The sequence below is a fragment of the Ruegeria sp. TASC047 genome (assembly GCF_059612445.1).
The window spans coordinates 1-115343 of sequence record NZ_JBXWQP010000034.1 but is presented as its reverse complement, the minus strand read 5'-3'; the positions used below and the strand labels follow the sequence as shown (position 1 = coordinate 115343).

Here is a 115343-nt window from a genome sequence, read left to right as displayed (position 1 = left end):
GGGTGATGATCTCGGCAAGTCGCCGGTCGATGGCAGCTTTGGCTATCAGGTCGTTTGTCATCAGGTTCTCTACCCTGTCAGTCGGGCACAAAAAAACGGGCGCGCGGCCCGTCGAATTTTTCGGTGGAGCCTTGGACCGGAAGTCCAACGCGCCGCTGTTGAAACTGCATATACGCAGGATGATCCGAGTCTGCAACCCCCGACTGAAGTGTCACCCGGAATTACACGATCCACCACCGTTCAGCGATACGCCCGTCGTCCAGAACCGTGCGTCCGGCAATCTGCCGCGGCAATCCCACCGCCCCAGAGACGGCCAGTGCCATATCGGTCTCGGAAGGATAGTAGCGAAGACCGCGCGTACCGCGGATCTCTGACGAATCGGGGAAGGCAGCGACATCGACATAGCCATCACGCAATGCCTCGGCGCGAACACGGGCATCGGGAATAACGATCACTTCGAATGCATCGACCCAACCGGCCTGACCGTCCTTGTAATGTTCCAAAACACGGCGACCCAGGAAATGCCGCCCGTCTTCGGCGCGTTCGACACGGTAACAACCTGTGCCATTGGCGTTGTGTAGCGGCGTGACGCCTTGGCCATTGCAGGCAATGATAAAACGACTGTCCGCCAAAAGGAATGGAAGGCCCGGATTTGCCTCGGCCAGTTCCAGCCGTAAACGGTTGGCGGTCAATGCCTCGGTATGCCCGACCTCGGCCAATACGGCCGCAACATCTGCGATGTCCAAAGACGCGCCGTCGTGGAACACCGCATCGTTGCGCAGATCAAAGCTCCAGACCCTCGCATCAGCGTCGGTTTGCCAGCCCGTCGCAAGCTCGCCCCGCAAAGTGCCATCCGGGGCGATCTCGGTCAGCGTGTCGAAAACCGCACCGCGCGCCACCTGCTCAAGACTGTCGTCGCGCGGTACGGCCAATCGCAGCGTGCCGCCTTTCTCAGGTCTGTCCGCCAGGGACGCGCCTGTCGCGGCAAGCAGCGCGGCGGCGGCACCCGAAGCAAACAAGGCACGGCGGTCGATGCGTGTCATGCCAAACCCTCCGCCACGCGATCCATGATCCGGATCAGTTCTGCGCTGATCCCGGGTTCAGAAAGCGCATGACCGGCCTGACGTACCATCTTGATCTCGGCATTCGGCCAGCGTTCGCTCAGCGACCAGGCGGCCTGTGGCGGGCAAATCATGTCGTATCGCCCCTGCACGATGTGACCCGGGATATGAGCAATCCGGTCCATTTGATCTAGGATCTGCCCATCCGTTTCCAGGAACGCCTTATTGTAGAAATAGTGATTCTCGAGCCGGGCAAATGTACGGGCGTATTCGCCGGGGCTTTCGCCCACTGATCCGTTCGTATGGATCGACGCCAGCGCATTTTCCCAGTGCGACCATGCCCGCGCATACAGGGTCTCGGTCGCGCGGTCCCCCGAGAACAGGCGTTTATTGTAGGCGGTGATGGTGTCCTTCAGCTCCACCTCGGGCAACAGTGAGGTAAATTTCTGCCACTGTTCCGGCCAGAAACGTCCCGCTCCGCCGCCATAAAACCAGTCAAGTTCAGCGTCAGTTGCCAGGAACACACCGCGCAGCACCAATCGGCTGACCCGGTCTGGATGCGACTGCGCGTAGATCAACGCAAGGGTCGCGCCCCAGCTGCCGCCAAAAGCAATCCATTCATCAATCTCGAACAGGTCGCGCAACCGTTCAATATCGGCCACCAAATGCCATGTAGTGTTGTTTTCAACCGAAGCCGTGGGGCGAGACCGGCCACACCCACGCTGATCAAATAGAATCACCCTGTAGGCCTGTGGATTAAAATAACGCCGCATTGCAGGGCTGCAGCCACCGCCTGGGCCGCCATGCAGGATCACCACCGGTTTGCCTTCGGGGTTGCCGCATTGTTCCACATAGATACGGTGCCCGTCGCCCATATCGACCATACGCTGGTCGAACGGATCGATCGGCGGGTACAGATATTGAACTGCGCGCTTTTGGTCCGGGTACTTGTCCATTATGGCCCTATATAGTCCTTAAGCGTAAAAGAGCATACGGAGACAGGAATGCAAGCGCATCCGAACACGGTGGATCCATCCGAGATCGCAAAATTCGAAGCGATGGCGGCGGAATGGTGGGATCCTCATGGGAAATTCAAACCCTTGCACATGCTGAATCCTTGCCGTTTGGATTATATCACACAGCAGATCGCCGGTGAATTCGACCGCGATCTGAAAGCGCGAAATCCGTTCGAAGGGCTGCGCCTGCTGGATATCGGTTGTGGCGGTGGTCTGCTGAGCGAACCCATGGCACGTCTGGGGGCCGAGGTCGTTGGGGCCGATGCCGCCGGAGGCAACCTGCCTGTTGCGCGTATCCATGCCGAGCAATCCGGTTTGAAGATCGACTATCGCCACACCACAGCCGAAGACATGGCCGCCGCAGGTGAGCAGTTCGACGTGGTCCTGAACATGGAAGTGGTCGAGCATGTGGCCGACCCGGAGGGCTTCCTGACCGCCTCGCAAAAATTGCTCAAGCCGGGCGGGCTGCTGATCTGCTCAACCATAAACCGCAACCCGAAATCCTATGCGATGGCGATTTTCGGGGCCGAGGTCGTCATGCGCTGGCTGCCGCGCGGCACGCATGAGTGGAACAAGTTCATCACCCCTGATGAGTTGTTCGACCTGCTGCGTCAGGCTGGGATGGACCCGGTGGACCGCAAGGGGTTCGTCTTCAACCCGATCCTCTGGAGCTGGTCGATCTCGGACCGGGATTTAAGCGTGAACTATGTGACGGCGAGTGTGAAACCGGGCTGAGGGTTATTCCCCTTCCAGCTGTTTTCTCAGATCGCGCAGCACTGGCAGTGTCGACCGAACACGGTCGTCCCCCAACTCTCCGACCACGCGGTTGATCAACGGAGCAATCGAGGAAATCGCCTGATCCCGCGCGCGTTTACCGGCGGGGCTGATCGCGACCATCTTGCGGCGGGCATCGTCCCAGTCGGGGCGGATGTGGATGTATCCGGCCCATTCCAGCTTGGCCAAGGTGTTGGTCATCGCCCCTCGGGTCACGTGGAACGTGTTGGCCAGCTGCGCCGGGCTGCGCTCATCCGCGACAAAAGCCAGGTGGTTCAGAACCGAGAAATGCGAGATTTCCATGCCCTTGGGCAGCACCCGGCTAAGCCGGTTCCGCAATAGCTGGTCGGCAGTCAGGATCTCGCTGAACAGCGTGACCGCAAGGGCATTGGTGTCGTCTGTCATTGTTCCGTTCTGTCAGGGTCCGTCGAAGGAACGGCGGTGGTGCAGTGAAGGGACACGTCGCCGTGCCTCAGTCACAGAACTATCATCCAAATCGAAAATGTGAATGCCTGGATCGGTCCCTGCGTCGATCAGCACCTTTCCCCACGGGTCGACGACCATGCTGTGACCGTGAGTATAGCGTGTTTTACCGCCGGTTTTTGGATGTTCGCCTGTTTGGGCCGGGGCCAGCACCCAGCACCCGGTTTCGATTGCACGTGCGCGTAGCAAGGCTTCCCAATGCGCGGCACCTGTGACCGGCGAGAACGCGGCCGGGACGGTCAGAATGCGCGCGCCCGCCTGCGCCAGTGCCGCGTGCAAATACGGAAAGCGGATATCGTAACAGATGGTCAGACCAACCTTGCCGAAATCCGTTTCGGCGATGACCGCTTTTTCACCTGGACGGTAGTTTTTCGATTCGCGGAACGTCTCAGTCTCGGTAACCTGCACATCGAACATGTGGATTTTGTCATACTGCGCCGTGATCTGACCTTGCGGTCCGATCATAAAGCAACGATTGGCAAAGCGACCGTCACTATCATGGGTCTTGAGCCCCAACGAGCCGATCAGAAGCCATACACCCAGATCAGCAGCCTGTTCACGCAGGCCCGCCAAGGTGATGTCATCTTCTTCATGTTGTAAAACCGCGCGCTGCCGTGTGGTGCTGGTCGAAACGCAATTCGTAACCTCTGGTGTCAGAACAAAGCGGGCGCCCTGTTCTGCAGCTTCGGCCATCATACCTCGGACCATCCCGAGGTTTTCAGCCGGATCGTCCGACGAGGTGATTTGCAGCAGCGCGGTTTTCATCAGGCCGCAAGCAGAGGGTCAAGCTTGCCCTGACGCTCCAACTCGTACAAATCATCGCAACCGCCGACATGCGTAGCGCCGATGAAAATCTGCGGGACCGTGCGTTTACCCCCGGCACGTTGAATCATTTCAGGTTTGCGTTTGGGGTGCATCAGCACGTCGATTTCCTTGAACTCGACACCTTTCTGCTTCAGCAGGCGTTTGGCCGCATGACAAAAGCCGCACAGTGGCGATGTATAGATCTCTACCGACTTCATTTTCCGTTCCCTTTGGATTTCGCGCAATCTTGGGCGAATTAGGCATCCTTGGCAACGCGCGCCAGAGCCAACACGAAAATATGATTTGCCCCCGCCGCCTGACAGGCACGAGTGCATGCGGCCAGTGTTGCCCCGGACGTCATCACATCGTCCACCAGCAAAATGTCCCGGCCAGTTAGATGGCGGGCTTTTCGGGGGTGAAGGCATATCGCGTCGCCCAAAATCTGTGCCCGCTCGGCAGCTGTTTTGCCGTCCAGCACCGGCGTCTTTTTTTTGCGAATCAACAGATCGGGTACACATTCCAATCCTGTCTCGCGCGCCAGGTTCTGCGCCAACAGAGCTGACTGGTTGTATCGCCTTTTGACCAATCGTGACCAATGCAGAGGAACCGGAGCAATCACCATATCCGGTCGCAGCAGTGGGTGCCCTGCCTGCGCCATCCACTGCGCGGCAGGGCGGGCCAGTTCAGGCCGATCTCCGTGTTTCAGCGCCAGGATCAGTGACCGCGCCTTGCCGTCATACAAAAGCGCGGCGCGGCCTGCCCTCCAAGGGCGCGCGGTCTTCAGGCAATCATCGCACTCGGTCCGAAACTCGTCCTGCCCCCCGATCAGGGGCAGACCGCAACTTTCACAGACCGTGCCGCCAATGAATGGCGTTTCCCGCCAGCATGGGCCACACAGGCCAAAATCGGACTCGGTCAGGTCGCCGCACCCCATGCAACGTGGTGGATAAATCAGCGCAAGTGCGGTTTGAATCCGTTGCGCGATGCGATACTTGCCAGCTATGAAACTGCCCGAACCCACTGCACCCTCACTTTTTGACCGTGCCGCCATTCTGCGTCATCGCAGCCGCGTGCAGGATAACGCCCTTTTTCTGCACCGCGCCGCGATGGACGAGGTTCAGGATCGGCTCTCCATGGTTAACAAAACCTTTACGGCGGCAGCGATCGTGACCGCATTCCCGCAGCTTTGGACGGACGCGTTTCCCGAAGCCTCGATCATAGCGGACAACGATGTGCTGGCACTGCAACCCGGCGCCCATGACCTTGTTATCCACGCCATGACACTGCACTGCGCAAACGATCCGGTGGGTCAGTTGATCCAATGCCACCGCGCGCTGAAACCCGACGGGTTGTTGCTGGTTGTTTGTCTGGGCGGCGAAACGTTGCACGAATTGCGCTCGGCGTTGGGTCAGGCAGAGATTGACGTTACCGGTGGCCTCAGCCCCCGCATCGCCCCGATGGCCGGGTTGAGAGACTTCGGCGGTTTGTTGCAGCGGGCCGGTCTGGCCTTGCCCGTCGCAGACTCGATGCCACTCACGGCTGAGTACCGTGACATCTGGCACCTGATGCACGATCTGCGGCATATGGGTGAGGCCAATGCGTTATCCGGGCGACTGAAACACCCGACCAAACGCGCAGTATTTGAGGCCGCGCAAAACATTTACGCGTCTCATTTCACCACAGGATCGGGACGTCTGGCAGCCACGTTCGAACTGATCTGCCTGACCGGATGGTCCCCCCACGACAGTCAACCCAAACCACTGCGTCCTGGGTCAGCGCAAGCACGTTTGGCTGACGCCTTGCGCGCGGACGAGGGCAAACTGCCCGATTGACGCGCGACCAAATCCCCTTATTTCAGGCCCTAACGCAAGAAATTCAGGAAGCCTCATATGTTTGATGCCACGCGACCCGCTCACGCTCCTACGGATCACCCCAAGATCAGGATGGGGCGCGTCGGTATATTGCTGGCCAATCTGGGCACGCCAGACGACTACACATATTGGCCGATGCGCCGATATCTGAATGAGTTTTTGTCGGACCAGCGTGTCATCGATTATCCAAAGTGGAAATGGCAACCGATTCTACAGGCGATCATCCTGACCAAGCGACCTTTCAGTTCCGGCGAGGCATACAAATCGATCTGGAACCAGGAAAAGGGCGAAAGTCCGCTGATGACCATCACCAAGGACCAGACCGCCAAGTTGAGCCAGACGATGCAGGCACGATACGGTGATCAAGTCATGGTCGATTTCTGTATGCGTTACGGCAACCCATCGACCAAATCCAAAGTGCGCGCGATGGTAGCGGCAGGGTGCGATCGCATCTTGTTTTTTCCGCTTTACCCTCAATACGCTGGCGCAACGACGGCCACCGCCAACGACCAGTTCTTTCGCGCACTGATGGACGAAGCCTGGCAGCCCGCGACGCGAACCGTTCCGGCCTATTTCGATGAACCCATCTATATCGATGCGCTGGCACAGTCTGTTGAACGCGCATACGAGGCTATGGAGACAAAGCCCGACATTCTTGTCTGCTCATATCACGGGATGCCCGAGCGGTATCTTCAGCAGGGCGATCCCTATCACTGCCAATGCGCTAAAACGACGAGGCTGTTAAAGGAGCGGCTGGGCTGGACAGATGATCAATTGGTATCGACCTTCCAGTCGCGCTTCGGCCCCGAAGAATGGTTGAAACCTTACACGGTGGATCACGTGGCTGACCTGGCGAAGCAAGGCAAAAAGAACATTGCAGTTATTGCTCCGGCGTTTTCTGCAGACTGCATCGAAACGCTTGAAGAGATTAACGAAGAAATCAAAGAGAGCTTCGAAGAAGCAGGCGGGGAGACGTTTACCTATATTCCATGCCTTAACGATGACGACGCCCATATCGCGGCACTTGGAAAGGTGATCGAAGACAATCTGTGCGGGTGGCTGGCGTAAAGCGTTTCCAGAACGCAACCCGCATTTTCTATGAGAACGCCAAGCTCGGCTTGATACTGGCCTGTCAATATCCCCCCGGCGCGCAACAGGCTTGAAGACCTGTTGGAACTAAAAAAGGCGGTGGATTGCTCCACCGCCTTTTTCATGAATTCCGTGTCGGATTAGCTTGCAGCAACAGCAGCAGCAACAACGACCAGCAGGATCAGCGGCAGCAGAATGCCCTGCGACGAACCCTGAGTTTCTTCAACAACAACTGGTGCTTCAACAACCGGCTCTTCCAGGTTGCCAGCATATGCAGTCGAAGCTGCTGCAGTCAGAGCTGCGGCGAGAACGAGTTTCTTCATATTAACCTCCAGAATTTGCACGGTTCCAATACCCGGAGCCGCACATCTAAGACTTACCTCGTAGTTTTTTCTAACCAGCATTAGAGCGGGAATGCAATTGCAACTTGACCGGTGAGCGGGTTCGTACACGAAAATGTCGTCAAATTAGCAACACTTGCGTGCCAACCTTCGCCATCGAAAACAGCTCGGCGATGTCTTCGTTGAAAAGGCCGATGCAGCCGTTCGAAGATCTGCGGCCTATTTTGCGTGTATCGTGCGTCCCGTGAATGCGATAATACTTCCAGCTAAGGTATAAAGCGTGTGTTCCCAATGGGTTATCAGGACCCGGAGGAATGTAGTCCGGCCATTCCGGATTTCGCTTCTTCATCGACGGCGTCGGAGACCAGCTTGGGCCTTCGACCTTGCGGATTACGCTGGTACGCCCGCGCCGGGTGAGTTCTTCGGTCAGTGGAACCGACGATGGGTACAATTTATAGACTGTTTGGTCATCCGACCAGTAATGCAACGCCCTTGAGACGGTGTCGACCAAAATAGCGCCATTTCTGGTGTTCGAGAAATACGGTTGCCAATCCAGTGCCCGGAACCCGGATACGTTGCGGCGAACCGCCGGTTCGGTCTCGGGTGCGGGGCGCAGCGGGTCGCCCGGGATATATTGTGCCAGTGCCGGTGTAGCCAGAGTGGCGGTAGCCCCTGCCAGAAACCCTCTGCGGGTGGGCGAATGAATGCGCTTTTTGACCATGACATCGGGTCCTGTGTTTAGGTTAGGTCTGAAATCAGAGGTATTCTATTGCCAGAATGCTTCAGTCGCAAACCAAACCGGCAGAATCACGCAAGTTATGACCATTGCGCGTTTGCTCAGAACAAGCAGGCGCGCTATGCCGTATTGTGATACAATAATCAGGTCGAACATGACGCGCATCGTTTCTTTACTGTTGATTTGCTTTGTCGCGCTTGCGGCATGTACCAACACTGGCTCAACCACTCTGGGATCTGATGGTCGCCCATTGCCGACCGTATACAAGATCCGCGGCAATCCGGAAAAGCTGCAGTTCCGCATGCTTGATTCGGTCAATGCTTTGCGTCAGTCTCAGGGACTGCAGCCCGTACAGCTGAACGCACAGCTGAACGCAGCGGCAGCGACTCATTCGAAGGATATGTCGCGGCAGAACCGGCCCTGGCACTTTGGGTCAGACGGTTCATCACCGATCGACCGGGCAGCGCGTGTCGGCTATTTCGGAACGTTCCTGGGGGAAGCCATTTCCGAAACCTACGAGACCGAGACGGAAACACTTGCCGCATGGATGCAGGAACCTGGACCAAGGGCTGTCATCATGGACGCCAAAGCCACCCAAATGGGATTCGCCTGGCATCAGGAAGGCGGTGGTAAAATCTGGTGGACGCTGGAAATGGGAACCGGTGGTTGATCCGGTCAAATGAAAAGAAAGAAGCCCCCGGTTTTCGGGGGCTTTTTTAGTTAATCAGGCGGCTTGCATAGACTGCGCCTCAGTCAAGATCGCATAGAGCTTTACCGGATCAGGGTTGGCCCGGAGCTTGGTGCAAACCGAAGTATCCCGCAATGTGCGAGACACCAGCGCCAGAGCTTTGAGGTGATCAACACCCGCCTCTTCCGGTGCAAACAGCGCGAAGGCAATGTCCACAGGCTGGCGATCAACCGAACCGAAATCGATGGGCTTCTCAAGCATGACAAAAACACCTGAAACCGAATCAAGATCGGGCAGGCGCGCATGCGGCAGCGCCACACCATGGCCGACACCGGTCGGTCCAAGGCTTTCCCGCTCCAGCAGCAAATCAACTGCTTCCTGAGGATCGATACCTAGCGTCGCCGCGGCGACGTCACCGATTTCCTGAAACAGCCGCTTCTTGCTGGAAGCCGCGGACAATACACGCACCGCTTCGGGCTTCAGTATGCTCGAAAGCTCCATAATCACGCTCCATGGCACGCACCCGCATCAGCGGGTGCAGCCCCGTATCCTTGCCTGTTACGGATCAATCCAGCCGATATTACCGTCTTCGCGACGATAAACGACATTCAATCCGTCCTTGTTTTCATTTCTGAACACCAGTACTGGCGCACCGGCAAGTTCCATTTGCATAACGGCCTCTCCAACGCTCAAAGATGGGATTTTTGTTTCCATCTCAGCCACAATCATTGGCTGAAGCGATTCGGGTTCATCGACCGACTCCGATTCGTTAGAAGCGAGGATATAAGAGGACGCCCCAAAGAGTTCAACCGGTTCGGCCCGATCCTTGTGGTGGTCCTTCAGGCGGCGCTTGTAACGACGCAACTGTTTTTCCATTTTATCACAGCATGCCTCAAATGCCGCGTAGATCTCGGTTGCATGGGCCTTGGCCTGCGCCGTCAGGCCAGTGGACAGGTGCACCGTTGTTTCGCATACATATTCATGCGCCGAACGGGAAAAGACGACGTTGGCATCCGTAGGCCGCTGCGCATACTTGCCCACGACCTCATTCAGTTCGGTCTGCACGTGTGTCTGCAATGCTGAACCGATGTCGATCTGTTTTCCGCTGATTTGGTAACGCATGTGATCTCCTTCACAATTCACACCCATTCTGACGCCGCGAAACGCGGCGAGCTTGTTTTTATCGGGTGGGGGGTAGAGACATTTTCCGCGGTTGCCTTGTTTCCAGCCCTTCGAAGAAGGGACATCGATATCCAGACTGGAACCGGGTAAATGCCATAAGCCAATTGAGGCAAGAGACGAGGGAAGAGTCAATCAAAACAGATGTGTATATACGCGATTTCCGCCATGCAATTGGCACAACTCCGCGCAAGGTTATGAAATGCGGAAATTCTCGCCCAGATAGACGCGGCGCACATTCTCGTTTTCGACAACCTCATCAGGTGTGCCGGACATCAAAACCTGACCGTCATGCAGGATATAGGCCCGGTCGACAATTTCCAGCGTTTCCCGGACGTTGTGATCGGTGATCAGCACACCAATACCGCGTTTCTTCAGATCCGCGACCAGATGGCGAATATCCCCGACACTAATTGGGTCAACGCCTGCAAACGGTTCATCCAGCAGCAGGTATTTGGGGTCTGCGGCCAAACAGCGCGCGATCTCGACCCGGCGGCGCTCGCCGCCTGACAGCGCCAATGCCGGGGCCCGGCGCAAGTGTTCGATCGAAAAGTCAGACAACAGCTCTTCCAAACGCTCTTTGCGCTTATGCGCATGAGAGACCGTGATATCCAGAACGGCAGCAATGTTGTCCTCGACGCTCATGCCGCGAAAGATCGACATCTCCTGCGGCAAATAGCCGATCCCCATCCTTGCCCGCCGGTACATCGGCAAAGTAGTCACATTCTGGCCGTCGATCGTGACTTTTCCCGCCTCGGGGAACACAAGGCCCGCAACTGAATAGAACGTTGTGGTTTTACCAGACCCGTTCGGCCCCAGCAGCGCCACCACTTCGGACCGACCCAACGTCATCGAAACATCGCGGATCACCGTCTTTTTTTTGTAGGACTTCCGCAGCTTCTCGATGCGCAGCCCGGAACTGCCCTCGGTCAGTTTCAGGTCGGGACGCGCCATCAGTTGTTTCCCTGCTGCAAGATCGTTTTGACCCGCCCGGTCATTGTCGCAGTGCCCGATGTCAGGTTGGCGTTCATCTGATCGCCACTGATGATGCTGGGGCCCTGTGTCAGAAGGACATTGCCCTTCATGACAATCTCACCCGAGCCGATCTTGTATTCAGCCCAGTCGCCTTCCGCTGCATCCGGCGGGCTGACCAGAACCACATTCTCGGTCGCCTCCATTCGCTCGATCGCCGAGCGTTCCTGATTGTAGATAACCAGCACGCGTTCGGCTGTCAGGCGCATTTCACCCTGTACGACGATGACATTCCCGATGAACTCGGCCGATCCGTCCTCTTGATTGACGTTCAGGGTTTCCGATGTCACCTCGACCGGCAGGCTCGGATCGGCATTCGCGGACCCAAAAGCCACCTGCGCCTCTTGCGCAGTCACGGGCGCGGCGCCCGCGATCAAGGCGAGGCACAAAGGAACAAATCGAAAATCGAACACAAGTTATCTTTCTGCTTTTTCAGGCTCGTATACCAGCTTCACACCGTCTGTAAAAACAATATGGACCGGCCCGTCCGTTTTTTCAGTGCCAAAGGTCATACGCCCCGCGGAAAAGTTACCGATCGGACCGGTTCCGTTCACCTGCCCCGGCGTATCGCCCCGGACTTCGTCCAACGAGGTATTGAGCAGATCCGTCGTAACCTTGAGCCCATCCGCCGTGGTGATGACCACGTCACCAACAAAGGTTGCTGTTCCACTATCCGGACGGATCAGGCCGGAATTCGAATCCAGCGTAATTGTGCCGCCATTGAGCAGCCCAAAGCGGCCGCGAAACTCGGACGCGGTCGGAACCGACGCCTCGGTGCCCTGCGTGGCTTGCACCGCCTCGATATGCACGGTCTCTCCCTTGCGGGTCGTTCCGCGGTAATCCGGCCGCGTTACCACCTGTTGTGCCAGTCTCTCATCAATGTCTTTCTGCGCGAAAGGCACGGAAACGTTTGTTTCAATGCTGCGGGACAGCAGGAATACCGTGGATAACATCACAATAGCCGCAAGCGGCAACAGCACCTTCAGGAACTGCACCATGCGGGAATATCTGTCCACCTCAGCCTCCCTCAGCCCAGACCGACACGCAGGCAATCGTGGATGTGAAGCAGCCCCAAAGCCTGACCTGATGTCGCCTCGTCAACCACGAAGAGCGAGGTGATCTTACGGTCATTCATGATTGCAACCGCTTCTTCTGCCAACGCATCCGGGGATATGGTTGTGGGGTTGGGGGTCATGACCTGCTCGGTCGTTTTGTTCAGCAGCCCATCCATGTGGCGCCGCAAGTCACCGTCTGTAATGATCCCTGCCAATTGACCCTGCGGGTCCGTTACGCCAGCAACACCAAACCCCTTCTGGCTGATTTCGATCAGCGCATCGCTCATCGGAGTATTTGCCGCAATCAGAGGCAGGGCCTCTCCGACATGCATCAGATCCTGTACTGTGCTCAGCCGAGCACCCAGTTTGCCGCCGGGATGGAAGGCACGGAAATCCTCGGGCCGGAAATCGCGGTATTTCATGAGGGCAATCGCCAGTGCATCCCCCATGGCAAGGGTCAGCGTTGTGGAGATCGACGGCACCATACCAAAACCGCAGGCCTCGCCCATCGACGGGATCAGAAGATGTACGTCGGCCTGTTTCATCAATGTGCTGTCAGGTTTGCTGGACAATCCAATCAGCGGAATGCCAAAGCGGCGCGTAAAGGCCAGCAGATTGGCAAGTTCCGGTGCCTCGCCCGAATTCGAAATCGCCAAAACCACATCACCCTTGGAGACCATGCCAAGATCACCATGGCTGGCCTCGGCCGGATGCACGAAATAGGCAGGCGTTCCGGTGCTGGCCAGCGTGGCCGCAATCTTGTGACCTATGTGGCCTGACTTGCCGATGCCGCTGATGATGATGCGCCCGGTGGCCTGAAGGATCAGCTGCACGGCTTTAGCAAAATGCGCGTCCAGACTGTCGGCAAGTACGTCCAGCGCGCGGGCTTCGTCAGTCACCACCTGACGGGCGGTTTTCAAGAATGCTTCGGTATCGGTCATGAGTGCGCAAAGATATCCGTTTCGGGCCAACCGGCGAGGTCCAGTTTCGCACGCATCGGCAGGAAGTCAAAACAGGCCTGCGCCATTTCAGTCCGGTCCTCGCGAGCCAGCCGAATGTTTAGCGCATCGCGCAGCTGATGCAGATAAAGAACGTCAGACGCAGCATAATCCAATTGAGCGTCCGTTAATGAGGCTGCGCCCCAATCGCTCATCTGTTGCTGTTTGGAAATATCGACACCGATGAGTTCCTGACACAGGTTCTTGAGCCCATGCCGGTCGGTATAGGTCCGCACCAGGCGGCTGGCGATCTTGGTGCAATAGACCGGCGCGGCCAGAGCACCAAATGTATGGTACATAGCGGCGATGTCGAAGCGCCCGAAATGGAACAGCTTCAGAATGTCAGGGTTTTCCAGCATGGCACATAGGTTCGGCGCCTCAGTCTGGCCTTTTTCCACCTGCACGATATGGCTGTTGCCGTCACCACCCGACATCTGAATCACGCACAAGCGGTCCCGATGTGGGTTCAGACCCATGGTTTCACAGTCAATGGCCACAACAGGGCCCAGATCCAGCCCGTCCGGCAGGTCGTTTTTGTACAAATGGTTCGCCACCCGACTATTCCTTTGTGCGGTATCGCCTCCGAGATAGGCGGTTTGGTCCATAAACTCAACGCCGTCCAAAAGTCACGGGCAAATCCCCGCAACAAGATTGACAATATCCTCATGGGGGGGATAGGGATACATCATGACAAATTTACCCCGCGAGTCGCATCCGCATATCACGGCAAGGCTGAAACGGGCCCACGGGCATCTGGCAAAGGTCATTGCCATGCTTGAAGGTCAGGCGCCCTGTTCTGACATCGCCCAACAGCTGTTTGCCGTTGAAAAAGCGGTCACCAACGCCAAGCGTGCCTTGATCCATGATCACATCGACCATTGCCTGTCTTCCGATGGCGATAGCGGCGGGATCGAGGATTTCAAAGCCATCACGAAATACCTCTGAACCATGCTGAGCATTCTAAAAAACCGGACCTACCGCCACCTGTTTGCTGCCCAGATCGTCGCCCTGACCGGAACCGGGCTGGCCACAGTCGCGCTTGGGCTGCTGGCCTTTGATCTGGCCGGAGACGCTGCTGGCCTTGTGCTGGGCACCGCGCTAACGATCAAGATGGTGGCCTATGTCACCGTGGCCCCCCTGGCCGCTGCATTTGCCGAGCGGCTGGACCGTCGGAAAATGCTGGTTCTTCTGGACCTGATCCGCGCCGCAGTCGCTGTATGCCTGCCTTTCGTGACCGAGGTCTGGCAAATCTATGTGCTGATCTTCGTGCTACAATCCGCCTCGGCGGGCTTTACGCCCGCCTTTCAGGCAACGATCCCGGACGTCTTGCCGGACGAAAACGAATATACCCGCGCTTTGTCACTGTCACGTCTTGCCTACGACATGGAAAGCCTGCTGAGCCCGATGTTTGCCGCGGCTCTTCTGTTGCTGGTCAGCTTCAACAGCCTGTTCTGGGGCACAGCGCTGGGGTTTGTTGCTTCGGCATTGCTGGTGGTCTCGGTCGTCCTGCCCTCGCCCAAGCCCAGCAAACCACGCGGAATCTATGACCGCACGACACGCGGAATTCGCATCTACCTGAAAACGCCCCGGCTGAGGGGGCTGCTTGCGCTTAACTGGAGCGCCGCAGCGCTGAGTTCGATGGTAATCGTCAACACAGTGGTCATCGTGCGGGCCACCCTTGGCCTGTCAGAAAGCGCCGTGGCCATTGCACTGGCCGGATTTGGCGGCGGGTCGATGCTGGCGGCGTTTGCTCTGCCCCGACTGCTGGATCGGATTGAGGATCGCAAGGTTATGCTGTCCGGAGCCATTCTTGCGTCGGGCGCTATGGCCGTCGCCTCGGTTCTGACCGCGACGACCCCGCTTACGCTGGGTGTCCTTGCCGTTTTTTGGGCCTTTATCGGCTTTGGGTATTCTACAACCCTTACGCCTTCGGGTCGTTTGTTGACCCGTTCGGCCCATCCCGAAGACCGCCCCGCCGTCTTTGCCGCACAGTTTACTCTGTCACACGGCTGCTGGTTGGTGCTGTATCCGCTGGCTGGGTGGATAATGACTGCCTATGGGCCGACTGTTGCGCTCGGCAGTATGTCCATTCTGTCCGTGGCAGGCGTGATTGTGGCAGCCAGTCTTTGGCCGCGTGACGATCAGGAACCGGTTGTTCACACTCACCCCGATCTGCCAGCCGATCATCCGCATCTGGCCGGGGCGGACCCGCACGCGCACCCGATTATAATCGACGACCTGCACCCACGCATGCCGCGTGAGCCTTGAGAAAAGATGTCAATCTGATCTAAACCCGGACTTGCCGCAAACCGGAGCCCCAATGGACCAGCTTGACCGCCGTATCATCGCCGCCCTGCAAGCCAATGCACGTGCCTCGACCACGCAGATCGCGGCCTCGCTGGGTGTGGCCCGCACGACTGTGCATGAACGGATCAATCGTCTGGAACATCGCGGCGTAATCACCGGATACACCGTGCGCCTTGGGTCCACGGAAGACACACCCAAAGTGCAGGTCATCGTCATGCTGGAAGTGCAGCAGAAGGAAACCAACCGGATCCTTAAACGGCTCGAGGCTTATCCCGAGGTCAAACTATGCCTATCGATCAATGGCGAATTCGATCTGATGCTGACCGCTGATGCCCCGAGGCTGGAGGATCTGGACATTCTGGTGGACGATCTGGCGAAGATCCCTGGCGTCCTGCGCACCAATACAAGCGTTGTTTTTGGGCGCAGGATTGACCGAAACTGAGGCTGCGATAACCCTCTGTAAACCGATCGGCGGCTAGCTTGGCCGAAAACGCCAGAATCCCGGACCGGCAGAATGCCAATTCGCAGAATACCGATTGCTTTCATGATACTGCATGTGCTGTTGGCGCAGGTGGGTTCTGCCATGCACGCAGCACCGACAGGCGGGCTTTGTGATCAGGCCGCGCAACATGCGGCACTGTCCGAAGATGTTCCGCTGGACGTGCTGCGCGCCATAACTCGCGTTGAAACCGGGCGAACAGTCGACGGAATGTTGCAGCCCTGGCCGTGGACCATAAATGTCGAAGGTCAGGGGTATTGGTTCAAGTCCGAGGCCGAGGCCAAGGCCTATGTTTTCAAAATTTTCAAAGCGGGCTCTCGCAGCTTTGACGTCGGGTGTTTCCAGGTCAATTATCGCTGGCATGGCAAGGCCTTCCGCTCGATCGATGCGATGTTCGATCCGGATGCGAACGCAACCTACGCCGCCCGCTTCCTGAAAGACCTTTATTTCGAGCTTGGTTCGTGGCCTGCTGCGGCCGGGGCGTATCATTCCCGCACGAATGCTCTGGCCGAGGCTTATCGCGGTCGGTTCCAGACGGTGATGGCTCAATTGGACAACCCGCCCTCGCACGAGTTTTCTGGCAAGTCACCCGATCCGTTCACAAGGGCCGGAGCGCCCTTGATTCCGATGCTAGTGGCCTCACCCGCCACCGCTGCTCTGGGCTCTCTGGTCCCGACCAATAGCACAGCAAATGCTTTCATCCCTTTCAATTAGGAAACCTGCGTGCCCAAGATTGACATCCGGTCCCTGTTTTCACCAACCGTTCTGTTGGCACTGGCGCTGGTGACCGTCATCGTCATGATGATCCTGCCCATGCCCGCCTGGGTGCTGGACGTCGGGCTAGCCGCCTCTTTCGCGCTGGCCATCCTGATTTTCACTCTGACGCTGTTCATCGAACGTCCGCTGGATTTCTCGTCCTTCCCAACGATTCTTCTGGCATCGTTGATGTTGCGCCTGTCGCTGAACGTCTCGTCGACCAAACTGATCATCGGTCAGGGACATACCGGGCCGAACGCCGCGGGTGACGTGATCGAAGGGTTCGCCAATTTCGTCATGGGCGGCAGCATCTTTCTTGGCCTTGTGGTATTCGGCGTGCTTCTGATCGTGAACTTCATGGTCATCACCAAAGGGGCCGCCCGTATGGCCGAGGTCGGCGCGCGCTTTGCCTTAGACGGGATGCCGGGCAAGCAGCTTGCCATCGACAGCGACATGTCAGCCGGTGCCATCGACCATCAGCAAGCCAAGGAACGGCGGGAACGCGAACAGCAGGAAACGACGTTCTTTGGCTCGCTCGACGGTGCGTCGAAATTTGTCAAAGGTGATGCCGTTGCCGGCCTTCTGATCACTCTTTTGAACCTTGTTATGGGTTTGGTCATGGGCGTGATCGTGCACGGAATGCCGGTGTCTTCGGCGTTCGAGACTTATGCAATCCTGACCGTCGGTGATGGTCTGGTCTCGCAAATCCCTGCGGTTATCATCTCGATTGCCTCTGCATTGCTGCTGGCGCGCGGCGGAACACAGGGTGCCACCGACAATGCCATTTTCTCCCAACTCGGGCGGCATCCGGCTGCGCTGTCTACTGTGGCGGTTCTTATGGTTCTGTTTGCGCTGGTGCCCGGCCTGCCTTTCCTGCCGTTCATCCTTGGTGCAGCTGTGCTTGGTTATGCGGCCTACAGAATTCGGAAAAAGCAGAAAGAAACGGACCCGTCATTGCATTCGCAGGCGACCGAAACCGAGGTGTCGGTCTCGCAGGCTATTGGTGATATTCTGGATCTGGATGACGTGCACCTTGAATTCGCACCCGATCTGGTAAGCTTGGTTTTGAATCCCGCAACCGGGTTGGATGCCCGCATCGCCAATATGCGCAACTACGTGGCGTCTACCTTCGGATTGATCCTGCCCGAAATTCGCCTGACTGATCGAGCCGACCTGCCAACCGGAACCTATGTGATCAAGGTTCAGGGGGTCGAACAGGCGCGCGGCGTTCTGAACCCCGATCTGGTTCTGGCTCTGGTTCAGGACGGGTTCGATCTGTTGCCCGAAGGCAATGACGTGACCGAGCCGGTTTACGGCGCGCCTGCCCGCTGGATCCTGCCCAAACATCAGGAGGACGCAGCGCTGAACGGGGCCACTATCGTCTCACCGCCCGAGATCCTGGCCACGCATCTGCTAGAGATTATCAAGCAGAACTTCTCGCGCTTGCTGACGTTGAAATCCCTGCGCCGCCTGCTGACCGAAATGACCCGCCTGAGCGACCCAGTTCGGGCTGAGGCAAACCGCAAGTTGCTGGATGAATTGATCCCCGACAAAGTGCCAATGGACACATTGCACGCCGTTCTGCGACTGCTTCTGGAGGAACGGGTTTCGATCCGGAACATGGCCCTGATCCTTGAAAGCGTTGCCGAAGCACGGCTGACAACCACCCAGCCTGAAGGCATCTGCGAATTGGTGCGCCAGCGTCTCGGATTTCAACTGATCGCCGATATGAAGCGTGAGGATGGCTCAATCCCGCTGATCCAACTGGCCCCCGAGTGGGAGGAAACGTTCACCACCTATCAGGTCGACGCGCCCAGCGCCGGACTGGATGTCGCGCTACCGCCGAACCTGTTTAACAAGCTGGCCGACGGCATGGTCAGCAGTATCGCCAGATCTGCTGATAACGGTCTGTTTCCTGCTGTCGTGACCTCGTCCCGGCGACGCCGGTTGTTGCGTACGATCATGCATGCGCGCGGCGTTTCAAACCCGGTCCTTTCTTTTGAGGAAATCGGGTTGGAAGCCAAACCCGCGCTGGTAGGAACTGTTCCCGCGTGATCGCTCTGCCACCAGAATTGTTGACGCAGCTGGCCGAACCGCTCTGGCAGGCCTTTGCGGTTTTTCTGCGCGTCTCTGCTTTGGTTTCGCTGTTGCCTGCTTTCGGCGAACGCAGCATTCCAACACGGATGAAACTGGGGATATCCGTCGCCTTTACCCTGATCATTTTTCCGGCAACCCAACCTCTGGACCTGTCTCCCAGCCTGTGGACGCTGGGGTGGTTGGTTGGGACAGAAATCCCGATTGGGCTGGCGCTTGGAACCGGGCTGCGGCTGTTTGTTTTGGCGCTGCAAACCGCGGGATCCATTGCCGCGCAATCCACGTCATTGTCGCAATTGCTGGGTGCGGCGGCCACTGATCCTGTTCCGGCAATGGGATACCTGCTAACGATCGCGGGGCTAACGCTTGCCGTCATCATGGGCTTGCACGTACGGGCCGCGCAATTCCTGATCCAGAGTTATGCCCTATTCCCCATGGGGTTGGTGCCAAGCTCGGCAGATTTGTCCCATTGGGGTGTGCGACAAATCTCACGCAGCTTTGGGTTGGCCTTCTCGCTGGCAACGCCATTCGTCATCGCCTCGTTGATCTACAATCTTGCACTTGGGGTTATCAACCGGGCCATGCCGCAATTGATGGTCGCCTTGGTGGGCGCGCCAGCAATAACGTTTGCTGGGCTGTTTTTGCTGTTTGCGGGCGCACCATTGATCCTCTCTGTTTGGTCTGACGCGCTGATTGCCTTCTTCATGAACCCGATCGGAGGCCAGCGATGAGCGGTGCCGATGACGACAGCGACAAGTCATACGAGCCGACGCCGCAAAAGCTCCAGAAAGCCCGTGAAAAGGGCGAGGTTCCCAAGTCCAACGACTTGTCGGTTGTTGCGGCATATACTGGGCTGCTGATCGCATTGTTGGCGGCAGGGCAGTACGCGGTCGCGCAATTGGGAACTCTGTTCATGGTCCTGATCGACCAATCCAACCAGATCGCGAACCTTCTGAAAACCGGACCTGCGGCAGCAACGGTTGCCGAAATTCTGAGTGGCGCGTTGCCACCCATTGCCGTGCTTTTCTGCCTGCCCGCGGTGGCCGTTTTGTTAAACCTGATTGCTCAGCGCACGCTGGTGTTCGCCCCCAGCAAACTGAAACCAAAGCTTTCGCGGATTTCCCTTGTTTCGAATGCCAAAAACAAGTTCGGGCGCGGTGGCTTGTTCGAGTTCGCCAAGAGTGCAACCAAACTGGCGATTTACAGCCTGTGCCTCGCACTTTTCATCAAGTCGAATCTGGCCGAAATTCTGTCTGCCAGCGCGGCCCCGGCAAAGTCATCCATACTGCTGATGATGAACCTGTTGTTTCGCTTCCTGTTCATTGTGGTTGCCATCGCACTCGGCATCGGCGTTATCGACTTTCTGTGGCAATACGCCGAGCACATGCGCAAGAACCGCATGTCGCGCAAAGAGATCCAGGATGAAACTAAGAACGCCGAAGGCGACCCGTATGTAAAGCAATACCGCCGTCAACGTGCGCAGGAGATCGCCTCCAGCCAGATGATGGTAGATGTTCCGGGCGCGGATGTTGTTATCGTAAACCCCACCCATTTTGCCGTTGCACTGAAGTGGTCTAGGGCTACTGGCAGCGCACCTGTTTGTGTCGCCAAAGGTGTGGATGCAGTAGCCGTTTCCATCCGTTCTGCTGCGGCTCAGGCCGGCGTTCCGATCCGCTCGGATCCTCCGACGGCGCGTGCGCTTCACGCAACTGTCGACATCGGGCAGGAGATCTCCGAAGAACAATTTCGCCCCGTTGCCGCTGCAATCAGGTTCGCCGAAGCGATGCGGAAACGTGCAAAGGAGCAGATCCGATGAAGGACACTCAGTTAAGCGGGCTGGACAAAATAGCCGACGTCGCTTTCCAGAAGCAATTTCAGACACTCCGCCCAATCCTCGAGGCCGAGGCCAGAATTCAGAACCAATTGGCGAAACTGGATCATCAGCTTGACCAGGTGCGCAAAGCCAGCGGTTGGACAGAAGGATATCAGATATCCGGGGCCGACATTCTTTGGAATGGCTGGGAATCTGCCACGCGACGCGCGTTGAACATGCGACTTGCCCAAACGCGCGCTCAGAAACTGGCCGGTCTGGAGGCGCTCAGAATTGCATTTGGCCGCAAACAAGCCGTCGCAACCCTGCGGGATCAGCAGCTGAAAAGCCATCGGCAGGCCGTTGCTCGAAAGCAAACCCGTTAATGCTGACCGGAGCCGCGCCGTGAAGCGACCTTCGTCAGGTATCTTGACGGTTCACGCTCATGATCAGCACTTTTGAAACATCTTCACCCAGCTCTTTTTTCGCCACTACCAACAAGGACTTACGCAAGACATCCAGATTCCGGGATTCTGTGAAAGTCCCATCAAATCCCCCGGTATTTGCGTGATCAAACAGAACCTGAAGAAAGCCATCCCGCAACTTGGGCTCAATGGAATAAAAAGTTTCTTCAATTGCTGTGTTCGCCTCAAGACTGAGAGACAAAGTGACCATCGCTTCGATTTCGTCATCCCCAACCACCGGAACGACAAAATGTTTGGTCAACTTTAGATACCCATAGGCTGGCTTTTTTTCCTTGGACTTTTCAGACTTCTCGTGACCGGCCTTCTCTTCTTTTGCCACTTCTTTTTCGGCGGCTGTTTTGTCGGGCTTGCCCGAAGGTGACAGAAACAGCCCGGCACCGACACCCGCACCCAGGCCGACAATCAGGAAAACGACTGGAACCAGTTTTGCAATCACGGTCGCACCTCAGAACGGCAAGAGTGAATCAAGAACTTGCTGGCCGTATCGGGGTTGCTGGACATCCGTAATCTGACCTCTTCCACCATAAGACACCCGCGCCGAGGCGATCTTGTCGTAGGTGACTTCGTTTTGTCGCGAGATATCCTGAGGGCGGACATACCCGGCCACCAAAAGCTCGCGCAGCTCAAAATTGACCCGCAACTCCTGCGAGCCGGAAATCGAAAGAACCCCGTTCGGCAGAACATCCAGAACCGTCGCGGCGACACGCAGGGTTAGTTTCTCGTTTCGCCTCACAGATCCCCGCCCGGAACTTGTGGAATCCGCTTCGATGGACACGGCTTCATCCAGCGATGCCCCGTCAGGTAAGTGTTTTTGCACGCGCTGGGGCAAACCAAAGAGGCCAGGAACCTCAAGGTTTTCCGAGCCTGATCTGGACCGTCTGGTGTTGTTTGATATCTCAGCTTTTTCATCCAACTCGATGACTACAGTCAGGATGTCACCTTTCTTGATCGCTCGCTGATCGCCCAGCAAGGATTGCTGCCCTCCGCTCCAAAGAGATGAGCGGTCAACGGTTCGTTGTGGTTGCGTGTGCAAGGGCAGACCCGGCCACAGCATGGCAACCTGCTCGGGAGATTCTTCGTTTGGTGTAAAACTCGGGGGCTTGCCAAGATGATCCAGACGACCACACGCGGCCAAAGACAAAGCTATGAGAAGGAGAGTTTTCGACAGTCCGGTCATTACTTAACCTCGACTTGGCCATCCGCGCGGATTTGGCCGGTTACAGTTGTTCTGGACGACAGGTTCATGACCCGGATGCGATCCCCAGCAGCGCCACGCCCCAAGGCGCGGCCTTCTGCGGTTATCGACAAGGCTTGGCGGTCGAATATCAGGACGACCAGATCGTTGCGGTCAACGATGGCGGGGGGGCCCACATCAACTTCTCGGACCGGCCTGCCGGGATACAGTGCCACCCGCGCCTCTTGCCCGATCAGAAAATCAGGGTCAGTCACCGCACCTAGGACATCCGTCGGGCTTGTTTTCAAGTCAGTTGCAGAAATGATTTCCTTGGCCCGGATCGTGCGGGTTGGAACCACAATGTCAGCCTGTGCTGTGATTGGAGCCAGTAGTGTCAAACATATGCCGATCCCTCGCATCATCGCACCTGCGTTGTCGCGCTCATCATTTGATCCACAGCCGAGATGACTTTGGCATTCATCTCATAGCCGCGCTGCGCCTCGATAAGTTCGGTTACCTCGCGCACTGCATCGACCGAGCTGTCTTCCAGATAACCCTGCCGCAATGTGCCCAGCCCATCACTTCCCGGAGTTCCCAGCACCGGGGCACCCGACGCCTCGGTCTCCTTGAACAGATTGCTGCCAATGGCTTCCAGCCCCTTGGCGTTCGAAAAGCTGGCAAGGACAAACTCACCCAGCAACTGCCCCTCGGGAGAGTCGTCGAAATAAGCATAGACTTCACCCGCGGCATTGATCGAAATTGACCGTGCGTCGTCGGGAACGGTGAGTTCCGGTGAAACCGCATAACCATCGGAGGTTACAATCAGACCCTCTGCCGACCGCTTGAGGCTGCCGTCACGCGTATACGCGGACTGACCGCTGGGCAGCGTGACTTCCAGATATCCGCGCCCCTCAATCGCCACGTCCAGATCACTGCCGGTGGCTGACAAAGCACCTTGTTCCAGTTGCACGGTAACAGCTGCGGGCCGCACACCCAGACCAAGTTGAATACCCGTCGGCAATATTGTTCCGTCCGAGGCGTTTACAGTTCCGGCGCGCGCCATCTGTTGATAATGCAAATCGGCAAATTCGGCCCGGCGGGCGTTGTAGCCGGTGGTGTTCATGTTTGCTAGGTTGTTCGAAATCGTTTCGACCCGCATCTGTTGCGCGGTCATTCCGGTGGCGGCAATTTTCAGGGCTCTCATGTCAAACTCTCCTCATAACGTTCAGCGCATCAGCGCCTTGAGCGCCCCGCGCACGCGTTCGTCTTCGCTGTCAAGAAAGCTTTGTCCCAGCTCATAGGCGCGCTGGATTTCCACCAAGCGGGTCACCTGCTGCATGGCGCTGACGTTTGAACCTTCGAGAAAGCGATGCAAAACAACGGGTTCATCAACCGGGTCTATCGCACCATTGGCACGAAACCGCGTATTTCCTTCGCGGACCAGCTCCTGCGGATCAGCGACATTGAAAACGCCCAACTGGCCCAGAAACTGGCCGTTGACACTCAACGTTCCATCACTGCCGACATCAATCGAAGCTGCATCGGGCGGGATAAAGACCGGGGCACCGTTGGCATCCAGAACACGCGCACCATCCATCGCAACCAGATCGCCTTCGGCATTTGGCGAGAAACTGCCCGCACGCGTCAGCCGGTTGCCATCCGGGGTTTCAACCATGAAAAACCCGTCCCCTTCGATGGCGAAATCAAACTGCCCTCCGGTTTTCGTAAGCACACCTTGTTGCAACGATGTGTTGCGCGCCTCGGCCCGGCTCATGGAGAGGGACGGATTGTTCGGAATGTCCCGCACGTATTCCGAAAACACCAGCCCCTGCTGGCGATATCCGGTCGTGTTGGCATTTGCGATGTTATTCGCCACCAGTCGCATTTCATTCATTAGCCCGGACTGGCGGGACAGGGTGACGTAAGCCGTGTCCATCAGCGGCCTCCTGCAATCAAGGGAACAAGCGTTCCGGTAAAAAACGTAACAAGGGTCTGTGTCATGAACCCCATCGAAATCCAGAAAACGATGACAATGGCGATCAATTTGGGAACGAAGGTCAGGGTCATCTCTTGTATCGAGGTCAGCGCCTGAAACAGACCGACAATCAGGCCAGAAACCAGAGCCACGGCAAGGATCGGGACGGATGTGATGACCGCAACCCACAACGCCTGACGAACGATGTCATAAAAAAGCCCTTCGCTGAGCATCGGGTCAGACCGGCATTCTTAGGATTTCCTGATAGGCTTCGACCACTTTGTTGCGGACGATCACTGCGGTTTCTACCGCCAGTTCGGTCTGGGCCAGCGCTTGAACAAGTGCATGGGGATCAGCCTGACCGACCATCGCAGACTGAGATATCTGTTCGCTGTGTCTGAGCGTGGCTGCAAAGTCCTGAAAGGTCGCCCTCAATCCTTGTGCCGCCCCGCTATGATCGGGATCGGCCTGTGTGGCAGAGCGTGCGCCGGCATAATTCTGCGCGGCGTTCAGTGATCGGATATCCATTCTGGCTGTCCTTATTTTCTGAGCAATTCCATCAGCGACGACGACATCTGCCGCGTCTGATCAAACATCTTTAGGTTGGCCTCATAACTGCGCTGGGCTTCTCGCGCGTCCGCGATTTCAATCATCAAATCGACGTTTGAGCCTTGGAAGTGACCACTTTCATCTGCCAACGGATGACCCGGGTCGTAGATGCGGCTCAGCGAACGCTGATCAAGCGTCACTCGGCCGGCCTGCACCATGTCCCCACCGTTTTTCTGCACGGTTTCAAACGGTACGGTTTTGCGTCGATAGCCGGGCGTGTCCGCGTTCGAGATGTTTTCGGACACATGCCGCAAACGCGCGGATTGCGCGCGCAAAGCACTGGCTGACGCAGCAAGGGAATGGGAAAAATCGCTCATACCTGCCGCCCCTTATCCGCGACCCAAACTGGTGCGCAGAATGTCCATTGAGGATTTGTAGATCGCCAGCGCTCGGTCGTGCTGTCGTTTAACCTCGACCGATTTAAGCATCTCTTCCTCAAGCGACACACCATTGCCATTGGGATCACCTGATGGGACAGCTTCAACCTCAGCCCAGTTTTGCGCACCTATACTGCCGTGCAGATGGCCCGGCCGCGTGGCGTCCATGGTCACGTCATGCCCGGTGGTTTCGAAAGCTTTCTGAAAGGCCTCGATATCGCGCGGCTGATAGCCCGGCGTATCGGCATTCGCCATGTTGCGTGCAATGACCGCCTGCCGTTGCCCGGCATGGGTTGCCATTGCGTACGCTGTCTTAAAGACGTTCAGGTCATAGAACATCGGGGCTTCTCCCTCGATCAATTTCAATCAAGGCTTAACCCTGATTCCTTTAGAAACCGTTTTCAGAACTCAGTTGGAGACTCCACGATGTCTGATTTCGACCCGGTACTTCTGAAACACGAATTCGACAGGATGACCGCAGTTCGTCATGTGGGACTGGTTACCGGCGTCGCACAGGGTCTGATCGAAATCGGTGGTTTGAACACGCATGCCCGAGTCGGGGATTTGCTGACATTGCGGCGGCGCGTCGGGTCCGATCTTGCGGGCGAGGTGCTTCATGTCGGTTCTGGCCATATCAAAATGCTCCCCAATGCGGCCCCCGATGGGGTCAGCCTGGGGGATCGCGTCTACCTTGACCCATCACCGGATTTTGCACCGGGATTGCACTGGCTTGGACGGGTAATCGACCCCTTTGGCAGGCCCTTGGATGGAAAACCGTTGCTGAGCGGATCGCAGACGCGCGATATCATGCAGGCCCCTCCACCAGCCGTGGCACGCAAACCATTGGGGCAGAGGATGGCCACCGGCTTGTCGGTTCTCAACACTGTGTTGCCCGTCGTACGCGGGCAGCGGGTGGGGTTGTTTGCCGGTTCGGGTGTTGGAAAATCGACCCTGCTTTCCACACTGGCCCGGTCCATGCAGTCCGATGTCGTCGTAGTCGCTCTGATTGGCGAGCGCGGACGCGAGGTGAATGAATTTGTCGCGCAGGCCATTGGCCCCGAAGCCATGAAACGCACAATCGTGGTGGCCGCCACCTGTGACCAGTCGGCATTGGCGCGCAGGCGGTGTGCCTGGTCGGCCATGTCGACGGCCGAGTATCTGCGGGATCTGGGTCTAAACGTTCTTTTTCTGGCTGATTCCGTGACCCGCTTCGCCGAGGCGCATCGTGAAATCGCTGTTTCTATGGGGGAATCCCCGTCTTTGCGGGGATATCCACCCTCTGTCACCCCCCTGATCGCCAGTCTTTGCGAACGCGCAGGTCCCGGAACGCAGGAACAGGGGGATATTACCGCGGTATTCAGCGTTTTGGTGGCCGGCTCGGACATGGATGAACCCATCGCTGACATTCTGCGCGGCGTTTTGGACGGGCACATTGTACTCAGCCGCGCCATCGCCGAACGGGGGCGTTTCCCGGCCATTGACGTCAGCAGATCTGTGTCGCGGAGCCTGCCGGGAGCCGCATCCGAGGCCGAGAACCAGATGATCACAGAAACCCGAAAACTCGTGGGCAGTTACGAGCAGTACGAAGTGATGATCAAGGCCGGGCTATACGCCGAAGGGTCTGATCCGCTGCTGGATCAGGCCGTTCGCATTCACGAGGAATTGGACGCCTTTTTTGCCAAACCGGAAGCTGAGGGAATCGAAAACAGCTTTAACCGCTTGTCATTGATACTGCGCCGTGCATCGATCAGCTTGCCACGCTAAGCAGAACTCTGAACAGTTTTAAGTATTAAGGCCACCTTAAGACCTGCGCTGCTAGGCAGATAGTCGGGTGATAACATAGGTGGTGGAGATGGGTGCGCAGACCAATGCGGCGCCAATCATCATCAAGAAGAAGCGTGTATCGGGTGGTGATGGTCACCACGGCGGGGCGTGGAAAGTTGCATATGCCGACTTTGTCACGGCCATGATGGCCTTCTTCATGTTGATGTGGCTGCTGAACGCGACAACTGAACAGCAACGCAAAGGGTTGGCGGATTACTTCGCCCCGACAATCCCCCTTAGCCCCGAATCCGGCGGCGGAGACGGTGCTTTTGGCGGCGACAGCATGTTGTCGGAAAAGACATTGCTGCGAGATGGTGCCGGGGCCAGCACCAAACACGCAACTGAATCCCGTCAGGCACGCGGGTCAACCGGTTTGGATGCCATCGGTGGTGGCAAAGGTGACGCCGAAGACTTCTCGACGCTTGAAGCTCAGCTTCTGGGGCGAACCGGTGAAAGCGAGGTATCGGATAAGCTTCTCAGGCATATCGTGACACGCGTCACCGACGAAGGATTCGTTGTTGAGCTATTCGATACGGATACCCAGCCACTGTTCGAAGCCGGTTCCGGGAAACCAACCGGGATCATGCGGGCGCTTGCTTTGATCATAGCGCGTTCTTCGGATCTGGTGACCAACCCGATTGCTGTCACAGGCCATGTCAGCGCATCTCCTGTTGTGCAGGTTCGCAATACCGCCTGGGAACTGTCCACTGCCCGGGCGCAATCAGCCCGCCAGCTGTTACAGGACAAAGGCGTAGCGGCAAGCCGGATGGATCGCATCACAGGTCATGCTGACCGAAAACTCTTCACCGACAATCCGATGGCGGTTCGGAACAACAGAATCGAAGTGAAATTTCTGCGTCGACCCTAAAGGATAGAACGCATTTTACCTGTTAGCGCGCTGTTAAGGGGCACCGCGTTACCTGTTGCATCGAAGCTTGACGCAACAGAAGGGCGCGCCAATGACAATTTCCTCTTCGCTGAATGCCGGTGTGGCGGCGTTGAAGGCCAACGCCAACAGGCTGGCAACGATTTCCGACAACATCGCAAACTCTTCGACCTACGGATACAAACGAGTGGAAACTGACTTTCATTCGATGGTCACGTCTGGCCAGGGTGGCAGTTACTCGGCAGGGGGCGTGCGCACGACCAGCCAGCGCATGATTGATCAGCGCGGATCACTGGTGACCACCAGCAACTCTACCGATCTTGCAGTGCGCGGACGCGGCATGTTGCCGGTGCGATCCAGCTCGCAGGTCGGCGCGAATTCGAACGAGATGTTGCTGACGACCACGGGTTCCTTCCGGACCAACGACGAAGGATACCTGGTGACCGAATCCGGCCTTGTTCTTTTGGGATGGCGTGCTGCGGCAGACGGGTCCATCCCGCCCGTTCCACGCGACACGCCCGCCTCGCTTGAACCAATTCAGTTGAGCGTCAATCAGTTGTCCGGTGCACCGACGACAAAGATGAACCTGCGTATGAACCTTCCCGCAACGGCAACAGATGCGGGTGCGCCGGGCGACACACAGCCATTATCGGTCGAGTATTTCGACAATCTCGGGAAATCCGAAAGTATTGATATTCAGCTGATCCCGACCGTTCCCGCAACTGGCAGCAGCAATGAATGGACCATGGTTCTGCGCGATTCAGCATCCGGTGGTGCGATTATCGGGGAATACACTTTGACCTTTACCGACAATCGAACGGCTGGTGGCACGCTGGCCAGCGTCATTCCTGTATCCGGTGGCGCTTACGATCCGGTAACCGGCAGTGTCATGGTCAATGTCGCTGGCGGCCCGATGGAGGTCAGTATCGGACTGATCGGCGATTCCGATGGCATTACTCAGCTGTCCGATACCTTCGCGCCAGTTTCGATCACGCGGGACGGCTCTGCCGTTGGTACGATGACCAGCGTTCAGGTCGATGAAAGTGGCTATGTCTATGCATTCTACGATACCGGCGTCAGCCGCCGAATGTTCCAGATCCCGCTGGCCGATGTTCCTAACCCCAATGGCCTGACGGCACTGGACAGTCAAACCTACGCGCCATCCCGCGAAAGCGGCACGTTTTTTCTGTGGAACGCGGGCGAAGGCCCAACCGGTGATATCGTTTCCTTCGCACGCGAAGAATCCACCACGGATGTGGCAACCGAGCTGACATCCCTGATCCAGACACAACGCGCCTATTCATCCAGCGCCACGGTGATCCAGACGGTGGACGAGATGCTTCAGGAAACGACCAACTTGAAGCGCTGATCCAGGCACTGATCAAAGGAAAGGAGCGGCCTCATGAATATGTCGACGGCACTCAATAACGCATTGGGCGGGCTGACAGCGGCCAGTCGCGGGGCCGCTGTGGTGTCGGGGAATATCGCGAATGCCCTGACACCGGGCTATGCGCGCAGGTCCCTTGAACTGGCGACAAGCCCCATATCTGGCAATGGCGTGCGTACGGTTGGGGTGATCCGGCATCAGGACCCGGTTCTGACGGCCAACAGACGGTCGTCAGACGCCGAGCTTGCCTTTCAATCCGCCATTTCGGATTTCCGTTCACGGTTCGAAAACCTTCTAGGAACAGCAGACGGCACGCCATCCCTTGCCAGCCGCATGTCTGCCTTGGATAACAGCTTCATCACCGCAGCCAGTCTCCCCGACTCGATCGAAAGGCTTGATCAAGTGGCGCGCGCGGCGCGCGATCTTACGGCAGAGCTTAACGCGGCTTCTGAGGGTGTGCGACAGGCACGCTCGGACGCGGACCGCAAGATAGGCGCTCAGATCGAAAGCCTGAACCTGGTTCTGAAAGACATCGAAGTTCTGAACGCAAAGACTCCGGCCATTCAAAATTCCGGCGGCGATATCGGGGCCTTGCTGGATCAACGGCAAGTCCTGATCGATCAGGTCAATACTTTGATCCCGGTCAACGTTGTGCCACGTGCCAACGATCAGGTATCGCTCTATTCAGACGGCGGGTTGATACTTCTTGAAGGTAAGGCGTCCGAGTTCACCTTTTCCACGACCGGTGAGACGAAACCCCACATGACGGTTGCAAATGGTCTCCTGTCCGGATTGGCTATGAACGGCAACCCGGTACGCACCAGCGGGGACACTGCGCAAATCCGCGGCGGCGCGTTGATGGCCCAGTTTTCAATTCGCGATGAATTGGCGGTTGAGGCGCAGCTGCAGCTTGATACCGTTGCCCGCGATCTTATCGAACGATTTGAAACGCCGGGCTTGGATCCCACGGCACTTGCGACAGATCCCGGTCTGTTCACAGACAACGGAAATCGGTTCGACCCGACAACCTTTGTCGGGCTGTCATCGCGCATTTTGGTGAATTCGGTTGCGGACCCCGACAACGGCGGGAACAGCTGGAAGCTCCGCGCCGGGCTGGGTGCCGCAACGCCGGGCGATCCCGGACAAGCGTCGCAACTGCGTGCTTTCGGTGCCATTCTGAATGATGCGCGCACTGTACTTGGCGGGCTGTTTGGCACTGGAAACATGCGCGCCGCCGAGTTGACCGAGGCGCTTATGTCGAAAGCCGGGGCGCAATCTCACGCTGCGGAGCAGCGGAAGGCATTTGCCAGCAACAGCCAACAACAAATGTCGCAGATTGAGGCCGAACAAGGCGTGGATACGGATCAGGAATTACAGCGCCTCATGCAGATCGAACAGACATACGCAGCAAACGCGCGTGTCATCTCGGTCGTCGATGAGCTTATGGAAACGCTTTTGAGGTTATGAGCATGAATTTGACTGCCATCGGCGATCTGGCGCGCGGTATGACCCTTCGCACCCGCGCCACTGAAATCAAAACACAGATTGAAACCCTCTCTTACGAGATGTCCACCGGCAAAGTGCAGGATATATCTGGTCGGCTTGGCGGAGATTACTCTCAAATCCTGGATCTGGACCGTTCGCTTGCCAGGCTCGACGCCTTTGGCATTGCCACTGCCGAAGCGGCCCTGTTCACGGATGCCATGCAGTTGAGCCTGAAGACATTTGGCGATTCGGTTGGCGAAATGACCGCGTCTCTGTTGGCCTACGGAACAGCCAATCAGCCTGTAAATCATGAACAGGCGTCAGATCATGCCAGGAATGAGCTCGACACGATGGTATCGGCTCTGAACACGCGAGTTGGTGGACGCAGTCTGTTTTCGGGTACAGCCACGGATGTCTCGCCACTGCCCTCGACCGACACGCTGTTGGCTGCGTTGAAGACACAACTGACGGGGGCCGTGACCGTCGCCGACATACGCCTGGCTGCCGACACATGGTTCATTAGCCCTGCTGGGTTTGACGCCATGATTTATCAGGGTGCGAGTACTACGCTCTCTCCTATGCAGATCTCGGAAAATGAAAGCGTCGCGCTGCCACTCACGGCAACCGACCCGGCATTCAAGGCAGCCCTGAGGGATGTTGCAATAGCGGCATTAGCCACCGACAATACGTTGGCTCTTTCTGCCGACCAGCGCACCGCCTTGTTCACGCAGCTGGGCGTCGATCTGGCGAACGCACAGGATGCCACGGTAAACCTGCAGGCTCAGGTCGGTAGCGCCGAGGCCCGCATCGAACAGGCCGCTACGCGAAATTCGATGGCCCGAACCAGTCTGGAATTCAGCCGGAACGAACTGATCGCAGCAGATCCTTATGAAACAGCGGCGAAATTGCAAACGGTGCAGTTTCAGTTGGAAAGCCTCTATTCGGTAACCGTTCGCAATGCGAACCTTTCGCTGGTAAATTTCCTGAGATGAGGGCGCTGATACTTCTCCTGATCTTTCTTCCCGGTACGGCCTGGGCGGGGGCAATCCGCCTCAAGGACCTCGTCGATTTCGACGGTGTCCGAGGTAATGATCTTGTGGGATATGGCCTGGTCGTTGGTTTGAACGGAACCGGTGACGGATTGCGCAACTCCCCTTTCACCGAAGAGATCATGTCCAACATCCTGGAGCGTTTGGGTGTCAACGTAACGGGCGAGGATTTCCGGCCTAAGAATGTGGCAGCCGTTTTGGTGACAGCCAGTCTGCCGCCTTTTGCCAGAGTCGGCGGCCAAATTGATGTAACGGTTTCGGCGATAGGCGATTCAAACAGCTTGTTGGGTGGGACACTGGTTATGACCCCGCTGAACGCAGCAGACGGGCAAATCTATGCGGTTGCACAGGGCACAATCCTTGCAGGTGGCGTTTCCGCTGAGGGAGAGGCCGCGTCGGTCGTGCGCGGGGTGCCAACCTCGGGTGTAATCCCGTCCGGCGCGCGTGTTGAGCGTGAAATTGAGTTCGACTTGTCAACTTTGACCCAAATGCGCCTTGCATTGAGAGAACCCGATTTCACCACGGCCGCGCGTATCGAATTTGCCATAAACACCGAGTTCAACAGAGCTGTGGCAATTATGCGCGACTCAGGCACGGTTGAACTCAACATTGCTGCAACTCAGGCGGTGTCGACGGCCCATGCCATTGGGCGTATCGAGAATATTCTGGTCGAGCCGGAAGCAAAGGCGCGTGTGGTGGTCGATCAGCGGTCTGGCACCATCGTAATGGGGCAGGAAGTCCGGATATCGCGTGTGGCTGTCTCTCAGGGTAATCTGACCCTGACGGTTCAGGAAGCACCGATTGCCGTGCAACCCAATCCGTTTGCCAGGGGCGAAACAGTGGTCGTTCCGCGCACTATTGCAGGGGTCGAAGAGGAAGAAGGAACTGGCCTTGCCGAAATCCCCGAGGCTACGACCTTGTCCGAGGTTGTCGCAGGTCTGAACGCGCTGGGGGTATCACCCCAGGATATGATCGATATCTTGAAAACCATCAAAGCGGCGGGCGCTTTGCACGCAGAATTTGTTGTCAGGTAGCCGATATCTTTGGTCCAACGGGTGTGCCACAAACACGCCCGTGACGTTAAGGCCTATTTCGATTTCCAGCTGTCCAGCCAGCGCTGAAATCTGTTTCGGCGTTCTTCAATCGCGTCTCCGGCCGCATAAAAGCCGTCTTCCACATTCTTGATCATCGGATCAATTCGGGCCTTTCGGAACCTGCGCCAGCGCACCCAAACCGCCCAGACCAGCGCGGCGAAAATTGTCAGGAAAATGATGTTGAACCAGGGAATGACCTGCACATCCGGCCCGTCCACATGTTTGATGAAAATGGCGTTTGGAAAGATCGACATGAACTCGTTTCGCCATCCGTAATGGGTTACGACCACCCATTTCGGGTTTTCTTTGGTCGATTTCGCATCATTGGCTTCGGTGTAAAGGTTCGCTGTGTCGAACTTGAAGTAGGGTGGCCACCCCCACCCGGTGTCTTCGTTTCGGTACACGATCGGCTTGCCATTTTCGCGCACAGCCTGAATGAATTGCACATCCCGGTTGGACAGGCTGGTGGATTGGTCTTCGGGTTCGGACCAGAAAATCCGTGTCCAGTCGTTCAGATCCTGCCGCTCTTCGTAGGTGTTTACGATACGCACAACATCATGTTGCGGCAGCGAGTATTGCAGGACCGCCGCGATCGTTCCCCAGAAGATGATGATGAACGCCCATTTCACGTAGGCCATGCCTAAACCCTCACATGTAATTCACGATGTAGATCAGCGCGCCAATCGCCACCCATGGCACAATATAGACACCCAGGATCAGTTTGCGCCGGAACGAATTGTCATACAGGTGCAATCCGCGTTCGACAAAAGCGTCCTTGTTGCCCGTCTTGCCCTTCTCATCCCACCAGCTTTCCAGTTTGCGACGGCGTATCCCGCGCGAGTAGAAAGACAGCGCGACATAGGCGATCGACTGGATCACCAACAAGATCAGCAAAAGGCGCAATAACCCGAACATTTCAGCCTTTCCTTACCGAACCCCACGGACCAACACGCGCGATTATGTCATCGCTGACCCGGTCTTCTCCGCTCATATCCGGCTCATGGCCGAACAGCGCGGCACGGGCCCCTTGCTTGTCCACCTGATACTCGCGCGCGAGGAAGTCGGCAACATAGGCTTTCTTGCTCTCGGGCCATCTGGAATAGGTGCTATAGAACAGCTCTTTGTGGCAAATGAACATCTGGCGCGGGTCCAGCGGGGCCAGTTCGGCCAGCAGCATGTTCACCAGATCACGGTTCGGCGTGTCAGCGGCGCGCAAAGTGTAGAAATAAGCCGGATGATCGGACGTGATACGCGGCCACGGCCCCCCGTCGCTTGCCCAACGCAAAAGTTGCGCAAGGCCGTGATAAGCTTCGGGCAAGCGATCCGAGTGATTACGCGCCAACCGCCGCATGTCGCTTCGGTCCAGTCCGGTAAGGTCGACATCTGCATCCGCCGCCGCGTCGACAGTCAGGAAATCCATCTTCTGCTGCAGGATTGCGGCGGCATCCACGCCGCGCGCCTTGACGATGGGTTCGACCAGATCATTGTAATCCAGAAACTTTGCAACCTTGTTCCGCTGCGACGGGTCAAAAACGTATTTGATCGGCAAATCGTCAGGCCTGTCACCCATACAGATCGCCGCCGGGTGATCCAGGTCCGGGAACAGGTACAGCCCGCCGAAATGCGCCGTCCAGAAGTTGCGTTGCTCAAAATCCGTGTGGCGCAGATGGACGGGGTTGCGCGTAACGTCGCCGGTTTCTTTCGCGGTCTCGATCATCCTGGCGATCAGCACATCGTCGAACCAGGCGTCCTCGGCAGTTTTGAACTGTTCGACCATGCCCGCCAGCTGCTGCGCCTTGCGCAAGGTGCCGCCTGCGGTGTCGGCCTCAATCTCGATTTTGCGCAGATTAAACAAATCACGGGGACTGCTGAGCTTGAAGACCGAGTTCACCAACTCTCCGGCCACGGCATCGGTGGCGGTCAAGGCGAACAACTGCGCCTCGTTCATCTCGATGAACTCGCGCAGGATATCGCGCGAGGTCGAGAATTTGACGTTCAGCAACGGTGCGCGTTTCTGCTCGGTCGTCAGCAGGATGAACTGCCGGTTGACCCCGTTGGGGTTGAGGTAAAGCTCGTCCTCCAACTCAATCCCCACCTCGGGCGAATAGCCCGAGATATCGACATGGAAATCCGACAACGCCGTAGTCTTGCCCGCCAGATGCTGCAACGCACGGTTATACCGCTCGACCAGAGCCGGGCTGGAGATGTGGACGAGATTGCCGAACATCAGGCCTTTTTCGATGAGGCGGATCATGAGACTTGCCTTCCCGCACAACGATAGCGATGCGCCCGGCCCGAGGGTGGGTGCGGAACGCGCCCGCCCTGGGGGGCGGGTCGGGCGCGTCGCGGCTGCGCCGCGATACAACTCTTCAAATATAATCCATGCTTACTCATTAACGTAATGAGCACGAAGCTTTTTCACGCTCTCCTCCAACCGTTTGAAACCTCGGCGCTCAAATTCCGCTTTAATCTCGGGTTGCCAACGCTCGGACCTCTTAGCTATTTCATCAAGATAATCCGAGAATTCTTGCAAATGCTGAAGGGATCCATCTTGGGCTATGCTATGGCCCTTTTGAATTATTTCTTCGACTGACTGGCTGATTTGGTCAGCCACCGTGTTTGCTATCGCAGACGAGGAGGCAGTCTTTCTGAAATTAGCTCCTAGAGAGTTCACTAATGATATTGTGGGAGGGTATATGTTTTGTGCTCTATCAAAATTGATCCGAAATGTTTGATATCTGGCTTTTTCTGCAAAGTTCTCAACAAAAGCATCAAATGCATCTCTGTCGGACTGTTCCCTAAGATTTGCTCCCTGCTCGACGAACGCGTTGACAGTCCTGTCCAATTCAAGTCGCTGTATGACAACCGATGCAGCGACCCAAACAAATGCCAATGCACCTGCGACACCAGCCAAAGTATCGCCAATTTCATTAGGAGACGCGCTTATTAGATAAGACCATTTTGAGACGCATTCTTCGACAAAGAAGTACTTTGTCGTACAAACTTCAAAGCACATAAAGACGATGAAAACGCCTAGTATTAATGCTGTAGCGGCTGTCGCAGCTCTAAATACGATAGAGCTTATATTTGATTTGCCAGCAGTAAGGTCGCTCACCGCTTCCCCTCCAAATACCGCCGCTTGGCCTCTCCCATCCGGCCCATCTCGCGCACGGCGTTTTCGATGGCGACCTCGTCGCTCTTGTCGGCATAGCGGAATTCGCTGTCGGCGTAGCGGTTGATTTCCTGTATCACCATCTCGACCGTGATCGGCTGGCGCAGGTCCTCGATCATCGCTTTCTTGGTGTCGTAGTCGCGGAACAGGAACAGGTCGGGGTTTTCCATCCATTCGTCAGGCAGTTCGAAATCCATCGCGCGGACCTTGACCGCGTCGGTGATGTTCTTGATCGCGCGGCCCGTAAAGCGCTCATCCGCCTGCTGGATCGCCTTGAGGTAAGTGCCCAGCTTGGCGATCGTATCCATCTGGCCGATCTCACCCGAGACCCGGTCATAGACCTGCAACAGAGCGTCCTCATGCGGGCGGGAATGGCTTTCGAAACTGGCGGCGACGGCCTTCTTGATTTCCTGCGCGGCGTAAGCTTCGTGTTCGCCCAGCGGGATGTCGTGGTTGCGGCCCATCAACAGGTGCAGGATGTCGATGTAATCCTCGCGCGTTTGCGGCCCGTCCACCAGAAACCGCGCGCCCGCCCGCTGGCGCAGGGCGTCGTCCACATTCTCAGGGTAGTTCGAGAACATACCAAAGGTGCAGTTGCCGCGCACGACGGTGTTGGCACCGGCAAAGCTCTCCATCAGAACGGCGGTGATTTCCAACTGCCCGGCTGACGACTGCCGGTCACCGCGCTTACCCGCCAGCTGGTCGATATCGTCGATGGTGCCAAAGCCGATGACCGAGGGGTCGATGATCGTGTTGATAAACGCCTTGGCGTTCTGGCCGGATTTGCCCTGATAGCTGTCGATATTGTCGGTGCTCAGGTTCTGATAGCGGAACGGATAGCCCGCGTTCTGGCAATACTCGTTGATCAGCCCGGCCATCATCTGGATCAGCGTGGTCTTACCGGTGCCCGGCTTTCCGTCACCCATGAAGGTAAAGATGAACCCGCCAAGTTCCGCAAACGGGTTCAGGCGGCGGTCGAAATCATAGGCCATCACCATCTTGGCCAGCTTCATCGCCTGATATTTGGCGATATGGTTGCCGACCACTTCGTTCGGCTTCTTGAACGTCATGGTCAAGGTGGTGGATTTGGCCTTTGAAGCGGGCTCGAACCCCCGGATCGTCAGATCGTCGGCTTCTATATGCCAGGCTGCGTTCTGGAACGGGGCCAGATAACCTGCGGACCCTGCGCGCAGGGCTGACTTCTCCATCAGTTGCTCGGCATAGGCACTGGTGGCGGCGATCAGATGGGCATCGTCCGAGGCGTATTTGGCCAGCGTCTGGTCCAGTTCCCACAACGCGCCGTGCAGGGCAAGTTGGCCGTTGTCGGTCAGGACCTCTTCGATCTCACCAATATCAACGGTGGTCTCACCCAGATGCGAGGATAACAGATAAGCCAGCGCATTGCCGAACGTGTGCAACGTGATCAGCGCTTCGGCTGTCAGAACCTCTGAAAACTCGGTCTTCCGCGCGGCGGGCAGATCCCCGGCAAGGTTCGCGCGTTTCAGATCGGCAAGCGGGGTCTGTTCCGCATAAGTATCGGCCACGGCCAAAGCGATTGCGATGGCGCGGCGGATCGCCTGTTGTGCAGTTGCCTGCGGCGGCGAAACCAAGGCGTCACCATCGTCCGAGGCTTCGATCCGTTCAACCAGATGCACCCCGTCTGCGCGCACGGTCCGGCGTGTCACCAACCCCGGTGTCGTCGAGCGAAACCGCCGACCAGTCGAAACAACTGGTGAGCGTTCAACGGTAGATTCCACGGCTTTGGCGATCCGCGGCGCATGTTCGAACCCGTTCAGCAAAGCGGTCGCTGCCGGATAATGCTTGCGAATGTCGTCTTCGCGCAATTCCATCTGATCTGACGTCAAACTCATCTCAAAAACCGCCCTTGCTTCATCTTTTCAAAAATACTCTCGCCGAAGGCGAAAATTAGTACCTCAAAACCTGCCCCGCATTGCTGACGACGAACTTGCGCACATCGGCAAAGCCCGGCGGGTTGCGTTCGGCCAGCACCTGAAACGGGCGCTGTGGCAGGATGATCGACCGTTGGGTGCGGGTGGCGCCGGTTTCGGCCCCCTGCCCACCGAAAGGATCCAGCGCAAAGACCTCGCGCTCGACAGTTGAAAACCAGCCCGCGCGCTCCTCGATGACCTCTTCGCTGTGCAGCTCTTCGGTGGTCCAGGCCAACGCCCAATCCTGCCCTTGCGGAGATTGCGCATCCTCCAACACCTGCCGCAAAGGGCCGGATTGTTCGGTATAGGCCGAGGAATACATCGGCCCCACATGGATTCGACGAAGGTGTTTGGGATGCAGGTCATCGAAATCCTGATCAAAGCCCTTGGCGATGGTTACCAGTTTCAGCCCGCCCAAGGATTGCGCCATCAGATGGGCCTGCACTTCAGGCCAGCGGCGTTGGTCCTTGGGCAGGGCGGTTTTGCCTGTGTCCTCCAGCTGCATCAGATATATGACGGGCAGGTTGACCTGACTGTCATAGACCGCCCAGTGGATCATGAACTTGCGCCGCTCGCCCTCGTTCCCTATCCAGTGACACTCGGGATCGTTGCGGGCCCAGAACAGCTGACCCTTAAGCAACTCTTCGTAATAGAGCCTTTGCGACAGCGCAAATTGCAGCTTGGTTGGAATTTCCCGGTCGCCAATGATCGTGCGGACCATGTCGGTTTTCAGGTCATCTTCCGAGGGCATATTCGCCAGATGCACCTGCGCCTGCTGCGCGTCATTGGCCATGGTCAACAGCTCAGCCGCCACCGGAAACCCGCTGTCGCGCTTGTCCATGGCGAGACTGCCAAAGAACCGCCCCGTATCGCGCCCGACCAGCAGGTATTTCATGGAAAGCGCGCGGAAGGTGTAGAGCAGCCCCGAAAGGTAGCGTGACACGATCCGTACCTCTTGTTTGCTGATCGCGCCCTCGGCCTCCATCGTCGCGGCCACGCGCAGGAGGTGGACGGTGATGACCTCGAATTTGCGGAAATAGCGGCGCGAGGCAAAGGTGTCGGTCAGGCCGACATGGTCTTGGGTGGGGTCAGTCATTTTTCAACCCAACAACCAACAAGTCCGTTCCGTCTTGGTTCAGCCGGTAAACTGGTCGATCCAGTAAACCGATTTTGCTTTTTTTCTTCACGTAACCTAGTGCTATCGGATTGGAAGCAGCGAGAAGAGCTATCTGACGCTGCTTCCGCATTTGCCAGCCAAAGAACGCGCCAAAGAGACCAAAAAAAAACGGGAAAAGTGACAAGAAACGCAACAAGTTGCGAACCCGGTGTTGTGTATTCTCCAGACTCCCCGGTGATGCTGTTACTGTATTCTACTTTCACCGACTCCGAAAAATAGGCCGGCAGCGAGAAAGTCAGCAAGGTCAACGCAAAGAAAAACAATCCGAACGCCAAACAAGCTCTAATTCTAGGGCTGTTCATCACCCACCATACAAATTCTTATCATGCTTCTCGACAATCGAGGCAAACCGGCGGGCAAAGCGTTCGTCCGCCTTGGCCTTTTTCTCCAACACGTCGCGGGCAAAGACCATGTGGTCCTCATGCGCCTCTAGCATGTCGGCCATTTTCTGGTTGGTCGCGGTGCCGATGGCGGCCATAGCCGTCTGCGCCTCCTGGTCGGTCTGCACGCCGATCTCGTTAATGCGGTGGGCCACGTCTTGCTGCTGTGCGGTTTTCAGCGATTTGGTCAGGGCGTCATACAGAACCACGCGCTGTTGCGTGTCTGTTTGCAGCTTGTTGATCAACACCATCTGCGTCGCCGCCTGATTTTGCAGGGAATCGACCCAGGTCTTGCCCTTTTCGATATAACGTTCCAGCGTTTGGGATTTGGCCAGCTTGACCTGCTCGTCCTGAACCTTGGCGTTGTATTGCTTGTTCAGCTCGGCCAGCTGAGTTTCCAGCTGGGTGCGCGCGGCGGCGTCCTGTTCGACACTGATCTTGTTCTCCAGCGTGATAATCGCCGGGTCCATGTCTTGAATTTCAGCCCGCAGTGCTTCTAGTTCGGCCACGGTTGCCTCGCGATCGTCCAGCGTGCCTGTCAGGTTGTCCTCGACCTTCACACGTTGCTCTTCCAGCACGGTCAGCTGCCCCTGCAGCAGCTTGACGATCACATCGGATTTGGCGATCAGATCTTGCAACTTGTCGTCGATATTGGCCGTGCGCATCCGCTCTTGCCGGAGCGACTCGGATTTTCCCTTGGAAAAGATGCCAACAAACGACTCCCACCCGGTTTTCGAGCGCATCTCGTCGAAATCCTTGGAAAACGCGTTGGTAACATCGTCCAGACCCATGATCAGCTCGGCGATGTTGGCGTTCATCACCTCGGTGTGGGCGTGAACATCCTCAAGCGTGGCATTTTCGATGTCGATATCGGCCTCGGTCGTTCCAATCTTGGCCCGCGCCGCTTCGATCCGCGAGGTCAGCCCCTCAATCTGCGACTGGCTTTCGCGCACTTTCGTTTGCGTTTCTTTGATAAGCGCTTCGAATTGCTGGCTAGACATCTCTGCTGTCCTTTTTTTCTTTAATTACCCAATAAGATAGGGAATGTTACGGTCATTTACATCCCCTTGAGTCCAAAAATCACGCAAACTCTGGCAAACTTGGGGTGGAAAGGAAAGCCACGTGATCGCAGCCTGACGTAGAACTCAACGCTGCGACTATGCTGCAACGATTGGGTCTGAAAATAATTTGATCAAATCTGGGCTGATCGACCCGCATCGGTGGACATAGACAAAGCCCTCAACACCTGATTGGGTGCGGCAACTCAACTTCTGCGCGGAGAATGACATGCTGGACGCAACGACCGATCTGAAATCAATTCTGAAGAATCCTGACTTGCTTGTAACCAAAGCCTATATCGGTGGTCAGTGGGTGGATGGTGACAACGGAACTTTCGACGTGACTAACCCGGCCCGGGGCGATGTGGTGGCCAAAGTGGCCGATGTCAGCCGGGCGCAAGTCGCCGGAGCAATTGCACAGGCCGAAGCCGCGCAAAAGGAATGGGCCAAGTTGACCGGCAAGGAACGAGCGGTGATCCTGCGGCGCTGGTTCGACCTGATGATGGAGAACGCCGAAGATCTGGGCAAGATCCTGACCGCGGAGCAGGGCAAACCACTGGCTGAGGCCATCGGAGAAATCGGCTATGGTGCCTCCTTCATCGAATTTTTCGGGGAAGAAGCCAAGCGGGTGTATGGCGAGACCATCCCCGGGCATCAGCGCGACAAACGGATCATGGTGCTGAAACAGCCCATTGGTGTGGCGGCTTCGATCACACCCTGGAACTTTCCCAACGCCATGATCACTCGCAAGGCAGGACCTGCGCTGGCGGCGGGGTGTGCTTTTGTTGCCCGCCCGGCGGCAGAAACGCCACTGTCCGCGCTGGTTCTGGCGCTTCTGGCGGAACAAGCCGGCGTGCCAGCTGGTGTGTTCAACGTGGTGCCTTCTTCCCAGGCCAGCGAGATCGGCAAGGAGTTCTGCGAAAACCCCGGTGTACGCAAGCTGACCTTTACCGGCTCGACCGAGGTGGGGCGCATCCTGCTGCGGCAAGCTGCTGATCAGGTCATGAAATGTTCGATGGAACTAGGCGGCAATGCACCCTTTATCGTGTTTGATGACGCGGATCTGGATGCTGCGGTCGAAGGCGCGATGCTGTGCAAGTTCCGCAATAACGGCCAGACCTGTGTCTGTGCCAACCGCATCTATGTACAGGCCGGTGTTTACGACGCGTTCGCTGCCAAACTGAAAGCGGCGGTCGAAGCCTTGAAAATCGGCGACGGTCTGGCCGAGGGCACCACAACCGGCCCGCTGATCAATGCCGATGCGGTCGCCAAGGTGGAAGAGCATATCAAGGATGTCACGGACAAGGGCGGCGCCGTTCTGACCGGCGGCTTGCCTCACGATCTGGGCGGTACGTTCTTTCAGCCGACCATCGTGACCGGAGTGACTCAGGACATGATGGTGGCGCAGGACGAAACCTTTGGCCCGCTGGCCCCGCTGTTCAAGTTCGAGGATGAAGATGACGTGATCGCAATGGCGAATGACACAATCTTTGGCCTGGCCTCGTATTTCTATGCAAAAGATCTGAGCCGCGTCTACAAAGTGGCCGAAGCGCTGGAATATGGCATTGTCGGCGTGAACACCGGCATCATCTCGACCGAGTTGGGCCCGTTCGGCGGCGTCAAGCAATCCGGTCTGGGTCGCGAAGGCAGCCACCACGGCATGGAAGACTATCTTGAGATGAAATACGTCTGCATGTCGGTCTGATCTGGCGGCCATCGCCTTGGGGCGGTGGCCATTCTGCCCACAGGCGAGGCGTTGTTCCGGTCAAACGGGCCGGTGACGGCTGGGCAATGACCTTATTTCACCAAGCATGAATTCCCTGCGGGCAAGCTTCGCGGGGAGTTTTCGTATAGGGCCCGATCCGATCCCAAACTTAGGTCTTTTCGTCTTTCGCTATCACGGTCGTTACGGTGCGCGTCACCCGACTTCTGGTGATTGCAATCGCCCCTATGACCAAGGCACAGGCTATGGCTTGCGCAGTTGTGATCGCTTCTCCAAACGCGAAGAACCCGACTGCAAACATCGTGGGCAATTCAATGCTTCCGACAACCGCAGTTTGAGAAGCTCCGATCAGCGGCGAACAGATCGTGTAAACAAGCTGCGGCACAAGCGCCGTGACCAACCCAATTCCAATGATCAGAACCCATTCGGACTGACCTTCAGGAAACAGCGTGGAAACGTCTGCATTCAGCATCAAAGGCAAAAGCCCAAGAACCGATCCCAGAGACACCGAGGCGATACGTGCAAGTGGCGCAATTCGTGACAACCTGTGGACCAGAACAGAAATCCCGAAGCCAAAACCAAATGGCGCCGCCAGAGAGATTAGAAGCGTAGGAATGTGCTCGACCGGAACGGATGCTGGCGAGCCTGCTATGATGGCAGCCAGAATGATGAGACCAGACGCAAGAAACGCGCGCCTTGTGGGTGTATCGGCGAACAAGACCCACGCAATGATCAACGTGAAAACCGGATATGTCATATAGAGCACGCCCACCGTCGATGCGGGCAGTGTCTTTAGGGCTGTGACATATCCGATCCAGCCAAGCCCCATCACCACTCCGACCGCAAGACCCCAACAAATCTCGCGCCAGGCTGTTCGATGTACGACGAGAACTGGCAGTAACAAAACCGCCGGAACGATGTAGCGGTAGAATGCGACGGCGAAAGGTGCGACGCCCTGCTCGGTCAATCCCCTGCTGAAATAGGGAACAAGCCCGAAACAGACTGATGCGAAAAGTACGCCAACAACCGCAAGCGATTGGGGAATAGCTGGTCTGGTCTGCGTGTATGCCGTCGACATCTGCAAGTTCTAGCACAGGTTCACGACGAGTGTAGCCGAGTTTACCGGGCCCACGCTTTGATGTGCAAAGGCGCTTTCATCAAAGAACAACGCCCCGCGTCTGGAGGAACGCGGGGCGCGGGTGTTGCGGCAGTCCGGGAGGAGGAGACTGCCGCTAGGCTTTCAAAGCCTCAGTTCACGGCCTTGGCGTCAACCACATCTTTTTCGATGGCTTTGGCCGAGGTAATTTCGACCCGGCGCGGTTTCAGGGCCTCGGGCACTTCGCGCTTCAGGTCGATGTTCAGCATTCCGTTTTCATGGCTTGCGCCGGTGACACGGACGTGATCGGCCAGCGCAAAACGACGCTCGAACGCGCGGGTTGCGATGCCGCGATGCAGATAGCTGCGGCTCTTGTCCTCGGATGCCTTCTTACCGGCAACAACCAGCGAGTTTTCTTTCACTTCAACGGACAGGTCGCTTTCCGAAAAACCGGCGACGGCCACCGAGATACGGTACGTGTCGACATCGGTTTTTTCGATGTTGTAGGGCGGATAGCTTGGCTGTGCCACATCATTGGTCAGAACGCGATCCATCATGTCGGCGATCTGGTCAAAGCCAATCGTGGCGCGGTGCAGCGGTGCAAAATCAAACGTACGCATGTGTCATATCCTCAGTCTTGAGCGATTCACGATCTGGCCCTCCGGCTGGACGGACCAATGTTGATGACGGACCCCGTTGTGGCGATCCGATATCAGTGACATGGGAAGCGATTTGACCGAGTTCAACCCCCGCCGGAGCTGATGAATTTCGCACCAGACCCGGACGTGCCGGACCCAGCCTGTAACCGGCGGATCGTAGCCGTTGGTTTTGGCGCATCGCGCCGCATGATAGACTTGAGTTCGGCCACTATCTCGTCAAGCTCCATGCCGAACCCCACCTTTCTGCGACCGTTCGTGCCTACCGCTGAAACCACGGACAAAACCTGCCAACGCGAATCGTTTTTTGCCAGAATGGCGGATCCGGAAGACCCGAAGGTGACGTCGCAATCAAAAGTGATCAGGCCCTGCCTGCGATCCAATACGCGGCATGACCTTTCCCGCGTGATCGCCTCGGATCGTCCGCGCCCATACGAGGCTACGCTGATCTCGTTTCCCGAAACTCGCCCGCTGTGCAACACGAAAGGATCGGCAATCGAATACGGGATGGGCTCATTCAGCCGCATCAGGGCGACATCCATCCGAACGCCTTCGTGCGAAAGCGGGTTATTTGAAGCGTAGCCGGGCAGAACGGCAATTTGCGTAATCTGACGCTCGGCCAACGCGCTGCCGTTGCTCAGACCCGCACGAAACGTGATGTCTTCGGGCGCGTATGTTTCCCCGGTACGGCGGTCCACAGCACAATGGGCAGCGGTCAGCACCATGTCCTGCGCGATCAGCGTACCTGTGCAATAGGACTCTTCGCGCACATCCAGCCGCCCGATTGCTTCCCAACCATAAAGGTCGTCCCGGTCTGTCAGCTTGCGTTTGTTGGCTTGCGCATGGGATGCGGTCGCCAGAACACTCAGGCCCAAAAGCAGACTTAGAAAGACCTTGGTCATGGCCGGATAAACCTTGCACCGACGTTCTTGCCCGTCCCTGAACCGGAGGTCGACAATCCAAATCCGTGCCCGGCAGACAGCTCGTCGCGCAGCAATTGCAGCGTATGTTCAACCGCAGTCCCGATCGCAACGCTCTGGCCATCCATGCTGGCCTTTGCCGCCACAACCGACACGATCTGAGGGCGTGCGCCTGTAAAGGAAAAAACCGGTGCTCCTGAAGATCCGAAGTCGACGTCGCAGGACATGATCATAACGCCTGCCTGCCGGTTCATGACCGAACAAACCTGTTGCAACGATGGCGCTTCTGACCGGTCATGTGCATAAGACACCACGCCTACTTCCGCACCCCGGCGCGGCTGATCTCCTGATTCAAACGGAATGACCGATGTGTTGCGGATCGGCTGCCAAAGCTCGATCAGGGCGACATCCGCGCCGACACGGTCCGTCGACGACTCGGCACTGAATTGATAATCCGGGTGAATTACAGCTTGTCTTGCCGTTCGATAAGCCAAAGCGCGGCCCAGCCGCCACCCGGCCAGAAATTCGATATCGGACGGGTTCACCCGCTGCCCGGACACCTTGTCGAACAGGCAGTGCGCCGCTGTCAGCACAAGGGTCGGCGACACAAGCGTTCCGGTGCAAAACCCTTTTCCGGCAATATCCAGACGCCCGACAGCCATCCATTCGCGCCCGGAATCCGAGGTCTCCAGGCTTTCCAGCCTGGTGTCCTGTGCTGTAGCCGCCATCGGCAAAGCACAAAGAACAATCGCCTTAATCCATTTGCGCACTCGGGTCTCCGGGGACTCACTCTGAAGCTTTTGTCCTACGTGTCACGTTGGGCAAAAATAGGGCGATCGGTGTTCAGGTGAATTTCCTGAGGAAATGATGCGGGGCGGCATCAGAGTGGCTTATCGCAAAATTGGAACAGAACCTCCTGCCCCCTGCAACGCGGGTGGTTTCGGCCCCCCTGTTGCCCAATCCAGCAACTCGACCGTATGAACGACTGGCACTTGGGTGCCGGACCCGATTTGCATCATGCAACCGATATTGCCTGCTGCGATGATATCAGGTTTCTTGACTTCAAGTGTCCTGATTTTACGCTGCTTCAACTGACCCGAGATTTCCGGCTGCATCAGGTTGTAAGTCCCTGCGCTACCGCAGCACAAATGGCTGTCGGCGGGCTCGACCACTTTGAACCCGGCACGTTTCAGCAGGTCTTTGGGATAGGTCTTGATCTTCTGCCCATGCTGCAGCGAACAGGCTGCGTGATACGCAACTGTAAGGTCCTGATCACGCCCTTCGGGTAGACTCAGCTTCATAACCAGCTCACTGATATCCATCGCGATACCCGAGACCCGCGCAGCATCGACCGAGAGCGCGTCGTTCCGGAATATATGCCCGTAATCCTTGACCGTCGTCCCACAGCCCGAGGTGTTGATCACGATGGCGTCCAATCCGTCGCCGTCCATCTCGCGAATCCAGGCCCTGATATTGGCGATTGCGGCTGCGTGGCTGTCTTTCACCTTGCCCATGTGATGGGTCAGCGCTCCACAACATCCAGCACCCTCAGCCACCACAACCTCACATCCCAGCCGGGTCAGCAGACGGATCGTGGCGTCATTAATGTCAGTATTCAGCGCTTTCTGAGCGCAGCCCGTCATCAGGGCCACCCGCATTTTCCGCTCGCCTTCGGGCGCAAAGCTTTGAGGGTCATCGTTACGGCTGACCGGCGGAATGTTCTTGGGCGCCATGTCCAGCATGGCACGCAAACGGGCATCTGGCATCAAAAACCGGAACGGGCGACCCAGTTTCGCCCCGATCAACGCCCAGCGAAAGCGCATCGGATAGGGCAGGATCTGTGCCAGAACCCAACGCAAAATACGATCCGCCAAGGGGCGTTTGCAATTCGCCTCTATATATTCACGCGCGTGATCGACCAGATGCATATAGTGCACACCTGATGGGCAAGTGGTCATGCAAGCCAGGCAGGACAGGCACCGGTCGATATGCTTGACCGTCTTTTCGTCGGGCTGCCGCTCGTTTTCGAGCATATCCTTGATCAGATAGATGCGCCCGCGCGGACTGTCCAACTCGTCGCCAAGAACCTGATAGGTCGGACAAGTCGCCGTGCAGAATCCGCAATGGACGCAATTTCGCAGAATTTCGTTCGCGCGCTTGGTTGCCGGGTCTTGCAGCTGCCGTTCTGAGAATGATGTCTGCATAAACCTATCCCATCAGCCCCGGATTAAACAATCCACGTGGGTCAAACTTAGCGCGCAACCCCTTTGTCAGGCTCGAGACGGCCGCGTTCTCCGGTTGAAAACGCCCCAGTCGCGCGACTGTTTCTGCATCCGCTCGTACAAGTGTCGCGTGGCCGGAAAACACACCTAGACGCGCGCGCAGATCCGTACCTTTCGGGACGCGCAGCCAGACAAGCCCGCCGCCCCAGTCAAAAAGCAACTGATCCGCTTCGGCACGCGCTGAAACTTCGGCCGCATCTCCGGGTTTTACTGAAAGCCGCCAGACATCCCCGTCCTGCCCCTGAAACGGATGAGCATCGCGGATACCAGCCCAAAGCGTGTCTGCATCCGCTTCCTCTGAAATCTCTCCAAACCGGGACAGTTCAGCCGCCAACCTGCCTGTGCGATATTCGACCGCGTCCGTGAAGCCTTCGACCCTAAGCAGGGCTTTCCCGGCGTCGGGATCATACGCGGCCCCCGTTACCTCGAACGGCGATCTCAGCGCAGCGGACAGAACCCGAACCGCAGTTCCAGCATCCCGAACTCCAACAGATAGTGTTGCGGCGCGTTCCGGTTTGGGCAGCACCTTCAGCGAGACCTCGGTCAAAACCCCTAAAGTACCCCAGGACCCGCCCATCAATTTGACCAGATCGTACCCGGTGACGTTCTTCATGACGCGGCCACCGTTCTTGATCACCTGCCCTCGCCCATTGACATAGCGTACCCCCAGCAGAAAATCCCGGCAGGCTCCGGCCTGAATCCGTCGCGGGCCCGAAATATTGGCGGCGACAACGCCGCCAATGGTCGGTTCACCCTGTGTTCCCAGCAAACCGCGATGATCCATCGGCTCAAACGCGAGGTGCTGACCCTCTGCTTCCAGCGTCGCCGTGATCTCGGCCAAGGGCGTCCCTGCCCGTGCAACAAGGGTCAGCGCCCCGGGTTCATAAAGCGTGACACCGCGTAAAGCTCCGGTTTCGATTTCCGCAAGCGGGCCGGCAATTCCACGCGTCCCGCCACCGACAATGCGTACGCGGTTTTCTAACCCGGCCACCAGCTTTGCCAGATCGGCCTCAGTCTCAGGTCTCATTGGCTTCATCTTTTCCAAAATACTCCGGGGGCAAGGGGGCAGCGCCCCCTTATTCTGCAGCCATACGCCGCGGCTCCGACACGTCGAGCGGAAACACTTTGGCCGCGTTCAGCAGCCATTTGGGATCGAAAACGTCCTTAACCGCCATCTGCGCCTCAAGGTCGGCAGGTGAATATTGATGAGACATCAGATCCCGCTTTTCGATCCCCACACCATGTTCCCCAGTCAGACAGCCGCCCTCGTCAACACACAGCTTCAGAATCTCTGCCCCAAAAGCTTCGCATTTTTCCAGATCGCCGGGTTTGTTGGCATCGAACAAGATCAGCGGATGCATATTTCCGTCGCCCGCGTGGAACACATTTCCGACCGGCAACCCAAACTCCTCACTCAATTCTCCGATACGACGCAGAACGGTTGGTAGGGCTGACACCGGGATCGTGCCATCCAGACACATGTAATCGTTCAATTGTCCCATGGCACCGAATGCAGATTTCCGACCCAACCAGATCTTGGCGCTTTCCTCGGCCGACTGGCTTTCGCGCAATTCAACCGGGTCATGGCGTTTTGCTATCTCGATGATTTTCGAAAGCTGAAAATCTATTTCAGCGTCAGACCCCTCCACTTCGACGATCAGCAGCGCGTTGCAATCGGGATACCCGGCATGGGCGAAATTTTCGCAGGCCCTGATGCACAATGTATCCATGAACTCGATCGCGACCGGCAATATGCCCGATTGGATGATGTCCGAGACACACTGCCCCGCAACCTCATTGTCATTAAAACCCATCAGGACCGGTCGTGCGCCCTCGGGCTTGCGAAGAATACGCAGCGTGGCCTCGGTCACCACACCCAGTTGACCTTCGGACCCACAGATGACGCCCAACAGGTCCAGACCTGGTGCATCCAGATGCGCACCACCGATTTCGACAACGCTGCCGTCCATCATGACCATGGTCACGCCCAACAGGTTGTTTGTTGTTACCCCATATTTGAGGCAATGCGCTCCGCCCGAGTTCATCGCGATATTGCCAGCAATGGCACAGGCCAGCTGTGAAGACGGATCGGGGGCGTAGAAGAAATCCTTTTCCTCGACCGCACCGGTAACGCTTAGATTGGTGCGACCCGTCTGTACTTTGATGAAGCGGTTGTCATAGTCGATTTCCAACACCTCATTCATCCGTGCGACGCCCAGAATGACGCAATCCGCCGTCGGCAAGGCTCCACCGGCCAGTGAAGTTCCCGCCCCGCGCGGCACCACAGGCACGTTTTCGTCATGACAAATGCGCAGAACATCCGAAACCTGCTGTGTGCTTGACGGCAGCACGGCCAGCATTGGCGGGCATTTATAGGCCGTCAAAGCGTCACACTCGTAAGCGCGGGTTTCGGAGGGGTCATGGATGATCGCATCTTCGGGCAGAACCCGCGACAGCCGCGCAACAAGCGCAGATTTCCGGCTCAGAACATCCGGGCTTGGCTTTGGCATCTCCATGGCATTCCTCCTTTTGGTAAAATTATATTACCAATTTATCGCACTGGCAAGTTCCCATGCCCGGCCTTACTGTCGCGGCCATGACCTGGATCGAACGTGCCGCTCTTTTTGCCCCTCTAGACTACGCATCATTGCTTTTGCTGCTGGTTGCGTGGCTGTGGATCGGGTGGAAAATCGAACATCCATCACCGCAGAGGCAATCCGTAGCCCTTATGATGGACGATTACCGGCGCGACTGGATGCGCGAGATGGTGACCCGCCAACCGCGCATGTTCGACGCGCAAGTCGTGGCGGCCATGCGGCAGGGCAGTACATTCTTCGCGTCGACCACGATGATTGCCATCGGGGGCGGGCTGGCCTTGCTGGGCAACACCGAAAGGCTGGCAGGCGTCGCAATCGACCTCGCCATCGGCAGTGTCCCGGCAATGGTCTGGGAGATCAAAATCCTTTTCGTCGTATTGCTGCTGGCCAACGCATTTCTGAAATATGTCTGGGCGCACCGCCTTTTCGGATACTGCGCCGTGTTGATGGCTGCAGTTCCCAATGACCCCGAAGACCCGCAAACCTATCCCCGCGCCGGTCAGGCGGCTGAGATCTGTGTCACCGCCGCGCGCAGCTTCAACCGCGGTCTGCGCGCAACCTATTTTGCACTGGCGTCGTTGGCATGGTTTCTTGGACCTGTCGCGCTCATTTTGGGTACAGCGGTCACGTTTGGCGTCTTGTATCGGCGCGAGTTCGCCTCACACTCCCGGGAAATACTGATGGCCCGAGCCGCCAGCACGGATACGTGATACCGATGCGCTATCCTACTGGTTACACTGGTGCGATGCGATACTTGATTCTCTTCGCCTTACTGGCCAGCCCTGCCCTTGCCGACCCGCCAACAATCGAACAGGTCCTCACCAGTGCAAACGGTGATACATGGCGGTTCGATGTGACGATCCGGCATCCCGATACGGGTTGGGATCATTACGCCGACGGCTGGCGTGTTCTGGATATGGATGGAAACGAGTTGGGAATGCGCGTCCTGCTCCATCCTCACGAAACCGAACAACCCTTTACCCGTTCTCTGGGCGGGGTGGTCATTCCCGATGGCATGACGCAGGTGCAAATTCGGGCACGGTGCATCGTCGATGGATGGAATAAAGGCACCACAGTGGTCAACCTGGATTGACCCTCAGAAAATTCCCATGGCCAGACCCGCACCCAAAGCGGCTCCTGTCTCGCGGCATTGATCCAGTTGGTCTTGCGGGATTGTCTTTTCGGCCAAAATGGCCTCGGGTGTTTGCGCATGAGTACAGATGATCAGCGGAGGCTGAACAGCTTTTAATCGCCAACCGGTGGCTATCCGTGCGATCTGACGGGCGGCGTTTTCACCATCCGATCCTGCGCAAATCATCTGCGCATAGGGTCGGCCTTCCAGTTTTCCCAGCACCGGGTAGTAGCAGCGGTCAAAGAATTCCTTCATCAGACCCGAGATTGCAGCCAGATTTTCTGGCGCGCAAAAGATGTAGCCATCGGAGGCCAACAGATCTTCCGGCCCGGCTTGATCGGCTGGCATAAGCTTTGTGTCAGCCTCACCTCGCGCCGCTTCGGCCGCCGCTTCGGCCATCTGCCGGGCACCGCCTGTGCGGGAGTGATAAACGATCAGAAGCTGCGCCATGTCAGACCCGGTGATAGGGGCCACCTGACAGAATGGTCGCGGCCCGGTAAAGTTGCTCGGCCAGCATCACACGGGCCAGCATATGGGGCCAGACCATCGACCCGAATGAAATGGAAAAATCCGCCTCGGCCCGCAGAACTGGGTCAATTCCATCCGCACCACCGATCACAAATGCCAGATCCTGCCGACCGGCATCGCGCCAATCACCCAGCTTCTTCGCGAAATCGGGCGAGGACATGACACGCCCCCGTTCATCAAGCGTGCACAACACCGCCCCTTTGGGCAGGGCCTTACGCAGCAGCGCGGCCTCGGCCGCCATGCCTGCGTTTTTCTTGTCTTCAACCTCGATCACCTGCGCAGGCCCAAGGCCCAGCGCACGGCCGGTCCGGTCAAATCGGGTCAGGTAATCGTCAAGCAGTGTCTTCTCGGGTCCGGCGCGCAATCGCCCGACCGCAACTATGCTGATACGCATATCTCTCTCGCCTCCGGCCTGTTAATGCAGGCCGGGATAGCGCCTCAGTTCGCCGAGGCGCTGCCGCCCTGAGGCAGCCACATCTTTTCCAGCTGATAGAATTCACGCACTTCGGGGCGGAAGATATGGACGATGACGTCGCCCGTATCGATCAGCACCCAGTCGCCGGTATCCTTGCCTTCGACCTTCGAGGTGAAACCGAATTCCTGCTTGATGCGATCCGTCAGCTTTTCCGCCATGGCCGACACCTGACGGGTCGACCGACCCGAGGCAATCACCATGTGATCCGCAACCGATGACTTGCCCTGCAGGTTGATCTGCACGACGTCTTCGGCCTTGTCATCGGAAAGTGAGGAAAGGATTCGTTCAAGCAGCTTGTCGCTGATTGACTGAGAGTGGGCCATTATGTTGACCCCATCATCGGCGGGCAAACCCGCCTGTGTATGTAGAGACAGGACATAGTCCTCCTTTGTTGCGCGCCGCGAAACCCCGGCGCCGGGGTACTAATAAGGTAGCAAGGGGAATGCAACATTTCAATGAATGCACGCTGCAGGGCGTACACAGACGCTTACTCTGTGATGATCTGTTGCGCAGTTGCGCCGTCCGGCAGCAACCGGATCTCGCGCTGTGGGAAGGGGATCGAGATACCTTCTTCCTTGAATGCGTCCCAAAGAGCCAGATAGACATTGCCCCTAATATTGGTCAGCCCCTTTGTCGGGTCGCTGATCCAGAACCTCAGCACATAATCCACGCTGCTGTCACCAAATCCGGTGATGTGGCAAACCGGTTCATGTTTGCCGCCGCTCAGGACCCGGGCAACCGCCTTTACCGCCCTGATTGCGGTTGCGCGCACTTTATGCGGATCGTCGTCATAGCTGGTACCAAAATCCAGATCCAATCTCACGAACCGGTCAGAATGCGACCAGTTCACCACCTGGTTGGTAATCAGATCTTCGTTTGGTATCAGGTACTCGCGCCCGTCCCGCGTTACGACAGACACGTATCGCGCGCCAAGCGCATTGATCCAACCGAACGTATCCCCCAACGAGATCACATCGCCCGGCTTGATCGAGCGGTCCATGAGGATGATGATCCCCGATATCAGGTTCGACACCACTTTTTGCAGACCGAACCCGATACCCACGCCGATAGCGCCGGACAAAAGCGCGATACCGGTCAGATCGAACCCCAACGTTCGGATCGAAGCCATAAAGACTGCTCCGTAAAGCAGAACCTGTATGCCTTTTGACAGCAGCACCTGCATGGACGGAGTTATGTCGTCATTGCTTTGCAATGCGCGTTCGGCTGCGCGCGTGCCGATACGGGCCAGTGTCAGCAGGATGCCAATCAGCAATGTGGCCTTGAGAATCCCAAGAGCCGAAATATGCAGGTCCCCGATGGAAATCGCGACACCGTCAAGAAAACCCGCGACATCATCCGTCAGATTCAGCGCGACAAGCGTTGCGTAGATCCACATTGCCCATTTGAATATCCTGCGAAGCGTGCGGTTTTGGACCAGTCTGGCGACCAGTGCTATCGCCAGCCATGCCGCCGCCAATGTAGCTATCACCCCGATGATATAGCTGCGCGACGGCCAGGTGAGTTGCTGCATGGTCAGATACAATGCCCACGAAAGCAGGATGAAGTAGACCAGCGCCAACCGCCGCATCAGCTGTACCAGAACCCGCAGCCGCCATTTCGGCCATCCCGTGCGTGAACGAGCCCAGGCATCCCATCTAGACTGGGTCAGGAATTTCAGCAGCAAAGCCAGCGCCCACAGCAACAGGATGATGAGCAGTTGATATTGTCGCCAGCCCGGCGTGACGATCAGATCAAGCAGCCTCTCGAATTGCGCGGAAAAAGCCGCAACCATGTTGTTATAGAGGTCGGTCAGCGTACTTGGGATCAGGTCTTGGTTCATGCACGTCTCCTGCGGGGCCAGCTTGGACAGCAATGCAGGGCGATGCAAGCCTGACACTGGTTTTGAACCTTGATTGCCGGAAGGGCGCGGTATATCTGAACCGCATGAGACTCAATGTGGCCCAACTTCAGAATCTGGAAGATCGCGCGCGCTTGCGTGAACGGTTCTTTGGCGCTGCCCGCACGGTTCTGGCGCGTCTATCCGTCGCCTGAGCAAACTCGCCAGCTATTTCTCATTACATACGGGAGAGGACCGATGTCCCCCAAGACACTCTATGACAAGATCTGGGATGCCCATGTCGCGCACGAAGCCGATGATGGAACCTGCCTGCTTTATATCGACCGCCATTTGGTGCACGAAGTCACCAGCCCGCAGGCATTTGAAGGGCTGCGCATGGCAGGCCGTAAAGTGCGCGCGCCGGAAAAAACCATCGCTGTACCGGACCACAACGTGCCGACCACACCGGACCGCGTGAATGGGATCGAAAACCCGGAATCACGCATTCAGGTCGAGGCGCTGGACAAGAACGCCAAGGATTTCGGCATTCACTACTACCCGGTGAATGACGTGCGCCAGGGCATTGTCCACATCGTTGGCCCGGAACAGGGTTGGACCCTGCCGGGTATGACCGTTGTCTGCGGCGACAGCCACACAGCGACCCACGGTGCATTCGGCGCGCTGGCCCACGGCATCGGTACGTCCGAGGTTGAGCATGTTCTGGCAACGCAAACGCTGATCCAGAAGAAGTCCAAGAACATGAAGGTGGAAATCACCGGCAAGTTGCAACCGGGCGTGACCGCCAAGGACATCACTCTGGCTGTGATCGGTGAGACCGGCACCGCTGGCGGTACCGGCTATGTCATCGAGTATTGCGGCGAAGCAATCCGTGATCTGTCGATGGAAGGACGCATGACCGTCTGCAACATGGCGATTGAAGGCGGGGCTCGTGCCGGTCTGATCGCGCCGGATGAAACAACGTTCGAATATGTCAAAGGCCGCCCGCACGCGCCGAAAGGGGCGCAGTGGGAAGCGGCTCTGACATGGTGGAAAACGCTTTACACCGACGAAGACGCGCATTTCGACAAGGTCATCACTCTGCGCGGCGAAGACATCGCGCCGGTCGTGACCTGGGGCACTAGCCCCGAGGACGTTCTGCCGATCACCTCAACCGTACCGAACCCAGAGGATTTCGAAGGCGGCAAAGTCGATGCAGCCCGCCGCTCCATCGAATACATGGGGCTTAAAGCCGGCCAGAAGCTGAGCGAAGTTGAGATCGACACCGTCTTTATCGGCTCGTGCACCAACGGCCGGATCGAGGACCTGCGAGCCGCCGCCGAGATTCTGAAAGGCAAAAAGATCAAGGACGGCATGCGCGCCATGGTCGTTCCGGGCTCGGGCCTCGTCCGCGCGCAGGCCGAAGAAGAAGGTCTGGCGGATATCTTCAAAGAAGCCGGTTTCGAATGGCGTCTGGCAGGATGTTCGATGTGCCTGGCGATGAATCCCGACCAGTTGAAACCGGGTGAACGCTGCGCCGCGACTTCGAACCGCAACTTCGAAGGCCGTCAGGGCCGGGGCGGGCGTACCCACCTGCTGAGCCCGGCAATGGCCGCCGCAGCGGCAATCACAGGACGGCTGACAGACGTTCGTGAAATGATGTAAGATACCCTCATAACTGGATATTTGAGGGATTGAAGACATGAGTGACTGGACAAAATGGCTATTGCTTGGACTTCTGTCCATCGTGTTCGGCATCTTTGTGCTGGGCGCACCGGTCGTGGCATCAATTACCGTGACGGTGGTCACAGGTGTATTGCTGCTGATTTCGGGCGCGTTGCAGGTTGTTGGCGGCTTCACTGTAGAAGGGACCGGCAACAAGATACTGTCACTTATCATGGGTGCCGTGATGCTGTTTCTGGGCTGGTCCTTTCTGGATCACCCACTGCAAGGAACGCTGACACTGGCAACCGTCTGCCTGATCCTGTTCATGGCTGGCGGCATTGCCCGCGTGATCCTGTCGTTCCAGATGCGCGGAACACAGTATTTCTGGGCGACGCTGGTCTCGGGCATCATGTCGATTGTTCTTGCAATCCTGATCTGGCGCTTTGCTGCAATGGACCCTTCGGTGCTGCTGCAATTGCTGGGCATCCTGCTGGGGATCGAGATGATCTTTAACGGGCTCGGCCTTGTCTTCATGGCGTTCTTCGTCAAGGACGCACCAAAAGAAACGAAACAAGCTTAACGCGGGGTCTGGGCGCGGCCCTCTCCCGCAGGAGTGTGAACATGGATAAGTTTGAAAAAGTCCACGGGGTGGCCGCCCCAATGCCGCTGATCAATATCGACACCGATATGATCATCCCGAAAGTACACCTGAAAACCATCAAACGGTCGGGCCTGGGTGTCGTTCTGTTCGACGAGATGCGTTATCACGATGACGGTCAGGAGAATGAAGAATTCGTCCTGAACAAGCCCGCCTATCGCGAGGCCGAGATTCTGGTTGCTGGCGACAATTTCGGCTGTGGGTCCTCACGCGAACACGCGCCCTGGGCGATCAAGGATTTCGGCATCAAGGTCGTGATCTCGACCAGTTTTGCCGACATCTTCTTCAACAACTGCTTCAAGAACGGCATTCTGCCGATTGTTGTCGGGGCAGAACACCACGCGATCCTGATGGATGATGCGCATAAAGGCGAAAACGCCCGCATGACCGTACATCTGGAAGACCAGCAGATCACCACATCGGACGGCGTCGTGATCGATTTCGAAATCGATCCTCACCGCAAGCACTGCCTGCTTAATGGTCTGGATGATATCGGGCTGACGATGGAAAAAGATCATCACATCGACAAGTTCGAGGATCACGCCAGTCAGGCCCGCCCCTGGGTGTGATCCTGGGGACGAATCTGTGGATACTCAACCTGACGGGGTCGCCAAGGCGGCCCCGCTCGCATTCTTGGGGTTGATTTTTCGAAAACCACAACATGTGGGTATCAATTTGAGATACACGTCGGATTTGCGTCGAAAATGATGCAATACCGCACCAGTTGCGCCATCTTTTTGCCCGAAATCCCGTGTTTTCTGCACCTCGGCTTGAGCAAAATGCCGCTTATCGTTCATGTTGACGCTGAAGAGGCATCCGTCAACGTCAGACGAAGCGACGGGCACAAGTTGGAAACAAGTCGACAAAGATCGGCTGATCCGGTTTGAAAAAGGGTTCGGATAGTGATTGCGCGCACAACAGGGGCGGCGATACGCGGTATACTTGTTGCACTTATGGTGCTGACACCTGCGTTGTACCTGCCTGTCTCATCTACGAACGGGACCGAGATACTGGTCTTTCTCGCGATCCTCGCGTTTATCCTGACCTTTGCCGAATACAATTCCGCCTTTCCCAGCTTCATCGAATTCCGCGACGCGCCCCCGGTCAATCGCCTTCGGTTTGTCGGCCTGATGTCGATGGTCACCTTTCTGACGCTGATCTGCAAAAACGCCTTTGAACCAACGCAGTTGACCACATTCTCTTATTCGGTTGGTTTGGCTGTCGCAAATGTGGTGGACTTCCCCTATTCTCCGGTGCGCCTCATCGTGTTGTTGTTGCCCCCGGATGCCAGCCACGCCTTGATTGAACTGGTCCGCATCACGGCCAGCGTAGCTTATGTCGCGGCATTGGTCACGATTGTCAGCTTTGCCTATGCGGTCAGGGTTCGGGGTTGGCCAACCGGGAATGGCGCCTTCAATGTTTGGACAAACCTGCCGCTGTTTGACCCTACCAAAGGGGGCGATGTCGTTACGCGCCTTCAACGGGATGGCCGCCTGAACATCTGTATCGGCATTCTGCTGCCATTCCTCATTCCGGCGATAATCAAGTTGATGAGCAGTGTGATCGCCCCGATCTCTCTCGGGAACCCACAGACCTTGATCTGGACCATGAGCGCATGGGCCTTCCTGCCCGCCAGCATGATCATGCGCGGCATGGCGACCCTTAGGATCGCGGGCTTGATCATGGAAAAACGCCGCGCTTATTCGACCAGCGAGTCAACACAGGCCGCATGATCCGCACCCTATGTTTGCTATTGCTGCCCTTTGCGGCACAGGCAGAGGTCGTGCGTATCGCCACCTATAATACCGGGCTCAGCGAAAAAGGTCCTGGCCTACTGCTTCGCGACATTCAACGCGATGACGCGCAGGTTCTGGCCGTTGTTGACGTTATTGCATCGGCACGCCCTGACATAATCGCCCTTCAGGGTATCGACTGGGACCTAAACAATACTGCTGTAATCGCCCTGACCAGGAAACTGCGCAACGCGGGGCTTGATTACGGATATTACCTTGCCGCACAACCCAATGCCGGGCTGGAAACCTCGCTTGATCTGGACGGTGATGGTAAGACCCAAGGCCCCGGCGACGCCCAAGGCTGGGGGCAGTTCACAGGTCAAGGTGGGCTGGCGGTGTTGTCGCGATACGAAATCATCACCGCTGAGGTTCAGGATTATTCCGAGCTGTTGTGGCGGAGTTTACCGGGCGCCACCCTGCCCGGCGTAAACGGGCACCCCTTCCCGTCTGACGCGGCACATCAGATACAACGCCTGTCTTCGACCGCACATTGGGTTGTACCGATCGAAACCCCTTATGGGCGGCTCAATCTCATGACCTTTCATGCGGCGCCACCCGTTTTCGATGGGCCCGAGGATCGAAACGGATTGCGCAACCAGGATGAGATCCGGCTCTGGTCCGTTTTACTGAACGGTGAACTGGGGCCAGTTCCCGAAGGTCCCTTCGTAATCGCCGGCGATGCCAACCTTGACCCAACGCGTGGAGAGGGCCGTAAACAGGCCATTCAGTCCCTTCTGGCCCATCCGCGTTTGCAAGACCCGCTGCCGAAAGACCCGTCAGGTTCGACCTCAACGGTCGCGTGGAAGGCCACGGGTGAAATGCGCGTGGATTATGTGTTGCCGTCGGCCGACCTGCGCATTTCGGATGCCGGTGTAACGTGGCCGGAAGAAGGCACCAAGCTATACGAATCCGCCCTGCGCGCCAGCAGGCACCGATTGGTCTGGATTGACGTCACCCTGCCCTAAGGCGTGACCGACTCTCCGTTCGCATAGGGCAAAGCCACAAGGGTGGGTGAGATCGCAGAACGCAATGCATCATCCAGATCTGTCTGATGCACAGAACCCAGCAACTCGGTCAGGTACGATCCGTCCAACTGATGTGGCACCTGCCACAGGTACCGCATTTCAATCAGGTGTGAGGACATGCGCCAGAATGGTCGCGCCAGCTGCAATGGCCACCATTGCATCGGCTTCACGGATATGTCCCGTCCGGTCACTCTCGTCAGAGACTGCGCGATCTCAGCTCCGGTCAGGGTGTAGCCAGCAAAAGGAACATCGCAGAACCGCGGCAGATCCTTTCGGATTTCACATAGCGCTACGGCAGCTTGGGCCAGATCAGGCAGATAGGCCCAGGCGTGCAGAGCTTCTGGATTTCCGGGATACACGAATTGATTGCGCGACAGATGCTTGATCATGACCTGATCGAACCAGTTTCCAGATGCCTCAGTGTCAATGAAATCGCCTGCTCGCAGAAGGATCGTTCTGACGGTTGAAGCGCGATACGCCTCCTCCATCTCGATCCGGAAACGGCCAAGCGGATTGGTGGCCAAGTGCGGTGTAATCCCGGACCATGGGCCTTGCGTGCCCGCTCCAAAAACATAGACGTTTCCGGGAACCAGTACGGTGGCTCCGGTCTCGGACGCGGCGTCTATCACACGTCTGGTCAGGTCGGGCATTTCACGCAACCAATCAGGATAGAGCGGGTTCCACCCGTTTACGATTACATCCGCCCCTTTTGCCGCCAGGGAAAGAGAACCGGACCCGCGACGGAATGTCTGCACGTTCCAACCCGCATTCCGAAACGCCTTTGCAGCATTGCGCCCAAACCGGCCCGACGCGCCGAGTATCAGAGCAGTTTGTGTCATTGATGCCTCCTGTTTCAGACCAATCTATCCATTCAATGCACGTATGGAATTGCCCGGAAATGTAGAATGTGTATTCAATTATGAATGGATAAAGCACTGACACATGCGGATTGGTCTCTGATCCAAAGCTTTCTGGCCGTGGCCGAAACAGGATCCCTGTCGGCCGCTGCACGGCACCTTGATCGCAGCCAACCCACATTGGGGCGGCAAGTACAAAGCCTTGAGACCGAACTGGGTGTATCCTTGTTCGACCGCCACGCGCGCGGCCTGAAACTAAGCGTGGCAGGTTCCCAGCTCTTGCCGATGGCGCAGCAAATGCACAGCGCCATGACTGCCTTCAGCCTTGCCGCCGCAGGGCAGTCGCAGCAGCTTGAAGGCTCGGTCCGCATCACCGCTTCGGTCTTCGCGTCGCATCATCTGCTGCCTCCGATTCTGGCGAATATCCGAAGGCAGGAACCCGCCATTCAACTTGAGCTGGTCGCCACCGATACCACGGAAAACCTGTTATACCGCGAGGCAGATATTGCCGTTCGCATGTATCGCCCCGCGCAAATGGATATCATTTCGCGTTATCTGGGTGAGGTGCCGTTATGCTTCTGCGCGGCCAGGTCCTATCTCGACCGTAAGGGACGCCCCAAGACACCCGAGGAACTTTTTTCCCACGACCTTGTGGGGTTTGACGTCAATCAGGAAATCATCAAGGCCATGCGCGAAAAAGGATGGCCCGCAAGCCGCAACAGTTTTGCGACCCGCTGCGATCTGCAAAGCGCCTATTGGGAACTGATCCGCGCGGGATGCGGCATTGGCTTCAGTCAGGTCCAGATGGCAGAAGCCGACCCGGATGTCGAAATCTTGCCGCTGGATGTTGAAATCCCGGTTCTGCCCGTGTGGTTGGCTGCGCCGCAGGCCATGCGCCAGACCCCACGTATCCGCAGGGTCTGGGATTTGCTGGCAGAAGGGCTCAAAGCCAGCCTCTGAGGATCAAAGTGGGCCCGTATACGTTCCGCGCGCCGGGTAGTTGTTGCCCAAAGTGAACTTCAGACCACCCGCGATATCCGACATCGACGGACGTCCAAAAGGCGTGGTCTGCTGCCACCCAAAATAAAGCGTCCGGTCAGGTGCGATGTAAAAATGTCCGGGCTCTGCGAACAGGTCTGGTTCGGCACTGCCTTCGCGCCTGGTCGAGATGTTCAGCCCCCAACCCTCCCGTGCCTCAGACAGGGGCAGGCTGTGGCCTACACGCAGGCGGGAAACATTGGCTTTTCTGCGGTTTCAGCGGCACGTTCGGCAGTATCGGTGGTGATCATGATAACCTCGACACCCAGCGCCGCGAAATCGTCCAGCGCCGCCTCGGCCTCGGTCATCTGCCTGATGCAGATCGGGCAATGCGATCCGCGATATTGAATCACCAGCGTTCCGTTTTCGCCCTTGTTGGTCTCGAGGTCGAAACTGCCATGGGCGACAGTTTCAATTTTCAGCGCAGGAACCAGATTTCCGGGTGTCAGCATGTGTTTTCCTTGTGTTTTGACAGGTCTGTCTCATTGACCCGATGCTGCGCAGACGCTAGGGCCTGTGCAACAAAACGCAAGGAGACCCTTCATGCCCAACCCCTCGCTCCTCATCCTGCCCGGAGACGGAATTGGCCCAGAAGTTATGGCCGAAGTGCGCAGAATCATCGATTGGTTCGGTGCCAATCGTGGTCTTCAATTTGACGTGAGCGAGGACCTGGTGGGCGGTGCCGCTTATGACGCCCACGGCAAGCCTCTGTCCGATGAGACCATGGCAAAGGCGCAAGAGGTTGACGCGGTTCTGCTGGGCGCCGTCGGCGGTCCGAAATACGACGATCTGGATTTCAGCCTGAAACCCGAGCGTGGCCTGCTGCGCCTGCGTAAGGAAATGGACCTGTATTCGAACCTGCGCCCCGCGCAGTGTTTTGACGCGCTTGCCGATTTCTCTTCGCTGAAGAAAGACATCGTTGCCGGTCTCGACATCATGATCGTGCGCGAACTGACGTCGGGCGTCTATTTCGGTGAGCCGCGCGGTATCTTCGAGGAAGGCAACGAACGCGTCGGCATCAACACCCAGCGTTACACCGAATCCGAGATTGAACGCGCCGCGCGCTCGGCTTTTGAACTGGCAATGCGCCGCAACAAAAAGCTGTGCTCGATGGAAAAAGCCAACGTGATGGAATCGGGCATCCTGTGGCGCGAAGTCGTCACCCGCGTCGCAGCGGACTACCCTGAAGTTGAGCTGAGCCATATGTATGCCGACAACGGCGCAATGCAGCTTGTACGCGCACCGAAACAGTTTGATGTGATCCTGACCGACAACCTGTTCGGTGACATCCTGTCCGACTGCGCCGCGATGCTGACCGGGTCGCTGGGCATGTTGCCTTCGGCCTCTCTGGGCGCGCCGATGGCTAATGGTCGGCCCAAGGCAATGTATGAACCCGTCCATGGCTCGGCACCGGATATCGCGGGTCAGGGCAAAGCCAACCCGATCGCCTGTATCCTCAGCTTTGCCATGGCCCTGCGCTACAGCTTTGATCAGGGCGAAGAAGCGGATCGTCTGGAGGCCGCGATCGAGAAAGTACTGGCCGATGGTGTACGCACCGGCGACCTGCTTGCAGATGAGGGCGTTCAGCCCGTATCAACCACTGAAATGGGCGACGCGATCCTTGCGGCCTTGGATGCCAGCGTCTGAAACACGAAACAGCGAAATGACAAAAGGCGGTGCCCGATGCACCGCCTTTTTTCGTTTTTTCCCTCAGAGAAGGCTCTAGTTTCCACCGAAGATATTCTTCAGCAGATTGTTGATATCATCGGCAAAGCCTCCGCGCTTTCGACGCGGTTGTGGCTGTGCGACCTGAACCGGCGGCGCTGGTGCCATCATCGGCAAGGGTGTCGGTGTCATCCCTTCGGTGACACGCAGCATGGTTTCTCTCCAGATTTCCGCAGGCAAACCTCCGCCGGTCACACCAGATAGGGGCGTGTTGTCGTCATAGCCCATCCAAACACCGGTTACATAATCCGCAGTAAACCCGATGAACCACGCATCCCGCGCCGCCTGGGTCGTGCCTGTTTTGCCTGCCACCTGCCAGCCGGGCAACTTGGCCCGTCCACCTGTGCCCTCGGACACCACACGTTCCATCATCCATGTCAGCTGTTTGGCAGCCGCGTCGTTGATCACCCGTTCACCGATACCGGTTGTCGTAACCATGACAGGTGCTTCATCACCCAGCAGCTTCAACTCGGTCAGGCCATAAGGTTCAACGGCAGAGCCGCCGTTCAGAATACCTGCATAAGCCCCCGTCATCTCAATCAGCGTGCTTTCCGACGCGCCCAGTGCCAAGGCCGGACCTTGCGCCAGATCGCTGGCAATGCCAAAACCACTGGCCACGGTGCGGACGTTATCCAAGCCTGAAATCTCGGCAACTTTCACCGCCGGAATATTCAGCGAGTTCTTCAGCGCATCCGCCAGTGACACGCGCCCGTAGTACTTGTTGGTATAGTTCTTGGGGCACCATTGACCGGACCCGGGAATGTCCACGCAGTAAGGTTCATCCATCACCGTATCCAGCGGCGAATAGCCGAGTTCCAGCGCGGTGGCGTAGACAAAGGGTTTGAAGGACGAACCGGTTTGGCGCTTGGCGATGGTGGCCCGGTTAAACACCCCGGCAACCCGTGTTTCTCGGCCGCCGACCATGGCTCTTACCGCTCCGTCCGCGGACATGACCACGATGGCCGCCTGCGCCTTGGAGCCTTCGCGCACCTTTTCCTGAAAGATGAATTGCAAAGCCTCTTCCGCAGATCGCTGAATCCGCTGATCCAAAGTCGTCTGAATCACAACATCTTCGGTTGTGTTGTCGCCAAAATAACTGGGAAGTTCCGAAACAACCCAATCTGCGAAATAGCCGCCCGCTCGGGCAGCTGCAGCTTCAGACAGTTGCGCCGGGCGCGTACGCGCTTCGCTGGCTTGTGCGGCGGTCAGATATCCCTGATCCTCCATCAGACCGATAACCAGCCGCGCCCGATCCTGAGACCGTTGCAGGTTGTTGGTCGGTGCATAGCGTGTAGGCGCAACCAGCAGACCAGCCAGCATCGCGGCCTCTGCGGGCGAAACCTCGGCGGCCGATTTTCCAAAGTAGCGCTGGCTTGCGGCTTCGAACCCACGCGCGCCTGCGCCAAGAAAGGCGCGGTTCAGGTAGATCGTCAGGACCTCGTCCTTAGAGTATTTCACCTCCATTGCCAGCGCATAGACTGCCTCCTTGGCCTTGCGCCACAAGGAACCCTGACGGCAGTCGGCCTCATACGCGGCCTCGGAATCCCAATCGCTGGGATCATAGGGAACACCCAGACACAGCAGTTTCGCGGTCTGTTGCGTGATTGTCGATCCGCCATGCCCGGACAAAGGCCCGCGGCCTTCTTTCAGGTTGATGCTGACCGCGCTGGCGACACCACGCGGGCTGACCCCGAAATGCCGGTAAAATCGTTTGTCTTCGGTTGCGACAACCGCGTTTTTCAGATGTGGAGACACGGTATCGGCCGTGATCACGCCACCAAACTGATCGCCACGCCAGGCAAAGACCTTGCCGTCACGATCCAGCAAGGTCACAGAACCCCGCGCGCGCCCATCCAGCAAGGCATCCACATCCGGCAACGTGGCGTAGACGATACCCACCGCCAGCGCGAGCAGCATGGCCGAAATCGCACCGACACGCCAGGTCAGGCCCCAGATCAGCCGCCAGATCCACCGGAACAAACGGCGAAAGATACCACCGCCTTTGCCCCCTGATGACTTGCGGGTTTTCCTGCGTGTGGTTTTGCGCGTGGCCGTTTTGCGCGTGGCCGTTTTGCGCGCCGTCGATTTCTTGCCCGCCGCGCTTTTGGTCGCCGCCGGTTTTCGGCCCTTTGAAGGGTACCGTCTATCCGCGACCAATGTCGGCTTGCGGCGCTTGGACTCAGTCATGCTCAAACTCTGCCCGGTTATACTTTTTGGTCACCATACCTCGACAACCGCAGTATGTAGAGGTCCGAATTTCCGGAATTTCCCCTCCCTATAGTGCTCAATTATTAGTCATAATGCCAAAGTTGTGCAAAAATTGTGCAACTTCGCATTATTTTCCGACAGGTTTTGGTCCCGAAAGCGTTTCTTACTGCGCCGCGGCGCGCTTTTTTTCTGCAGGTGCAAACAAGCCGGTCCCACCGGACAATCAGAGGGGAAAGACGTGAAACTGATCATTGCGACAATCAAGCCGTTCAAGCTGGAGGAGGTGCGCGAAGCACTGACCGAGGCTGGCGTGCGCGGCATGATGGTAACCGAGATCAAGGGCTTCGGCTCGCAGTCCGGTCACACCGAAATCTATCGTGGTGCCGAATATGCGGTGAACTTCGTGCCCAAGATCAAGCTTGAGATCGTGGTGCCTGCGACAATGGCCGACCAGATCGTCGAGACCATCACCAAAACCGCCAAAACCGGCAAGATCGGTGACGGCAAGATTTTTGTCCTCGATGTCGAACAGGCAATGCGTGTGCGTACCGGGGAAACCAACGAGGACGCGCTGTAAGTGCGCCCACTCACAATCATTCGAGGACTCACAATGAACCTGATGAAATCTCTCATCCCTGCCGCCGCCATTGTTGCGCTGCCGCAGATGGGTCTTACGCAAGAGGCCGCCGCAACCGGCGAAGCGGCACTGCACACCCAGTATATCTTTACCACGCTGCTGTTTCTGATGGCGGGCTTTCTTGTTTTCTTCATGGCCGCAGGTTTCGCCATGCTGGAAGGCGGTCTGGTACGATCCAAAAACGTTGCCATGCAGATGATCAAGAACGTGGCATTGTTTTCATTTGCCGCAATCATGTACTGGCTGATCGGGTTCAACCTGATGTATCCCGGCGACGGTTGGTCCATCACGGGCTGGCTTGGCCCGTTCTTCTCGACCACAACGCTTGATGCGGTTGGTGTTGCACCAGAGGATGCGGCACTGGACTATGCTTCGGTCGGTTCAGACTTCTTCTTCCAGCTTGTGTTCGTGGCCGCGACCGCATCCATCGTTTCCGGCGCCGTGGCGGAACGGATCAAGCTTTGGCCCTTTCTGATCTTCGTCATCGTGCTGACAGGCATCATGTACCCGATTTCCGGTTCGTGGAAATGGGGTGGCGGCTGGCTGGATGCCAAGGGCTTCTCGGACTTTGCCGGTTCGACCATTGTACACTCGGTCGGTGGCTGGGCTGCGCTGGCAGGGGCCCTTATCCTGGGTCCGCGGATCGGCAAGTACAAAGATGGCAAAGTTCACCCGATGCCCGGCTCTAACCTGGCGCTGGCGACCCTGGGAACGTTCATCCTGTGGCTGGGTTGGTTCGGATTCAACGGCGGCTCGCAACTGGCGATGGGAACGGTGGGTGATGTATCGGACGTGTCACGCATCTTTGCCAACACCAACATGGCGGCTGCTTCGGGCTCGGTTGCAGCGCTGATCCTGACTCAGGTTCTGTACAGGAAGCCCGACCTGACGATGGTGCTGAACGGCGCGCTGGCGGGTCTGGTCTCGATCACGGCCGAACCGCTGGCCCCAACCCTGTTCGGTGCCCTGTGGATCGGTGCCGTGGGTGGTATTATCGTGGTCTTCGCGGTCCCGATGCTGGACAAGTTCAAGATCGATGATGTTGTCGGTGCCATCCCAGTCCACCTGTTCTGTGGCATCTGGGGCACCATCGCAGTCATTTTCTACGGTGACGCAAGCCTGGGCGCGCAGCTTCTGGGCATCGTCGCATACGGCGTTTTCACCTTTGTCGGCGCACTGATCCTGTGGACGATCCTGAAATCCACCGTCGGCATCCGTGTCAGCGAAGAGGATGAGATCAACGGCCTCGACATGGCGGAACTGGGAATGGAAGCATACCCCGAATTCTCGAAAGGCTAAGCCTTGCCGCCACCTGACAAAAAAACCCGGGCGTTCGCGCCCGGGTTTCCGTTTCGAATGTCGCGTCGGCGTCTAAACCCCGACATCCACAATTGCTTTGGCCAAAATCGGCACAGTCGCTGCGTTCAGCCCGGCAATGTTCAGGCGACTGTCGCCGACCATGTAGATACCGTGTTCAACGCGCAGTTTCTCGACCAGTTCCGGTGCCGCCCCAAGGCGTGAGAACATGCCCCGGTGCTGAGCGATGAACCCAAACCGGTCGGATCCGGCCAGACGCTGCAACTCGTCAGCCAATTGCTGGCGCAGGCCCAGCATGGACAGCCGAACCTCTTCCAGTTCAGTTGCCCAGTCTGCCCGCAATGCTTCATCCATAAGAATGGTCGTCACTACGCGCGCGCCGTGGTCCGGCGGGAAGGAATAGTTCTGGCGATTCAAAAACGCCAGCGTGGCCTGATTCAACGCCGTTTCAGCCGCGTTGTCACTGACGGCCATCAGCAACCCGGTGCGCTCGCGATAGACGCCGAAGTTTTTGGAACATGACGCCGCAATCAGACATTCCTTTACCGATGAGGCCACCAGCCGCACGCCTTGCGCATCCTCTTCCAGACCGTCACCAAAACCCTGATAGGCAATGTCGATCATCGCAACGAGGCCCAGCGCATTGATCAGGTTCACAACCTCCTGCCATTGCACCATGTTCAGATTGGCACCGGTCGGATTGTGGCAGCAGCCATGCAGCAAAACCACGTCACCCGCTTTGGCGGTTTTCAGGTCTGCGATCATCCCATCGAAATCGACGCCCCGGGTCTCTTCATCGAAGTAACGATACTGAACGGTTTCCATCCCCAGGTAATTCAGGATCGACAGATGGTTGGGCCAGGTCGGGTTCGACACAAACACACGTGCCGAAGGGTTCGCCATCCGGATCAACTCGAACGCCTGGCGGCAGGCGCCGGTGCCTCCGGGTGTCGCCACTGCGGCGATGTTGCCACGCGGCACCGAAGTACCCAAAATCAATCCGATCATCGCATCCGCATATGCCGGATCACCGGCCAGACCGGTATAGGCCTTGGTTTCCTGTTCTTCCCAGATGCGCTGTTCGGCGGCTTTCACCGCGCGCATCACCGGCGTCACGCCTTCGGCATTCTTGTAGACACCAACACCCAGATCGATCTTCTGATCACGCGGGTCTTCGCGGTACATCTGCATCAGCGCCAGAATCTTGTCGGCGGGCTGCGGTTTCAGGTTCTCGAACATCAGTTCTCTCCGGTTGCGACGGGCAGGGTCGGGAAGGCACCCCATTCAGCCCAGGAGCCGTCATAAAGCGAGTGGTCTTTCTTGCCCATGCGTTCCAACGCAAGGCTGAGAATGGCGGCCGTGACACCCGAACCGCAAGAGGTGATCGCCGGCTTAGACAGATCGACGCCTGCAGCCTCGAATATGGCGCGGCAGTCCTCGGGCGACTTCATTGTTCCGTTGGCATTCAACAACTGCCCAAAGGGCACATTGCGCGAGCCCGGAATGTGGCCCGAACGCAGCCCTTCGCGCGGCTCGGGAGCGGTTCCGGCAAACCGGTCGGCCGAGCGGGCATCGATGATCTCGTGATCTGCCAGTTTGGCGGCGGCGGAAACTTGCGTGACGTCCCGGACAAGCTGGTTTTGCACGCGAACAGTCATGTGACGGTCGCGAATGACCGGAGGCAGATCCTCGATCTCGCACCCCTCGGCCTGCCACTTCGGCAAACCCCCATCCAGAACCGCGATGTTTTCCTGCCCCATCAGGCGGAACAGCCACCAAACGCGCGCAGCAGACATCAGCCCGGCACCATCATAAACTACAACCTGATGACCATCACCGACACCCATGGCGCGCAGGCGCGACATGAATTTTTCGACCGGTGGCGCCATATGAGGCAGGTCGGAACGGTGATCTGATATCTCATCAATATCGAAGAACCGTGCTCCGGGGATATGCCCGGCATCATATTCGGCCTTGGCATCACGGTTTTGCGCGGGCAAATACCACGACCCGTCCAGAATCCGCAGATCCGGGTCTTTCATGTGCGCGGCCAGCCATTCGGTGGATACGAGGGTTTTCGGATCGTCCTGCATCAAAGCCTCCCCTAAGCGAGCTTGGGGTTTCCCTATACCCCGTGGCATGGGCGTTCAAGGCTGGATAGCGCTAGCGCTTGCTAACCGCTGGATTTATCGCGCCTTACGCAGGCGGAAATGCTGGATGATGCCGATGAAGCTGATCACAATCCAAAACCCTTCGATCAGCATCGAGGCCAGATTGAAATTCTCAAGCAGCGAAAAGACGATCAGGACAGACCCCAGCAGGTTGATCACCGGAAAGGCCAGGTCATCGGAATTCATCATCCGCATCTGCGTCGCGAAATACGCCGCCACCACGATCAGCGCCCCGAATGAGCCGATGGCATCCACGATGGTAAGTGTGTCAAAGATAGCCGTCATATCTGGGCCGTGCCATTTTGAGGAGATTCAGTGTGTTGCGCATAGTGATGCATGTTTAGAAACGCGGCTCCTTGCGAACCGGCGCGATACCCGTGCGGCAGGTCCGCAGCAAAGCGCAAACCCTGCCCGGCCTGCAAAGGCACCCAATCCTCGCCACGCAGAATTTCCAAAGTACCGCTGAGGACAAATACTTCCTCGGTCACCCCGGCGGCATGAGCCGGGGATTCGTGGCTTTGGTTCGCGGCAAGGTTCACGTGAAAGGTCTCGGCTCCCAGTGCGGGATCGAAGGGAAAGACGATCTTGACCTCGATACTGCCGGGAAAGGTTACAGTCTGAAAGACCGATGGATCGCCCAGCGTTGTATCGATCAGCCCGCTGAGCGGTATCTGAAAGCCTTTGGCGATTTTCCAAAGCGTGGCGATCGTTGGGCTCGATTCGCCGCGCTCAATCTGACCTAGCATGGCTTTGCTGACCCCGGTCATCTCGGCGACTTTAGACAGGCTCAACCCCGAAGCTGTCCGCACATCCCGTAATTTCAGCGTAATGTCGTCCATAGCCATACCCGCGCCCTGCGATTTACCTTGTACGTTATAACGCACATGTGCTACGTGCGCTATAACGTACGAACCCCGAATTATGCAACCCGAGGCAACAGGGAAAACAGCATCATGCCAATGTACCGATCCAGAACCTCTACCCATGGCCGCAACATGGCTGGCGCACGTGGCCTTTGGCGGGCCACAGGTATGGGTGACGACGATTTCGGCAAACCGATCATCGCCATCGTCAACTCGTTCACGCAGTTTGTGCCGGGTCACGTGCATCTGAAGGACCTGGGCCAGATGGTCGCGCGTGAGGTCGAAGCCGCAGGTGGCGTGGCGAAAGAGTTCAACACCATCGCCGTGGATGACGGCATCGCAATGGGCCATGACGGGATGCTGTATTCGCTGCCCTCGCGCGAAGTGATCGCGGATTCGGTCGAATATATGGTCAACGCCCATTGTGCGGATGCGATGGTCTGCATTTCGAACTGTGACAAGATCACTCCCGGCATGCTGATGGCCGCCATGCGCCTGAACATCCCGGCCATTTTCGTCTCGGGCGGTCCGATGGAAGCGGGCAAGATCGACATCGCCGATCTGGAGGCCAAGAAGATTGACCTTGTGGACGCTATGGTGGCCGCTGCGAACGACAAGTTCACTGACGAACAGGTTCAGCACATCGAGGAAAACGCCTGCCCCACATGTGGTTCATGTTCGGGCATGTTCACCGCGAATTCGATGAATTGTCTGGCTGAGGCGCTGGGTCTGGCCCTGCCGGGTAACGGCTCGACTCTGGCGACGCACGCAGACCGCAAAGAACTGTTCCTTGAAGCTGGCCGCAGGATCGTCGAGATCACCAAGCGCCATTACGATCTGGACGAAAAAGGCTTTCTGCCCCGTGAGATTGCCACCTTTGATGCGTTCGAAAATGCCATGAGCCTCGATATCGCCATGGGTGGATCAACCAACACGGTGCTGCACCTGCTGGCCATCGCGCATGAGGGTGAAGTTGACTTCACCATGGCCGATATGGACCGCCTCAGCCGTCGTGTTCCCTGCCTCTGCAAAGTCGCGCCCAACACCGAAAATGTGCATATGGAAGACGTCCACCGTGCCGGTGGTATCTTCTCGATCCTGGGAGAGCTCAGCCGCGCGGGCCTGCTGCACAACGAATGCAGCACGGTGCACTCGGCCACGATGGGTGAGGCGATTGCCAACTGGGACATCACCATCGCCAACAACCCCAAGGCACAGGAACTGTTCAAGGCCGCCCCCGGCGGTGTGCGCACCACACAGGCGTTCAGCCAGTCGAACCGGTTCAAGGAACTGGACACTGATCGCAAGGGCGGCGTGATCCGGTCCAAGGAACACGCGTTCAGTCAGGACGGTGGTCTGGCGGTTCTGTTCGGCAACATAGCCCGCGACGGCTGCATCGTGAAAACCGCTGGTGTGGATGCCAATATCCTGCAATTCACTGGCTCGGCTTACGTGTGCGAAAGCCAGGATCAGGCAGTCAGCGATATTCTCACTGGCAAGGTGAAAGAGGGCGACGTGGTGGTGATCCGCTATGAAGGCCCGCGTGGCGGTCCGGGGATGCAGGAAATGCTGTACCCGACATCCTATCTGAAATCGAAGGGTCTGGGCAAAGCCTGCGCCCTGCTAACCGACGGGCGGTTTTCGGGCGGAACATCCGGTCTGTCGATCGGCCATGTCTCGCCCGAGGCGGCTGAAGGCGGAGAGATTGGCCTGGTCCAGAATGGCGACACGATTGAAATCGACATCCCCAACCGCTCGATCAATCTGGCCGTCTCAGATGAAGAGCTTGCCGCCCGGCGCGAAGCACAGGACGTAAAAGGCTGGGTGCCTGCTGCGCCGCGCAAACGCAAGGTGTCTACCGCGCTGAAGGCCTATGCCAAACTGACCACCAGCGCGGCAAAAGGCGCCGTACGCCAAGTCTAAACTGATACATTACCGGTCTGCTGACGCGGCAGACCGGTAACCCGATCATGAACAGGCGCTCTCGGGCCCAACCAGAGCAGGTGTTTCGCACGAAACGTTGACAGTGGACGGGGCGTCCTGCCTTAAGATCAATCGCCCAGCTTGGCGTGAATTTCGTCCAGATCGATTTCGCCGATCGGCATCTTGTTGGCCGGGTTTTCGAAATCGTATTTGAACAACTCGAAATCCTGCTTGTAGATCTCATAGACCAGATGCATCGAAAGGTCGTCGAAATAATCCTCGACCGGATGTGCGCGCTTGGGGCCATGGCCTTCGGATTCGTTGAACCGGGGTATTTCGGACAGCGAAATAGAGTGCTTCAGCTTGGTATTGTCCAAGACACCCTGCATCCCGTCGTTGAACGCTTCGGTCCAGAAGATCCGATCATAACGGCCACCGTTCACGATGAAGGTCGACACGTGACCAGACATGGCCGACCAGTGAATGTCCGGGTCCATCGGGCGTCGCCAGCGGATGGTATCCCGCGCAAACAGCAGGAACCGGCGAAAGCTGGCGATCTGGTCAAACTCTCCCTTGCCATCGTCACCGCCCACCTCGATCCCGTAATTGTAGATCAGCGTCGGCACCAGATTGCCACGATACCGTTTGCCGTTGCGCTGAATCCCGCAGATCTTGTCGAAAAACGAGCTCAGAATACGCGTGTATGGGTTACGCACACAGGTAAAGGAGTACGAGGCATGATCGCGCACATTTTTGGAAATCAGATCCTGGCTCTGATCAAAGGCCCATTTGTGCATGCCATCCTTGGCGTCATGGATGTCACCGTCAAAGAACTGGCCGTGATCCGAATAATACATGATCTGCCCAATGGTCGAGCAGGCGCATTTGGGCACGACGCGGTACACCATGCTTTCGCTCTCGGTCATCCAGGTACCGGGAAAACCCATCTGCTGTGCCTCCTACGCTGGTCTGGTCTCAAACCGATATGCCAGCTTTTGATAACAAGGAACCAAAATTATTCTGTTTATTCAATCGCTCATCCTCAGTATCACGGTTGAAACCGGGCAGAAACGGAAATTACCTAACCTCGATGGCGAAGATTGCCTATATATTGCTGTGCCATAAGGACCCTGATGCAATCATTGCACAGGCTGAACAGCTGACCGCTGCGGGCGATTGCATGGCTATCCACTTTGACGCCCGTGCCAGCGCCGAAGCCTACGGGCGCATTCGTTCCGCGCTGGGTCAAAATTCGAACGTGACCTTTGCCAAAAGGCGTATCAAATGCGGCTGGGGAGAATGGTCGCTGGTGCAGGCCACGCTGAACGCCTTGCAGGCCGCCGTCGAAACCTTCCCCCGCACCACGCATTTTTACATGCTGTCCGGTGATTGCATGGCGATCAAAACGGCAGAATACACCCATCGATTTCTGGATGATCACGACAAGGATTTCATCGAAAGCCACGACTTTTTCGAAAGCGACTGGATCAAGACCGGCATGAAAGAAGACCGGCTGATCTATCGCCATTATTTCAATGAACGCACCCAGCCGAAACTGTTCTACGCTGCCTATGAAACGCAGAAGCGTTTCGGGCTGACGCGGCAAATTCCCGAAGACCTTCAGGTTATGATAGGCAGCCAATGGTGGTGTCTGCGCCGCCGAACGGTCGAGATGATTCTGGACTTCCTGCGACAGCGCAGGGACGTGATCCGGTTTTTTGCGACCACCTGGATACCCGATGAAACCTTCTTTCAAACGCTGGTACGCCATCTGATCCCGAAGGGTGAAATCGAAAACCGTACACCGACATTTCTGATGTTTTCGGATTATGGAATGCCCGTCACGTTCTACAACGATCACTATGACATGCTTCTGGGTCAGGACTATTTGTTTGCCCGCAAGATCAGCCCAGAGGCGCATGAGCTGAAAGAGCGTCTCGGCTCACTTTACGCGAGTGAGGGCATCGACTTTTCCATCTCGAACGAGGGGCGCAGTCTGTATGCGTTTCTGGCCGGCCGGGGGCGCATCGGGCGCCGGTTCGGGCAACGTTTCTGGGAGGCCGGAAGTGTTCTGGGCCCCGACCGAGAGCTGTTTGTGATCGTGTGCAAGAAGTGGCATGTCGCCAAAAGGCTGGTCGATCAGATCGCGTCTGAAACAGATATCCCCTGCGTCGAATACCTGTTTAACGAAGAGGAAACTCAACTGCCTGATCTGGGCGGTATTGAAACGACGGTGACCAAGCGCTCGCGCCATCGGCGGGCCGTTGTACAAATGCTCTTCGAAAGTTTCGGATCAGACCAGTTGGTTCTGTGCCTCGACCCGGCCAATCTGGACGTTGTTGAGGATTTCAGCGGTGATCAGGCCAAAACCCATGTGCTTGAGATCGAATGCGAATATTCGGACGAATACCTGATCGGACATGCGCGCCGCGTCGGATTGGCAGGGGACAACAGCCCAGTCGAGACTGTTTCCCATCTGCTGCCGACACTTCGCAACGATCTGAGTTACGAGTCCCAACAAATCCGCGCCGCCGGTTTGGACAATTACCTGCGACTGCGGGAAACCGCCCAGCGCGCCGAAAACGTAGCTGTCATATCCGAATTTCTAGGGGTGGACGAAGAAAAGGCCAGCGCGGTTATGCGGCTGGAATACCTGTTCGCCGACTAAACGGAAGATCAGCCTGAAATCCGACAGCTTTTCGGCCCCCTTCGGTGCATAGGGTGCGCCGCATATTTGCCTGCCGGAGCGGACGGCCTAAACCCAACATCACTGCCATCGTGATTTTTATTCAAAAATCGGATACTGTGCAGCCAATTGGGCCAGTTTGCTTATACTTTTTCTTTGGCAGGCCGGCCCTGGCCAGTGACAGGCAAAAACAGACCCGCCTTAACTCAGAATGACGGGTATCTGCACATCGCAAAACCCGAAAGCCCCGGCTGGCCGCAAATAGACATTTGAAACGCAACTTCGGGGGGAACAGTTGTGCTTATAGATCAAATTGAAACGTCCAGATCATATATCCCAAATGACGCAGACTGGAAGCTGATATACAAGGTTCTGCCGGGCGAGGCCAAGATTGCCGACCCGTCAGTTATTAACCCTCATTTCGAATGTATCGAGGTGACCGACAACACGGTTCTGCCAGCAAGCGGCATGTATGTTGTTCTGCGCGGTGTGGTTCAGTTGCGGCAGAATGGAAATCCTTTGGCCAGCGCGGATGTCGGTGACCATTTCTATGAAGAGCACCTTCAGATATCGGACATTCCCGTCAGCCTCGAAGCGCTTGCGCTGGACGGATCGCGGCTGGCTTTTCTGTCCAGCGAGAACTGGCGTCAGATACCAGAGGAAATCCGGCAACCCTGCTTCGCCACGATGTTCGGCGATCTGGTCAGTGTTCAATTGCAGAATTTCCAGCAGCCGATCAATTGTTGCAGCGTGACGGCTGCCGCCCTCAGCATGTCCGCGTTGGGCTTCAGTTGCGAAGTGAACGACATTTTCCGTGAATGCGCGCTGCCTTCGTCTTTCGTCGTCAATGACGGTATCTCACTGGGTGAGCTGTTTGACGTCGCGTGTACCTACATTCATTCGCAGGGCCTGCGGGACAGGGTTCAGGTTCAGGCCTATTTCATGGACGAGGACACGACAAACGTGCAGCTGTTGCTGGATGCGATTGACGAGTCCAACCGGCTGGGTGGTGACAACGATATTCTGGTGGCGAATTTTCAGGTCGGCGTCGCCCATGGCAAAGCGAATATGCCGGGCGGGCATTTTGCCGTCATCGCCAAGTGCAACCCAAGCACTGGGCTGGTGCACATGATGGACGTACATCCTGAAAAATACGGCAAGCTTTGGGTTACAACCGCAGACCGGCTTTGGAAGGCGATGTCGGACCGTGATGGAACCTCGATGCGGTCGCGTGGCATTTTGCGCTTCTCGGCGCGTGCCGCGGTCAAGACGCATCTGAAGACATTCAAGCAACGATGCAACTATGTCGACAGTACACTCTATCTGGCAAAAGACCCAAAGAAACGGCGCAACCTGTTCCGCCGCGCCACTCCGAACATGAACTCCTTGGGTGTTTTGGTGGAAAGCCTCGCCATTCACGGCGACGACAAGGTGGACGAAGACGAGCTGCTGCGGGCCACCGAAGCCTCTTTCACGGATGTTGTCTCACGGGTGGCCACGGCCGCGGACATGCACGACATGGCCCAGAAATACCTGAACGGGTCCGAAAACGTGCACTTGAGCAGTTCACTTCGCAGTTTCGGAACGCGCGAGGACACATCAATCGATACCCCCGAAGACTGGTTCAAGATGCAACTTCAGGGCCTGGACGCCATTACGGACCGTCACCTGATGATCAATATCGACTTTAATCGGGTCACCGGGATCGAAGCCATCCGCCCACCAGTAAACGTTTACCGGGAAACCGCGTTGCTCGAAGAATTCTGGTGCCTCTGTATCGCATATGATGAAGCAACAGACCTTGTGACGATCGTCGACATGAGCCCCGCAACGTCACAGGTCTGGCAAGCCCCTCGCGGCAACATCTTCCGCGGCCTGCGCGATCTGGAAAACCCGGCGTTGCTGGTGATCGAAACGGTTGAGCCGCCCGAAGACCCCGGAGATGTCACCAGCATTATCCGGAACAACCCCATGGTTCTGTTTTATGAAGATGAAGACCCATGGTCCTACATGCTCAGAAGTGTTCTTTCGAACATCGGTGCGACCAGCGTAAAGCAGGTGGATGTGGGCGGTCGCGACCCCAACGCGATAAAGATGCGACGTCAGCTGATATCTTTAGGTGAAAAACCCAAAGTTCCCTACCTGTTTTTCCAAGGCCAATGCATCAGCAAAGGCGAAAAGCTGGAAGACATTGTGGACATGATCAAGGCGGGTCACCTTCAGGGCCGCATGATCGAAGCGGGTCTTCCCGTTTCCAAGCTTGAAGAGACGCCCAGCCTGAACAAGAACATGTTCGGCTATCCCAAAGGTGTGATGAACGAGGTAAGCAGCGGCAAACGCAACGTGCTGCTTTGTGCCTGCGGATCATCAGCGGCAGACAAGATACCCGAACTGGTTGAGCGCATCGTCGACGCCGGACACAATGTCAAACTGATCCCTTCCACTTCGGCCGAAAAGTTCTTTCGGGACTTCGGCGCTGAACGGATCGACGCCAAGATCACCCATAACGACTATTACCGCGACGATGATGAATGGAACTTCCGTTACATGGAATTCGACATGCCGGTGCGAGCGTCTCATCTGGCGCTATGCGACTGGGCCGATTGCGTGATCGTCGCTCCTATCACCTGCAACACCATGGGCAAAGTGGCAAACGGGATCGCCGATAACCTTCTGACCTCGGTCTTTGTGGCATGGCAGTACCAGAAGAAGCCCGTGATCCTGTGCCCGGCCTGTAACACGAATATGTGGAACAACATCACCACCCAGAACAATGTCGCAAGACTGAAGACACTGGGCATTGATTTCATAGGTCCCCGGGAAGGCCGGCTGTCAAACGGTCGGATGGGGATTGGCATGATGGCCACACCTGACCAGATCATGGAAGCACTGGGCGAAGCGTTCGAAGAACTGGACGACCAAAAATACCGCGTGTGCAAATGGGCCCGAGAGGCTGCCGCCGCTGATGATATCAATGAATGGAAACGTGTGTTCCGCGCCATCGATGAAGGTGTCGTGGGCATCAATATCGTGGACGAGGCCCACGGCGATTCATTGCTGCATTATGCGGCCGGTGGCGAAGGAGAATTGAACGAAGGCGGTCACGATCTGGGCAAGCCAGACTATGAAGCGGCACAGGATTTGATTGACCGCGATATCGACGTCAATATCGTCAACGACCACGGTTTCACGGCATTGCATGTGGCTGTGATGAACAAAGCCCCAAGGATGGTCGACATCCTGTTGCGCGCCAAAGGCATGGATGCAACCTCGTGCATTGAATTTGTTCAGGGCATGGATATCGCGCCCGAAATCCGGACCATGCTGGATGCTTGGGCGCAGGATCACAACCTTAAGATAAAAGATGCGGAACAGGGACGTGACGAAACCTTTATTGCCGTTCAGGAACCCACCTATCTGTATTTCACATACGGTTCCCTGAAACAGGGGTTCCCGAACCATGAGGCACACAGCCGGGTTTTGAATGACTTTGTCGGGCCCGCCCGCACGCGTCAACCAATGCCGCTAATCGTTCCAAATGAACCGTTCTGCGACAATCCGAACTGTGGCTTCCTGCACCGAATGGCGACTCTTGTCGATCAGCAGGGCATGGGCAAACAAGTAAGCGGAGAGGTTTACCGAGTGACGGAATCGGGCCTGCACGAACTGGACAAGCTGGAAGGTTATCATGGTCCGGGCTCGTCCAAGAACGTCTATATCCGCAAAAAGATCAACGTGATCGTGGATGGGGTGATGAAACCCGCTTACGCCTATGTGATCGCCGATCCTGAAAAATACCTGCAAAACTGGCGTGACGGAAAATCAGAAGTCATCAGCGACTACACGCTGGATATGGCGCAGGGTGAGCCCAAGCCCGGATTTGAGCCAGCAATCTAGTGTTCAACTGTGCTGACTGGTGGCGGTTTCGGGCTTTCCTTGGAGCTAAGGTTATAGGCCGTGATCACCACCATACAAAGCAGCACGAACGGCCAGAACCCGGCCTTGGGAATAAGGTTGTCCCGATAGTGGATGATCCGAAACGACGTCTCAACGTCGGATGCAAACAGGTATGTATTGACCGAAACTGCCAACAGCATGAAGTACATCAGGAAAAAGAACGACTCCATGTAGATCACAGGAGAGCCCGCAAACCCTTCACGCAGTTGCACATGGGCCAGCAGGATCACGAAAAACAGAACCGAGCAGGTTCCGATCACGCTGGAGGTGCTGAAGTCATGCCGATCGGCCAGCCCCTCGCGGCTTGTGACGGTCATCAGCGCTCCGAACAGCAGCATTGTCACGACAAGCAGCGGGACCATGTGCACGATGAACGCGTTTGCGAAATTGCGTTTGATGACGAAGTTATAATGTAGCTCGGGCATAATGGTTTGATAGGCGTTCTGTGCGATGCCCAACGTCGTATCCAGGTTTGACAGTTTATAGTCGAAATATGTGTTCTCACGTTCCCACGTGCCCATCACGATCTGACTGTCGATGCCGAAAATATCATCCGGCCCGGTCGCGGTATAAGCCTCAAGGTCGGGAACCAGCGCAACATTGATGTCAAAAGATGCGGGCCAGAAGCGCACCCAGACCGTTTTGTGATCAAAGGGGTAACGGGTGTAGTCAAAGCTCTGACGAAGGGTTTGTTCAAAGTACCACCCGATCAGCAGGCCATCCTTTTGCGGTAGCCGATAGGCCTCTTCGATCAGACCATTTGCTGTATCGACCGCTTCGGGCAGAAGGAAACCGATCTCACCCTCGGCTGGGCGGATCCTGTCATGTTCACCGTCGATGTAGTGCTGCCAGATGTAGCCAGTGACCTGAACATCGCTGGCACCAAGAAAGCTGAACGATTTGATGAAGATCCCCGTTTTGACGCGGAAATCTGGTGCCGAGCCCAGCTCACCCAGAAAGGCATCCACTGATGCCTGATCCGGAAGCTGCGTTGGGTCGCCCTCAAAATGGTTCAAGTCGATCCAAAGCCTGAGCAACAGACCGGCCAGCCCAAGGGTCAACAAGCCAGAAATCAGCCACACCTTTCTTTCGACGCTCATTCAGCCTCCTGCCGTGTCACCTAATCAACCAGAAACCCCACTGAACCCAGAAGGGATTGCGTGATACCCATAGCGGTAAACTGCGTTGTCAGATCGGCATACCCCCCGTGTTGTTTGGGCTGAGTGTTTTGCTGTCCGCTTTCAGCCAGCAGGCGTGTTTGACGAATGGACAGATCGACCATTGGCAAAGGCTCGGAGGTCGTGAAGGCTGCAAGCCCATCCGCATATTCAAGAGCTGAGTCCCAATCGCCGCGCGCCAGCATGACGGCGCAGGCGTCCGAGTAAAAATGCAAGTGGCTGTGCCCCACACATCCCTCGGCAATGATTTCAGACCCCAGGTTTAACAAGCGCATTTGCTCATCAGGGTTTGTCTCGGCCATTGCCAGAGCCGACAGAGCTTTGGGTCCTACAAAGTTCCGCCCATGTTCAAGCGCGATTTCAACCGCGCGACGACCGGCCGTACGCGCGCGGTCTGACTGTCCGGCATAAACCTGTGTTCGCGCCAGATGTTCAAGGGCCTGCGCCTCGAGTCTTTTTGCCCCGACGCGTTCCGCAATTTCAGCTGAAACACTGAAAGCGTCCAGCGCCTGATCGAGGTTGCCCAGAAAGGTCTCGGCCACGCCCAGGCAGGTCTGTGCAACGCATTCCGGAACAAAGGCAAAGTACTTTTGCGAGACTTCAATAGCCTCGATGGCATCCGCCTTGCCCTGTGCGACCTCCCCGGTGTAGCTGCGCGCCACGCTTAGATTGTGCAGATTGGCAGCCAGATCGCGGACCAGCCCTTTTTCGCGCGCCCGCTCAACAGCCTGCGTGTAAAAGCCTGTCGCTGTCTTCATGGTGGCTTTCATGAAGTTTGCATCACCAAATCCGCTTAGCGCCCCTACCTCAAGGCGGGCAGAGCCAAGTTTGCGGGCAAGCGTCAGGGCGCGTTCATTGGCGCTTAGCGCTTCCTTGTCCCGACCCAGTGGGAAATAGACATTACCGCGCACGTAGTTGATCTGAGCCACATCCCGCTCTGACCCGCAACGCTCGGCGGCGGATTCAGCCAGATCGAGCGCCTCTAGCGCGTCCTGATACAGGCTGGCTTGCCGCGCAGCCTGCGCAAGCCCGATATGCGCGCGGCTTATTTGCTCATCGGTTTCGGCAACACGGGCAGCTTCCCGAAATTCACGCAGTGCGTCGCCGGACAGACCCTGAAGCCTGTGCGTTTCAGCCCGTGCGCAAAGCAGATCGAACCGGACACCTGCAGGGGACGGCAGTTCCAGGGCACGTTCGATCAATGGGCTGGCATCGTCGAACCTGAAGGCCTGGATCAGTTTGTCCGCCGCTTCCAAATACGCCTGTGCGGCGTTATTCGCCCCTGCCCGGTCCAAATGTTGTGCGCACAAGGTCGCATCGCGATCCTCGAACCACTTGGCGGCCTGCCTGTGCAGGCGCGCACGCTCGGATTTGACCAACGTTGCATAGGATCCATCCCTGATCAGCGCGTGGGCAAACATGAGGTCAGGCCCCGCCTCTCGGACCAGCGCGGATCGGATCAGGTTGGTCGTATCCAGATGCCCTTCACCCAGAATAAAGTTCAGCACTTCTGCAGAGAACCGTTGCCCCAGTACCGATGCTGCCTGAATGGCGGAGCGGCTGGTTCGATCCAGTGCATCCAGTCGGGACTGAACGATCCCCTGAATACTGCCAGGCACGCTTTGCTGTGTAAGCACATCCGTATTGCGCAACAACTGCTCAAGAAACAGCGGATTGCCCCCGGCGCGTTTGACGCAGGTGTCCAGCAACTCGGGGTCGATGGCCGTGAATTCTTCGACCAACAGTCTGGCCTGTTCCTCGCCCATCGGCGCCAGTTCCATCTTGGATACCAGCGCGCCATCGGTTGCCATTTGCCAATCCCGGTCAATCGGGTCGCCTTCGGCCCGGCTGGTCATCATCAACACGCAAGGGATATCCCGCGTTGCCGCCGCAATATGAGAGCAGGTCATCAGGGTCTCGGGCGAAGCCCAGTGGATGTCCTCGATCTGGATCAGCAGGGGGGCTTCCTGGCTGCAGGCCGACAGCAACTCTTCAATGACCTGCCGCCGTCCGCGCAGGCGGGTCTTGTTGTCCATCACCGCAAACACCTCGGCCAGTCCCGAATCCTGCTCCAGTTCAAGCAGCGCATTGAGGTGCGCGGCGTTCGGCGGGCTGACCCAGCCCCTGGCGATTGTCTCCCTGGCCGCTGCGGCACCCGTTTCCGCGCCGTCTGACGGGCCAAGACCCAGAATGCTGCGGGCGACCATCTGAATGGCCGAATGCCCTTCGCGCGCGCCGAAATCCATCACGACGCCGTTGTGGATCGTGTAGGACTGGCCGGATGCCAGTTCAGCGACTTGCTCGGACAAATGGGTTTTCCCGATCCCGGGCTCACCCAGAATCACATGGACTTCACCCTTGCCGTGGCGTTTGCATCGGTCGAATGTGGCCGAGAACACCGACAGCTCCCGCTCGCGCCCGATGAATTTGTGACGCCGTGTGCGAATGTTCCGGGCCAATCGATCCAGACGCCAAACTTCGACGGGATCATTCAGCCCTTTGATGGCCTTCACACCAATGGATTCGCCCACGAAAAGCGGCCCCAATGCGCGCTGAATGTCATGTGAAACCAGTGTCTCACCCCCAGCGGAAATATCCGTAAGGCGGGACGCCAGATTCACCCCATCCCCTGTAACGGTGTATTCCGTATGCGACTGACTTCCGGTCGTACTGGCAATGACCTGACCTGACGCAATACCGATGTGGCAGGAAAGCGGCGGCGACAAGGTCGGTAGAACTGCATGTATCTCGGCAGCAGCACGCGCCGCCCTTTCGGTGTCATTGGTATGCGAAATCGGCGCTCCAAAAACGGCCATGACCGCATCACCGATATGCTTGTCTATACGACCACCATACTTTTCGACGACATTGTCCACTTTGCTGAAGAATTGATTCAGCAGCGCATGCAGATCTTCTGCATCCAGCTCGCTGGATAGTTTCGTGAATGCGGTCAGATCGGCAAACATCACTGTAACCTGTCGGCGCGCGGGCTCGAGCTGCGCGGCAGGTTCAGGCTCTACTGATGTTTGGCTGGCATCAATCTGTTCAATGGCGCGCAGTAGCCGCCGCCGATCACCGACGGCCGTCACCCCGATTTCGATCAAATCCTCGGCCGTCAAATCAGGCAGGATGGAGAAATCGATTTTGTTGTCTGCGAAGGCCTGCGCGTACTCGTTTAATCCAATTGCGCTCAGCCAGCCCCTCAGGTCCTGAGACATGTTGCCCCTCTGAAGTCCCCACTTCATCCTGGAACCTAGCATGTGCACCGCTTCGAGTCTGCTAAAACCAAATTAATTTGTGATTTTGAGCAGGGTTAACCCGGTGCTCGTTCTTGCACCAAGCCAGCATTTCCAAAACCGCTCGACAGGATATACGAACAGCACGTCTGGGTGATCTCGCGGAAGCGGGCTCTTTCCCGGCGGTAAAGATATACCTCTCGCTTGTCTGGCAAATCTGAAATCGGGCGAAAGGCGACCGCATCCGGGATGAATTGCGCGACGGTCTGCGGCAGGACCGTGATCCACTCGCCTGCCCTGACCGTTGTGATCAGCGAATGCGTGTTGTGAATGGTGACCTCGGCCCGGTCCAGAATCTTTTTAAACGAGGAGGATTCAATAATGTCGCACAAGGCGTTTCGCACGAAGGGTGCCGCCATCAGGTCACAGATTTCGGGCGGTTTGGCCCGTGTCATAAGCGGATGATCGGATGCTGCAACCAGTCCAAAACGATCCTGAAAAAGCGGCTCGGCACTGACCCCATTCAGGGGATGATGGCCGGATGCAATGCCGATATCCGCCTTGTCCCCGGCGACGGCGTCCAGAACCTGTTGCGAATCCCCGTCTCGCAACTCGATCTTCAACCCCGGAAAGCGTGATGTCATATGTCCCAGCAAGGCGGGAAAGACCAAGGCCCCCACCGACGGCACGGATACGATACGGATCAACCCATGTTCCGCCTGCGCCGCCATTTCTATGTTCTGAACAGTCTGATCAAAATCGCGCACCTGTTTGAGAGCAAGGTCCAGAACCTGCTGACCCAGCGGCGACAGGTGATTTTTCCGTTCACCTTCAAATAGTTTCTTGCCCAGATGATCTTCAAACTGCTTCAGCATCATTGAGACGGCGGATTGTGTCCGACCCAGACGGCCAGCAGCCTCGGCAAGGTTTCCAGTTTGGGCCACGGTACAAAAACACCGCAGCATCTCGACTTTCATCGCCATACTTCAAACTTTCTGAAGTTTCCTAAAGTTATTTGAGTTTGACTGATGTTAGCCGAAAGTTCCATCCTGACCCAAATCGAAATTTGCGAATTTGGGGCCTGACGTGACCAAACTGAACCTGATTGCCGGCGAATGGCTGGCGGGCGAAAGCGAAATTGAAAACCGCAATCCTTCGGATCTAAGCGATCTGGTTGGCATGTTCACACAAGCCAGCGCCGATCAGCTTGAGGCGACGCTGGATCAGGCGCGCGTCGCGCAGGCAGAATGGGCCGCCTACGGGTTGGAGCGGAAACAGGCCGTCCTGAACGCCATCGGCAACGAATTGATGACCCGCGCCGAAGAGCTGGGTACATTGCTGAGCCGCGAAGAAGGCAAGCCGCTGGCCGAAGGCAAGGGCGAGGTTTACCGCGCCGGTCAGTTCTTCACATATTACGCCGCCGAGTGCCTGCGCCAGATCGGTGAGAACGCCGATTCCGTACGCCCCGATATCGAGGTGGACGTGCGCCGCGAAGCTGTTGGCGTTGTCGCAATCATCAGCCCGTGGAACTTCCCCACTGCAACGGCCTCGTGGAAGATTGCCCCGGCGCTGTGCTATGGCAACGCGGTTGTGTGGAAACCTGCCAACATCACCCCCGCCTCGGCTGTGGCCCTGACTGAAATCATCGAACGGCAGGATATTCCGAAAGGTCTGTTCAGCCTTGTGATGGGCTCGGGCCGTTCGGTCGGGCAACGTCTGGTGGAAAGCCCCAAGGTCAATGCGATTTCCTTCACCGGATCGGTGCCCGTGGGCAAAGGCATCGCCGCCGCAGCAATCCAGAACCTGACCAAGGTTCAGATGGAAATGGGATCCAAAAACGCGCTGGCGGTGATGGACGACGCCGATCTGGATCTGGCAGTGACGCTGGCACTGGGCGGGGCCTTTGGCGGGACCGGTCAGAAATGCACCGCCTCGTCGCGGCTGGTGGTTCACGCGGGCATCCACGATGCCTTTGTCGAGAAACTGGTTGCCGGTGCGCAGGCAATGAAAGTGGGTCACGCACTGGAAGCAGGCGTGCAGATGGGCCCCGTGGTCAGCCAGCAGCAGTTGAATGAAAACCTCGCCTATGTCGATCTGGGCAAGTCCGAAGGCGCCGAGCTGGCCTGTGGCGGTCAGCGCCTGGAGATGCCTCATGACGGGTTCTACATGTCGCCGGGCGTGTTTCTGAACACCACCAACGACATGCGCATCAACCGCGAAGAAATGTTTGCGCCCCTGACATCCGTCATCAAGGTCGGCAGCTATGACGAGGCGCTGAGTGTGGTCAACGACACCAATTTCGGCCTGACCTCGGGCATCGTGACAAAGTCGCTGGCCCGCGCCACCCATTTCCGCCGCAACGCGCGCACAGGCGTGGTGACGGTCAACCTGCCCACCGCTGGCACCGATTACCACGTGCCTTTCGGTGGCCGGGGCGACAGCTCGTATGGTCCACGCGAACAGGGTAAGGCAGCGGCTGAATTCTATACGACGGTCAAAACCGCCTATATCAGCGCAGGCCCGGTCTGATGCGGATCGATGGGCTGCAATACGCCAATTGGTCGGAAAAGATCTTTCGGCAATTGCGCGAAGGGCGCGTGGACGCGATCCACGTCACCATCTCCTATCATGAGAATTTCCGCGAAACGGTTCTGAATTTCGAGAAATGGAACCGTTGGTTCGAGCAATATCCGGATCTGATCATGAAAGGCCGGTGGGCCAGTGATATCGACACAGCCCGTGAAACAGGCCGGACCGCCGTGTTTTTCGGGTTTCAGAACCCGTCGCCCATCGAAGACGACATCGGGCTGGTTGAAATCCTGCACGATCTGGGCGCGCGGTTCATGCAACTGACCTATAACAACCAATCCCTGCTGGCGACCGGTTGTTATGAGGCCGAAGACACCGGCATCACCCGAATGGGCAAACAGGTGATCAAAGAGATGAACCGCGTGGGCCTTGTGGTGGACATGAGCCATTCGGCTGACCGGTCAACAATCGAGGCGGCTGAACTCTCAGACAGGCCCATCGCAATCACGCATGCCAATCCGCACGAATGGTCCCCGGCCTTGCGCAACAAGCGAGATGATGTCATCCGCGCCGTGACGGAAAACGGTGGGATTCTAGGTTTTTCGGTCTACCCTCACCACCTGAAGGACAAGTCTGACTGCACGCTGGGAAGCTTTTGCGAGATGATCGCCCGCACTGCGGACAAATACGGGGCCGAACATCTGGGGATCGGCACTGACCTGTGCCAGGATCAGCCTGACAGTATCGTTGAATGGATGCGTGTAGGGCGGTGGACAAAAGAAATCGACTATGGCGAAGGCTCGGCCTCGGCTCCAGGGTTTCCACCAATGCCGGGCTGGTTTCAGGACAACCGAGACTTTGGAAACATCGAACAAGGGTTACGCGCGACCGGCCTGAACGATGACGAAGTGGCCGGGATCATGGGCAGGAACTGGTATCGGTTCTTTGCCGAGAACTTCGTCCCACAAAGGTAGCCAAATGGAACCACACGCGCAGACAGAGATCGCCAGACGTGACCCCGCTACGGTCATGCGGCTGTCACGGCTGGGATCATTGCATCAATGCCGGCTCAGCTTTATGCGGCAACTGACACGCCGCATGGCCGATGAAAACTGGAGCTTTTCGCGACCTGCGTTCGAAATTGACGACAAAGGTGTCGGCCATGCGGTCTATACCGCACAAGGCCCCGATCGCGCCTATTCGCTGGTTGCATTTGCCCATGACCTGCCTGCCGATCAACGGTCAGACCGGGTTATTGCCGAAGCCTGGGACGCCACCTTTGCGCTGTTCGATGGTATCCCGACGCCAGAAGACATTGATCGGCTGTCGCGGAACGTACCGCTGCAAGAGGCAGGGCGTGTCAGCGAAACCGAATTGTCACTGTCACGCGCCAACCGTTCCGTGCGACTCTGGGCTCATGTGGTGGATCGTCTGGCTGCGGGCCAACAACCGGACCTGGAACAGATTTATCAGGTCGGCTATCTGATGAGGACCACGGCTGTTTACGGGTCGGGCAAATTCGGCGCTGCGGATCGTGAGAAAACGGCGGACCGGGATGAGGTCAGCGGTCCCTTCCAGATCGAAATGATGTCGGTGTACCTGACCCGGGTTTTTGTACGCGATCTGGTGCAATATATGGCGCAGACCAAAGGTGGGGATCAAACCGCCGAGCTTGATCCTGAAATCGCACGCTGGCTGGGCATCGGAAATTCCACGGGACTGGGAATGGCGCCGTTCATCGTGAACCATCCCGTTCTGTTCAACAACTGGATCATGGCGCGGGAAGAGGCCATCTCGCGTGTGCGGTCAATTAAGACAGCGACCGAAAAAGACGCGCGCGTCTTTCGCGACGTATTCGCGCGCAGCAAACAGTCAATCGCGTGGTGGCAATCTGAACACCCGATACAGGTTGAAAAACTCGCTGCGCTAAAGGACGACCTGAATTCGATCGACGTATTTCTGGCTACAGACGACCTGACACAAGACCATCCGTGGGATCGCATGATCCGATGGTCGGAAACTGCGCTCAGCGAAGAAGGCCAGGAGTTGCTGGCCTCGCTGATCCTTGAGCCTTACGGAGATGTCGTGGATGGGCTGTCCAGCTGCATGGCGGACACAAACACGGCTGCACAGGTTATTGATGGAACAATGCCGGTGTCAGGGGTGCGTACCTTGATCCGGAACAGTTTTGACTGGGCGATGGATCTTGATTGGAATGATCCGAAAAACTGCGCGCGCGCCTGGTACGTTTCCGAAGAGAAACTTGAACCCCGACTGGGTGAACGGTTTGAAGAACCAATTGCAGACTATGAACAACCGCTCGCGCCCGCGCGTGATGCGGCACTGGCTTTCAGGGCTCTGCAAAAGTGGCCGGATGATGCGCCGATAGCAGAGTTTCTTTTGCGCCACCCCGAGCACCGCCACACCGTGCGCCGCGCCCAAATCAGCCGTATCGCGCCATATGGTGAGATTCATGACAACACAATCGGCGCGAAAGTGATGCCCATCGATATGTTGCGCGCAAAGCTGTCCTTCTTTGGCGCGACGCATTTCGACCCTCGTTCAGATCGCTGGGTCCGCATCTGCATGTATGCCGGCGCCCCCTACCCTGATCAGCTAAATACCGCGAACGCAGATTTGTGGGTTTATCCGGAGGTTGCGCAATGACTTTTTCATTGAACGAAGTCGAAGCAACCGCCAAACGCGCAACCCGCGGGGCCGGATATGCCTGGGGCGTGGCGGAAGAGGCTGCAAAAGCCACCCGTTGGCTAAGCGCCCAAGGGTTCGACGGGCCCGCTATTCTGGCCCAACTGCTCAAACGTGAATATGCGCCCTGTCTGGAACGCCACATTCCTGTGCTTCAGAACGGAGTATGGGTTGGCGAACAAGACCTGTGCCCCCTGATGACCGGAGCTGTGATATCGGATTCCCCGACCGTCCTGTCCCAAGGCACCATTGCCATTTCAAATCTCGCAGCACCGCTGCTGTTGCTGCCCTTTGTCGCTGCGGGGGCCAAAAAGCTGGGAACGACCGTAAAAGTCACCTTCGACGGGTATTCTGCGACAACTGATGGTGTTCATCTAAGCTGTGCAGACAGCAATTTGGACCGCGCTGATCATGTTGAGATAACCGAGGGCGACCACATTCAAAACGGTCGCCCCCTGCTAAGCCGTGCCGCCCCAAATGCAGAGGCGTGGCAGATCCTCAACTCCATGGCGCACCGTACATATGCCCCTGCAACTGAAGAATCCCGACTGCTTGGCGCTGGTTCCGGCCTGTCGGACAATGACTGAAGGATCATCAGATGACCGAGACCCAAACCCTGTCGCTTGCCGAAATCGAAAAGCTGTCCTTCACCGCGTTGGTTGCCGCTGGCACAAATGAAGAAAACGCGCGCCCTTTGGCCGTGGCCACGGCGGCAACCGAAGCGGATGGGGTGGCCAGCCATGGCCTAGCTTACATTCCGATTTACTGTGAACATGTACAATGCGGTAAAGTCGACGGTCAGGCAGTACCGGCGCTGGAAACCCCGCGCCCCGGCCTTATCCGCGTAGACGCTGCGACCGGGTTCGCACATGCAGCCATTGATCTAGGCTTTGATGCATTGATCCCGGCGGCACGCGAACAGGGCATCGCGGCCCTTGCGATCACCAACAGCTACAATTGCGGTGTGTTGGGTTATCACACGTATCGACTGGCGCAGGCGGGTCTGGTTGGTCTTGGATTCACCAATGCACCTGCATCCATTGCACCTTCGGGTGGATCGAAGCCCGTTGTCGGCACCAACCCGTTCTCTGTTGCGGTACCGGGTCCAGACGGGCAACCCGCGTTGCTGATTGACCAGAGCGCCAGCACCATCGCCAAAAGCGAAGTGATGAAACACGCCAGAGAAGGCAAGGCCATCCCGGTCGGCTGGGCACTGGACCCGGACGGAAACCCGACAACAGACCCGAATGTCGGTCTGAAAGGAAGCATGGCCCCATCCGGCGGGTACAAAGGTGTGGGTATCGCTTTGCTGACTGAAATCATGGCGGCCGCTTTGACAGGATCTACTCTTGGGCTGCATGCCTCTCCGTTCTCGGGGACAGTCGGGGGTCCACCGAAAACCGGGCAGTTCTTCATCGCTATTGACCCTGCGGTTTCGTCAAATGGGCTTTTTTCAACCGCAATATCGGATCTGGTCGCGTCGATCAGAGATCAGGACGGCGCGCACCTGCCCGGAGATGGGCGCCGTGCATGTCGCCTTGCCGCTGGTCAAAAAGGTGTCGCCGTCAACACTGCTACATTGGCCAGGATTGACGCGATTATTCAGGAAAACAGTTAAGAGCAGCCACCAGACCGGGCGGATGTGGTGGCCGCTTGCGCCTAGTTCACGAAATGCAGCGTGTCGAATTCACTGCGCCAGGCAGAGACTTCCGAAGCGACAGGCGCGTCGTCCAGTCCTCGCGTGATCAAATCGGCGAGGCGATCAGCATCTCGAGAGGTCATGCCCCAGCGAACCAATTCAGGAGTGCCAATCCGCAACCCATTCAAGTCCCCTTCAACCGGCTTGACAGGTAATCCGATGCCGCACGAAAGAAACCCGCTTTCGCGAAGCTTCTTCGATGCCGCCTGCCCTCCGCCATAGGGCTCTGCCAGAACCGCGAATTGATGCGAATTGGTGAAGCCTTCCGCACCCTCAAAGACGCGAACACCCTGCGCATCCAACGCTGCGGCCAGTGCTTTTGACAGTGCGATCATCTCGTTCGCGTACGCCTGACCAAAGTCTTTCCAATCCAGCATGGTAACCGCAAGCGCGGCCGTTTTGGCGGCATCGAAATTGGCTGTCATCCCGGGAAAAGCAATTGCATCCAATGATTTGGCAATGTCGACATCATTCGACACGATCAATCCACCTGCTGGTCCACCAAGGCTTTTATAAGTGCTCATGGTCATGAAATGCGCGCCCTCATTCAACGGGTTCGACCATGCACGCCCCGCGATTATCCCGCACTGATGCGCGGCATCGAACATGACTTTCGCTCCAACTTCGTCCGCAATGGCCCGCACCTCGGCAACAGGGTGTTCAAAAAGGTTCAGACTTCCGCCGATCGTGATCAGCTTGGGGCGCTCAGCCCGCGCCAGGTCGCGCAGTTGGTCCAGATCGACTGTGTAGCCATTTGTGTTAACCGGTGCCTCGATCGTGCGCAGCCCGAACAGCCCTGCACAGCCCGCAGTATGATGGGTCACATGGCCGCCGATCTTTGCGGGTGGCGCAATGATTGTATCCCCCGGCTTACAGGTCGCCATGAAGCCATAAAGATTTGCAATTGCGCCCGACGGCACACGAACCTCTGCAAATCGGGCATCAAAGACCTCTGCACAAAGCTCGGCCGCGATGACTTCGATTTCTTCGATTGCTTCCAGCCCCATTTCATATTTGTCACCGGGATAGCCCAGCGAAGGCCGCGACCCGATGCCCGACGACAAAAGCGCCTCGGCCTTGGGGTTCATGACATTGGTCGCGGGGTTGAGGTTGAAACACTCTTCCTCGTGAATACGGCGGTTTTCCTCTGCCAGATGCACGATCCGGTCCAATAGGTCGCCAGACGATGCCGATGCTGTCTTTGTCGCGATATTCTGAACCAATGTTTCGCTTGCGGTGGGCACCCAGTCTCTATGTGCAAGTGTCATCTGACATCCTCCTGTTTCGTGCACTGTGACTGCTGCTGCGTGACTTCGCAAAGCAGATTTGTTATTTCTTGGCGTAGAAAAACTAAGGCTAAGGTGATGAGCGTTTCCCCAAAGCGTCCCAAAGGGCCCCCACTGAACGCAATGCGCGCTTTTGAGGCAGCGGCGCGCCACATCAGCTTTGTCGCCGCGGCTGAAGAGTTGAACGTCACACCGGGTGCAATCTCGCAACACGTCAAAACGCTGGAAGGCTGGGCCGGTGCAGCACTTTTCCGGCGCAACGCGCAAGGCGTAGAACTCACGCCCGAGGGGCAGTCGCTTGTCGCTGAATTTACCAGGGCTTTTGACCAATTGGCCGACGCGGCCCGTGCGTTGCGCAACCTTAAACCCAATGCAGATTTTCATATCGCTGCTTTACCGGCCATTGCTCAGCTCTGGCTTCCCAAAAGGCTGCGCCAGATCCGATCTCAATTTCCTGACATCAGTTTTTCCGTCACTGCGCTGGAAGCGCCGCCGAGCCTTGGGCGTGAACTGTTCGACCTGTCAATCTTCTTCGCTCCACCGGACGACACGGCCAATCAGGTGGTCGTTTGCCCGGACGAGATCGTGCCGGTTTGTGCCCCGGCGCTTAAGGACCAAGTTTGCCGCGCAAACGATTTTCTGGGCGTACCGTTGCTGCACGATCTGGTGTGGAACGAAGATTGGACCAAATGGGCCCAACACTCTGGCTATGACCTGCATAGTGCCAAGGGCGGTGCTCAATTCTCCCTCTACAGTCTGGCCGTAGAGGAGGCGAAGGCGGGCGCAGGAATACTGATGGGGCACCTGTGCCTGATCGAAGACGCCTTGGCCACAGGCGAGTTGACAGTTGCGCATACCAAATTGTTCCGAACCGACCGATCTCTGGTTATCCAAATGCCACAACGAACCCGCAGGAGACCGGAAACGGACCAGATTATAGCTTGTTTGTCCCGTTGACCCAAATTGTCCCAGACCACAGCGCGGGATAGGTGGGAACTGAAAGGGGGGCGAAAGATTGCCCAAAACACCGGGCACTTATTTTCGTCAAACTCGAACGCTTGGTCCCAACTTTGCATGTTCAATCATGTTTGGGTACACACGAAAAACTGTCAGAGCGCTTCCGCAATCGTGGCCGCTCGGTTTGGCCGGCGACACCTGGAGGGTCACAGTGCACCGCGCCCGTCGAAGAAAGGCTGCGTCAAACGGGTTTAGTCGGTCTCAGCTTTTGGCTTTGCCTGCGACCTTGGAGGCAGCTTCCATGTTTTCGCCGATGATGTCTGCTTCTGTTTCGCTTACGTATTTTGCACAGCGTGACATCATTTCGAACCATTCACGTGCGTCTTCCACCATTCGTTCCATGGAATGGCGTTGCCATTCGGCGACGGCTTGCATCGTTTTGCTTGGATCTGGGTTGTCGCCAAACGTAGCTTCCCGGGCAGTTTGCAGCGCGGTGCGTGCAGCCTCATGGCGGCGCTTGAACCAGAGGCGGGAGTATTCCTCCGCCTCGCTCAGCAGGTGGTCCTGCGCTTTCCAAAACTGCTCAATCTGCGGCGTCACCACGGAGTTCATGGACATCATGCCCTGCATGGATTTCAACACGTCGGTAAGGGCTTCCTGTGTCTCGATTTCGGCTGATTTTGTGGGCATTTGAACTCTCCCTAGAAAAGAAGACGGTGATTAAGTTTACCACACCCAGAGGTGCACTCACATTAACCGAGATCAAATTCACTGGGTAATTCGCGCCGTCGTTTCACAATACGCCCGTCCACAACGTACACGGTCGGTTGATATCAACTCATCTGGGCGACTGACCGTCTGAACATAACCAGACTTGTCATCAACAGGGCCAGACCCAACACAGCCATCCAAACGAATTCCGGCCAGACCGTTTCGATTCCAGCACCTTTGAAAACAATTGCTTGGCTGGCTGACATATAGTGGCGCGATGGCAGAAACAGCGTTCCGGCTTGCAACCAGCCTGGTTGCCCTTCGACTGGTGTTTCCCCTCCGGACAGCATCAGCATTGGCAGGACAATCAGCATGACCAGAAGCGCAAATTGCGCCATTGAGCGCGCGATCGTCGCCAGAAATACCCCAAGCGCCGTAGCTGTAAACAGAAAAAGTGCGGTTCCAAATAGGAACAGTGTCTTTGATCCGGCAATGCGAATGTCCAACGAACCCTGCATGACAAAAGTCAGCGATAACCCCGCAGCGATCAGAACAACGGCCGCATTGGCCCAGATTTTGGCCATCGCAATGTCGAGCGGAGTTAGAGGCATGGCGAGCAGATGCTCAATTGTTCCATGCTCTCTCTCCCGGATCATGGCAGCGCCGGTCAGGATGGTCGTGAGCCACATGATCTGACCGATCAGCGCAACGATGCCCGCAAAACGCACCGTATCTCTGTTTGGGTTGAAGGCACTTCTCAGAATGACATTGATTGCGGTAGGATCTACGAGGTCGACACCAACTGCAAAGCGATGGATTTCAGCGCTCAATATATTGGTGATGTAATTGGCGCCGATACCTGCCTGCTCCATAGCCGTGGCGTCTATCAGAACCTGTATCTCTGGTGTGCTTCTGGCACGCAGGTCTTTTTCAAAACCTGGAGGAATGGCAACGATGAAGATAAACCGCCCGGCATCCATGTGCGCTGGGCCGGTCCCCGGTTCAATTTGCACGACCGGTTGAAACTCCGGTGGGAAAAACGCAGTGGCAAGGGTGCGCGATAATGGAGAGTTATCCTCATCTGCAAATGCGATTGAGGCGTTATTCACCGAGCTTGCAACGCCTGTTGCTTCCATGATCGGAGCCAGCGTGAATGACCAGACCAGCAAGGCCATCATCACCCAATCGCGGCGCAGGCTCATCATTTCCTTCAACCCCAGCCAGAATATGCAAAAAAGGCGCTGCATTCACTTCTCCTGCGCGCGCAGGCAAAGGGCGGCGGCGAGTGTCAGCACTGGACCGAAACAGGCAAGCGCAAGAATGTCCGGGGCAAGTGATTCCCACCCTAAGCCCTTGGTGAACGCGCCGACGTTCAGGTGCAGAAAATAGGAAGATGGCCAGAGCGAGCCGATGAACTGAGCCCCCCCTTCCAAAGTGGAAACGGGCTGCAACAGGCCCGAGAACTGGATGGTCGGCACAACCGAGGCGATGGCTGTCGCAAATGTCGCTGCCACCTGGCTGGATGTCATTGTGGCAATCAGCAATCCATAGGACGTCGTTGCCCAGATATACAAAAACGCACCAATCGCTAGCGGAATGGGATCGCCTTTGAGCGGCACACCGAAGACGAAAATGGTCATCGCTGCGAGCAACAGAAAGTTTGCAAAAGCAATTGCAATATAGGGAATTTGCTTACCAATCAGGAATTCGAGCCGGGTTGTCGGTGTTACGTAGAAATTCACCACAGATCCCAGCTCACGCTCACGCGCGACACTGACCGCCGTCAAGACGGCCGGCAACATGATAAGCAAAATCGCCGGCATGGCCGGGGCCATTGCTGCAATGCTTTCAAAACTCTGATTGTAGCGAAATCGCGGTTCTATCCGGGCAATCTCGAAGTCCCGTTGCCCCGTGTTTCGGGCGTGTTCGTCCAGAAAGGACTGATGCAGTCCCGCGACATATCCTTCAACGGTCTCGCCTTTGAACGGAATGGCACCATCGACTGTCGCGAGGACCTGTGTCGGCTCGCCTGTGCGCAGCTTACGACCGAAGTTCGGTGGCAACTCTAAGACCAGTGAAACGTCTCCTGCCTGGAGCCGGTTGTGGCCTTCCATAGCGCTTTCCAATGGCGGCGTGGGTTTGAAATAGGACGACCCCGCGAACTCAGTTGCATAGGAACGGCTCTCAGGACCCTGAGAAAGGTCTAGAACGGCAAAGTCCAGTTCATCAATGTCAAGCGTGATGCCAAAGCAGAAAACCAACATCAAAATGGCTGACCCAAGAAACGCGAAGGCAAGGCGCACAGGGTCGCGCGCCATCTCGACGGCCTCGCGTCGCGTATAGGCCAGTGCGCGCCCGACACTGCCACCGACGTGTTTGGAATTGGTGGCCAAATCAACTCTCGGTGCTTCAACCGGCGCCGGTTTTTCTGCCGCCTCCAGAATTGAGATGAACGCAGCCTCAAGGCTGTCGGCGCTTTCGGCGGCGATCAATTCGGCTGGTGTGCCTTCTGCCAAGACCTGGCCTGCGTGCATGAACGAAACACGGTCACATCGTTCTGCTTCTGCCATGAAATGGGTGGAGACAAAGATCGTTACCGCGTCTTGTCGGGACAACTCGACGAGCAAGGCCCAAAACGTATCTCGCGCCTCTGGGTCCACTCCGGATGTCGGCTCATCCAATATCAGCACACGCGGGCGATGGATGATCGCAACCGCCAGAGATAGGCGCTGTTTGATCCCAAGGGGCAGGGCGGCCGCAAGGGTATCACGATGCGTGCCGAGTCCGAATCGTTCCGTCAGCTCCGAAATGCGCGCGTCGCGGTCAGGGATTGCGAAAATCCGGGCGTGCAACTGAAGGTTCTGGTACACTGACAATTCACCGTACAATGAAAACGCCTGACTCATGTACCCAATCTCGCGACGCACCTTTCGATCCCTGGCGTCAACGGGTTTGCCGAATAACAATGCCTCACCTGAGCTTGCAGGCAGCAAACCGGTCAGCATTTTCATCGTCGTGGATTTTCCGCATCCGTTCGATCCCAGAAACCCGAAAATCTCTCCGCGATTGATCGAGAAATCAACGTTGTTCACGGCGATGAAATCGCCAAAGCGCCGTGTCAGCCCGCGTGCAGTAATCACGGGATCCGTTTTGATCTGTCGAACGATTGATTGACCCGGCGCTGAACCAGATGCCTCGTCTGCCCGCAAGCGTCGGTACGCAGTTTCGAAGTCCTTATCGGCACGCTTCAATTCGGCGGGTTTACCCTGAAAGATGACGCGACCTGCGTCCATCGCGACGATCCAGTCAAAGCCTTCGGCCTCCTCCATATAGGCTGTAGACACAAGGACAGAGAGCTTGGGGTTTTCCGTTCGGATAGCGTCGATCAATGCCCAGAATTGTCGACGCGACAACGGATCAACCCCGGTTGTTGGCTCATCCAGAACCAGGAGTTTGGGGTCATGAATCAACGCACAGCACAGGCCAAGCTTCTGTTTCATTCCACCAGAAAGCCAGCCCATCAGGCGATCCTCAAATGGTGCAAGCGCGGTCGCTGTCAGCAATGCGGTGATCCGGGCGTCACGCTCGTCGTGCCCCTGTCCGAAAAGGCCCGAGAAGAACTCCAAATTTTCGCGTACCGACAGTTCTGAATAGAGATTCCGACCCAAACCTTGCGGCATGAATGCGATCGCAGGGCATATGCGTCTACGATGAGTGGGCTCATCAATCGCTCCGCCCAGAACGTCGATTGATCCGGATTGAAGCTTTTTTGCACCGGTGATCAACCCAAGCAATGTGGACTTGCCCACCCCGTCTGGGCCAATGAAGCCGACAAGCTGTCCGGTTGGAAGGTCCAAGGTTACAGAGTTCAACGCGATGTGTTTTCGATACCTGTGTGTAACACCGGCAATTCGAAACTCTGACGAGGCGACTGTGGCATTCATTCGAACAGCTCTTGCGGGATGGGCTGTTCAAGCGCCTCGGGCCATGCGCTGGTGGGATCGATCCGAATCACGGCAATGCCGCGCAGGCCCGTTTTTACGTGTTCAATCCGGCTTTCAACCAGGTCTTGGGGGATACGAACGCGGACACGAAAGACCAGTTGCTCGCGTTCATCCAGAGTCTCGACTTGTTTGGGCGTGAATTGCGCCTCGGGAGAAACAAAGCTGACATATGCAGGTGTGGCGTATTCGGGTAAAGCATCAAGCACGATGCGAGCTTCGGCTCCAATCGGCAACAGCCCGGCTTCCCGAGCAGGAAGGAAAACTTCCATATACACGTTCTCGAGACTGAGAAGGGTCAGGATCGGTTCACCCGCTCCGACGACCTCGCCCGGCTCTGCCAATCGATAAAGAACGCGACCCGGCATTGGTGCCAGCAAGGAACTGTCTTCGATTTGCGCCTCAATCCTGCGCACCTCGGCTTCTGCAGCGGCAATCCGGCTTTCTGCGGTTGCAACTCGGGCTTTGGCGGCACCCAACACAGCAGACGCAACTTGGTGGATGGTTTCACGTTCCTCAAAAACTGTCTTAGAGATATTGTTCCCGGTCAGTAGCGCTGTAGCACGTTCAAGTTCCTGCGCCGCCCGACGTTGCTCACTTTGGCGTTGCAGAACCAAGGCTTCAGCTTCTGCTTTTGTCTGGCGCGCCAAGGCTACCTCGGCTTTTGCCCGGTCCAGCGCTGCAGACAGTTCATCTATGTCCATCCTGGCAAGTACATCACCGGCGGCGACCATGCCGCCTTCAGGTGCCAGAACTTTGGCAACACGCCCGGCGATCGTTGGCGCAATTTCAACCTGCTCTGCCTCAATCCTTCCATTACCCTGTACGAAGCCACTCGGCAATTGATCGCCGTCTTGGGAGATGACGGAGTAAATAACCGCGCCAGCAACCACGATGACTACCAGAGCAAAAAAGATGGGCGATCTCTTCTTCATAGCTTTTGCCAGATCGTTGAATGCGACGGTCAGTCTAGTGCGTGGCAGGATTGGGGACTTTGCGATGGATCAAGCGTTTCCAAAGCATGCTTGGGGGAACGACATATCCTGTCTGTCGGAATGGACGTGTCCTGTTTTCGTACCGCCAGGTGCTCGTTCAGCCTCTGTTGCGCATTCATCACAGGCTGAATTGCTTTAATGCTTCCACAGTGCTTCCAGTTGTGCAGTGGCCCTGAACGCAGAAAGCGCCCCTTTGGGCGCTAAGTGCTTGATATCTGACTGGAAGTATTGGTTGCGGGAGCTCGCAATCAACTTTGTAGACTTTGGGATAGAATGGGCATGATCGCTCAGTGATTGTTTCATTGCATTCGTTCATTGACGGACGGACGCCGGCGACGCATTCCTCACACCGAACACCCTTCATTAGTTCAGCAGGTAGTGTCTTGGGATCAAGATCGAGCGCAAGCGCAACGCTACCGGTGTTGTCGATGCACTCAATAACTTGTTCAGCTTGCGCGGTGTGCCCGGCTTCGTCCGATCCGACAACGGCCCGAGTTTGTCGCACAGGCAGTGAGAGACTGGGTTACCACTTTGGTCGCCAAGACCGCATATATCGAACCGGGATCACCTAGGGAGAACGGCTATGTCGAGAGCTTCAATGCCCGGTTCCGCGACGAGCTGCTGAACAAGGAAATCTTCTACTCGCTCGGGAAGGTCCAAATCATCATCGAGAGATGGCGCCGGCAACTCAACACCAAGCGGCATGACTACGCTCTCGGCGACCGACCACCGACACCCGAAGGCGTCTTCCGAATGGATCAGAGGCCACAGCTCGGAGGGCCCCCTCGAAACTTTCGTGGGATGCTGAACACCGCGGTTTCTCCCTTGATGCGTAAGCAGGACCCTCCGGGTCGCTCACGAATGATCAGGGTGACCTGATCCACGAACGGCTCTTTTGCCGCCGTTCGTCCCGTCGTTCAGATGCTAAGACCAGCAATGAACTTTGATCGGAAAGAGATGGGACTGCCATCGATCAAACGCAAGGAAAAAATTCCAAACATATAAATGGCTTATACAGAATCTGTGATGCTTTTGATTTGTTCTCAATTTGGTGGGTGGGAACTGCCAGTGTCCGAAAAGCCATCTGTGATGCCTCGTTAGTCTCAACTGGGCAACGGGTTCAGCCCGGAGGCCTAAGTCAGGCAGAGCTTGTCGCTGGTTTCCTCAGCGTGCCACATGAGTTATCAAACAAGATAGTCCCGTCGCAGGACTACCATCTTGCCACTCGCCATAAATGGGAGTGATTCAGTCAGATCGGGTTCCCGAGGAGGGCCACTAGCGTATGAGAAATGTCATCAGAATTGGCGTTTTGTCTCAACCAGAGCTTCCCAAGCAGCTTGAGCCCATGATTGAAGCTATATTTCGGGAGCAGTTCAGAAAATTACTCTCAATCGTCGGGCCAAAAAACTTAGCTTTGGTCAGTTCAGTCGAATGTAAGGTTCGTGAATTAGCATGTATCTCTGCTGTTGAGGAGGGTTTGACTCTCGAACTTGAGCCGTTTGAAACACCTGGAGAGGGTAGTGAAGAGGAGGCTGAAACTATGGCCAAGATACACGCTATTCTAGAAAAACAGCCAAGTACAACTGAATTAGAAGAGCGCATTCCGGATATGGCGCTGGCTAAATTTTGTGACATAATGTTTCTTGTTTTTGATAAATCAGCCCCGGATCAGTTGTCCAGATTGGAAGAGTTACATAGACTCTTTTTTGCGAATAAAGCGAAGGATACAAGATTGGAGAAACTAATAATCGATGTGAATTGCCCAAAGCGTTGGAGCGCCGACGCTGATGGCGAGGTCTACTTCGATTATGTCACGCGAGCATCAGGGCAGCTTGGTGTATCCTCCGAAGTCGAGATTCCAAATCAATTGATAAAGGAATGGAAAGATACAGTTTCCGCTACGCCTCACTAGGAACACTACATACAATCCGAAAAAAGACTATGAGAGTGGTCGCTTCGGCGCTACATGATTGCCAACGGCTAATAATTTGACCGGATCTGAACACAGGTCTCTGTGTCAGTTCTGTACATCCCGCAACCAAGGTCTTTCCAATCCGAGATAAGAACGGCGGATTCAGGCAGATAGTCCGTCCATGCATCGCCAGGGATTTCCTCGGTTTGGCTGATGATATCGAACTGCCCATCAGCCTGGATTTTGCCAATCAGAACAGGCTTGGAAAGGTGGTGGTTCGGCAGCATCACGGCTGTTCCGCCTGTCAGGTTCGGAAACTCCTGCCCGTACATAGCGTTCCGCACAGCATCCACATTAGTGGTGCCAGCTGAAGTTACGGCATTGATCCACATATTGAATCCAATGTAGTGCGCCTCCATCGGATCGTTGGTCACGCGCTCTTCGCCCATGCGCTCCTTCCACGCCGCCACCCAGGCTCCGTTGGCTTCGGCTTCGGCAGTCTGGAAGTAGTTCCAAGCCGCAAGGTGACCGACCAGGTTCGACGTGTCGAGGCCAGAGAGCTCTTCTTCGCCGACCGAGAAGGCAACTACTGGAATGTCATCGGCAGAAACACCTGCAGCCGCCAGCTCTTTGTAAAAGCCCACATTGGCGTCCCCGTTAATCGTCGAGATTACACCGACTTTCTTGCCGTCGGCGCCCAAGGCAACAACATCGGCAACAATCTTGGACCAGTCGGAGTGGCCGAAGGGCGTGTAGTTCACGAAGATATCGTCAGAGGCGATACCCTGCTGCTGGAGATAGCTTTCGAGGATGTTGTTCGTTGTCTGCGGATATACATAGTCGGTTCCCAGAAGCACGAATTTCTCAACTTCCAGTTCTTCCAGGAAGTAATCTGTGGCCGGGATCGCCTGCTGGTTCGGCGCGGCGCCGGTGTAGAAGACGTTCTTCGACGACTCCTCGCCCTCGTACTGCACCGGGTAGAAGAGAAGGCCGTTAAGCTCCTCGATGACCGGCAGGACCGATTTCCGCGACACCGAAGTCCAGCTTCCGAAAAAGACGTCGACCTCGTGCACTGTCAACAGTTCACGTGCCTTTTCGGCAAAGAGCGGCCAGTCTGACGCCGGATCGACGACTACAGCTTCGAGCTCGCAGCCCAGAACGCCGCCAGCCTCATTTTGGATATCGATGAGCATTTCCATCGTATCCTTAAGAGTGGTTTCCGAGATCGCCATCGTTCCGGACAGCGAGTGCAGTACGCCAACCTTGATCGGACAGTCTTGGGCTGCGACGGGAGAGGACAAGCCAATCAACATGGCAGCAAATCCGCCAAAGCGATTGCGCTTGAACGTCTTGCTCCAGATTAATCGCAGCATATTGCTAGCTCCGTCGAGCAATTGTGTTTGCAATGATCGAGAGAAGAAGGCCAAGAGTAAAATATCCCAAAACCACTTCGCTAATGACCAGAATTTCCCCGTATACGTTCTCAGCTGTTACGTCTCCATATCCCAGTGTCGTGTATGTAACCAGCGAAACGTAGAAGGGCGTAAACCAGCTTTGTGCCGAGTTTGAGTAGTCCAGCATACCCCACCCTAGCCACATATCGAACGAATAAATAACTCCATAAAGTGTCGCGAGAACGAATGCATAAATCCCCACTTTTAGAAGACTACGTCCATGATCAAAAAGCCCCCATGCTTTGAACAATGCCAGTTCGACGGACTTGGCAAATCCCTTAGGCATCTTTGAAATAGAAGCTTCCAGTGTATCTATGTAGTCTTGATCTCTGGCGTCTCGTACAAACAGCGCGTTACCGTAAACCGAGTCAAGGCCGCGAATCCCAAGATAGCATCCGCTCATATCTCTAAGGCTTCCATAGACCACGCCGGTCACATTGGCCCCTTCAACTCGAGCTGTGCTGAGTGACGCGCAAGAGATATTTGCATCTTCTAGACAGGTATCTCGAAGGTCGGCATTTGCTAGGTTTGCATTACTAAGGTCCGCACCAGTGAGATCCGCCCCCACAAGATTTGCGCCACGCAAGTCTGCGCCAGAAAGATCAGCTTGCGTCAAGTCGGCGCCCTCAAGGTTCGCAGCTGTCAAGGTGGCTGCGGTAAGTTTCGCCTTGTAAAGTCCAGCGCGTGAAAGATCCGCCCCTGAAAGCTCCGCGCGATCCATCTTTGCGTGCTTTAAGTTTGCAGATGACAGTCTGGCTTCGAAGAGGTCTGTGCCGGTGAGGTTAAATCCTGAAAGGTTGCGTTCCGCTAGGTCCGCCTCGGAAAGGTCGGCCCCGGCGAAGACGGCAGAAATATCATGGTGACTTGAGAGGAAAAGCTCCCAGTTCGTTACTTCACCTTTAAGTGCCTGTAATGCCTCATCAAGCCCAGGAGCCTGTTTGCCAGCCATTTCTTTCAAATCAAGAATCCCTTACGCTCTATCGATGAATCAGCGAGAGTATTTCTTCCAATACGCCCTCCACATCTCCGCCAGACTTTTGCACGACATCGCTAACACTAGTCTGTAGGCGTTTGTGGTCTTCGGTGTTCAGTTCCATCGCTGTAACAATAATTATTGGGCAATTGGCTGAGGGGTGTTCGCTTGATCTGAGGCGCTCGAGAAACTCAAAACCGTCCATGACCGGCATCATAAGATCAAGCAGAATAAGTTCGAATTCATGTTTTTCTGTTTTTCCAAGTGCTATTTTGCCATTCTCCGCTTCATCGACTTTCCAGCCGTCGCCTTGAAGAGTGCGCACCATGGTTTCGCGGGCAGCCGGGTCGTCTTCAACGACAAGTGCTGTCTTTTGACCTTTCGACGCATACTTTTTGACAAGCCCCGACAGCTTGCCTCGGTCAACAGGTTTTTGAAGGGCTTCAACGGCACCAAGTGAATAGCTCATGGCCTTGTCTCCAACCATCGAAATCATGACTACCGGAATATCCTTGAGATTGTTGTCAGCCTTCAGCTTACGAAGCACTGTCCAGCCGTCCATTCCAGGCATCATGACGTCGAGTGTAATGAGAGAAGGGTGGTGCTTCGCCGCAAGTTCAAGGCCTTCGCCGCCACTCTTGGCTAAAAGAACTGCACAACCCTCTGCTTCCAGGCGTTTCTTGAGCAGTTCTCGAGCTGATGCCTCATCATCAATGACAAGGACCGTGTTCAGAGATGACGCCTCTTCAATTGGTTGATTTGAAGAGGTTTTTGTGTCCGGGTCCGATGAATAATGCTCGGGCGTTGGATCCGAAATGCTCGCCTCCTCTTCAAGACCTGCATGCTTCTTTTTGGCTTTCTTCGGCAGCGTGACGATAAAACTCGACCCCTTTCCAACAGTACTTTCGACACGGATGCTGCCACCCATCATTTCGCAGAACCTTTTCACGAGCGCGAGCCCCAGGCCGGTTCCGCCATAGTCACGTGTGGTAGATTCATCCGCCTGAGAAAACTCCGAGAAGATATGCTCAATTTTGTCTTCAGGAATGCCAATTCCTGTATCGGAAACAGCAAACCGAATTGCAGGCTCATTCGATATGGAGGCCGCGTTTGCGGAAAGAGTAATCTTTCCTTCCTTTGTAAACTTCGCTGCGTTGGAGATCAGATTGAAGAGAATCTGACGAATTTTCGTAACATCGCCGTGCATGGTGCCTAAATCCTGATCGATATCCAGAATGAGTTCATTGGCATTCTTTTCGATAAGGCTGAGTGCTGTACTGGCAACGTCTTCTGCAATGTCCTTGACGGCGATGTCTTCAAGGAAAAACTCCATTTTTCCAGCTTCGATCTTGGAGAGGTCGAGAACGTCGTTGATCAGGGACAATAGATGCTTGCCAGCGTTGGTGATCTTGTTCAGATCGCCGAGCATCTCTTCCAGCCCGTCATCTTCAGCATCCTCAGCCAACATCTCTGAGTATCCAATGATCGCATTCATCGGTGTGCGAAGTTCATGGCTCATATTTGCAAGGAACGCGCTCTTGGCTTCATTGGCTCGTTCGGCCTGCTCGCGCGCCTCCTCGGCTTGCCGTTCCAGTTCAAGGCGTTCAGTTATGTCCTCAACAAGCCCGATATAGAAGATTTCATCTCCGACTTGAACTTCTTCAACCCGCGCTTCCAGTTTAAATACCGACCCATCTTTTCGAACGGCGTTGACGATCCGACTTTGACCAACGACCGTTGACGACGCGCCATGAATACGGCGTTCGAGATAAAGGTCGTGCTCAACGGCCACGTGTGTTTCCATCAGGATCTTGATGTTCTTTCCAATGACGTCCGACGCGTAGTAACCAAATATCTGCTCTGCAGCCGAGCTGAATGTCTCAATGGTCCCTTTTCTGTCGATCGAAACGATACCAATGGGACTGGATTCAATAATCTTCGATATTCTCTGCTCACTAAACGCGAGCTCGCTTTGAATCTTCTGCAAGTTTTCATTCTGTTCCAGGAGCTCTGCTTCGTTGCGCTTGATTGTGGTAATATCGGTAACGACCCCGACGAGTCCTCCTCCTTTTATTGGCGTCGTTCTGATCTCAATCGTTCGGCCTGACGTCGTACTGAGGACAACATTCGACGAATGTCCCTCGGCAAGAGTTTCTAGCCGCGTGCGGATTAGCTGTTCAGTATCTCCGAGCCCGTAGTCACCGTTTTCCGCGTGCCAACGAATGACCTCCTCTTCCGATTGCCCTGGTTCGACCAACCTTGAGGGCATTGCAAACATCTCGGTGTAGCGCTCATTGGCCAGGACATAATTCATGTCGGCATCAAGCATATAAATGCCGTTCGACATTTTCGATAACGCCAGCTCCAGTTGTGCCGACGCTTCGTTGAGTTCGGTGGTGCGTGCGGCTACTGTCTCTTCCAGTGTGGTCTTTTGATTTTCAACTTGCTCAAGAGACCGAATGATCGATAGGCGTAATGCTTCGAAATTCTGCGCTAGCTCACCGATCTCGTCGCTTGTCTGCACCATAATAGGCTCGTCCAATTCACCAGCAGCTAGTTTCGTAGCACTGCCAGACAGCAATCGAAGCGGTCGTGTAAGCGAAATTGAAAATAGATAGGAAGCATAGATTGCGATGGCCAGAACTATCGAGGCAACCAAGATCAGTCGGTCAATCAGTTGGTTCGCATCGCGCAGGGCTTCTTCGCGATCGATCTCGCTCATAATGACCCAATCTAGTCCCGACAACTCAAGCGGACGATACGAGGACAAGACCTCGACATTTCTGTAGTCGGGAAAGATTTCTGTTCCGGTGCTTCCTGCGAGAGCTGCCCGCGTTCCAATAGTGTCGACCTCTTGCAGGCCGACCGAACTGTTGGTGCGTTCAATCTGTTCAACGATCGAGCTCGAACTGCCAACCTCTCCGATCAACTTCAGATACTCTTCGCGATCTTCGATCAGGAATCTTGACTGATTGCGCAAGAGCTTGTCACGGCCAACAAGATATGTTTCGCCAGATTCACCCAAACCAACATCGCTCCATGCCTCGTTGGAAGTCATGATCGCGTTGATCCCGCTGAGAGGAAGTTGTACGGCAAGCACCCCAATCGGTATTGGCCCATCGTAAACGGGCAGAGCGGCGAAAGCCGCCGGTGCATTGAATGAGGGGACATACGGTTCGAAATCGGCGAAGATGACTTGACCAGGTCTGGCAGCCATCGCTGCCGTTACTGCCCGTGCGAGGTTCGTGTTTGAATGCGGGCCGTAGAATAGGCTCGTGCCAAAATCGATTTCACGTTCAACGGAGTACACGATGCGGCCATCATCAGGCTCGATCAGAAAGACGTCGTAAAAACCGAATTCGTTCTGAAATTCGTTTAATGGCTGATCCAATCTTGAAAATGCAGACCCAAAATATGTTTCAAACTGCGACTCATTCACAAGTCGTGGATCAACAATGTACTGGTTCTGAAGAAATGCCCCCAAGGGATCATTTGGCAACAAGCTATCAATGACCGCGTCGTCGGCGCGGGTTCCTGTTTCCGCCTCATACCGCCCACGAAAGTCCTCAAGATAGAATTGAATCAGATCGTCTTGATATTCTTGCGCTACAAGATCTTCGGATGTTTTCAGATAAACGATCCCGCGCCGAAGTTGTTGAAGATGATCTTTCAACGATGCGCTCTGCGAAAGAAACCTGAGCTCATTCTCGACTTGCGAAAAATAACCTTCAATTTGCTGCGCCTTAAGTTCGCGGACGGCTGTCAGTCTTTCGAACGCCGCACGCTTCAGGGCTTCGTTTGACGAGTATCCAGCCAATACAGCCGCGATACAGACAGCAGCCATGGATATGACTATGCTGATTGCCGCCAGCTTGGTGCCGATCGTCAACCCCAGCCGTGGTGTTTGCCTTTCAGTCGTCATATCTGGGTTCCCTTCATTCGGCGGCCTCTTCATAAAGCAGGACGATTTCGTTCATCCTCGTGAGAAGTTCTTCTGCTCTTTCGTTGAGATGCAGGATATGTTCTGCGGACCCTTCTTCTGTGATCCGTTTGGCCGTTGAGATGCGCTCCTTTAGCGCAGCCCAGTCAACTTGAACTGAGTTGAGACGTTCAATGATCGGCTGTGATTTTGCACCTTGCAGCGCTCCGGGGGTTACCCGGTGCAGAATATTCAGCGATAGGCTGAACCTGTTCATGGTTCTGAAAAGTTCCTGGCGAGTGTCACCTGATATCGCGGAACTCCGCGTCAGGCACGACAGCAAAACCAATCTTTGAGTGAACATGCGCTGTCGACCCGAGATATTGATGAGCATTGCCATCTGCTCGGATAGCTCTGCGCTTTTGTAGACCCTCTCGATCAGGTTGACCGCGGCATCCATTTCGGTAAGGGCAAGACCGTTGAGGTCCGAAATCGCCCGAAGATGCTCTTGCTCGACGCGTCGGCGCTCGATTGCATCACGGATGGTCTGACCATACGGGGCAAAGGCATTGTTCGCTCGTGTCAGCGCACTCAAAACCGAGGCATTGGTTTCCGGCTCAAGTCCGAGCTCTTCGTCTCCGTACTTCAGCCCAGCTTCGGCTGTCTGATGAAGCGCCAGTGTCTCTGCAGCATCCGCTAGAAGTGGGGCTGGATCGGGGTTCTGATAGGCAAGACAGACAAACTTTCCGGCTCGCTGGATCAGCATCCGCTGGCGGCCTGACAAGTTGATTCTGCGGGGCCCATCAGAACGCTCCGCTTGCGCGAGGAGATCCGTCGGATGCACAAAAAGCATCGAGGCAAAGATGCTCCCGCCCATGAGTATCGCCCGGCGTTTGAAGAGCTTCCGGGAAGACTCCATTCCATCATTTCCCGTTATGTTGGCAGAGTTCTTGTTCATGGCCGTGTTCCAACGGGCGTTGATATCGAAGCTTGCAGCTCGCTCTCCTGATGAATTCCAAGCTCAGCGATATTGAGCCCTGCGATCTCTTCCTCTTCGGTTACCCTGAATCGGAAAACCGCGTTACCAGCCGAGAATACGAGAAGGGCCACTCCGAAGGTCCAGATGCCGTAGACAAGCACGCCCAGACCTTGAACACCGATCTGTTCGAGGCGGCTCAGCCCTGTGCCAAGGGTTTCGAGATCACCGTAGAGGCCAGTCGCCAGAGTGCCCCATATCCCGGCCCCCAGGTGCACAGGGATTGCTCCGACCGCATCGTCGATCTTCAGGGTTTCGAGGATCTGGCTGAAGAAGACGACAATCATGCCACCAACCAGGCCAATCAGGGCGGCGGACCCTGTCGAGACGGCGAAACAGTTCGCGGTAACCGCAACAAGTCCGCCTAGTGCGCCATTGATGAACTGATCCACATCGAGCCGCTGATTGACCGCGTAGCGAAGCCCCCCGGCCGAGATAGCACCGACACATCCTCCGACGACCGTGTTGATGAGAATAGAAGGTACAGTTTCGTCCAGCACCAATGTGCTTCCGCCATTGAAGCCCAGCCAGCCGATGAAGAGAAGAAGAGCTCCAAGTGTGGCGGTGGGCATGTTCGAAGGGGTGATAGTGTGGGCGCCAGAGCCGTCATCAAAGCGCCCCAAGCGCGGGCCCACAATCAAGACGAGCGCGAGGCCCGCCCAACCCCCAACGCTGTGAACCACCGTCGACCCGGCAAAATCCACAAAACCCAACTCTGCAAGCCAGCCTGACGCCTCGTACGATCGCCCGGCCCAGCTCCAGTGCCCAGCAATCGGGTAGAGGAACCCCGATACGATCACAGCGACGAAGAGATAGGCACCGAACTTCATCCGCTCCGCGACAATCCCCGAGAGGATCGTGACCGACGTCGCGCATAACATCAACTGGAACAAGAAGAAGACAGCAAGAGACGGGGAGGCCTTTGCAAAGTCGAGGGAGAACAGATCCGATCCGATCCACCCTTGATAGCTCAGCCCATACATCAGTCCGAAGCCCAGGAACCAGAACGTCAGAGCCGAAACACAGAAGTCACAAAAGTTCTTGATGGCGACGTTGATATTATTTTTCGACCGGGTCATTCCGGTTTCGAGGCAAAGAAAGCCCGCTTGCATCAAGAACAATAGGGTAGTGGCGATGATCACCCAAAGCAGATCAATGCCCTCCATCAATCGATCCTCTTCTGGAAAAAGCGAGGGCCTTGCAGCAGCTTTATATTCGCGAAATATCGAGCTTGAAGAAGTTTCATCTAGCGCTCTCCAAGAAATGTCTTTCTACAATCGGCAACTCACTTTCGTGCTGCATCCCATGTTCTGAGATATTGAGCCCTGCGATCTCTTCCTCTTCGGTTACCCTGAACCGGAAAACCGCGTTACCAGCCGAGAATACGAGAAGGGCCACTCCGAAGGTCCAGATGCCGTAGACAAGCACGCCCAGACCTTGAACACCGATCTGTTCGAGGCGGCTCAGCCCTGTGCCAAGGGTTTCGAGATCACCGTAGAGGCCAGTCGCCAGAGTGCCCCATATCCCGGCCCCCAGGTGCACAGGGATTGCTCCGACCGCATCGTCGATCTTCAGGGTTTCGAGGATCTGGCTGAAGAAGACGACAATCATGCCACCAACCAGGCCAATCAGGGCGGCGGAGCCTGTCGAGACGGCGAAACAGTTCGCGGTAACCGCAACAAGTCCGCCTAGTGCGCCATTGATGAACTGATCCACATCGAGCCGCTGATTGACCGCGTAGCGAAGCCCCCCGGCCGAGATAGCACCGACACATCCTCCGACGACCGTGTTGATGAGAATAGAAGGTACAGTTTCGTCCAGCACCAATGTGCTTCCGCCATTGAAGCCCAGCCAGCCGATGAAGAGAAGAAGAGCTCCAAGTGTGGCGGTGGGCATGTTCGAAGGGGTGATAGTGTGGGCGCCAGAGCCGTCATCAAAGCGCCCCAAGCGCGGGCCCACAATCAAGACGAGCGCGAGGCCCGCCCAACCCCCAACGCTGTGAACCACCGTCGACCCGGCAAAATCCACAAAACCCAACTCTGCAAGCCAGCCCGATCCACCTGTGCCGTCAAGGCCAGCCCAGCTCCAGTGCCCTGCGATCGGGTAGAGGAACCCCGATACGATCACAGCGACGAAGAGATAGGCACCAAACTTCATCCGCTCCGCGACAATCCCCGAGAGGATCGTGACCGCGGCCCCGCAAAACATCACCTGGAATAAGAAGAAGACAGCAAGAGACGGAGAGGCCTTTGCAAAGTCGAGGGAGAACAGATCCGATCCGATCCACCCTTGATAGCTCAGCCCAAACATAAGCCCAAAGCCGAGCGTCCAGAATACAAGCGTAGACAGACAGAAATCCGCGAGGTTCTTGATCGCGACGTTGATGCTATTTTTTGAGCGCGTCATCCCACTCTCTAGGCACAAGAAACCACCCTGCATCAAAAAGACCAGGGCACTGGCAAAAATGACCCAGAGCAGATCGACGTCCGCCATCAGGCAACCAGCCAGAGCTTGCGCCTATGAGAACCTTGCCTCGTCACGCGTTCAGCCACCCTTCAATCTTTTCTAGAAGTCGCTTTATGTCGACCGGCTTGGTGTCATAGTCGTCGCAGCCAGCACCTAAAGCCTTATCGCGATCACCAGCCATAGCATGTGCAGTCAGTGCGATAACCGGAATGCTCTTTGTTTGGTCGCTGGCTTTGAGGTGCCGTGCTGCGTCCCAGCCATCCATGACCGGAAGGCTCATATCGAGCAGAATAATGTCGGGGCTTTCCTCTGAGGCCATCTCGACACCGCGCTGGCCGTCAAACGCCATCACGACGTCGTAGCCTTTCTTCTTGAGCCTGCGAGACAGCATGTCTCGATTCATCTCATTGTCTTCAACCAGAAGAATTTTCGCCATCTTGTCTTCCCTTCCTTTTCTTCTTCACCGGATCATCGGAACGACGCCTCAGGCGGCGTCTGTTCGCGCCGACGTATCTTCTGCTAGCCGAGCCTCAACGAGTTTTCGCAGATGCATCTCGAGCATCGTGTCGAGCTGTTCCTCGGTTTCAAACATATGAAAGGCTCCGATATAGGAGCCGTCTTCGCCAATCAGCCAGCGATCGAGATACTGGCTGAGCTTGTCGATCTGGTCGAGCCTGTCGAGAACCACGTCACGATCCTCGAGCGATAACGTCGGTGCCCCCTGTTTTCGGTAGAGTAGCATCTCCGGAGAGCCTTTTTGCTTGAAACCGCTTAGGGCGTCCTCGAATTCGAATGCCGTACCAGACTCATATCGGGTTCCGTCGGGTCTCAGGATCGTATCGGGTAGAGGTGAGCCGATGCGAGACCAAAGAATACCGACGTAGATTTCCGTCTCATGCGGTGGGTGGATCTGAGCCTGGAAGGTCTCAGAAGCCAGCATGGGTTCCTCTTCCCAGAGGATTGGGATCAGATAGGCACGTCCAAAAAACTCCTCGTTGAGACGCCCAATCACAGTCTTTGCCACTCGCCGCTCAGGAATGACGTCGCCTGGTGAGGATATGAAAATCCGGAACTGCCTTGAGATGTTCTGACGAAGGCGCACCTTTTCGAGGCATGCGCTGATCCGAGCTTGAAGCAGGATTGGATTGAAAGGCTTGAAGATGTAGTCTTCTGCACCTTGCAGGATACATTCGACCATCATCCCGATATCGTCAGATGCAGATAACATGATGACTGGGATTGTGCGCAGGCGAGATGACGACTTCATTCGTTGCAGGGTCTCAAGACCCGACAGGCCGGGCATCATGTAGTCGAGCAGGACGAGATCAAATCGCTCAGTTTCAAGTAGGGCAAGAGCCTCCTCACCGTTGGAAACTACCCGTGCGGAGTAGCCCATGCGCTTTACGCGCCGCTTGAGCAATTCTCGGTTGGAAATGTCATCGTCGACGACCAGAATCTCTCCGCCTTGGCCGATTTCGCTGGTTATAACCTGAGTGTTCTGCTCAGTAGTGGGTATGTTTTTTTTCTTTGGGCTAGTTTCTTTATAGGCGCTTTTTTCAAGTAGACGCTGCGGGATCGCTTCAACCAAATTCAAAGCAGCCCGGCCCGCTTCAGAAATTTTTTCAATGTCAGAGATAAACTCGTTTTCGTCGAGGTCTGTCGCCTCCTCGAAGATCATTTCCGAATAGCCGTTTATGTGGTTGAGTTGCATTCGAAACTGAAACTGAGCCTCGCTTACATTGACTTCTTCAGGCGACGCCGTCGTGGCTCCCAAGAAATCTTCTATAAGCGCAAGCATTTTTTGGCCTGCATTCTGGATGGCTTGCAGGTCTCCCGAAAATGTCTTCAGGAGATCAGGCGGCAGATCCTCCTCAATCATCTCGGCGTAGCCGATGATATGGCCTACCGGTGTGCGAATGTCGTGGCGCAACTTGGAAAGTTGTGCCTTGAAATCGCTGCTATCCTCCACTTTCTTCATCATCCAGCTGATGGCGGCTCATGTTCGCGGTGGTAGCGGTGCGTGCTCCACTGAACCACGTCCATGAGCGAGCGTTCGGCCAAATCCGCGATCACATCCTGGGCGTGGATAGGATCGGAAATCGCTTCGAGACGCCGCTCTGCAAGTTCGAACAGCTCTCCCTGATTTGCGTACTGCCAGAGCAGTTCACGCGTCGCCATCTTCGTTTGGTAGATTTCCCATATTGCAAGCCAAAGCGGCAAAAGCCCCATGAGGAAGACGACAAGGGTCTTGCCATCAAGGTCGCCGATATGGAAACCGTAAAGTGACTTCTTGAAGAAGAGCAGCGAGACGGCACCGAGAAACGCTGCGAGAAACAGGAATTTCTTTACTGTTTCGAGACGCTCGTGCTCACCGTGTAACTGGTGATGCTTTCGTGAAAAATAAGCCGCTTGATCCTTGACCCATCTTTCTGATACCGCCGCAACCCTTTCTTTCGCAGGGACAGTGCTTTCATAGGTCAAAGGTTCTGTGCATCGGATTGCATCGCCAATCCATCCGAAGCCCTTGAAACGCTCAATACTGGTCAGTCGGAAAAGCCGCCGCGTCTGGCCTGTTGCACCACCTCCAGACAAGACGAGGAAAAATCGGATGCGGAGTGCCTCGGCCAGCGCACGGAAGGCGAGGTGACGTCCAAACCAGCCGCGCCTCGAGCCAATGGCGAAAAGTATGAAACCTCCCGCAAACAGAGCTACATAAGCGATGAGAAACAGTTTCAGTGCGGCAATCTTCGCATAGAGCAGAAATGTCAGCCCCATCAGGGCGGCCATTAGGCCGAAGAGCTTAAAGAGACGATCCGATTGACGCTGATTTGCGAGGGCAAGTTGATCCGCACGGACGAAATCCACGTCAATCGATGATGTGACTTCTGATACCTTGATGTCATCGGGGGTCGAGATCGGATAAGCGGTCAAATCGGTGCCGGTAGCTGTATCACGTTCGATGGCATACTGGTCAAACTCGCTCCAGCGCTCCAGTACGAAGTCAGGGATTTGCGGCAGGCGACAGATAAGGCCGGTAGCACCCGCCTGTACCAGATAGCTTGTCTGCACGTCGCCGTGCTCAACTTCACTCGCCTGCCTAGGCGTTTCAATCCAAATCGCGAGGTCCGATTGGTCATCTGCCAACCCGGCGTCGACAACCGCTTCGAGTTTGCGGGCCTGCCGTGCCTGCGGCTCTGAACCAGAGAGGTAGCGAACGACAACGTCGGACGATCCGCCAGTCAGACCCGTCACCTCTCCATCCCAAAGAGCAACTAGGACATTCGAACGCCTGACAAGGTAATCCATGAGCCGTGCGTAGAGGGCATCACGAGCCGCGCCCTCTTTGCAGTCGTCCTCCCCGGTCCCGTGAGGGAGTGGTAACTCCTCTACTTTGACGCGCGCGTCATCCAAAAGTCTGATTAGGTTGGAATGGGCTTCGCCCTCAAAGTCAGCCTCGTAGAGCGCGCGGGGCATTGGCAGAACTGCGCGCACGGGCAATCCTATCTCAATCGCGACTTCGGTTGCGATTGTATCGGCGCCCTGAGCCAATCCGGTCACAAGCTCGACCGGGAGGGCTACAAACCGGTCTTTTAGAGCCTCGAGTTCATTTCGCAGCGTCGCGCGTATGTCGGCAACTGCATCATTATGAATGTCCCGGTGCCCTGTGAGACCAATGGAGAATACGAACCCAGATTTTGCCACTTCGTCACCCATTCCGCTCTCTATTAACTTTTTGCGCCCATTTTGGCACCTCCAAGTCGAGCCGTTTTGAGATGTCCACAATCGCCTCACATTCCTTCGCTGTTGGGGTTCCGTGAACCCCCATCATCCCTACTGCAATAGCATGGACAATTTGTGGTCCGCCCTTCATCTCGCTTGCACGGTCGAGCGTCGTAAATACTGGGCCATCCCGGACCATAACATCGTCCGATGCTGCAAACTCGCGAAACAACTCCAACCCGTGATTAATATCCATGTGCCTGAGCAAGTTCGCCTCAGCCATAGTTTGCCGGAGAAACACTTCCTCATCTTCGTCAACATCGCCCCTGCAAGCCGCTATGATTCCGGCGCCCGCCATTGTTGCCTTTAGAATATCTTCGTGCCGTACCTTGGATGATAGAAGGCTCATGAAGTGGTGCAAAGCCGGGCGTTCCAGTAATTCGTCCACGTTTTGGCGTAGCTCTTCAGAGAGCTTGCGACGTTCTTCAGCATGCAGTGCGGTCAAATGCTCTTTGCGTGAAATTTCTGCATCCCTTTCGCGCCGCTGGGTGCGCGCCGCGAGTGTGTCTTGAAGCTTTAATCGAATTTCTGGTTGGTCGGACATTAAGCTTCGCATCGACTCGTCAGGGAGGTGAGCGACCACCGAATAATGTTCTGCCTGTGCGAGATAAATCCGAGGAGCCGCGTCCAAGAAACTTTGCAGCCCAAAGATCTCTCCGGACGGGCAATTCTCGACTTTGACCTCGTTCACTCCCTCTTCGTCTATTCGCTGGTGAAGCGCGACATTTCCACTAAGGACGAAATAGAGCCCATCTGACGGTTCGCCCGGCTTATAGAAGCAAGCCGGTGGATTGAGAGGTATAATTCTAGCGTCATCTGCCAGCCGCGCCAGGTCTTCGTCGGTGCACTCCGCGAAGATTTCTGATTTCCCAAGCTGGGTGGCGACCTTGTCTTTCCCGAAATCAGCGGCGCCATCCCGGTCGAGTTTCTCCCACTCGTCGCCGGTACCCAGCCAATGTCGGTTGATCGCGATACGAAGACGATGTTTCCTCATCGCGCTCCAGATTGCCATGACCATCTCATTTTGCGCGTCCCACCAATGATCGTCGTCATCGAAATGGAAACGAACCCTAATTTCGATTCCCTCGTTCGTAATTTCGAGCATATTGAAATCAGGCTTAGGATCGCGACGGACAAATCGGGAGCACTCAAGCTCCTTGGCAATGGCACGAATGGCGAGCTCTGGTGGAGACGACAGTTCTAAAGTGAATTTTAAGTAGTATCTAAACCGACCAGTGGGTTCACTAAAGTTCAGGATAGTTCGTTCAGCAACGCCACTGTTGGGGAAAATATAAAGCGAATCTGTGTGCGGATTCTTCACCGATATCGACCGCCAGTTGATTTCGTAGACTTGGCCATAAACACCGTCGATCTCGACATAGTCGCCGATACGCAATGCCTGAGTGGCGTTGAGAGCCACTCCGGAGAAGACTTCCTTAAGGGTCGATTGTGCCGCGAATCCAAATACAAGGGCGACGACGCCAGAGGTGGCCAATAGACCTCCGACAGGCTCATCGTACACAAAGTGCATCACCAGAAGGATGGCGATCAAATAGAACGTGACCCCGACGCCTTCCGTGACAATGATGGGAACCTTCCTTTCGCCGTAATCCGAGAGTAACCCGCCCCAAAGAACGAGGCGAACCACGCCGTTCAAGAGAAACGCTACACTGATGGCAATGGCCGCAAGTACCGCTCTCTCAGTCGACTCGACAAGGGTCTCAGCTTTGGCAAATCGGAGCCCGGGTTCGATCGAGATATAGAGCACAATCAGCAAACCAATGATTTCCGCTGATGCGCGGACACGATGGACCCGGCCTGACACATATGCAGTCGCGGCTCGCACCAACAAAAAAGTTGTGCATGCTAGTAAGGCAAACAAGCCCAGAGCAGGTATAATTATTGATATTCCCTCGATTTTCCTGCCCACCCCGTAACATTCTAAAATCAGAATGAATTTGTCACGAAATTGTGATAATGGTCAACTGTGTCTGACGTCAGCACCAATGGGACAGTTTTGGTCGATTTGATAAGAGAGGGTTTCTGGCTCATCGTAACCGCCAAG

At 56.4% G+C, this 115343-nt stretch carries 111 protein-coding genes and 1 pseudogene (1 of these 112 running past the window's edge); 42 read left to right on the top strand and 70 right to left on the bottom strand.

Going from position 1 to position 115343, the window contains the following annotated elements; genetic code table 11:
* The 3 genes from rimP to pip form a co-directional block, all read right to left on the bottom strand.
* Positions 1-61 carry the start of a ribosome maturation factor RimP gene (gene rimP / locus AC2FLO_RS13995; protein ID WP_267363111.1) on the bottom strand. 530 nt of this gene lie to the left of the window's left edge, so 61 of the gene's 591 nt are visible here — the first part of the coding sequence; it begins with the start codon at positions 59-61; its stop codon lies beyond the left edge, outside the window.
* 160 nt (positions 62-221) lie between these two features.
* Positions 222-1043, bottom strand: a complete 822-nt coding sequence (locus tag AC2FLO_RS13990; protein ID WP_496753631.1) for an ABC transporter substrate-binding protein — start codon at positions 1041-1043, stop codon at positions 222-224.
* A complete protein-coding gene (pip, locus tag AC2FLO_RS13985; RefSeq protein WP_496753633.1) occupies positions 1040-2017 on the bottom strand; it encodes a prolyl aminopeptidase in 978 nt (325 codons plus the stop codon). Before pip ends, AC2FLO_RS13990 begins: the two co-directional genes overlap by 4 nt.
* A gap of 48 nt (positions 2018-2065) precedes the next feature.
* On the opposite strand from pip, the gene ubiG reads away from it, so the two are divergent.
* Complete coding sequence (ubiG, locus tag AC2FLO_RS13980) at positions 2066-2812, top strand: bifunctional 2-polyprenyl-6-hydroxyphenol methylase/3-demethylubiquinol 3-O-methyltransferase UbiG (protein ID WP_496753635.1); 747 nt, start codon at positions 2066-2068, stop codon at positions 2810-2812.
* Between the two features lie 3 nt (positions 2813-2815).
* On the opposite strand, the gene AC2FLO_RS13975 is transcribed toward ubiG, so the two are convergent.
* From AC2FLO_RS13975 to AC2FLO_RS13960, 4 genes are read right to left on the bottom strand one after another with little or no spacing between them, the layout of a single operon-like run.
* Positions 2816-3256, bottom strand: a complete 441-nt coding sequence (locus tag AC2FLO_RS13975; protein ID WP_267363106.1) for a MarR family winged helix-turn-helix transcriptional regulator — start codon at positions 3254-3256, stop codon at positions 2816-2818.
* Between the two features lie 12 nt (positions 3257-3268).
* Positions 3269-4099 carry a carbon-nitrogen hydrolase family protein gene (locus tag AC2FLO_RS13970; RefSeq protein WP_496753636.1) on the bottom strand — a complete coding sequence of 277 codons (831 nt, stop codon included), beginning with the start codon at positions 4097-4099 and terminating at the stop codon, positions 3269-3271.
* Complete coding sequence (gene grxC / locus AC2FLO_RS13965; RefSeq protein ID WP_209507200.1) at positions 4099-4356, bottom strand: glutaredoxin 3; 258 nt, start codon at positions 4354-4356, stop codon at positions 4099-4101. Before grxC ends, AC2FLO_RS13970 begins: the two co-directional genes overlap by 1 nt.
* A gap of 38 nt (positions 4357-4394) precedes the next feature.
* Positions 4395-5159, bottom strand: a complete 765-nt coding sequence (locus AC2FLO_RS13960) for a double zinc ribbon domain-containing protein (RefSeq protein WP_496753638.1) — start codon at positions 5157-5159, stop codon at positions 4395-4397.
* On the opposite strand from AC2FLO_RS13960, the gene AC2FLO_RS13955 reads away from it, so the two are divergent.
* Together AC2FLO_RS13955 and hemH are read left to right on the top strand one after the other, a co-directional pair.
* Positions 5140-5970, top strand: coding sequence for a methyltransferase domain-containing protein (locus AC2FLO_RS13955; protein WP_480587203.1), 831 nt, complete (start codon positions 5140-5142; stop codon positions 5968-5970). The two genes, AC2FLO_RS13960 and AC2FLO_RS13955, sit on opposite strands and share 20 nt — an antisense overlap.
* Positions 5971-6027: 57 nt before the next feature.
* Entirely contained in the window at positions 6028-7077 is a 1050-nt protein-coding gene (hemH, locus tag AC2FLO_RS13950) for a ferrochelatase (RefSeq protein WP_267363099.1), read from the top strand.
* Between the two features lie 161 nt (positions 7078-7238).
* On the opposite strand, the gene AC2FLO_RS13945 is transcribed toward hemH, so the two are convergent.
* Positions 7239-7421, bottom strand: coding sequence for a hypothetical protein (locus tag AC2FLO_RS13945; protein WP_117870963.1), 183 nt, complete (start codon positions 7419-7421; stop codon positions 7239-7241).
* 139 nt (positions 7422-7560) lie between these two features.
* Positions 7561-8160, bottom strand: a complete 600-nt coding sequence (locus AC2FLO_RS13940; protein ID WP_267363097.1) for a L,D-transpeptidase — start codon at positions 8158-8160, stop codon at positions 7561-7563.
* Between the two features lie 169 nt (positions 8161-8329).
* Here AC2FLO_RS13940 and dalA point away from each other — a divergent pair, with 169 nt between their 5' ends.
* Positions 8330-8845 carry a divisome-associated lipoprotein DalA gene (gene dalA / locus AC2FLO_RS13935; RefSeq protein ID WP_480587212.1) on the top strand — a complete coding sequence of 172 codons (516 nt, stop codon included), beginning with the start codon at positions 8330-8332 and terminating at the stop codon, positions 8843-8845.
* Between the two features lie 54 nt (positions 8846-8899).
* On the opposite strand, the gene AC2FLO_RS13930 is transcribed toward dalA, so the two are convergent.
* The 7 genes from AC2FLO_RS13930 to AC2FLO_RS13900 all read right to left on the bottom strand — a co-directional run bounded on the left by AC2FLO_RS13930 (position 8900) and on the right by AC2FLO_RS13900 (position 13681).
* The gene (locus AC2FLO_RS13930) at positions 8900-9364 is read right to left on the bottom strand and encodes a PTS sugar transporter subunit IIA (RefSeq protein WP_480587215.1); all 465 of its coding nucleotides are present in this window, start codon (positions 9362-9364) and stop codon (positions 8900-8902) included.
* Between the two features lie 57 nt (positions 9365-9421).
* Complete coding sequence (gene hpf, locus AC2FLO_RS13925; RefSeq protein ID WP_496753641.1) at positions 9422-9985, bottom strand: ribosome hibernation-promoting factor, HPF/YfiA family; 564 nt, start codon at positions 9983-9985, stop codon at positions 9422-9424.
* Between the two features lie 252 nt (positions 9986-10237).
* Positions 10238-10996, bottom strand: a complete 759-nt coding sequence (lptB, locus tag AC2FLO_RS13920; protein ID WP_480474775.1) for an LPS export ABC transporter ATP-binding protein — start codon at positions 10994-10996, stop codon at positions 10238-10240.
* On the bottom strand, positions 10996-11487 hold the full coding sequence (locus AC2FLO_RS13915; protein WP_480483925.1) for an LptA/OstA family protein: 492 nt from the start codon (positions 11485-11487) through the stop codon (positions 10996-10998). The genes lptB and AC2FLO_RS13915 overlap by 1 nt, the downstream gene beginning before the upstream one ends.
* A 3-nt stretch (positions 11488-11490) precedes the next feature.
* Positions 11491-12090, bottom strand: a complete 600-nt coding sequence (gene lptC / locus AC2FLO_RS13910) for an LPS export ABC transporter periplasmic protein LptC (RefSeq protein ID WP_267363092.1) — start codon at positions 12088-12090, stop codon at positions 11491-11493.
* 11 nt (positions 12091-12101) lie between these two features.
* The gene (locus AC2FLO_RS13905; protein ID WP_496753644.1) at positions 12102-13070 is read right to left on the bottom strand and encodes a KpsF/GutQ family sugar-phosphate isomerase; all 969 of its coding nucleotides are present in this window, start codon (positions 13068-13070) and stop codon (positions 12102-12104) included.
* A complete protein-coding gene (locus AC2FLO_RS13900; protein ID WP_267363090.1) occupies positions 13067-13681 on the bottom strand; it encodes a ribonuclease D in 615 nt (204 codons plus the stop codon). The genes AC2FLO_RS13905 and AC2FLO_RS13900 overlap by 4 nt, the downstream gene beginning before the upstream one ends.
* Positions 13682-13814: 133 nt before the next feature.
* On the opposite strand from AC2FLO_RS13900, the gene AC2FLO_RS13895 reads away from it, so the two are divergent.
* From AC2FLO_RS13895 to AC2FLO_RS13860, 8 genes are all read left to right on the top strand, one after another.
* Positions 13815-14072, top strand: coding sequence for a metal-sensing transcriptional repressor (locus tag AC2FLO_RS13895; RefSeq protein ID WP_480474768.1), 258 nt, complete (start codon positions 13815-13817; stop codon positions 14070-14072).
* Positions 14073-14075: 3 nt separating this feature from the next.
* Complete coding sequence (locus tag AC2FLO_RS13890) at positions 14076-15395, top strand: MFS transporter (RefSeq protein WP_496753646.1); 1320 nt, start codon at positions 14076-14078, stop codon at positions 15393-15395.
* Positions 15396-15447: 52 nt separating this feature from the next.
* Positions 15448-15876: an Lrp/AsnC family transcriptional regulator gene (locus AC2FLO_RS13885; RefSeq protein ID WP_267363085.1), complete on the top strand. Its 429-nt coding sequence runs from the start codon at positions 15448-15450 to the stop codon at positions 15874-15876.
* Positions 15877-15948: 72 nt separating this feature from the next.
* The gene (locus tag AC2FLO_RS13880; RefSeq protein ID WP_496753648.1) at positions 15949-16647 is read left to right on the top strand and encodes a transglycosylase SLT domain-containing protein; all 699 of its coding nucleotides are present in this window, start codon (positions 15949-15951) and stop codon (positions 16645-16647) included.
* Positions 16648-16656: 9 nt separating this feature from the next.
* Positions 16657-18744 carry a flagellar biosynthesis protein FlhA gene (gene flhA / locus AC2FLO_RS13875; RefSeq protein WP_496753650.1) on the top strand — a complete coding sequence of 696 codons (2088 nt, stop codon included), beginning with the start codon at positions 16657-16659 and terminating at the stop codon, positions 18742-18744.
* On the top strand, positions 18741-19514 hold the full coding sequence (locus tag AC2FLO_RS13870) for a flagellar biosynthetic protein FliR (RefSeq protein WP_496753652.1): 774 nt from the start codon (positions 18741-18743) through the stop codon (positions 19512-19514). Before flhA ends, AC2FLO_RS13870 begins: the two co-directional genes overlap by 4 nt.
* Positions 19511-20599, top strand: coding sequence for an EscU/YscU/HrcU family type III secretion system export apparatus switch protein (locus AC2FLO_RS13865; protein ID WP_496753654.1), 1089 nt, complete (start codon positions 19511-19513; stop codon positions 20597-20599). The genes AC2FLO_RS13870 and AC2FLO_RS13865 overlap by 4 nt, the downstream gene beginning before the upstream one ends.
* Complete coding sequence (locus AC2FLO_RS13860) at positions 20596-20979, top strand: hypothetical protein (RefSeq protein WP_496753656.1); 384 nt, start codon at positions 20596-20598, stop codon at positions 20977-20979. Before AC2FLO_RS13865 ends, AC2FLO_RS13860 begins: the two co-directional genes overlap by 4 nt.
* Positions 20980-21013: 34 nt before the next feature.
* Here the strand turns inward: AC2FLO_RS13860 and AC2FLO_RS13855 are convergent, their stop codons facing one another.
* The 9 genes from AC2FLO_RS13855 to AC2FLO_RS13815 are packed head-to-tail and all read right to left on the bottom strand — an operon-like array spanning position 21014 to position 25552.
* Complete coding sequence (locus AC2FLO_RS13855; protein WP_496753658.1) at positions 21014-21514, bottom strand: flagellar basal body-associated protein FliL; 501 nt, start codon at positions 21512-21514, stop codon at positions 21014-21016.
* Between the two features lie 9 nt (positions 21515-21523).
* Positions 21524-22255, bottom strand: a complete 732-nt coding sequence (flgH, locus tag AC2FLO_RS13850) for a flagellar basal body L-ring protein FlgH (protein WP_480483916.1) — start codon at positions 22253-22255, stop codon at positions 21524-21526.
* A complete protein-coding gene (gene flgA, locus AC2FLO_RS13845; RefSeq protein WP_496753660.1) occupies positions 22255-22671 on the bottom strand; it encodes a flagellar basal body P-ring formation chaperone FlgA in 417 nt (138 codons plus the stop codon). Before flgA ends, flgH begins: the two co-directional genes overlap by 1 nt.
* Positions 22671-23456, bottom strand: coding sequence for a flagellar basal-body rod protein FlgG (gene flgG / locus AC2FLO_RS13840; protein ID WP_496753662.1), 786 nt, complete (start codon positions 23454-23456; stop codon positions 22671-22673). Before flgG ends, flgA begins: the two co-directional genes overlap by 1 nt.
* Positions 23457-23477: 21 nt before the next feature.
* A complete protein-coding gene (locus AC2FLO_RS13835) occupies positions 23478-24188 on the bottom strand; it encodes a flagellar hook-basal body complex protein (RefSeq protein WP_496753664.1) in 711 nt (236 codons plus the stop codon).
* A complete protein-coding gene (locus AC2FLO_RS13830) occupies positions 24188-24460 on the bottom strand; it encodes a flagellar biosynthetic protein FliQ (protein WP_480488141.1) in 273 nt (90 codons plus the stop codon). The genes AC2FLO_RS13835 and AC2FLO_RS13830 overlap by 1 nt, the downstream gene beginning before the upstream one ends.
* 4 nt (positions 24461-24464) lie before the next feature.
* Positions 24465-24755: a flagellar hook-basal body complex protein FliE gene (gene fliE / locus AC2FLO_RS13825; RefSeq protein WP_496753667.1), complete on the bottom strand. Its 291-nt coding sequence runs from the start codon at positions 24753-24755 to the stop codon at positions 24465-24467.
* A gap of 11 nt (positions 24756-24766) precedes the next feature.
* Positions 24767-25153 carry a flagellar basal body rod protein FlgC gene (flgC, locus tag AC2FLO_RS13820; protein ID WP_480507182.1) on the bottom strand — a complete coding sequence of 129 codons (387 nt, stop codon included), beginning with the start codon at positions 25151-25153 and terminating at the stop codon, positions 24767-24769.
* Positions 25154-25165: 12 nt separating this feature from the next.
* The gene (locus AC2FLO_RS13815; protein WP_480488145.1) at positions 25166-25552 is read right to left on the bottom strand and encodes a FlgB family protein; all 387 of its coding nucleotides are present in this window, start codon (positions 25550-25552) and stop codon (positions 25166-25168) included.
* A 132-nt stretch (positions 25553-25684) separates the two neighbouring features.
* Between AC2FLO_RS13815 and AC2FLO_RS13810 the strand changes: the two genes are divergently transcribed.
* From AC2FLO_RS13810 to AC2FLO_RS13785, 6 genes are all read left to right on the top strand, one after another.
* Positions 25685-26977, top strand: coding sequence for a FliI/YscN family ATPase (locus AC2FLO_RS13810; protein WP_496753743.1), 1293 nt, complete (start codon positions 25685-25687; stop codon positions 26975-26977).
* Between the two features lie 88 nt (positions 26978-27065).
* On the top strand, positions 27066-27905 hold the full coding sequence (locus tag AC2FLO_RS13805; RefSeq protein WP_496753669.1) for a flagellar motor protein MotB: 840 nt from the start codon (positions 27066-27068) through the stop codon (positions 27903-27905).
* Positions 27906-27996: 91 nt separating this feature from the next.
* Positions 27997-29292: a flagellar hook protein FlgE gene (locus AC2FLO_RS13800; protein ID WP_496753671.1), complete on the top strand. Its 1296-nt coding sequence runs from the start codon at positions 27997-27999 to the stop codon at positions 29290-29292.
* Positions 29293-29325: 33 nt separating this feature from the next.
* The gene (flgK, locus tag AC2FLO_RS13795) at positions 29326-30777 is read left to right on the top strand and encodes a flagellar hook-associated protein FlgK (protein ID WP_496753673.1); all 1452 of its coding nucleotides are present in this window, start codon (positions 29326-29328) and stop codon (positions 30775-30777) included.
* Positions 30778-30779: 2 nt separating this feature from the next.
* Positions 30780-31787: a flagellin gene (locus AC2FLO_RS13790; RefSeq protein ID WP_496753675.1), complete on the top strand. Its 1008-nt coding sequence runs from the start codon at positions 30780-30782 to the stop codon at positions 31785-31787.
* Complete coding sequence (locus AC2FLO_RS13785; protein WP_496753677.1) at positions 31784-32878, top strand: flagellar basal body P-ring protein FlgI; 1095 nt, start codon at positions 31784-31786, stop codon at positions 32876-32878. Before AC2FLO_RS13790 ends, AC2FLO_RS13785 begins: the two co-directional genes overlap by 4 nt.
* A gap of 53 nt (positions 32879-32931) precedes the next feature.
* Here AC2FLO_RS13785 and AC2FLO_RS13780 read toward each other — a convergent pair whose 3' ends face one another.
* From AC2FLO_RS13780 to AC2FLO_RS13745, 8 genes are all read right to left on the bottom strand, one after another.
* Entirely contained in the window at positions 32932-33576 is a 645-nt protein-coding gene (locus AC2FLO_RS13780) for a DUF1523 family protein (RefSeq protein WP_496753678.1), read from the bottom strand.
* Between the two features lie 10 nt (positions 33577-33586).
* Positions 33587-33853 carry a hypothetical protein gene (locus tag AC2FLO_RS13775; RefSeq protein WP_480920253.1) on the bottom strand — a complete coding sequence of 89 codons (267 nt, stop codon included), beginning with the start codon at positions 33851-33853 and terminating at the stop codon, positions 33587-33589.
* A 1-nt stretch (position 33854) separates the two neighbouring features.
* A complete protein-coding gene (locus AC2FLO_RS13770) occupies positions 33855-35192 on the bottom strand; it encodes a DUF6638 family protein (RefSeq protein WP_496753680.1) in 1338 nt (445 codons plus the stop codon).
* Positions 35193-35324: 132 nt separating this feature from the next.
* Positions 35325-36053 (bottom strand): hypothetical protein, encoded by a 729-nt coding sequence (locus AC2FLO_RS13765; RefSeq protein ID WP_496753682.1) that lies wholly within the window; start codon positions 36051-36053, stop codon positions 35325-35327.
* The gene (locus AC2FLO_RS13760) at positions 36050-37981 is read right to left on the bottom strand and encodes an AAA family ATPase (protein ID WP_496753684.1); all 1932 of its coding nucleotides are present in this window, start codon (positions 37979-37981) and stop codon (positions 36050-36052) included. Before AC2FLO_RS13760 ends, AC2FLO_RS13765 begins: the two co-directional genes overlap by 4 nt.
* Positions 37982-38036: 55 nt before the next feature.
* Positions 38037-39155, bottom strand: a complete 1119-nt coding sequence (locus tag AC2FLO_RS13755; protein WP_496753685.1) for a hypothetical protein — start codon at positions 39153-39155, stop codon at positions 38037-38039.
* Positions 39148-39372: a hypothetical protein gene (locus AC2FLO_RS13750; RefSeq protein WP_496753687.1), complete on the bottom strand. Its 225-nt coding sequence runs from the start codon at positions 39370-39372 to the stop codon at positions 39148-39150. Before AC2FLO_RS13750 ends, AC2FLO_RS13755 begins: the two co-directional genes overlap by 8 nt.
* 165 nt (positions 39373-39537) lie before the next feature.
* Positions 39538-40617, bottom strand: a complete 1080-nt coding sequence (locus AC2FLO_RS13745) for a hypothetical protein (protein WP_496753689.1) — start codon at positions 40615-40617, stop codon at positions 39538-39540.
* A 286-nt stretch (positions 40618-40903) separates the two neighbouring features.
* On the opposite strand from AC2FLO_RS13745, the gene AC2FLO_RS13740 reads away from it, so the two are divergent.
* Positions 40904-42379, top strand: a complete 1476-nt coding sequence (locus tag AC2FLO_RS13740; protein ID WP_480587288.1) for an NAD-dependent succinate-semialdehyde dehydrogenase — start codon at positions 40904-40906, stop codon at positions 42377-42379.
* Between the two features lie 169 nt (positions 42380-42548).
* Here the strand turns inward: AC2FLO_RS13740 and AC2FLO_RS13735 are convergent, their stop codons facing one another.
* From AC2FLO_RS13735 to AC2FLO_RS13705, 7 genes are all read right to left on the bottom strand, one after another.
* A complete protein-coding gene (locus tag AC2FLO_RS13735) occupies positions 42549-43475 on the bottom strand; it encodes a DMT family transporter (RefSeq protein WP_480587291.1) in 927 nt (308 codons plus the stop codon).
* A 170-nt stretch (positions 43476-43645) separates the two neighbouring features.
* Positions 43646-44113 carry an Hsp20 family protein gene (locus AC2FLO_RS13730; protein ID WP_480587294.1) on the bottom strand — a complete coding sequence of 156 codons (468 nt, stop codon included), beginning with the start codon at positions 44111-44113 and terminating at the stop codon, positions 43646-43648.
* 122 nt (positions 44114-44235) lie between these two features.
* Positions 44236-45051, bottom strand: coding sequence for a trypsin-like serine peptidase (locus AC2FLO_RS13725; protein ID WP_496753690.1), 816 nt, complete (start codon positions 45049-45051; stop codon positions 44236-44238).
* The gene (locus tag AC2FLO_RS13720; RefSeq protein ID WP_480587299.1) at positions 45048-45839 is read right to left on the bottom strand and encodes a trypsin-like serine peptidase; all 792 of its coding nucleotides are present in this window, start codon (positions 45837-45839) and stop codon (positions 45048-45050) included. The genes AC2FLO_RS13725 and AC2FLO_RS13720 overlap by 4 nt, the downstream gene beginning before the upstream one ends.
* 120 nt (positions 45840-45959) lie before the next feature.
* A complete protein-coding gene (gene glcF, locus AC2FLO_RS13715; RefSeq protein WP_496753692.1) occupies positions 45960-47273 on the bottom strand; it encodes a glycolate oxidase subunit GlcF in 1314 nt (437 codons plus the stop codon).
* Between the two features lie 4 nt (positions 47274-47277).
* Positions 47278-48378, bottom strand: a complete 1101-nt coding sequence (locus AC2FLO_RS13710; protein ID WP_496753693.1) for an FAD-binding protein — start codon at positions 48376-48378, stop codon at positions 47278-47280.
* A 49-nt stretch (positions 48379-48427) separates the two neighbouring features.
* Positions 48428-49867, bottom strand: coding sequence for an FAD-linked oxidase C-terminal domain-containing protein (locus AC2FLO_RS13705; protein ID WP_496753694.1), 1440 nt, complete (start codon positions 49865-49867; stop codon positions 48428-48430).
* Between the two features lie 80 nt (positions 49868-49947).
* Between AC2FLO_RS13705 and AC2FLO_RS13700 the strand changes: the two genes are divergently transcribed.
* Entirely contained in the window at positions 49948-50658 is a 711-nt protein-coding gene (locus AC2FLO_RS13700; protein ID WP_480587437.1) for a DUF599 domain-containing protein, read from the top strand.
* A 35-nt stretch (positions 50659-50693) separates the two neighbouring features.
* Positions 50694-51041: a hypothetical protein gene (locus tag AC2FLO_RS13695; RefSeq protein ID WP_496753745.1), complete on the top strand. Its 348-nt coding sequence runs from the start codon at positions 50694-50696 to the stop codon at positions 51039-51041.
* Positions 51042-51044: 3 nt separating this feature from the next.
* Here the strand turns inward: AC2FLO_RS13695 and AC2FLO_RS13690 are convergent, their stop codons facing one another.
* The 4 genes from AC2FLO_RS13690 to AC2FLO_RS13675 all read right to left on the bottom strand — a co-directional run bounded on the left by AC2FLO_RS13690 (position 51045) and on the right by AC2FLO_RS13675 (position 53923).
* Positions 51045-51530, bottom strand: a complete 486-nt coding sequence (locus AC2FLO_RS13690; protein ID WP_480623306.1) for a flavodoxin family protein — start codon at positions 51528-51530, stop codon at positions 51045-51047.
* 1 nt (position 51531) lies between these two features.
* The gene (rlmH, locus tag AC2FLO_RS13685; RefSeq protein ID WP_480587312.1) at positions 51532-52002 is read right to left on the bottom strand and encodes a 23S rRNA (pseudouridine(1915)-N(3))-methyltransferase RlmH; all 471 of its coding nucleotides are present in this window, start codon (positions 52000-52002) and stop codon (positions 51532-51534) included.
* A gap of 44 nt (positions 52003-52046) precedes the next feature.
* Complete coding sequence (rsfS, locus tag AC2FLO_RS13680; RefSeq protein WP_209599225.1) at positions 52047-52406, bottom strand: ribosome silencing factor; 360 nt, start codon at positions 52404-52406, stop codon at positions 52047-52049.
* 164 nt (positions 52407-52570) lie between these two features.
* Positions 52571-53923 carry a mechanosensitive ion channel family protein gene (locus AC2FLO_RS13675; protein WP_480587315.1) on the bottom strand — a complete coding sequence of 451 codons (1353 nt, stop codon included), beginning with the start codon at positions 53921-53923 and terminating at the stop codon, positions 52571-52573.
* A 116-nt stretch (positions 53924-54039) separates the two neighbouring features.
* Here AC2FLO_RS13675 and AC2FLO_RS13670 point away from each other — a divergent pair, with 116 nt between their 5' ends.
* From AC2FLO_RS13670 to AC2FLO_RS13645, 6 genes are all read left to right on the top strand, one after another.
* Complete coding sequence (locus AC2FLO_RS13670; RefSeq protein WP_245220657.1) at positions 54040-54135, top strand: isopropylmalate isomerase; 96 nt, start codon at positions 54040-54042, stop codon at positions 54133-54135.
* 43 nt (positions 54136-54178) lie between these two features.
* Positions 54179-55582 carry a 3-isopropylmalate dehydratase large subunit gene (leuC, locus tag AC2FLO_RS13665; RefSeq protein ID WP_480587317.1) on the top strand — a complete coding sequence of 468 codons (1404 nt, stop codon included), beginning with the start codon at positions 54179-54181 and terminating at the stop codon, positions 55580-55582.
* A 37-nt stretch (positions 55583-55619) separates the two neighbouring features.
* Positions 55620-56162 (top strand): HdeD family acid-resistance protein, encoded by a 543-nt coding sequence (locus AC2FLO_RS13660; RefSeq protein ID WP_496753696.1) that lies wholly within the window; start codon positions 55620-55622, stop codon positions 56160-56162.
* A 41-nt stretch (positions 56163-56203) separates the two neighbouring features.
* Entirely contained in the window at positions 56204-56809 is a 606-nt protein-coding gene (gene leuD / locus AC2FLO_RS13655; RefSeq protein WP_480483885.1) for a 3-isopropylmalate dehydratase small subunit, read from the top strand.
* Between the two features lie 333 nt (positions 56810-57142).
* On the top strand, positions 57143-57973 hold the full coding sequence (locus AC2FLO_RS13650) for a hypothetical protein (protein WP_496753698.1): 831 nt from the start codon (positions 57143-57145) through the stop codon (positions 57971-57973).
* The gene (locus AC2FLO_RS13645; RefSeq protein ID WP_480587320.1) at positions 57970-58998 is read left to right on the top strand and encodes an endonuclease/exonuclease/phosphatase family protein; all 1029 of its coding nucleotides are present in this window, start codon (positions 57970-57972) and stop codon (positions 58996-58998) included. The genes AC2FLO_RS13650 and AC2FLO_RS13645 overlap by 4 nt, the downstream gene beginning before the upstream one ends.
* On the opposite strand, the gene AC2FLO_RS13640 is transcribed toward AC2FLO_RS13645, so the two are convergent.
* Positions 58995-59897, bottom strand: a complete 903-nt coding sequence (locus tag AC2FLO_RS13640) for a Rossmann-fold NAD(P)-binding domain-containing protein (protein ID WP_496753700.1) — start codon at positions 59895-59897, stop codon at positions 58995-58997. The genes AC2FLO_RS13645 and AC2FLO_RS13640 overlap by 4 nt on opposite strands.
* A gap of 84 nt (positions 59898-59981) precedes the next feature.
* On the opposite strand from AC2FLO_RS13640, the gene AC2FLO_RS13635 reads away from it, so the two are divergent.
* Positions 59982-60875 (top strand): LysR family transcriptional regulator, encoded by an 894-nt coding sequence (locus AC2FLO_RS13635; RefSeq protein WP_496753701.1) that lies wholly within the window; start codon positions 59982-59984, stop codon positions 60873-60875.
* A 257-nt stretch (positions 60876-61132) separates the two neighbouring features.
* Here the strand turns inward: AC2FLO_RS13635 and AC2FLO_RS13630 are convergent, their stop codons facing one another.
* The gene (locus AC2FLO_RS13630) at positions 61133-61405 is read right to left on the bottom strand and encodes a redoxin domain-containing protein (protein ID WP_496753703.1); all 273 of its coding nucleotides are present in this window, start codon (positions 61403-61405) and stop codon (positions 61133-61135) included.
* A gap of 91 nt (positions 61406-61496) precedes the next feature.
* Here AC2FLO_RS13630 and leuB point away from each other — a divergent pair, with 91 nt between their 5' ends.
* Complete coding sequence (gene leuB, locus AC2FLO_RS13625; RefSeq protein ID WP_209507247.1) at positions 61497-62600, top strand: 3-isopropylmalate dehydrogenase; 1104 nt, start codon at positions 61497-61499, stop codon at positions 62598-62600.
* 75 nt (positions 62601-62675) lie between these two features.
* On the opposite strand, the gene AC2FLO_RS13620 is transcribed toward leuB, so the two are convergent.
* On the bottom strand, positions 62676-64865 hold the full coding sequence (locus AC2FLO_RS13620; RefSeq protein WP_496753704.1) for a transglycosylase domain-containing protein: 2190 nt from the start codon (positions 64863-64865) through the stop codon (positions 62676-62678).
* Between the two features lie 259 nt (positions 64866-65124).
* Between AC2FLO_RS13620 and AC2FLO_RS13615 the strand changes: the two genes are divergently transcribed.
* Positions 65125-65463 (top strand): P-II family nitrogen regulator, encoded by a 339-nt coding sequence (locus AC2FLO_RS13615; protein WP_209507249.1) that lies wholly within the window; start codon positions 65125-65127, stop codon positions 65461-65463.
* A gap of 33 nt (positions 65464-65496) precedes the next feature.
* Entirely contained in the window at positions 65497-66822 is a 1326-nt protein-coding gene (locus tag AC2FLO_RS13610; RefSeq protein ID WP_496753706.1) for an ammonium transporter, read from the top strand.
* 72 nt (positions 66823-66894) lie between these two features.
* Here the strand turns inward: AC2FLO_RS13610 and AC2FLO_RS13605 are convergent, their stop codons facing one another.
* From AC2FLO_RS13605 to AC2FLO_RS13590, 4 genes are all read right to left on the bottom strand, one after another.
* Positions 66895-68079, bottom strand: a complete 1185-nt coding sequence (locus AC2FLO_RS13605) for an amino acid aminotransferase (RefSeq protein ID WP_267364233.1) — start codon at positions 68077-68079, stop codon at positions 66895-66897.
* A complete protein-coding gene (sseA, locus tag AC2FLO_RS13600) occupies positions 68079-68933 on the bottom strand; it encodes a 3-mercaptopyruvate sulfurtransferase (protein ID WP_496753708.1) in 855 nt (284 codons plus the stop codon). The genes AC2FLO_RS13605 and sseA overlap by 1 nt, the downstream gene beginning before the upstream one ends.
* A gap of 93 nt (positions 68934-69026) precedes the next feature.
* The gene (locus tag AC2FLO_RS13595; protein WP_480587339.1) at positions 69027-69296 is read right to left on the bottom strand and encodes a CBU_0592 family membrane protein; all 270 of its coding nucleotides are present in this window, start codon (positions 69294-69296) and stop codon (positions 69027-69029) included.
* Positions 69293-69856, bottom strand: a complete 564-nt coding sequence (locus AC2FLO_RS13590; RefSeq protein ID WP_480587342.1) for a helix-turn-helix domain-containing protein — start codon at positions 69854-69856, stop codon at positions 69293-69295. The genes AC2FLO_RS13595 and AC2FLO_RS13590 overlap by 4 nt, the downstream gene beginning before the upstream one ends.
* 108 nt (positions 69857-69964) lie before the next feature.
* Between AC2FLO_RS13590 and ilvD the strand changes: the two genes are divergently transcribed.
* Positions 69965-71797 (top strand): dihydroxy-acid dehydratase, encoded by a 1833-nt coding sequence (gene ilvD / locus AC2FLO_RS13585; protein ID WP_480488176.1) that lies wholly within the window; start codon positions 69965-69967, stop codon positions 71795-71797.
* 128 nt (positions 71798-71925) lie between these two features.
* On the opposite strand, the gene AC2FLO_RS13580 is transcribed toward ilvD, so the two are convergent.
* Positions 71926-72744: a sulfotransferase family protein gene (locus AC2FLO_RS13580; RefSeq protein ID WP_267364226.1), complete on the bottom strand. Its 819-nt coding sequence runs from the start codon at positions 72742-72744 to the stop codon at positions 71926-71928.
* Positions 72745-72887: 143 nt separating this feature from the next.
* On the opposite strand from AC2FLO_RS13580, the gene AC2FLO_RS13575 reads away from it, so the two are divergent.
* Positions 72888-74465 carry a DUF5928 domain-containing protein gene (locus tag AC2FLO_RS13575; RefSeq protein WP_496753711.1) on the top strand — a complete coding sequence of 526 codons (1578 nt, stop codon included), beginning with the start codon at positions 72888-72890 and terminating at the stop codon, positions 74463-74465.
* Positions 74466-74780: 315 nt separating this feature from the next.
* On the top strand, positions 74781-78380 hold the full coding sequence (locus AC2FLO_RS13570) for a flavoprotein (protein ID WP_496753712.1): 3600 nt from the start codon (positions 74781-74783) through the stop codon (positions 78378-78380).
* On the opposite strand, the gene AC2FLO_RS13565 is transcribed toward AC2FLO_RS13570, so the two are convergent.
* The 3 genes from AC2FLO_RS13565 to AC2FLO_RS13555 form a co-directional block, all read right to left on the bottom strand.
* Entirely contained in the window at positions 78377-79540 is a 1164-nt protein-coding gene (locus AC2FLO_RS13565) for a hypothetical protein (protein WP_496753714.1), read from the bottom strand. The two genes, AC2FLO_RS13570 and AC2FLO_RS13565, sit on opposite strands and share 4 nt — an antisense overlap.
* 20 nt (positions 79541-79560) lie before the next feature.
* Positions 79561-82836 (bottom strand): ATP-binding protein, encoded by a 3276-nt coding sequence (locus AC2FLO_RS13560; RefSeq protein WP_496753716.1) that lies wholly within the window; start codon positions 82834-82836, stop codon positions 79561-79563.
* A gap of 95 nt (positions 82837-82931) precedes the next feature.
* On the bottom strand, positions 82932-83837 hold the full coding sequence (locus AC2FLO_RS13555; protein ID WP_496753717.1) for a LysR family transcriptional regulator: 906 nt from the start codon (positions 83835-83837) through the stop codon (positions 82932-82934).
* A 103-nt stretch (positions 83838-83940) separates the two neighbouring features.
* Here AC2FLO_RS13555 and AC2FLO_RS13550 point away from each other — a divergent pair, with 103 nt between their 5' ends.
* Genes AC2FLO_RS13550 through AC2FLO_RS13530 form a run of 5 tightly spaced genes read left to right on the top strand, consistent with a single transcriptional unit; the run spans position 83941 to position 89707 of the window.
* Entirely contained in the window at positions 83941-85383 is a 1443-nt protein-coding gene (locus tag AC2FLO_RS13550) for an aldehyde dehydrogenase family protein (RefSeq protein WP_496753719.1), read from the top strand.
* Positions 85383-86357, top strand: coding sequence for a membrane dipeptidase (locus AC2FLO_RS13545; RefSeq protein WP_480587366.1), 975 nt, complete (start codon positions 85383-85385; stop codon positions 86355-86357). Before AC2FLO_RS13550 ends, AC2FLO_RS13545 begins: the two co-directional genes overlap by 1 nt.
* Positions 86358-86361: 4 nt before the next feature.
* The gene (locus tag AC2FLO_RS13540) at positions 86362-88050 is read left to right on the top strand and encodes a hypothetical protein (protein WP_496753721.1); all 1689 of its coding nucleotides are present in this window, start codon (positions 86362-86364) and stop codon (positions 88048-88050) included.
* Positions 88047-88676, top strand: coding sequence for a DUF3726 domain-containing protein (locus AC2FLO_RS13535; protein ID WP_480900083.1), 630 nt, complete (start codon positions 88047-88049; stop codon positions 88674-88676). Before AC2FLO_RS13540 ends, AC2FLO_RS13535 begins: the two co-directional genes overlap by 4 nt.
* Before the next feature lie 11 nt (positions 88677-88687).
* On the top strand, positions 88688-89707 hold the full coding sequence (locus AC2FLO_RS13530) for an Ldh family oxidoreductase (protein WP_496753723.1): 1020 nt from the start codon (positions 88688-88690) through the stop codon (positions 89705-89707).
* Between the two features lie 41 nt (positions 89708-89748).
* Here AC2FLO_RS13530 and glyA read toward each other — a convergent pair whose 3' ends face one another.
* Positions 89749-91056 (bottom strand): serine hydroxymethyltransferase, encoded by a 1308-nt coding sequence (gene glyA, locus AC2FLO_RS13525; RefSeq protein ID WP_496753724.1) that lies wholly within the window; start codon positions 91054-91056, stop codon positions 89749-89751.
* A 96-nt stretch (positions 91057-91152) separates the two neighbouring features.
* Here glyA and AC2FLO_RS13520 point away from each other — a divergent pair, with 96 nt between their 5' ends.
* A complete protein-coding gene (locus tag AC2FLO_RS13520; RefSeq protein ID WP_496753726.1) occupies positions 91153-92031 on the top strand; it encodes a LysR family transcriptional regulator in 879 nt (292 codons plus the stop codon).
* Between the two features lie 261 nt (positions 92032-92292).
* Here AC2FLO_RS13520 and AC2FLO_RS13515 read toward each other — a convergent pair whose 3' ends face one another.
* The 4 genes from AC2FLO_RS13515 to AC2FLO_RS13500 all read right to left on the bottom strand — a co-directional run bounded on the left by AC2FLO_RS13515 (position 92293) and on the right by AC2FLO_RS13500 (position 97678).
* Positions 92293-92721 carry a phasin family protein gene (locus AC2FLO_RS13515; RefSeq protein ID WP_496753728.1) on the bottom strand — a complete coding sequence of 143 codons (429 nt, stop codon included), beginning with the start codon at positions 92719-92721 and terminating at the stop codon, positions 92293-92295.
* A gap of 143 nt (positions 92722-92864) precedes the next feature.
* A complete protein-coding gene (locus AC2FLO_RS13510) occupies positions 92865-93989 on the bottom strand; it encodes an ABC transporter permease (protein WP_496753729.1) in 1125 nt (374 codons plus the stop codon).
* Positions 93990-96686 carry a ribosome-associated ATPase/putative transporter RbbA gene (gene rbbA / locus AC2FLO_RS13505; protein WP_496753731.1) on the bottom strand — a complete coding sequence of 899 codons (2697 nt, stop codon included), beginning with the start codon at positions 96684-96686 and terminating at the stop codon, positions 93990-93992.
* On the bottom strand, positions 96683-97678 hold the full coding sequence (locus AC2FLO_RS13500) for an HlyD family secretion protein (protein ID WP_496753733.1): 996 nt from the start codon (positions 97676-97678) through the stop codon (positions 96683-96685). Before AC2FLO_RS13500 ends, rbbA begins: the two co-directional genes overlap by 4 nt.
* Before the next feature lie 439 nt (positions 97679-98117).
* Here AC2FLO_RS13500 and AC2FLO_RS13495 point away from each other — a divergent pair.
* Positions 98118-98617, top strand: a pseudogene (locus AC2FLO_RS13495) (integrase core domain-containing protein); the annotation flags it as partial.
* Between the two features lie 403 nt (positions 98618-99020).
* Complete coding sequence (locus AC2FLO_RS13490) at positions 99021-99650, top strand: hypothetical protein (RefSeq protein ID WP_496753734.1); 630 nt, start codon at positions 99021-99023, stop codon at positions 99648-99650.
* A 68-nt stretch (positions 99651-99718) separates the two neighbouring features.
* On the opposite strand, the gene urtA is transcribed toward AC2FLO_RS13490, so the two are convergent.
* The 10 genes from urtA to AC2FLO_RS13440 form a co-directional block, all read right to left on the bottom strand.
* Positions 99719-100963 carry an urea ABC transporter substrate-binding protein gene (urtA, locus tag AC2FLO_RS13485; RefSeq protein ID WP_496753746.1) on the bottom strand — a complete coding sequence of 415 codons (1245 nt, stop codon included), beginning with the start codon at positions 100961-100963 and terminating at the stop codon, positions 99719-99721.
* Between the two features lie 64 nt (positions 100964-101027).
* Positions 101028-102053, bottom strand: coding sequence for a pentapeptide repeat-containing protein (locus AC2FLO_RS13480; RefSeq protein ID WP_496753735.1), 1026 nt, complete (start codon positions 102051-102053; stop codon positions 101028-101030).
* Positions 102054-102081: 28 nt separating this feature from the next.
* On the bottom strand, positions 102082-105999 hold the full coding sequence (locus AC2FLO_RS13475) for a response regulator (RefSeq protein ID WP_496753737.1): 3918 nt from the start codon (positions 105997-105999) through the stop codon (positions 102082-102084).
* Positions 106000-106012: 13 nt separating this feature from the next.
* Positions 106013-106849 carry a type IV pili methyl-accepting chemotaxis transducer N-terminal domain-containing protein gene (locus tag AC2FLO_RS13470; protein WP_496804258.1) on the bottom strand — a complete coding sequence of 279 codons (837 nt, stop codon included), beginning with the start codon at positions 106847-106849 and terminating at the stop codon, positions 106013-106015.
* A 101-nt stretch (positions 106850-106950) separates the two neighbouring features.
* Positions 106951-108198, bottom strand: a complete 1248-nt coding sequence (locus AC2FLO_RS13465) for an ammonium transporter (protein ID WP_496804250.1) — start codon at positions 108196-108198, stop codon at positions 106951-106953.
* Between the two features lie 76 nt (positions 108199-108274).
* Complete coding sequence (locus tag AC2FLO_RS13460) at positions 108275-109525, bottom strand: ammonium transporter (protein WP_496804249.1); 1251 nt, start codon at positions 109523-109525, stop codon at positions 108275-108277.
* Positions 109526-109568: 43 nt separating this feature from the next.
* Complete coding sequence (locus AC2FLO_RS13455; RefSeq protein WP_085641541.1) at positions 109569-109934, bottom strand: response regulator; 366 nt, start codon at positions 109932-109934, stop codon at positions 109569-109571.
* 48 nt (positions 109935-109982) lie between these two features.
* A complete protein-coding gene (locus AC2FLO_RS13450; protein ID WP_496755231.1) occupies positions 109983-111479 on the bottom strand; it encodes a response regulator in 1497 nt (498 codons plus the stop codon).
* Positions 111476-113212, bottom strand: a complete 1737-nt coding sequence (locus AC2FLO_RS13445; RefSeq protein ID WP_496755233.1) for a hypothetical protein — start codon at positions 113210-113212, stop codon at positions 111476-111478. The genes AC2FLO_RS13450 and AC2FLO_RS13445 overlap by 4 nt, the downstream gene beginning before the upstream one ends.
* Positions 113205-115046: a mechanosensitive ion channel domain-containing protein gene (locus AC2FLO_RS13440; RefSeq protein WP_496804257.1), complete on the bottom strand. Its 1842-nt coding sequence runs from the start codon at positions 115044-115046 to the stop codon at positions 113205-113207. Before AC2FLO_RS13440 ends, AC2FLO_RS13445 begins: the two co-directional genes overlap by 8 nt.
* Positions 115047-115343 lie beyond the last annotated feature (297 nt).

Excerpts from the sequence above, each read along its gene's own strand:
- glyA (WP_496753724.1), bottom strand. The coding sequence starts at position 91,056 with ATGACACTTGCACATAGAGACTGGGTGCCCACCGCAAGCGAAACATTG.
- AC2FLO_RS13770 (WP_496753680.1), bottom strand. The coding sequence starts at position 35,192 with ATGATCCGCCTCATCGAAAAAGGCCTGATGTTCGGCAATCTCGTCCAC.
- AC2FLO_RS13695 (WP_496753745.1), top strand. The coding sequence starts at position 50,694 with ATGCGATACTTGATTCTCTTCGCCTTACTGGCCAGCCCTGCCCTTGCC.
- AC2FLO_RS13535 (WP_480900083.1), top strand. The coding sequence starts at position 88,047 with ATGACTTTTTCATTGAACGAAGTCGAAGCAACCGCCAAACGCGCAACC.
- urtA (WP_496753746.1), bottom strand. The coding sequence starts at position 100,963 with ATGTTGATTGGCTTGTCCTCTCCCGTCGCAGCCCAAGACTGTCCGATC.
- sseA (WP_496753708.1), bottom strand. The coding sequence starts at position 68,933 with ATGCAGGACGATCCGAAAACCCTCGTATCCACCGAATGGCTGGCCGCG.
- AC2FLO_RS13705 (WP_496753694.1), bottom strand. The coding sequence starts at position 49,867 with ATGGAGATGCCAAAGCCAAGCCCGGATGTTCTGAGCCGGAAATCTGCG.
- AC2FLO_RS13490 (WP_496753734.1), top strand. The coding sequence starts at position 99,021 with ATGAGAAATGTCATCAGAATTGGCGTTTTGTCTCAACCAGAGCTTCCC.
- AC2FLO_RS13830 (WP_480488141.1), bottom strand. The coding sequence starts at position 24,460 with ATGCTCAGCGAAGGGCTTTTTTATGACATCGTTCGTCAGGCGTTGTGG.
- AC2FLO_RS13945 (WP_117870963.1), bottom strand. The coding sequence starts at position 7,421 with ATGAAGAAACTCGTTCTCGCCGCAGCTCTGACTGCAGCAGCTTCGACT.
- dalA (WP_480587212.1), top strand. The coding sequence starts at position 8,330 with ATGACGCGCATCGTTTCTTTACTGTTGATTTGCTTTGTCGCGCTTGCG.
- AC2FLO_RS13640 (WP_496753700.1), bottom strand. The coding sequence starts at position 59,897 with ATGACACAAACTGCTCTGATACTCGGCGCGTCGGGCCGGTTTGGGCGC.
- AC2FLO_RS13690 (WP_480623306.1), bottom strand. The coding sequence starts at position 51,530 with ATGGCGCAGCTTCTGATCGTTTATCACTCCCGCACAGGCGGTGCCCGG.
- hpf (WP_496753641.1), bottom strand. The coding sequence starts at position 9,985 with ATGCGTTACCAAATCAGCGGAAAACAGATCGACATCGGTTCAGCATTG.
- AC2FLO_RS13760 (WP_496753684.1), bottom strand. The coding sequence starts at position 37,981 with ATGAGTTTGACGTCAGATCAGATGGAATTGCGCGAAGACGACATTCGC.
- AC2FLO_RS13810 (WP_496753743.1), top strand. The coding sequence starts at position 25,685 with ATGACCGCAGTTCGTCATGTGGGACTGGTTACCGGCGTCGCACAGGGT.
- AC2FLO_RS13530 (WP_496753723.1), top strand. The coding sequence starts at position 88,688 with ATGACCGAGACCCAAACCCTGTCGCTTGCCGAAATCGAAAAGCTGTCC.
- AC2FLO_RS13865 (WP_496753654.1), top strand. The coding sequence starts at position 19,511 with ATGAGCGGTGCCGATGACGACAGCGACAAGTCATACGAGCCGACGCCG.
- AC2FLO_RS13790 (WP_496753675.1), top strand. The coding sequence starts at position 30,780 with ATGAATTTGACTGCCATCGGCGATCTGGCGCGCGGTATGACCCTTCGC.
- AC2FLO_RS13645 (WP_480587320.1), top strand. The coding sequence starts at position 57,970 with ATGATCCGCACCCTATGTTTGCTATTGCTGCCCTTTGCGGCACAGGCA.
- AC2FLO_RS13890 (WP_496753646.1), top strand. The coding sequence starts at position 14,076 with ATGCTGAGCATTCTAAAAAACCGGACCTACCGCCACCTGTTTGCTGCC.
- AC2FLO_RS13815 (WP_480488145.1), bottom strand. The coding sequence starts at position 25,552 with ATGTTCTATGACCTGAACGTCTTTAAGACAGCGTACGCAATGGCAACC.
- AC2FLO_RS13905 (WP_496753644.1), bottom strand. The coding sequence starts at position 13,070 with ATGACCGATACCGAAGCATTCTTGAAAACCGCCCGTCAGGTGGTGACT.
- AC2FLO_RS13575 (WP_496753711.1), top strand. The coding sequence starts at position 72,888 with ATGGCGAAGATTGCCTATATATTGCTGTGCCATAAGGACCCTGATGCA.
- AC2FLO_RS13590 (WP_480587342.1), bottom strand. The coding sequence starts at position 69,856 with ATGGCTATGGACGACATTACGCTGAAATTACGGGATGTGCGGACAGCT.
- AC2FLO_RS13700 (WP_480587437.1), top strand. The coding sequence starts at position 49,948 with ATGACCTGGATCGAACGTGCCGCTCTTTTTGCCCCTCTAGACTACGCA.
- AC2FLO_RS13730 (WP_480587294.1), bottom strand. The coding sequence starts at position 44,113 with ATGCGTACGTTTGATTTTGCACCGCTGCACCGCGCCACGATTGGCTTT.
- AC2FLO_RS13775 (WP_480920253.1), bottom strand. The coding sequence starts at position 33,853 with ATGTTCGGGTTATTGCGCCTTTTGCTGATCTTGTTGGTGATCCAGTCG.
- AC2FLO_RS13930 (WP_480587215.1), bottom strand. The coding sequence starts at position 9,364 with ATGGAGCTTTCGAGCATACTGAAGCCCGAAGCGGTGCGTGTATTGTCC.
- AC2FLO_RS13735 (WP_480587291.1), bottom strand. The coding sequence starts at position 43,475 with ATGTCGACGGCATACACGCAGACCAGACCAGCTATTCCCCAATCGCTT.
- flgK (WP_496753673.1), top strand. The coding sequence starts at position 29,326 with ATGAATATGTCGACGGCACTCAATAACGCATTGGGCGGGCTGACAGCG.
- AC2FLO_RS13540 (WP_496753721.1), top strand. The coding sequence starts at position 86,362 with ATGGAACCACACGCGCAGACAGAGATCGCCAGACGTGACCCCGCTACG.
- AC2FLO_RS13885 (WP_267363085.1), top strand. The coding sequence starts at position 15,448 with ATGGACCAGCTTGACCGCCGTATCATCGCCGCCCTGCAAGCCAATGCA.
- AC2FLO_RS13635 (WP_496753701.1), top strand. The coding sequence starts at position 59,982 with ATGGATAAAGCACTGACACATGCGGATTGGTCTCTGATCCAAAGCTTT.
- flgH (WP_480483916.1), bottom strand. The coding sequence starts at position 22,255 with ATGACCGGACTGTCGAAAACTCTCCTTCTCATAGCTTTGTCTTTGGCC.
- AC2FLO_RS13970 (WP_496753636.1), bottom strand. The coding sequence starts at position 4,099 with ATGAAAACCGCGCTGCTGCAAATCACCTCGTCGGACGATCCGGCTGAA.
- flgG (WP_496753662.1), bottom strand. The coding sequence starts at position 23,456 with ATGAGAGCCCTGAAAATTGCCGCCACCGGAATGACCGCGCAACAGATG.
- AC2FLO_RS13480 (WP_496753735.1), bottom strand. The coding sequence starts at position 102,053 with ATGGCTGGCAAACAGGCTCCTGGGCTTGATGAGGCATTACAGGCACTT.
- pip (WP_496753633.1), bottom strand. The coding sequence starts at position 2,017 with ATGGACAAGTACCCGGACCAAAAGCGCGCAGTTCAATATCTGTACCCG.
- AC2FLO_RS13475 (WP_496753737.1), bottom strand. The coding sequence starts at position 105,999 with ATGACGACTGAAAGGCAAACACCACGGCTGGGGTTGACGATCGGCACC.
- AC2FLO_RS13595 (WP_480587339.1), bottom strand. The coding sequence starts at position 69,296 with ATGACGGCTATCTTTGACACACTTACCATCGTGGATGCCATCGGCTCA.
- AC2FLO_RS13605 (WP_267364233.1), bottom strand. The coding sequence starts at position 68,079 with ATGTTCGAGAACCTGAAACCGCAGCCCGCCGACAAGATTCTGGCGCTG.
- flgA (WP_496753660.1), bottom strand. The coding sequence starts at position 22,671 with ATGCGAGGGATCGGCATATGTTTGACACTACTGGCTCCAATCACAGCA.
- AC2FLO_RS13610 (WP_496753706.1), top strand. The coding sequence starts at position 65,497 with ATGAACCTGATGAAATCTCTCATCCCTGCCGCCGCCATTGTTGCGCTG.
- AC2FLO_RS13560 (WP_496753716.1), bottom strand. The coding sequence starts at position 82,836 with ATGTCTCAGGACCTGAGGGGCTGGCTGAGCGCAATTGGATTAAACGAG.
- AC2FLO_RS13895 (WP_480474768.1), top strand. The coding sequence starts at position 13,815 with ATGACAAATTTACCCCGCGAGTCGCATCCGCATATCACGGCAAGGCTG.
- AC2FLO_RS13555 (WP_496753717.1), bottom strand. The coding sequence starts at position 83,837 with ATGGCGATGAAAGTCGAGATGCTGCGGTGTTTTTGTACCGTGGCCCAA.
- AC2FLO_RS13515 (WP_496753728.1), bottom strand. The coding sequence starts at position 92,721 with ATGCCCACAAAATCAGCCGAAATCGAGACACAGGAAGCCCTTACCGAC.
- AC2FLO_RS13565 (WP_496753714.1), bottom strand. The coding sequence starts at position 79,540 with ATGAGCGTCGAAAGAAAGGTGTGGCTGATTTCTGGCTTGTTGACCCTT.
- leuB (WP_209507247.1), top strand. The coding sequence starts at position 61,497 with ATGCCCAACCCCTCGCTCCTCATCCTGCCCGGAGACGGAATTGGCCCA.
- AC2FLO_RS13510 (WP_496753729.1), bottom strand. The coding sequence starts at position 93,989 with ATGCAGCGCCTTTTTTGCATATTCTGGCTGGGGTTGAAGGAAATGATG.
- AC2FLO_RS13800 (WP_496753671.1), top strand. The coding sequence starts at position 27,997 with ATGACAATTTCCTCTTCGCTGAATGCCGGTGTGGCGGCGTTGAAGGCC.
- leuD (WP_480483885.1), top strand. The coding sequence starts at position 56,204 with ATGGATAAGTTTGAAAAAGTCCACGGGGTGGCCGCCCCAATGCCGCTG.
- flgC (WP_480507182.1), bottom strand. The coding sequence starts at position 25,153 with ATGAGCGATTTTTCCCATTCCCTTGCTGCGTCAGCCAGTGCTTTGCGC.
- AC2FLO_RS13755 (WP_496753685.1), bottom strand. The coding sequence starts at position 39,155 with ATGACTGACCCCACCCAAGACCATGTCGGCCTGACCGACACCTTTGCC.
- lptB (WP_480474775.1), bottom strand. The coding sequence starts at position 10,996 with ATGGCGCGTCCCGACCTGAAACTGACCGAGGGCAGTTCCGGGCTGCGC.
- AC2FLO_RS13725 (WP_496753690.1), bottom strand. The coding sequence starts at position 45,051 with ATGACCAAGGTCTTTCTAAGTCTGCTTTTGGGCCTGAGTGTTCTGGCG.
- rsfS (WP_209599225.1), bottom strand. The coding sequence starts at position 52,406 with ATGGCCCACTCTCAGTCAATCAGCGACAAGCTGCTTGAACGAATCCTT.
- AC2FLO_RS13465 (WP_496804250.1), bottom strand. The coding sequence starts at position 108,198 with ATGGAGGGCATTGATCTGCTTTGGGTGATCATCGCCACTACCCTATTG.
- rbbA (WP_496753731.1), bottom strand. The coding sequence starts at position 96,686 with ATGAATGCCACAGTCGCCTCGTCAGAGTTTCGAATTGCCGGTGTTACA.
- AC2FLO_RS13675 (WP_480587315.1), bottom strand. The coding sequence starts at position 53,923 with ATGAACCAAGACCTGATCCCAAGTACGCTGACCGACCTCTATAACAAC.
- AC2FLO_RS13740 (WP_480587288.1), top strand. The coding sequence starts at position 40,904 with ATGCTGGACGCAACGACCGATCTGAAATCAATTCTGAAGAATCCTGAC.
- ubiG (WP_496753635.1), top strand. The coding sequence starts at position 2,066 with ATGCAAGCGCATCCGAACACGGTGGATCCATCCGAGATCGCAAAATTC.
- AC2FLO_RS13975 (WP_267363106.1), bottom strand. The coding sequence starts at position 3,256 with ATGACAGACGACACCAATGCCCTTGCGGTCACGCTGTTCAGCGAGATC.
- AC2FLO_RS13520 (WP_496753726.1), top strand. The coding sequence starts at position 91,153 with ATGAGCGTTTCCCCAAAGCGTCCCAAAGGGCCCCCACTGAACGCAATG.
- AC2FLO_RS13785 (WP_496753677.1), top strand. The coding sequence starts at position 31,784 with ATGAGGGCGCTGATACTTCTCCTGATCTTTCTTCCCGGTACGGCCTGG.
- AC2FLO_RS13940 (WP_267363097.1), bottom strand. The coding sequence starts at position 8,160 with ATGGTCAAAAAGCGCATTCATTCGCCCACCCGCAGAGGGTTTCTGGCA.
- AC2FLO_RS13620 (WP_496753704.1), bottom strand. The coding sequence starts at position 64,865 with ATGACTGAGTCCAAGCGCCGCAAGCCGACATTGGTCGCGGATAGACGG.
- AC2FLO_RS13955 (WP_480587203.1), top strand. The coding sequence starts at position 5,140 with ATGAAACTGCCCGAACCCACTGCACCCTCACTTTTTGACCGTGCCGCC.
- AC2FLO_RS13880 (WP_496753648.1), top strand. The coding sequence starts at position 15,949 with ATGCCAATTCGCAGAATACCGATTGCTTTCATGATACTGCATGTGCTG.
- AC2FLO_RS13470 (WP_496804258.1), bottom strand. The coding sequence starts at position 106,849 with ATGCTTTTTGTGCATCCGACGGATCTCCTCGCGCAAGCGGAGCGTTCT.
- AC2FLO_RS13445 (WP_496755233.1), bottom strand. The coding sequence starts at position 113,212 with ATGGGTGACGAAGTGGCAAAATCTGGGTTCGTATTCTCCATTGGTCTC.
- leuC (WP_480587317.1), top strand. The coding sequence starts at position 54,179 with ATGTCCCCCAAGACACTCTATGACAAGATCTGGGATGCCCATGTCGCG.
- AC2FLO_RS13660 (WP_496753696.1), top strand. The coding sequence starts at position 55,620 with ATGAGTGACTGGACAAAATGGCTATTGCTTGGACTTCTGTCCATCGTG.
- AC2FLO_RS13500 (WP_496753733.1), bottom strand. The coding sequence starts at position 97,678 with ATGAAGAAGAGATCGCCCATCTTTTTTGCTCTGGTAGTCATCGTGGTT.
- AC2FLO_RS13805 (WP_496753669.1), top strand. The coding sequence starts at position 27,066 with ATGGGTGCGCAGACCAATGCGGCGCCAATCATCATCAAGAAGAAGCGT.
- AC2FLO_RS13580 (WP_267364226.1), bottom strand. The coding sequence starts at position 72,744 with ATGGGTTTTCCCGGTACCTGGATGACCGAGAGCGAAAGCATGGTGTAC.
- glcF (WP_496753692.1), bottom strand. The coding sequence starts at position 47,273 with ATGCAGACATCATTCTCAGAACGGCAGCTGCAAGACCCGGCAACCAAG.
- AC2FLO_RS13745 (WP_496753689.1), bottom strand. The coding sequence starts at position 40,617 with ATGTCTAGCCAGCAATTCGAAGCGCTTATCAAAGAAACGCAAACGAAA.
- rlmH (WP_480587312.1), bottom strand. The coding sequence starts at position 52,002 with ATGCGTATCAGCATAGTTGCGGTCGGGCGATTGCGCGCCGGACCCGAG.
- AC2FLO_RS13990 (WP_496753631.1), bottom strand. The coding sequence starts at position 1,043 with ATGACACGCATCGACCGCCGTGCCTTGTTTGCTTCGGGTGCCGCCGCC.
- grxC (WP_209507200.1), bottom strand. The coding sequence starts at position 4,356 with ATGAAGTCGGTAGAGATCTATACATCGCCACTGTGCGGCTTTTGTCAT.
- AC2FLO_RS13630 (WP_496753703.1), bottom strand. The coding sequence starts at position 61,405 with ATGCTGACACCCGGAAATCTGGTTCCTGCGCTGAAAATTGAAACTGTC.
- ilvD (WP_480488176.1), top strand. The coding sequence starts at position 69,965 with ATGCCAATGTACCGATCCAGAACCTCTACCCATGGCCGCAACATGGCT.
- hemH (WP_267363099.1), top strand. The coding sequence starts at position 6,028 with ATGTTTGATGCCACGCGACCCGCTCACGCTCCTACGGATCACCCCAAG.
- AC2FLO_RS13710 (WP_496753693.1), bottom strand. The coding sequence starts at position 48,378 with ATGAGACCTGAGACTGAGGCCGATCTGGCAAAGCTGGTGGCCGGGTTA.
- AC2FLO_RS13545 (WP_480587366.1), top strand. The coding sequence starts at position 85,383 with ATGCGGATCGATGGGCTGCAATACGCCAATTGGTCGGAAAAGATCTTT.
- AC2FLO_RS13455 (WP_085641541.1), bottom strand. The coding sequence starts at position 109,934 with ATGGCGAAAATTCTTCTGGTTGAAGACAATGAGATGAATCGAGACATG.
- AC2FLO_RS13460 (WP_496804249.1), bottom strand. The coding sequence starts at position 109,525 with ATGGCGGACGTCGATCTGCTCTGGGTCATTTTTGCCAGTGCCCTGGTC.
- fliE (WP_496753667.1), bottom strand. The coding sequence starts at position 24,755 with ATGGATATCCGATCACTGAACGCCGCGCAGAATTATGCCGGCGCACGC.
- AC2FLO_RS13780 (WP_496753678.1), bottom strand. The coding sequence starts at position 33,576 with ATGGCCTACGTGAAATGGGCGTTCATCATCATCTTCTGGGGAACGATC.
- AC2FLO_RS13835 (WP_496753664.1), bottom strand. The coding sequence starts at position 24,188 with ATGGACACGGCTTACGTCACCCTGTCCCGCCAGTCCGGGCTAATGAAT.
- AC2FLO_RS13450 (WP_496755231.1), bottom strand. The coding sequence starts at position 111,479 with ATGATGAAGAAAGTGGAGGATAGCAGCGATTTCAAGGCACAACTTTCC.
- AC2FLO_RS13860 (WP_496753656.1), top strand. The coding sequence starts at position 20,596 with ATGAAGGACACTCAGTTAAGCGGGCTGGACAAAATAGCCGACGTCGCT.